This is a genomic window from Falsihalocynthiibacter sp. BN13B15, assembly GCF_041205415.1.
Taxonomy (GTDB): Bacteria; Pseudomonadota; Alphaproteobacteria; order Rhodobacterales; family Rhodobacteraceae; genus Falsihalocynthiibacter; species Falsihalocynthiibacter arcticus.
Window position 1 is genome coordinate 1 of the sequence record NZ_JBGFCE010000008.1, and the last position, 113,620, is coordinate 113,620.

Sequence of the window (113,620 nt, forward strand, 5' to 3'; positions counted from 1 at the left end):
TTGGTGCCACCTCCGTCACACGACGGGCGCCAACCACCGACACCCGAACGGGCGCTTGGGTTCGATCGCTCCTGGAGCGCAAGCCGACTCGGGTCGTCACCGTGGCTATCGCCAACAAGACAGCCCGAACAGCGTGGGCGCTGCTCGTGAAGGGAGAAAACTACAAGGCCAAACCGGCCATTTGAACGAAGGAGGTACAAGCGGCGCCTGGCATCGCCGTGAACGAACGCAAGGGCAGAAGTGAGTGATGATGATTGGAAAGGGCCGCAGTTGGGACACCCCGAGGTAGTGTCTGGGCTTCAAAGCTCGTTCGTCTGATTGGGACTCGGTACGCGGACTTCATCCGTTGTCTGGCAGGCGATGCTGGCATAGCTGAGAGGAAAGGCCAGCGGTCACATGCACCGCGTCAACAGGCCGGACACATGACCGCAACCTGCAACGATCAAAATCAGCTCAAATAAATCCTTGCAAAACAGGGGCCGTCAACACATGACACCACCAATATAACTAAGACAAAACAATCTGGTAGTGAGCGTGCATTGGAACGCTTTATGCAAACGATTGAAAAAGAACAAAAGAAGGCTGCGGAGACGGGAAGCAGGCCAATCTATGGTCACTTTGTTTAAACGTGTTCTCTAAACGGGCACCTATTAGTTCTGACTAAAAGAGGACGCTTTTGGCGGCTAGGATGCGGTGGTTACCGTACCAAATACATCTATTTACCAAATGGCGCTATCTAGACCTAATTGCGCCGACGTCGGACGACAATTTTATCCGACACACTGCTCACCCTACCAGCTGGCCGAAATATATTGTGTTTCCATAAATTCTAGCATGCCTTCATGGCCCCCTTCGCGGCCTAAGCCTGACTGTTTGGCTCCCCCAAAGGGCGCTGCGGGATCGGAGACCAAACCACGGTTTAAGCCAACCATACCGTATTCCAGCCGCTCGCAGACCTGCAAAGCACGCTTCATATTTTCGGAAAAGACGTAAGCCACGAGGCCATATTCCGTGTCGTTGGCGCGTCGGATGACGTCTTCTTGGTCGGTGAAGGTTTGCAGCGCGGCAACGGGGCCGAAAATCTCGTCGTGCACGCAATCAGAGGTCTCTGCGACGTTGGACAAAACGGTTGGCGGGTAAAAGAACCCCTTGCCACTTGGCGCGGTGCCGCCCAGTTCAATTTTGGCCCCCTTGGCAACGGCATCTGCAACAAATGCGGCAACCTTATCGCGCGTATCGGCATTCACCAGTGGCCCAACGTCCACGCTTGGGTCGGTCCCGTCGCCCATCGTTAAGGCCGCCATTGCTGCGGTGAATTTCGTGGTAAAGGCTTCGGCCACATCGGCATGCACATAGAGGCGGTTGGCGGCGGTGCAGGCCTCGCCCAAATTGCGCATTTTTGCCAACATTGCCCCCTCGACGGCGACGTCAAGATCGGCGTCTTCAAAGACGATCAGCGGTGCGTTGCCCCCCAGTTCCATTGCTGGCTTCAACACTTGGTCGGCTGCGGAATGGAGCAGCTTCCGACCCACGCCCGTCGAGCCGGTAAAGCTGACAACTCGTACGCGAGGGTCATGCAGCATGTGATCCACCAATGCGCCGGATTTGCGCGAAGGGAGGACATTGACCAAGCCTTTGGGCACGCCAGCTTCCTCCAAAAGCGGCATCAGCGCCAGCATGGTCAGCGGCGTTTCGGAGGCTGGTTTAATGATCACGGCACAGCCTGCCGCCAAAGCGGGAGCGATCTTGCGGGTGCCCATTGCGGCGGGGTAATTCCACGGGGTGACAAGCACCGCGATGCCCGCAGGTTTGTGTTGCACGATGATCCGCGCGCCAGAGGCTGGGGCATGCGTTATCATCCCGTCGGCACGCACGGCTTCCTCGGAGAACCAGCGGAAAAACTCGGCGGCATAGGTTGCCTCGCCCATCGCATCGGCGCGAGCTTTACCGTTTTCCAACGTAATCAGGTGGGCGAATTCGGGTAAACGGGCCGTCATCAGATCCCATGCTTTGCGCAAGATTTCGGAGCGGTGGCGTGGGGTTTGGGCCGCCCAAAGCGCCATCGCGGCCTCGGCGGCATCAAGGGCGGCATCGGCGTCGGCGATTTCCGCAGAGGCCACAGAAGCAAGCACCTCTTCGGTTGCGGGGTTCATCACGTCAAAACGGGTGCCGGATGCACCAGTACGCCATTGGCCGTCAATGTAGAGGTCAGTATGTTTCATTAGGGACTCCAGAATATCAAAGTAAGTGGCGCAAAGGGTCGGTCAGGCGATCAGCGAATTCAGAAATAAGCTGGATGGCCTGCGCGTCGGAGAGCTGATAGGGCGTGAAATCAAGGCAGATCAGATAGGTATCTCCCTCGGTGGCGATGCTGAGGGAAGGCGCGCCCCAACCCGCGAGGCGCAGACTGGAAATCGGGCTGGCGCTTAAATCCCGCAGGATCAAATTGGCGGCAGCATCAGGATCACTCTCGGACAAAAATGACAAACGCGCCCGATCGGGGTTTGTCAGGCAACGCCCTTCTGCTTGGAGGTCCAATAGCGAAATGACCAGTTCATCATCGCCCGCTTGAAGTGCCGTTCGCAGCGCGGCGGCGGCAAAGGCGGCCCAGATGGCTGATGGCGCGAGCGTAACATTGCCCTCGGCCAGCATCCATTGGAGAAAGTCCTGCGTGCCTTTAGTGGCGACCCGCGCGGTGATTTGATTTGGCATCGCCGCGGCTTGCTGTGCTGTGGGCGCGCGGGTTACGGGTAAACTGCGCAGAGTTTCCAGATCCGCTGCGTGATAGGGTTGCGGGTGTCCAAGAGCGACCAAGCGCTCCAGATCCAAGCCTTGTTCCTTGGCCAAACGGCGGGCTTTAGGCGAGGCAAAAATCTTCGCGTCCGTACCATTTATTGGCAGGGGGGCAGGCGCAGGAGGGGGCGCTGTTTTAGCAAGTGAAGGCGCCGTCGGTTGCGATTCTACGGGCCCGGTAGTCTGCGGTATGGCGGGTGATGCAACGGGCAGCACATCGGATGTTGCGTCTGCGCTGTCTGAAATCAATGCGATGACCTGTCCGACGGGCACGTCGTCGCCCTCCGCGGCACTGACGGAGCCTAAATAGCCATCCGCGAGCGCTTCGACATCCATCACCGCTTTGTCGGTCTCGACCTCCATCAACACGTCGCCGATCTTGACGGAATCGCCCGCTTGCTTCTGCCAGCGTACGATTTTACCTGTTTCCTGCGCCATCCCTAGGGCGGGCATGATGACATCATGCGCCATGGAACATCTCCCCACGCATGAGTTTTCGGGCGGTTTCGGCGACCGTTTCGGCGGTTGGAACCGTGATGTCTTCCAAGGCTGGCGAAAACGGCACAGGCACATCCATCGCCCCCATGCGGATCACCGGACCGTCTAGATGATAGAAGGCTTTTTCCATGATCCGCGATGCGATTTCACCCGTGATGCCATAGCTTTGGTGTCCTTCGTCGATCACAATAGCGCGGCTGGTTTTGCGGACAGATTTTAGAATGGTGTCTTCATCGAGGGGGACAATCGTGCGCGGGTCAATGACTTCGGCACTGATCCCTTCAGCGGCCAAAATCTCGGCGGCGGCTTCGGCAATCTGGACCATCGATGAGGTGCCAATCAGCGTGATATCCGTGCCTTCACGTTTGATGTTAGCAACACCGAAAGGGATCAGATATTCTTTCTCGGGGACGGGGGCCTTGTCGTTATACATCAGCTTGTCTTCGAAGATGACGACAGGATTGTTGTCCCGAATGGCCGTTTTCATCAAACCCTTTGCCTCATAGGCGGACGAAGGCATCGCAACTTTGAGGCCCGGTATATGGGCGACGAGGGCATGGAGCGACTGGCTGTGTTGGGCTGCCGAGCGGCGTGTGGCCCCGAGATTTGTCCGCAAAACAAGCGGCGCACTCAAATTGCCCCCAGACATATAATGCGTCTTGGCCGCCTGATTGCACAACTGGTCCATGACCAGAAACAGGAAATCGCCAAACATCAGATCGACGATAGGACGACTGCCCGTCATGGCGGCGCCAACGGCGATGCCCATGAAACCGGGTTCCGCGATTGGCGTGTCGATGATCCGCTCGGGACCAAACTCCTCAACCAAACCCGACAGGACTTTGAACGGGGTTCCGGCCTCGGCCACATCTTCGCCCAGCAGGAAAACGGTATCGTCGCGCCGCATTTCTTCGGCGATGGCCTCGTTTACGGCCTTGGAAAGTGTAATTTCGCGCATGGTTTTTCCTTAGGCGTTGGCGGCGAAGACGTGCATGTCGACTTCAGCCTCGTCAGGGTATTTGGCGGAAAGGGCGTATTCCACGGCGGCTTGGGCATCGGTTTTTACGTCGGCCTTGATGGCTTCCAATTCCGCCTCCGTTGTGATGCCCTCAGCGGTGAGCCATTTTCCAAAATTGATGATGGGGTCGCGTTCCGTTTTCCAATGGGCTTCTTCTTCCTTGGAGCGGTAATAGGTGCGGTTAATGTCGCCGACATGGTGGCCGTGGTATCGGTAGGTTTCCAACTCAATAAAGAACGGCCCTTCGCCCTTGCGACAGCGCGCCACCAGCTTTTGCGCCAAATCATTGACGGCCAAAACGTCCTGACCATCGACTTTGAACGCTTCAATACCAAAGGCTTCTGCGCGGGCAGTGATCGATCCGGCCATTGTTTCTTCAACTCTGGTATATTCGCCGTAAAGGTTGTTTTCGCAGGCATAAATCACCGGCAAGTTCCAAAGCGCGGCCATGTTCATGACCTCATACATCAAGCCCTGTGCGGTGGCGCCATCGCCAAAGAAACAGACCGTTACATCCTCTGTTCCCAGACGTTTGGCGCTGAGAGCGGACCCTGTGGCAATGCCCATGGAACCGCCAACAATGGCATTTGCGCCCAAGTTTCCGTTGGACTGATCCGCGATATGCATCGAGCCACCTTTGCCCCTGCAGTAGCCCTCTTCTTTGCCCAAAAGCTCGCAAAACATCCGTTTGAAGTCGGCGCCTTTGGCGACGCAATGGCCGTGGCCGCGATGGGTCGAGGTGATTTTATCCGTTTTGGTCAAAGCTTCGCAGATGCCAACGGCAACGGCCTCTTGACCGGAATACATATGGGTCAGACCGGGCATTTTGGCGCTGAGATACAGCTGGTTTGCGTTGTCCTCAAACGCGCGAATGCGCGCCATTTGGGTGTACATGCGCAGATAGTCTTCGGTGTTTGTTTTCGCGGTACTCATGTCTGGCCTTTCGCTAAAAAGTCCCCGCCCGAGCAAGAAGGCGCAAGCGGGGACGTTCAGGGAGGTTAGTATCGGTTGGCGATCGGGAGGTTTTGCGCGGGGAAGAGCGAAATCACCTTACAACCCGTGTCTGTCACCACGACTTCTTCCTCGATCCGTGCCGCAGAATACCCGTCGGTTGCGGGGCAATAGGTTTCCAACGCAAAGACCATGCCCGTTTGGATTTCCATTGGGTTATCCAAGGATACGGCGCGGCTGATGATAGGGCGTTCGTGCAGCGCGAGGCCGAGACCGTGGCCAAACTGAAGGCCAAACGCGGACAACTCGTCTGGGAAGCCAAATTCTTCGGCTTTGGGCCAGAGTTTGGCGACCTCGTCGGTGGTCACACCGGGTTTGATCGCTTCTATTGAGGCGTCAATCCACTCGCGGGCTTTGACATAGGCGTCGTCCTGACTTGGGGTCGAGAATCCGACGTTGAAAGTGCGGTAATAACACGTTCTATAGCCTTGATAAGATTGTAAAATATCAAAGAACGCTTGATCTCCGGGGCGGATAAGCCGGTCGGTGAAATTGTGTGGATGTGGGTTACAGCGCTCGCCGGAAATCGCATTGATCGCCTCGACATCGTCCGAGCCCATTTCGTAGAGCATTTTGTTGGACATCGCGACGATATCGTTTTCCCGCACACCCGGTTTGAGCTCCTCATAGATCATATGGTAAACACCATCGACCATGGCGGCGGCTTGGTTTAGCAGTTGGATTTCGTCAATATTCTTGATTTCACGCGCGCTGAGCATCACTTGCTGGCCGTCAACAACGTTCAAACCTGCCTCTTGCAGCGCAAAGAACATGGCGGTTTCGGCATAGTCGACACCCACAGGCATTCCGGCCATGCCAGCCTTTTTGATCAGGCCCGCGATCTCTTCGGCATAGCGTTTCATAAGTCCGAAGGAAGGCGGAATGGTGCCGCGCATGCCGACAACACCCGCAAGCATCCGCTCTGGATCAAGCCAATCGCAATAGTCGCGGTGGTGGACCGCGGCGGATCCAAAATCCCAAACATAGGGTTCTTCGTCGCCCGCCAACAAACAGAAACGACACATTTTATCGCGTTCCCATTCGCCGATTTTGGTGCCGGACACATAGCGAATATTGTTGGTGTCAAACATCAGCATCGAGCCAAGGTCGGACTTTTTCAACGCGTCCTTGGCACGGGAAAGACGGTAGCGGCGCAAGCGGTCGTGATTGACGCGGTTCTCGAAATCGACGGACATATGGCCCGATGACGGGATGTGCTTGTCCCAGCGCCAGTTAGGGTCGATATCGCCCGGTTGCAGGATGCGCGGGTTGAGGGCGGATATATTTGGTTGAGCCATGATAGCCTCCTTGGCACGCCAATGGGCGCGCTAAAAAATTGAATGTTGTATCGTGGGTGGGCTTAGCGCCCGAAGGTTACTGGATGCACCAGCCGCCATCGATGTGGATCATTTGACCCGTCATGTAGTCGCTGTCGTCGCTGACAAGGAAAGAAGCCGTGCCAACAATATCTTTGGGGTAGGACACCCGTTTGATCACCAATTCGTTCTCGGCGATGTCTTCATAGGCCTGTCCGGCGCGCTCCTTAAAGCCAATCTCGACCAAATCTTTGTCGAGCTGTTCCCAAAGCGGGGTCACCACGACACCAGGGGCGTAGCCGTTGACGGTAATATTGTGCTCGCCCAAGGAAACCGCGCCACAATGGGTTAGAGCAAGGCAGCCGTATTTTGAGGTGCAATAGACCGTCACATCGACCAAAGGTTTGCGTGATGCAATTGAGCCAACGTTGATCAACTTATAGGGATGATCAGCCATCGGACCTTGTTCGATCATTTGGCGGGCGGTTTCCTGCATACCAAGCCACATTGCCTTAGTGTTTACATTCATGATCGTGTCCCAGTTTTCCTCATCAATATCCATGAAGAAACGGGGTTTGTTGAGGCCGGCATTGAAAACGCCAACATTGATGGAGCCAAAAGCGGCGACCGTGGCCGCAACCGCCGAAGCGTTGTCTTCGCGTATTGTCACATCCATTCGGACCGCGATTGCTTTGCCGTTGCCTTGGGCGTTGATACCGTCCGCGACCTTTTGCGCTTCGTCCAGATCCAGATCACCGACGCAAATGTTTGCCCCCTGAGCCGCAAAGTTTTCGGCATTTGCTGCCCCCATGCCACGGGCGGCACCGGTGATGAGAATATTCTTACCTGATAGGCGTTTAGGGTCCATGGTGTCCTCGCTATGTTATTGTCTTAGGGCGATTTCTGCCCTCGATTGAGAGTTTTTCAGGGCGTCGCGCGGGCTAATAATTCCGCGCAACATGTCGTGCATTTCCTCGCCGCAAATGCGTGTGATTTCAGCAATTTGCGGAATCGGAGGGCGGGGCCAAAATTGCAACTCATCGCGCCAAGACATTGCATCCACAGCTTCGAAAATACTGGAGAGGCGGCGGACTTCGGGATCAGCGCCCACGGAATACCGTGGGGCGGTGCGGCTGCCATTTTGGACATAGAGTTTTTGTGCCGCAGGAGACGTGAAGGCGATCAGCGCTTCGGCGGCTGGGCCGCGTCGTTCTTCGGCGATATTGGACGGAATGCCCAAGACATAGCCGCCCACGGGGGCAACGGGATGCCCCGACGGTCCCGCAGGGTGCGGTAGATATCCGGTCTCGCCAAAGGCAGGAGACGAGGGGTCGGACTCAAAATATGGCGCGAGCAACGTATAGCCATAGGCCATCGCAATTTTGCCCGCCGCATAGGGGCGCATCCGCTCATACCAAGACATGGAGAGGATGTCGGGGGGCGAAAAATCGAGTAGGTTTTTGAGGTATTCGGCCGCTTGCAACCCAAGCGGTGTGTCAATCGTCGGCTCCAAATCGGCCCTATTTGCAACGTCCGCGCTGTAGCCCCCCGCGATCGGATGAAGGTTCAAGATCGGTTGGCCGAAGTCGGCACAGGCCATCATGAATTGGTGCCCAAGCGCGGTGCCGCGCGCGGCATTCCACGCAATGCCATATCGTCCCCGAGATGGGTTATGGAGGGTGCGGGCAGCATTTAACACTTGATCGGTCGTTGAAGGCGGTTCAAGTCCCGCTTGGGCGAACCAGTCTTTGCGGTAAAACAACAACTCAGGCGTCGTTTGGCTGGGAACGCCAAAGGGGCGGCCGCCCCAATGTGCCCCTTGCCAACCTGCAGTGTGAAAATCACTCGGATCAAGGCGCTCGACATCCAGTAGATTGTCGAGGGGGAGCAGAACGCCCTTGTCCGCAAACTCACCGATCCATGGCAAATCAACCGCGATAATATCGTAGCGGCTTACCTTGCGATCAAAATTGCGCAGGGTTTCTTCGTGTAAGCGGTCGATGGAAAAGGCGCGCTGGTTGATCTTGGCACCGATCATTTGTTCAAATTGACGCTTGAGATTATCCATCACCATGAAGGTAGGATCGCCATGCACCAAGATACGAAGGCCACCCGCAAGGGCGAGCGGTTCGGGCAAGACTTGCGGGGCCGGAATGGTCTTGCCATCCATATAGGAACCGCCGAAATAATAGTGCTTCTCGGCGGCTTCTTTGTCGCTGGTGCCAAGGCTTTGTGCGGCCAACCGCAGAACACGCCCCGTCAGTTGATCCCATTTGGACATGAGGTCGACGCTTGGATGAAGCGAGAATGTTTTGCCAGTTTTTGTACGGGGGCGCTGTTCAATAAGGCCTGAGGTTAGCATCTCGTCGAGCTTGCGTCGGCCCGTCGCATATGGGGTGCCGGAGGCCGCGACAAGCGCCGAGGCGGTTATTGCCTTGCCTTCAACGTGGTTGCGGATCAGTGTGAGCGCCATATTCAAATACGGATTGGGAGCCGTGATTTCCAACGCGGTATCAACTTCGCTTGTGAATGCCTCAAGAAATCCAATGACACGCAACACTTCTACGCCACCCTTGGTGGGAGCCGCCCCAGAGTGGACCCCCGGGGTGTTCAGATTGTCTTTAAGGATGTCTTGCATTTTCAAAGGAGCCAGTCCGTCTTTGCGAGAAGTGTTCATTTAATACCTATGGGGAATGCCCCACCTCCGTAGAATGTTCAGAATGAGTGTCTGGGAAGTATGGGGAAAATATCCATTATGGATACTAAAATATTCAAAATGGATATATTTGAAGGCAGGTGCGCTCTGCATTTCGCGAAGATTGACGAACGAGGTTGCTTTAAGGATTCGTTCCTAGTCCGGGAGGGGCTGCAACCTGAGGGAAAATGGATAAATGGGAGGAACTTAAATGAACACGTCATTAAAATCACTGATTGTGGGGACAACGGCAATCGCAGGATTAGTTATTGCTGGTGCCGCAGCTGCCGACACATATAAAATCGGAATTACGCAAAACAACGTTGGTGTCGATAGCTATCAAACGACCTATGAAAAGGCCTTTATCGCAGCGGCCGAAGCGAATGCAGATGTAGAGGCAGTGGTTTTGGATGCTGGCGGTGACGTCGCGCGCCAAATTGCTCAAATGCAGGATCTCATTCAACAGGAAGTTGATGCGATCATCATTTGGCCAACGAATGGCGAAGCGGTTATCCCCGCCGTGCGCGAAGCGTTCAAAGCAGGCATTCCGGTTATTGTCACCAACTCGAATATCGCCGAAGCGGGGCACGAGTTTGTTAAATCCTTCTCGGGGCCGGACAACATCACACAAGGATCTCGGTCTGCGGAATTGATGTGTGAAGCATTGGGTGGCAAAGGCCGCGTCCTGCAAATTTCGGGCCAACCTGGCTACACAACGGCGATCGAGCGCGCCAAAGGGTTCGAAGATCGTCTTCCCGAAGTGTGCCCAGACGTTGAGTTGGTCGAAACGCAACCTGGTGACTGGAACCGTGAGAAATCGCAAACGGTCATGGAAGCATTCCTTGTAAAATATGATGACATCGACGGTGTTTACGCTGGGGATGACAACATGGGTGTTGGCGCGATGAACGCTGCCGTTGCGGCGGGTCGCGTTGGCGAAATCGCTTTCGTCGGTGCTACAAACTTTGCAGTTGGCTATGAAGCGATGGCGCGCGGCGAGTATTATGGCTCGATCTACCAGTCTCCGGTCGATGACGCCGAAGCAGCGCTCAAGACCGCCTTGGATGTTCTGAATGGCAAAGAAGTTCCGTTTTTGAACTACTTCGATACGCCCAAAATCACCAAAGCGAATATGGATGAGTTCACGAAGCCTGTCTTCTAGGAACGCTCCCGAGGGCGGATGGATTATACACGATCCATCCGCCCTTTTTCCAAATATTTTGAAACACTGAGGGGGTGCCATGGGACGAGTCACTGGGCGATCTTGTATTGTCACGGGAGCGGCGCAGGGAATTGGGCGCGCCATTGGTGAGGCATTGTTGGACGAGGGCGCGGACGTTTGTTTCGCGGACATCAATGGCGATAAGGTTGCGAAGGTCGCGTCAGAGAACGAGACGCGCGCCAAGAAACATGGCGGGAAGGTTTTGTCCTGTATGGTCGATGTCACCCAGCGTGAACAGGTCGTCGCGATGATTTCCCAGACCGTGGATGCCTTTGGTAAGTTGGACGTGAAATTCAATAATGCTGGTGTTAACAAACCGATGAATTTCTTGGATGTTACGGAACAAAACTGGAAGTTCATAATGGACATCAATGCGCTTGGTGTGATGATCGGGATGCAGGAAGCCGCCAAGCAAATGATTGCGCAAGGAACCGGTGGAAAAATCATCAACACCGCGTCAATTGCGAGCCGACAGGGGTTTGATAACGTGGCCCCATATTGTGCCTCAAAATTCGCCGTCGTCGCCCTAACGCAAGCGGGCGCGCGTGATTTTGCGAAGCATGATATTACTGTCACAGGCTTTGCGCCGGGCGTGGTTGCCACGGAGATGTGGGAAGATGTGGACCGAAGCCTGATGGAAATGGGCGCCTCAAGCCGACCAGGTGAAGCGATGGAAGAATTCGCGACGGGAATTTTAAAAGGACGCGTGGCGCAACCTGCTGATATTACGGGTACAACAACGTTTCTGGCTTCGAGTGATAGCGACTATATGACCGGACAGATCGTGATGATCGACGGGGGAATGACGCTGGTCTGAAGGACCGCGTGGGGAGGACATAATGGCAGATGATAAAATGAAGGCTATTGGCAATGTTTTGGCGCGCCAAGGGATTTTGATTGCTTTTGCAATATTCATGGTCGGATTTGCATTGGCGAACGATCGGTTTCTTGGCCTAGATAATATTCTGGGCGTTGTGCGCTCGTCGGCCATTCTTGGGGTGATGGCGCTTGGTGTCACATTCGTGGTTATTAGCGGCAATCTTGATCTCTCTGTTGGCTCGATGATGTCCTTTTCGACCATTGTCGTTCTCGATCTGCATGACAAAATCGGCCCCGAACTCGCCATTCCTGTCATGTTTGCAATGACAATGGCCTTGGGGGCTTTGGTTGGATTTCTTGTTGGATATTTAAAACTGAATTCGCTGATTGTGACGTTGGGAATGTTGTCGGCCATCCACGGCCTGACGCTCACGTATTCCGGCGGGAAAAATATGGATATCGCCGACAAACAAGGCACATGGTTCGGGTTCTTCGGTCGAGAAGAAGTTTTGGGCGTGCCTGTTCCGGTTCTTATTTTCGGGCTGTTGGCCGTTGTTCTGAGCCTGTTGTTGGCCAAGACGCCGTTTGGGCGAAAAACCTATGCGGTGGGGGGCAATGGGATTGCGGCAACGTTTTCTGGTGTGCCACGCGCACGGGTGATCTTTATGTGTTACCTGATTTCTTCCTTCTGTGTTGCCACGGCAGGTTTGCTTCAGGCCAGTCGGTCGTTGGGTAGCCAAAACACCGTGGGGCAGGGGCTGGAACTCGACGTTCTTGCGGCTGTTATCCTTGGGGGCGCGTCGTTGATGGGCGGCTCTGGCACGGTGTTCAAAACGGTCATTGGAGTGTTGATCCTTGGCTTTATCCAGAACGGCCTGTTGCTGGTTGGATTGCAATTCTACGTTCAATACGTCGTCACTTGGGCCATCATTATTCTAGCTGTTTGGCTGGATATCGCGGCAAAACGTGGCCGCCTTTTGTCACCAATAGCTTGAGGGAACGGACATGAAAAATTCAAAAAAACTAACGTTTCTGAAAGACAACGCGATCTGGGCCTTCATCGTTCTTGAGTTGATCTTTTTCTCGGTCGCAGGGGAGTACCTATCTCTTTCTGATAAGGCGTTTATGGACGGCGAAAATATGTTATTGTTGTTTAAGCAATCGGCCCCCATCGGCATTATCGCGCTTGGTATGACGATTGTGATGATCAACGGCAATATCGACCTCTCGGTCGGTGCAACCTACGCACTTTGTGCCGTTGTTATGCTCGATAGTATGACTTGGCCAATCTTCGCGAGTCTTGGGGATTGGGTCATACCTATTTCGATTTTCCTTTCTTTGATCACCGGTATGGTTTTAGGCCTCATAAACGGCATGATCGTGTGGAAAACGGGTGTGGATGCCTTCATCGTCACCCTTGGATCGATGCTCGGTTTTCGCGGCTTGGTCTTTATGTACAATGGCGAGAATCCCACCTCTAATCTGAACTGGACGCTGGTCGATTTTGCTGAATCCGACGTTTTCGGGATTGAAACTCCGACGATCATTTTTGTTGCTGCGACCGTTATTATCTGGCTGATCATGACGCGCACAATTCATGGGCGCAACGCCTATGCGGTTGGGGACAACCGGAGTGCTGCGGTCAATGCGGGGATCAAAGTCGGCCCGCATATGGTGTGGAACTTTGTGTTAATCGGCTTTCTCGCGGCCCTCAGTGCCGTGGTTTTTTATGCCGCCAGCGGTTCGGTGAATCCCAATGATGGCACCCTTTACGAGCTTTGGGTCATCACAGCTGTTGTTCTTGGGGGCACCAAATTGACGGGGGGGAGCGGGTCGATCATTTCCACTTTTGGGGGGGTGATTGCGATCCAACTACTGCGCAAAGGCCTTGGTCACATCGGGGCGGATACGGCGATGGTCAACCTTGTAATCGGTTTGATTTTGATTGCCGTCCTGCTTTTTGACCAGCAATTGAACCGCAAGGGCAAAGAGGAGTTGAAAGCATGACGGACCAAATCCCAGCACTGCGGTTGGAAAATATCGTAAAAACCTTCCCAGGGGTGCGCGCCCTTGATGGCGTTTCGTTTCAGGTTATGCCCGGAGAGGTGCATGCACTTCTCGGGGAAAACGGCGCTGGCAAGTCCACGTTGATGAAGGTCCTTGGCGGTATCCACCAACCCGACGAGGGGCGTATTTTCATTGAAGAAGTGTCCGCCATCATGGCCTCGCCTTTAGATGCGAAATCCAAGGGGGTTGTGTTCATCCACCAAGAGTTGAGCCTCGCTGATGAGTTGAGCGTTGCCGAAAATATCTACTTGGGAGAGCTGCCGCGAAAAAGCTTCGGACGCGTAGATTTTGAAAAACTCTATGCGGATTCTGGTGCGATATTGGAGCGTCTGAAGTGTGGGTTCACACCGCAAACTATCGTTGGCGACCTTTCGATTGCCAACAAACAAATGGTCGAAATCGCCCGCGCCCTCACGGTGGACGCCAAGGCGGTGATCTTTGATGAACCCACCGCATCCTTGACTGACGCGGAAAAAGTTGTGCTGTTCGACATCATTAATGATTTGCGCAGCCAAGGGGTGGGCATCGTTTATATCTCCCACCGCATGGACGAGATTTTCACAATTTCCGACAAGGTCAGTGTGTTACGCGACGGAGAATATCGCGGGTCGCTTATCACTGCGGACACCAATGAAGACGAGGTGACGCAGTTGATGATCGGGCGCAGCCTCGATCTTACGGCGGCGATCGAGCACGCCCCCCTTGGGAAGGTTGCGCTTGAAGTGCGAGATCTTTCCTGTGGTGCGCTGTTCCATGGCGTAAATTTCAAGGTACACGCAGGCGAAGTCGTCGGGTTTTATGGCCTCGTAGGCGCAGGGCGGACCGAAATTGCCGAGACCTTATTCGGGCTTCGTAGCCCTTCAGCAGGGAAAATTCTGTTGGACGGGCAAGAGGTTAACATTAGCTCTCCCATTGATGCGATCCGGTATGGAATTTCACTGGTGCCCGAGGACCGCAAAGAGCAAGGGTTGGTGTTGGGCATGAACTGTCGCGATAACATGACGTTGCCGCAGGTCGGCGATCTTACGGCGGGGCCCTTCGTTTCTGACGGCGCTGAAATTGCGATCTTTGATCTGTATCGCGACAAACTGGCGATAAAAACACCGAGTTGGCGACAACAAGTAGGCAATTTGTCGGGTGGCAATCAACAAAAAATTGTCATCGGCAAGTGGCTTTCTATGGCGCCTCGGGTGCTCATTGTGGACGAGCCAACGCGCGGCATTGATGTGGGGTCCAAGTCGGAAATCCACAATTTGATCCGTGATTTGGCAAAACAAGGGTACGCAGTCATCGTGATTAGCTCGGAAATGCCTGAAGTGTTGCGCGTCTCGGATCGGGTCATTGCGATGTTCCACGGCGAAATCATTCGCGAGTTTAGTTCCGAAGAAGTGAACGAGGATAATCTGGTTCAGGCGATTTCTGGAATCAAGTCAGACAAAGTCGCCTGATACGGGTCGGATTTGTCGGACTGGGTCGTCTGGGGTGCCATATGGCCAGAAATTTGGCGGTGGCAGGGCATCAGATTCTCCTTTGGAACCGTTCACCCGAGAAGGCGGAAAGGCTCGCACAGGCAATCGGATACAAGGTCGCCTCAACCCCCCAACGTTGGCAGGTTGTTCGGGTGTGTTTCGGATTATGAGCGCGCAGCATCAACTGCGGCTCTTGTTAGAAAATAATCGTTTATCTAACGAGGGGACTCGGAATGGGAACGGCTTACACCCATTTAAGTATCACAGAGCGGCGCAGAATTCCTTCTCATTGCTTGCATAGCAAACAACTGCAAGGCCGTGGAATGCTGGAAGCACGCTAGGGTTCCTGTTGATGTGATGGCTCATAGGCCCCCTTCGGCCACTGGGGGCAAATTTAAAACTGTTATAGCCAACGCTTGGGCAAACTAACGTAATCTCGCTGGTTGAACGTGTGAGCCGGATTACTCTCATTCTGATAATCCCAAGCAAGCGCGCCAAACCAGTCATGGGCGAAATTATGAAGGCGATCAAAGATCAGCCCTATGTCGCCTGCAAATCGATTACTTTTGATCGCGGTACGGAGATTGTTAGCTGGCCACATCTTTAAGCTTAGATCGCGACACAGACTTGGTTCTATGACCCTTCTTCACCGTGGCAAAAAGGCACGGTCGAAAACACCAATCGAAAGGCTAGACGCTGGCTGCCGCGCAATTGCCTCGGCTGGAAGACGCCCGCCGAAGCCTTCCGCAAACAGATAATGGAGAAAATGCGAACACGCCCCTACCCTGAGCCTAACAAGAGAGGCGGTTCAGGTATCGCTCACCCTTTACGGTTTCTGTTTTTCTTGGGCCAATGACGAAGGCCTGTGAAAATTGTTAGGTATTCGGAATTGGTGAAACGGTCTCTGCCCTCGCTTTCTTGCCCTTATTCAAAAGTGTTGACCGTAACGCTTTTACGATTCACCCGTGAAGTTCCGCCTCGTCCAAAACTCGATTTAAAGCTGAGTTGTGATTGTTTAATCCGCTTGGTGAAAAGGCGACATGTTCATTGTTGTTGGTGTGCCACGTATCAGAAGCAGTAAGGTCTGCTAAGTCAATTTTGGCAATATCCCCGTTGCCAAAGTAAGGGGTTAGCCACCGATTGAGAGCGGCTATGTAGTCATTGTGACCTGAGCCCCTAAAGCTCCTCCCGTTTTGTGAAGAGTCCGCCCAACAAAAGGACGGACAAATGAAGGTACGATTTGCGGGCAAACAGATCATAGCGATGATTTAGGAACAGGAAGCTGAAGAAACCACCCGCGGAACAAATGTTGGAATGTGACTTTGTCCGCCATTGGTCTGAGGACAATGGTCGTGCGCCATGTTGCGGGACATCAATTCAAAAAAGTGGTGACGCCCGTGGCAAAGCGGAATGCTGTGGCCGACTTGAGCGAGACCCACAGGGTGAGCCAGCGACGGGCGTGCGATGTTTTACAGGTTGATCGGTCGTTGATGCGGTATTTGTCGCGTCGCGGCGATGATGCTGATCTGCGCAATGCAATCAAGCGCGTTTCCCGAGAACGCCGCAGGTTTGGGTATCCATTGCCCGGTAGTCGCTGCTTGCAGCGATGAGAGGGGGCGTATCCAAGTGATGGTTGCGCGTGAGGGCTTCGAGGTAAACCACAAGAAGCTGAGGTGTGAGAAGCTTTAGATGCGCCACAGAGGCGGTAGAAAACGTGCGTTGAGCACGCGAAAGCCGATGGTGTTACCATGTGGCCCCAACCGGCGGTGGTCACTGGATTTTGTGTCTGACGCGCGAACCGGAGGCCGGCGTTTCCGCATTCTTGCGGTTGTAGATGACTACAGTCCAGAGAACTTGGTCCTGATAGCGGATACATCACTGCCAGGACAGCGCGTTGCCAGAGAACTAGATAGGGTGATTGCTGAACGTGGTATTCCGAAGCCGATGGTCTCAGACAACGGAACCGAGTTTCCCAGTTTGGCAAACCTGACCCCGATGGAATTATTGCAGAGAAAGACGATGGACAGGATGGCCGCGTCAGGTCAAAGATTTAACGCCAAGGACGCCGCGCAAGCTGGAGGGAACTTGGGGCGCAGGTCAATTGTAAGGTATTTTCCCGCCACTTTGGTTTAGGACGTTATTCATTCGCTTTATTACGAAGTCAGCAACGGGTTTGAATTTGCGGGTTTGCGCTGGGAGCTGGTTTTCGATGCGAGCATGGGTTTCGTAATTCAGCTTGATCGCAAACTCTTTCGCGTCTTCGAAATCGTCAGTCTTGGTCCATTTAGTCACGCGTTTGCCGTTATCTAGAGTCATTCGCGCATGTCAGTATGAGCTGATATTGAAGTATGTGGATTTAACAGAAAGAACTGTTCACGGGCTCAGTACAGAACGAAATGTACAGCATCTAAGGCTATTTTCTATTCCATAGCAAAAGGTTGTGGTTTTTGGGAGGCGAGTAGGAGAAACGAACTCCTGTACACGGATATTAAATCCGCGCTTATCTTTGATTTTATTGATATATTGTAAAATTTCGGCGGTTTGATGTCAGTTGAAACAATGGTTTAGCGGAAGTTTTTAAACTGCTTTTGAGAGTGGCAAGACAACTGGATTTTTCCAACGATCGTGGTCTGTGTGCCGCCCCATTTCGGGGCGACACACATTCGCCATTTTAGTGCGACGTTCCACGCTTGGCGTTGATCACCGTCTGTTCGAGTGGGTTATACCCCTCTGGAACAGGAACAAGATTTACGCGCTCGGAATATTCTGCGTAGAAAGTTTTCATTTCCTCCACGAGGTCCGGCATTTCACCAGCAAGATCGTGCAGCTCCGACGGATCTGTCTCAATGTCATACAGTTCCCAATCCCCTGAACCTTTGGGCTCGAGGTTTTGCATCAGTTTATAGCTGCCTTGAAACACGGCACTTGATCCCGCAAGTTCATAACCAACAGGATTGTCATCGCCACGAACGGATTCAACCTCACTTCTCAGGACAGGCAACATGCTTATACCGTCGGGCACATTGATTTCACGGCCGTCGTAAACTGGACCAGGCATGTCAACACCAGCTATTTCAAGCAATGTTGGCATAATATCTCGCACGTAGGAAAAGCTGTTGATCCGGCTGCCAGCGTCAACAACACCGGGGAAACGCACAATCAACGGCACGCGCAACCCGCCTTCAGTTGAGAAAGTTTTGAAATAACTACCCGGCACAGCAGAAGCCGCAGCCCAACCTGGGCCGTAATCGGCGTAGACGCCTTTTTGTCCCATGCTTGAGTAATCGCCGTTGAAATCTTCCATATAAACCTTGTCGTAGTTGGCTTTATACCACTCGCGATAGGCATCAGTTAGCGGAAGCTGGTTGGGATCGGGACCGTTATCGGACATGAAGACAACGATCGTGTTATCGGCAATGCCCCGTTCTTCGAGATGAGCAAGCAGCTTGGCGATATTGACATCCATATTGTCGAGCATACCAGCATAAGTTTGCATCTGCCGCGCACGAAAGGATTGTTCTTCGTCAGAAAGTGCTTCCCAGTCGGGCATCTGCCAAGGCTCATAGGAGGTCTTGAGCATCTCAAGATCCAGTTCGACATCAGCCGAGATCAAGCCCAGTTCTTTTTGTTTTGCGAGACGCGAAGCACGCAGTGCTTCGAAACCTTCGTCATAAACGCCATCATATTTGTCGATGAAATTTTTCGGCGCTTGATGTGGATAATGCATGGCCTGATACCCGATCCAAGCAAGGAACGGTTTATCATCATCAAGGTTGCTGTCGATATATTCAATCAATCGATCCGTATAGAAATTCGATGAAAAGTAGTCCTCTTTGGGGAGGCTCGCCAGTTCACCGTCCTCAAAATAGTGCACGCGGTCATAGAAAGGCGCATAGGGCTGTTCGACCCAATTGTCGGCGCCGCTTTAGGCAAGCATAAATGATTTCTCGAAGCCGCGGTCATGGGGAATTGAACCCGGCTTGCTGCCAAGGTGCCATTTGCCCGTCATGTAAGTATGATAGCCAGCGTCCTTCAAGAGACGCGGCATCGTAACGACTGTGTCGTTCAAATGGCCCTCATAGCCTGGCTTTCCAAACTGATTGTCAGCTTGAATTTCCGCCATATTCCCAAGCCCCGCGAGGTGGTTGTCAACGCCGCTAATGAGCATTGTGCGGGTGGGTGAACAGGATGCGCCAACGTGGAAATTGGTGAACAACATGCCATCGGCGGCAAGTTGGTCAATGGCAGGAGTCTCCACTTCGCTGCCAAAGGCCCCGACATCGGAAAAACCCGTATCATCAGCGATAATAATGAGGATATTGGGTCGCGCGTTCTCGGCGTGGGCGCTGGCTCCTATAATAGAAAGCGCAAATGCGCTTAATGTCGATTGAAGTATTCTTTGTTGAATCATCAGAAAGTCCTTGATTTATTGAATTTTTTCGGGGGACTGTGTGCTAAAATCTGTGCCAAAGGTTTTGCACGTTTTATTCTTTCAAGCGATGGACTTTGTCGTTAAATTCAAAACTTGGTAGCTACATTTCAATTTTTGAAACGCACAGGAGCCCCCGTGATCGACACCAAATGCATTGGAGCAGTGCAAGCACTCGCCCGTTACGAAAGTTTTAAGGAAGCGGCGCAAGTGATCGGGACATCGCCTGCAAGCTTTTCGCGCTACATCACCCAAGCAGAAGAATACGCAGGGAATTCGTTGTTCGAGCGCCGCAGGAATGGTGCACAATTAACGCCCGCAGGGCAGCAATTCCTGACTCTCCTTAATGATTTGGATGAGGCGAGCGGTATTTTCGAACAACGCGTTGAGCACTTAAGGTCCACGGGGGCGCCGACGCTTAATATTGGGTGCGGACCGCTAACCACACGCACTTTAATTACTCCTCTGATTGAGAAACTCATTCTGGAGATGCCCGAATTGCGCGTGCGTGTCATGGTAAGCGCAGGTAAGGAGCCGCTCGATGCTCTACGGCGTGGGACGCTTGATGTTGCGATCTGTGATCTGACCCACACGCCTGATCTGAGTGATCTCGACATTCAAGTCATAGCGAAAAAGGCCGTTTCATTTTGGGCGCGCCCGCAACATCCAATACATTCGGTCGCGCCGGTCAGCTTGGCAGAGGTTTTCCGCCATCCCTTCATTTCGGCCAAAATCCACAAGCATTGGAAGGCCGCGATCGCCGGAATCCTTGGCGGAGATCGCGCGGCTTGGCAGGCGGTGGAGCAAATCCCTAAAATCGAATGTGACGATTACGGACTTCTGGTCGATTTGGCCTGCAAGAGTGATCTGATCTGTGGAGGAATGGGCGATGCAGTTGAGCAACATGCGGCGCTTGGTCTGTTGAAGGAAATCCAGACCACTCAAGGACTTACTTGGAACATCTGTGCCGCACGACGGAAAAAAGTCACTTTTCCCGCGTTGGACGCCCTCTGGGAGGAACTAATTCGGCTATTTGCAATAGAATAATGGGTCCCAGCACTTTGTGTGGAAAAACCCCTTAACTGTACGCCATGCACTACCTGTAAACTCAGAGATCGGATGCAGCGGACTTGTAAGAAGCGGCTAAATTATTGAAATTAAGGCCATATATTGGAGAAAATTGCTATACCCGTCGCTTCGCTTTGCGGAGCGAATGAAATCCAGTATATCACAAGCTGTTAAAAAGAATGGTGAAAATGGAGGCGAGTAGGAGAATCGAACTCCTGTACACGGATTTGCAATCCGCTGCGTAACCACTCCGCCAACTCGCCGCCGTGGTGGTCTTGGACGCTATTTAGGGGGGATTGTGGTGCGTATCAAGTGCTCTTTTGCGCGCCCTTCGCAATATCGCCCCGTGAAACGCGGCTCTGTCGAAAATAAGAGACATTCCGCATCATTGTGTGGAGAGGGTGTCTTGCCCAGCGTGGCGATCTGTGGCAAGACTGTTTAAACGAAACTAGACGAACGAGTTTAGTCCATGACTAATTTTATGACCCGCCGCACAATGATGGTTGATACGCAAGTTCGCCCGTCTGATGTAACGAAATTCCCAATTATTGCAGCTATGCTGGATGTCGAACGCGAGAAATACGTGCCAGAGGGGTTGCGCCAAGCAGCTTATCTGGACGGAAATCTGTCGCTTGGCGTGGGACGTGTCGTGTTTGAACCACGTACCATGGGGAAATTGTTGGACGCCCTGGATGTGCGCAAGGATGACCTCATTCTCGATATCGGCTGTGGCCTTGGATACTCGGCAGCGTTGCTGGCGCGCCTCGGCGATACCGTGGTTGCAGTTGAAAGCGATGAAACACAAGCCGAGGAGGCGCAGCGCGCGTTGTCGGAAAACGGTGTTGATAACGCGGCTGTCGTGGCTGGCGCGCTTGAACTGGGCGACGCAAAGCACGGTCCTTATGATGTGATCGTTATCGAAGGTGGCGTTGAGATTATTCCCGAAGCTTTGACGGCGCAACTCAAAGACGGTGGCCGTATTGCCGCGCTCTTTATGGAGGGCGCATTGGGCGAGGTTCGTATCGGCGTACGTCACGGCGCAAACATCAACTGGCGTCGGGCGTTCAATGCTTCCGCTCCGGTTTTGGCGGGCTTCCAGCACAAGCAAGAGTTTGTTTTGTAGGCTCCTTTTGGCGGCTAACAAGAAAAATACAACCAAAGGGCAGCAAGCCCAGCACAATTTTGGAGCGTGGTATGAGTGGGCAGAAAATGAAAAAGGTGATCGGGTTCACGGTCGCGATTCTCATGTCTTCTACAATCGCCAGTCGTGCCGAGACATTGGCCGACGCCCTTGTTTCCGCCTATAATAATAGTGGATTGCTAGAACAAAACCGGGCGCTTTTGCGGGCTGCGGATGAGGATGTCGCGCAATCGGTTGCGGCATTGCGTCCGACCTTGTCTTATATTGCGTCTCTTGATTACTCGTACTCTGACCTCGAGCGCCCAAATCTTGGCGGATACTCTGATGGTCTTGGGACAGGGCTAAACCTTGTCGCGGAAATGACCCTCTATGATTTCGGGCGCAATCAACTAGCTGTTAAAGCCTCAAAAGAATCGGTGCTCGCGGCGCGCGAAAACTTGATCGGTATCGAGCAACAAGTGCTCTTTAACGCGATTAACGCATTTTTGTCCCTTTCAGAAGATCTTGAATTTGTCGATCTTCGCCAGAATAACCTTCGGGTTATTGGGCAAGAACTTAAGGCTGCTCAGGATCGCTTTGAAGTGGGCGAAGTGACGCGCACGGATGTTTCGAACGCCGAAGCCCGCTTAGCGGCGGCGCAGGCAGGTTTGGCGGAGGCCAAGGGCGAAGTTGCCGTATCGCGAGAAGTTTATAATTCTGCGATTGGCCACTATCCATCGACTTTGGCCAGCCCTCCGCGTGCCCCCAAAGTTGCGACTTCTCTTGACGCAGCGCGGGACGTGGCGCTTAGAAATCATCCGGATTTGAAAGCCGTTCAGCGAACAATTAAAGTTGCCGAATTGAATGAAGAACGGGCAGAACGGTTGAAATACCCGACGTTAAATGGCGCGGCGCGGGCGGGTTTGAATGGCGTTTGGAATGAATACGACAGTTCAAGTGCTGTTGTATCCCTCGAACTTTCGGGCCCGATTTATCAAGGTGGCCGTCTTCCTTCGCTCGCGCGGCAAGCGCTTGCTGCGGTCCAAGCTGAACGTGCCCAACTTCATTTGGTAAGCCTTGCGGTGCAACAAAACGTTGGGACCGCATGGGCGCGGTTGTTGGTTTCAGAAGCAAGTCTGTCATCACGGCAAGCGCAGGTCGTCGCGGCGCAATCTGCCTTTGATGGCACACGCGAAGAGGCCGCCTTGGGCGCGCGCACCACATTGGATGTTTTGAACGCCGAGCAAGAAGTCTTGGATGCAAAAGCGGATGTGATCGTGGCGAATACAATTCGCTATCTTGCCGACTATGCTTTGCTGGCTCAAATGGGGTTGCTAACCGCCGAGCACTTGAAGCTTAAGGTCCAAATCTATGACCCTTCGGTCTATTACAACGCTGTCGAAAATGCGCCCTCTGGGTATAGTAAGCAGGGGAAGGCGCTGGACCGTGTCCTCAAAGGCTTGGGAAAAGAGTAGAATTGGCGCTATCTGTTGTGAAAATTTGCGAAAACGGGTAAACTCATTCATGAGGCGATAGCAGGTAATTCATGTCCGACCCAGTTGCAAATATTGAAATTGAGGACGTTTTGTCGTCCATCAGACGCTTGTTCAAAGAGGACAGTCGGCACGAAAATGTTGCCGAGGAAAACCCCGAGAAACAAGGCGTTTCAACGGCCCTACCACAAGAAGACAGTGATGATCGCCTTGTGTTGATACCCGCTTTTCGGGTTGATCCAAATCGCGAGAAGTGGGCTGCAGAAGCCTTTGATCCTGAACTCGAATCGTTGATTGACGCGCCTGTCAGCGGCGCTGATTCTGTGGATAAGCCGCCAAAAGCTTCTGTGACGCGTTTGCATCTCCTCCCCGATGAGGCTCCCAAGGAAAACCTTGAGGTTTTGGTTCTTGGGGCATGGCAAAAAACCTTAGACGAGACCCCTCAAGAAAATACGCCAAACGTGGCAGTCGAAAGCCTCGTTCAGCAGTCGCTTAAAACCCACGTTGAAGTTGAATCTGAAATGGCGGCGCAAGCTGACGCTATTTCAGCTTCCCTGATCCGCCAGTCCTCGCTCAAAGCGACCATCGCTGAGCTAGAGGCCGCAATTTCCAAGCAGGGAAGCGTGTTTGAGCCTGATGGAAGCGAGGAAGTCGGGTCTATTCCGGAAAATGAACCGCTTCAGTGGCAAGATGCGGATGGGCGCACCAAGCTTGAAGCGCTGGTTGCCGAGCCTGAAGTCATCGAGCTTGATGCGGGGCCACAAGAGGTCGATCCTGACTTTGTGCGGCGTCACGCGGCACCCGTGGGCGTAGATGATTTTGAAGAAGACGAGGATCCTGCACCAAGTTTCGCTCATTCCGAACCTGACGATCTCCAAGAAGCGTTGGATCGCGATTTCGGGGTCAATGATCTGCCTATCGACGAAGATGCGCTCAGGGATTTGGTGTCGGAGATTGTCCGCCAAGAGTTGCAAGGGGCTTTGGGCGAGCGCATTACCCGCAATGTGCGCAAATTGGTCCGCCGTGAAATTCATCGGATTATCTCAAGCCAAGAGTTCGAATGAGCTAAACCTCGTCCGCGAGGTCCAGAATTTTCGCCAGATCCATGTGCATTTCTAAATGCGCAGCAAGCGCGTCGAGCGTTTTTTCCACATCTGCAGTGTGATCGCGCATCTCAACTGGTGCGCCAAGGTGCCTCAAATAGGCCGCTCGAAACGCGTTTGAAGCGAAAATGCCATGCAGATAGCATCCCTGAACCCGCCCCCGCGCGGCCCCTTCGGCCCGTCCGTCAATTTCTAGCCACGCAAACGCGCAATCTGGCCCGTTGGTTTCCCCGATATGAATTTCATACCCCTCAACCGCGCAGCCGCTTGCGATGTGGGTCGCTTTGGTTAATGCCACGCGTTTTTCAGGCTTCATATGGGTGGTGATGTCGAGGTGGCCGAGACCTTTAACGCGAGAGGGCGCGCCTTCGATACCGTCCTCGTCGACAATCTCTTTTCCCAACATTTGATAGCCGCCGCAAATACCCAGAACCGCCCCCGAGCGCCGGATATGTGCGGCCAAATCAATATCCCATCCTTGGGCGCGAAAAAACGCGAGATCGGCAATGGTGGATTTCGTGCCGGGTATCAAAATAAGGTCAGCATCGGCGGGCAGGGGGCGTCCCGCCTCAATTATCTCAACCGTAACCGACGGTTCCGCAACCAAAGGGTCAAGATCGTCGAAATTCGCAATGCGGGATAGGCGCGGCACGGCGATTTTGAACGCGCCGCCCTTACGGGTCGCAATGTCCATCACATCCTCGGCGGGCAGACGCCACGCGCCCTCAAACCACGGCACAACCCCCAGAGAGGGCCAACCGGTGCGGGCCTCAATCTCGGTCACACCCGCGTCAAACAGGCTAGGATCGCCGCGAAATTTATTCACAGCAAACCCTTTGATCCGCGCCGAATCTGCAGTCGATAGAACAACCTTCGTCCCGACGATCTGCGCAATTACCCCACCGCGGTCGATGTCGCCGATCAAAATAACCGGAACCGAAGCCGCTTCGGCGAATCCCATGTTGGCAATGTCGCCGTCGCGCAGATTGATTTCCGCAGGGCTACCCGCCCCCTCAATCAGAACCAAATCACAGGACGCGGCAAGGCGATGAAAACTTTCAAGCACCGCAGGCAGAAGTTGGGCCTTGGCGCGCCCATAATCGCGGGCCTTCATAGTGGCAAATCTCTTGCCCTGAACGATGACTTGCGCGCCGGTATCGGACTCGGGCTTGAGCAAGACGGGGTTCATATCAACAATGGGGGGCGTGTTGCATGCCATAGCCTGAAGCGCTTGGGCGCGGCCAATTTCGCCACCATCCACCGTTACGGCGGCATTGTTGGACATATTCTGCGGCTTAAACGGGCGCACGATCAATCTGCGTCGCGTGAAGGCACGGGCAAGCCCCGCGACAAGCATCGACTTGCCGACGTTAGAGCCAGCCCCTTGAATCATGATTGCTTTGGCCAAATTTGCCCCCAAAAATGCATTGTCTTAGAAACACCAAATCAGGCAGCACATGCAACGTTTTTAACCTAAAAACGCAAAACGCGCCCTTAAGGGCGCGCTCAGCAAAAATGGTGGTCAAAGCCTTAAGCGGCTTCAGCCTGTTGATTACGACGGTCGCTTTCCTCACGAGAAAGAGCAACAGACGTGCGAACACCGTTGGAAACAAAGCTCATCAAGCCTGTGACAACGCGTTCGTTTGGATCGATACCCGCGCAGGACAAAACCTCGCGGCCATCACGTGAACGTGCCCAGCGAGCAATTTGCTCAGGACCATTCCCGTATTTCTTATCGTCTGCAATCGCATCATCCAACGCAGCCAAAACAACAGCCGCGAAAAGCTTTCGCGAGCGGTTCCCTTGTTCGTGGTTGAAAGCGGTGCCATCAACGAAATCAGCCATTTTGGCATCCCCTTTTAATAATTGCACTTGTACTTTTGAGCGTTCGGCGAATATGACGGTTTTTTGACGATTCGGTATTTCTCATTTGGAATACCAGATATGCGCTCCACGCATAGCTTTATTTCAATAAACATCGATATAGTCGCCTTGTCAGCCAACCTTGGCCAATATATAGGTGCACCATTGTTTACATCAACCCTCCGAGACGAGAATTACCATGCCAAAAATAAACGGAAACGAAATTCGCCCCGGAAATGTGCTTGATCACAACGCAGGTTTGTGGGTTGCCGTAAAGGTAGATCACGTAAAGCCAGGAAAAGGCGGAGCTTTCGCGCAAGTGGAACTCAAGAACCTGCGTAACGGTTCCAAGCTGAACGAGCGTTTCCGCAGCGCCGATAAGGTCGAACGTGTTCGTCTTGAGCAAAAAGATCAGCAGTTTCTCTATGAAAACGACGGAATGTTGGTGTTCATGGACGTTGAAACCTTCGATCAAATCGAATTGCCCTCGGATCTTCTCGGCGAGCGTCGCCCGTTTTTGCAAGACGGCATGACGGTTGTCATCGAATTTTATGACGAAGAAGCCTTGAACGCCCGCGTGCCGCAAAAAGTGATTTGCGAAATCGTCGAGACCGAGCCTGTTGTCAAAGGCCAGACCGCCGCGAATTCCTTTAAACCTGCGATCTTGGACAACGGTATCAAAATCATGGTACCGCCGTTTGTGGGACAGGGCGAAAACGTTGTCGTCGACACCGTTGCCATGGAATATTCCGAACGCGCGTCCTAACGCTTGTTCCAATCGCGCCCCTGCGAGGGGGCGCGTTACCCTATGATGTCGCGTTATAGGTCAGGGTCGCCGTACCCGCCTGCATTTCACCAATCGCCCGATCAAACCGCAGATAGGCAATGGCGCGTCCATCGGCTTGAGAATACAGTGTTCCGACCGTCTTGCCCTCGCGGGTGATCTCTGTGCCAATGGGGGCCGCGCCGTCAATCGAAACCGTTGCCAAGCCTTTGCGCAGCTCGGTTTTATGCTTCATCCGCGCTGTGACCTCTTGGCCGACATAACAGCCCTTTTTGAAATCCACACCGTTGAAGCGTTCGAATCCGGCTTCAAGGATATACGTGTCAGGGGTCAACTCAATGCTCGTCTCAGGGATGCAATGAGCCACACGCTGCGCCGTGAGGTTCGCCGCAACCTGCACCCCCGTCCCGTAGGACCGCCAGCCAAGATCCACATGGCGCGGGTCGGCAACCGCTCCCTCTGGTGCCGCGCCAAACCCGTTGGAAACCTTGAGGTCACTAGGTGAAATCTGCACGTCAGCGCGCAATTTATACATGCTCAAGCGTTGCACCACCGCATCTGCGATTTGCGCATTTACGTCCAGCAAAATATCATCCACCCGCACCATCAAAAAGAAATCCGCGAGGTATTTGCCCTGTGGCGTCAGCAGCGCCGTATAAATCAGCCCGCCCCGCGCCACATCGTTGGTCACCAGCCCCTGCAGAAACTCCACACGGTCGGCTCCCGAAATTGTAAAAATCTTGCGATCAGCTTGCGACATATTCCGCTCCTCATTCTAGACCTTATTCAATATAGGTGATTGGGCGCAGGGAACAGCGCCAAATTTAGTGAAAAGGTCCAAGATGCGCGCCCCTCTCTCCATTGTGATCCCGACATTGAACGCAGGCTCAGAATTGGCTCCGACCCTTGCCTGTTTGATGGAGGGGTTGAATGCAGGTTTGATCCGCGAACTGATGATTTCCGACGCAAGCTCATCTGATGATACCGTTGAAATCGCACAACTTTCGGGGGCCGAGGTCGTTTCTGGCGCGGTGGGGCGGGGGGCGCAACTCTCCCTTGGGGCGGCGGCCTGTTCGGGCGAATGGCTGCTCTTCCTCCATGCCGATTCCCATCTCTCGGAGGGGTGGAGCGCGCATGTCTCAAGGTTTATCGCGCAGGAAACGGATGCTGGATACGGCGATCTGGTTTTACGCGATGACGCCATGATGGCGCGGATGACGGCCCGTGGCGCCAACTTGCGGTCCCGCCTTTTTGGGCTGCCCTATGGCGATCAAACCCTACTGATTTCGCGGGCTTTATACGACGAGGTCGGCGGCTATCCTGACATTCCGCTCATGGAAGATGTCGCCCTCGCCAAAGCCCTCAAAGGGCGGCTCAAACGCGGCGGTTTTCAGTCTCAAACCAGCGCCGCACGTTACCGCGAACAAGGCTATGCCAAACGTTCCCTGCGAAATCTAACGACACTTCTGCGCTATAAATTGGGCGCTGACCCAAAGAAATTAGCGCAGTCCTACGCTAAGAAGTAACGTCTTCCTCGGTTTTGAATTGCATGGCATAGAGCGCCGCATAGGTCCCCGATCGGGCTAAAAGTTCATCGTGCGTGCCTTCTTCAACCACGCGCCCCTGATCCATAACGACAATTTTATGCGCATTTCGTACCGTCGAGAGGCGATGCGCAATCACAATCGCCGTGTGCCCCTTTGAAAGCTCCTCCAGTGCCGACTGCACAAAGACCTCGGATTTGGCATCCAGCGCGGATGTTGCCTCATCCAGCAGCAGTATTGGCGAGCGGCGCAACAGGGCCCGTGCAATGGCCACCCGCTGCCGCTGACCGCCAGAAAGGTTCGTACCACGGGGGCCAGCTGGGCTCGCCAGCCCATCGGGAAGCTGACCAAGGAAATCCGTCACATGCGCCGCCTCAAGCGCGCGTTCAAGGTCTACCTCTGTAATATCCGTGTGCCCCATCAAAACATTGTCGCGCAAGGTTTCGTCAAACAAAAGCGAGTCCTGTGACACCACCGAAAACGAATGCCGCAGGATAGAAAGATCAAAATCTGCAACCGGCACACCCCCAACCAAAACCGCGCCACTGGTTGGCTCAATCAGGCGCGTGAGGAGGTTGAAAACGGTACTTTTCCCCGCCCCCGACGCCCCCACGAGTGCCGTGGTTTCGCCCGCTTTCGCCACAAAACTCACATCATGTAAAACGGGCGTATCGCCGTAGGAAAACTCAACATTTCGCAGGGTCACATCACCCGAAAATGCCTCGGTTCCCTTTGAAACGGCTGGCGACAAGATGGTCGGGCGCTCGTCAAATAGTGTATACAAACGTTGCAAACTCGCCGCTGCAACCTGCCATGTGCCCGCGATGGAACCCAAACGCCGCATGGGTTGAAACGTCAGACCCATCGCCGAGAAAAAGCTCATGAACTGGCCGACGGTTTTATCCCCCGTCACAATGTCTTGGCCGCCAAAAACCAACACGCCAAGGAACCCAAAACCCGTCATGATATCAATCATCGACGGAATAAACGCCCGTCCGGCGGCTGTCTTGATTTCGGCCCGCACAATGCGGCCAATAATATAGTTGAAACGGCTCTGTTGATAGCTCTCCATGACGTTGAGTTTGATCGGGTTGATCCCGTGAAAAATCTCGTCGAGTTGGGTCGAGCGCAAACTGGCCTCAACCCGTAACGCATTGGTTTTGCGACGAATATATTTCTGCAATACCACCATCGGCAGAAGAAGCAGAGGGATGCCTGCAATGGAAATCAGGGTCCAAATCAAGTCCACTTGGATCGCCACATACATAAGCGCAAGCAACGAGATGAAATCGCGCCCGACCCCCGAAATAATCACGCTCCAAACGCCTTGAACCGCCAGCGTATCGCCTTGAACACGCTCCATCAGCGCCCCGGGAGAGTTCTTTTGAAAGAACTGGCTATCAAGCGTCATCAGATGCCCCACAAGCTCTTTTTGCATGGTCGTGGACGTGCGCTGCGCAACCGTCGTTAGCAGCGTTTTTTGCACAAGATTACTAATCGCGCGCGCAAAAAACAGGGCCACGATAAGCCCCCCAACCCGCCAAATAGCCGCAGAATCCCCCGCGATGAAAATCTGGTCAAACATTGGTTGCAGCAAGTAGGACAACACCCCAAGCGAGCCGCCCTCAATAACCATGAAAAAGAACGCAACCAGCATGAGACCCGAATATCGGCGCAAATAATCATGCCATAAACGGCGGAACAATTCGCGCGATGTATAGCCCGAAAGCGTGGGAGCGTGGGGGGGATTCCGAGGAGCAGAATGGGGCAAAAGTGTCTCTCAATCGCGGCTAGACTAGACAATTGTTTAACCCTGATACGTGGTCAACGCAAGACAGGCGCGGCGGCGATTGACGGGTCGGAATTTCCCGAGTAAGCGGGTTCCATAGCCAATTGACGGAGACCAGAATGAGCCTTGCTAACGGACGCCACTACCTCGCCATTCCAGGCCCATCGGTCATGCCAGACCGCGTTTTGCAAGCCATGCACCAACCCGCGCCCAATATCTATACAGGCGCATTGGTCGAGATGGTCGCCACCTTGATCCCCGATCTAAAAGCTATCGCCGGAACACGTCACCGCGCTGCGATTTATATCGCGAACGGCCACGGCATCTGGGAAGCGGCCATCGCCAACACCCTAAAACGCGGGGATAAAGCGCTGGTGTTGGCAACGGGTCGCTTTGGCATTGGCTGGGGCGAAATGGCCACGGCTATGGGAATTGAAACCCAAGTGCTGGATTTCGGGCTGCATTCCACATTAGATTTGACGCAAGTTGCAGCCGCTCTTCGGGCGGATACAGCCCATGAAATCAAAGCGGTAACCACCGTTCATGTGGATACATCCACATCCTTCCGCAACGACATTAAGGCATTACGCGAGACAATTGACGCCGTCGGTCACCCGGCACTCCTGATGGTGGATTGCATCGCCAGCCTTGGCTGCGAAGAGTTCCAAATGGACGCATGGGGCGTCGACGTCATGATTGCCGCCAGCCAAAAAGGCCTGATGACTCCCCCCGGAATTGGCTTTGTGTTTTATAATGACAAGGCCGAAAAAACCCGTGCAGCCTTAGGTCAAATCTCCAAATATTGGGATTGGACGGTGCGTGGTAACCCGCAAGAATTCTATGAATATTTCTGCGGAACCGCGCCCACGCACCATCTTTTTGCCCTGCGCGAAGCCCTCAATATGTTGGTCCACGAAGAGGGTTTAGACTCCGCATATCGCCGCCATGAAATCCTCGCCAACGCGGTTTGGGCGGCACTCGATGCATGGGGGCAGGAGGGCTCTATCCGGATGAATGTCACGGATCCAGCCCTGCGAAGCCATGCGGTTACCTCGGTAAAAATAGACGCCCCCCTCGGTACGGCCTTGCGCGACTACCTCACCAAAAACCTCGGCGTGACACTTGGAATTGGCCTCGGTATGGCGCCCGGCGGCTCCCCCGAATGGCACGGGTATTTCCGCATCGGACACATGGGCCACGTGAATGCGCATATGGTTTTGGGCACGCTCGCTTGCATCGACGCAGGCCTCAAAGCGTTGAAAATCCCCCATGGAAACGGCGCTTTAGAGGCCGCAACGCGGGTGATCTCAGAGGCTTAACGGCTGGCCGCTTGCAACGCTTCGGGCAAGGCCCGCGCAAACAGCGCGAGGTCTGTCTCGGTGGCGGCTGAAACGCGAATGCACCGATCCTGTGGGGCAACAAACGGCATGCGAACAAAGATATCGCGCGCCAAAAGTTCCGCCAAAACCCGCTTGGCAAATGCGCCATCTCGCCCGCAATCCATCGTGACGAAATTCGTAGCCGAGGGCAGGGCGGTTAGGCCATTTTCCTGCGCAATCTGATAGAGGTGCTCGCGGGCATGGGCGACTTTTTCCAAGGTCTCCGCAAGGTAGGTCGTGTCTGCAAATGCCTCAAGCGCACCCGCCTGCGAGATGCGCGACATGCCGAAATGGTTGCGGATTTTGTTGAAGGCTTGGATGTTCTCTGCGTGGCCAATCGCATAACCAACCCGCGCGCCCGCCATGCCATAAGCTTTTGAAAATGTGCGCATTCTGAGGACTTGCGGGTTCGTCACATCCAAGTCGGGCGCAGTGTGTTGCGGCGCAAATTCGATATAGGCCTCATCTAAGATCAGCAGGCAGCCCTTGGGCAAGGCGGCGATCATGTCGTCAATCATCGGGCCGTAATGCCACGTTCCCATCGGGTTGTCAGGATTGGCCAAATAGACGATTTTCGCCCCCACTTCATGGGCTTTCGCAACAAGGGCTTTGGGGTCTTCGTGGTCGCCGGTAAACGGCACGGTGACGATATTTCCGCCAAACCCCGCGACGTGATAATTGAGGGTCGGATAGGCCCCCGCCGAGGTCACCACCGTTTCACCCGGCTCCATAAATAGGCGCACCGTATAGCCCAAAATCCCGTCGATACCTTCGCCGACAAGAATATTTTCCGGCGCGACACCGTGCTTTTTCGCCAGCGCGTGGGTTAAATCATAGCTTTCAGGGTCGCCATACATCCAGACGTCTTTGGCCGCTTTTTGCATCGCCGCAATGGCGCGGGGTGAGGGGCCAAAAACGCTCTCATTCGCGCCAAGCCGCGCTGCAAAAACCTTGCCGCGTTTGCGTTCTTGGGTTTCAGGCCCAACGAAGGGCACCGAGGCCGGAAGCGTTTGAGCAAGGCGCGTTTGTCGTGGTGTTTTCATTGGCGAAAATCCCATAAAATGCAGCGTTGGGCCGAATTTACACGGCCCAACCAGAGTTAAACAAGATCGGCAAGTCTTTGCAATGCGGCGGCGAGTTTTTCGGCTTCTGCCTCAAGTTCCGCCATCCGCACACGACTTTCCGCAACCACTTCTTCAGGGGCCGAGGCCACGAATTTCGGGTTGCTCAACCGCCCTTTTAAACCGCCATATTCCTTCTTCTGCTTCTCTGCCGCTTTCTCAAGACGCGATTTTTCTGCATCCAAATCAATGATATCGGCGATCGGAAGCGCGAAGGTACCGCCTGTCACGGCGATCGTCACACAGCCTTTGGGCAGTTCGGAAACCGGCGTGATGCTCTCGATACGGGCCAATTTGCACACAATCGCTTCGTTGCGTGCAAGGGCGTCTTGCTGTTTTGTGTCGAGTTGCATTTGCAACATGGGCAATTTCGCCCCCGCAGGCACTCGCATTTCGGCGCGAATAGAGCGGATCGCTTCGATCAATCCGATGACCCAATTCATCTCGCCATCCGCGTCCTTGTCCATGATGTCTTCGCCATACGTCGGCCAATCCGTGTGGATCAACATCTTGGGACGTGCCGCAATCGAGGACCAAAGCTCTTCAGTTATGAAGGGCATGATCGGATGCAAAAGGATGAGGCATTGATCAATAACCCACGCCATTGTCGCGCGTGTTTCTGCAATGATTTTATCGTCTTCGGAATAGAATAGCGGCTTGGCAAACTCAACGTACCAATCGCAAACCTTGCCCCAGACAAACGCATATAGCGTGTTGGCCGCGTCGTTGAAACGATAGGCCTCAAGCGCTGCGTCCACGTCAATTCGTGCTTTTGCCGCTTCGCCGATGATCCACTTATTCGCCGTCTGCTTAACGCTGCTTGTGTCGAAATCTGGCGAGGGAACGCATTCGTTCATCTCGGCAAAGCGCGCCGCATTCCACAGCTTGGTGCCAAAGTTGCGATAGCCTTTAATCCGGTCCTCAGACAGCTTCAAAACCCCGCCCATCGCCGCCATTTGCGCCATGGTAAACCGCAACGCGTCCGCGCCGTAAACGTCCACAATTTCCAGCGGATCAATCACATTGCCGCGGGTTTTCGACATCTTCTCGCCCTTCTCGTCACGCACGAGTTGGTGGAGGTATACCGTATGGAAGGGGTCTTTCTTTTCAACGGCTTGCGACATCATCATCATCCGCGCGACCCAGAAAAACAGGATATCCTGCCCCGTGATCAACACATCCGACGGGTAATATTTCGCCAATTCCGGCGTCTGCTCAGGCCAACCAAGCGTCCCCATGGGCCAAAGGCCAGACGAGAACCATGTGTCCAAAACGTCGGGGTCACGGGTCAGAACCTTGTCGCCTGCCTGTGCTTGGGCTTCCGCTTCGGTCGGCGCACAGAAAAACGCCCCGTCCTCATCGTACCAAACAGGCACCTGATGGCCCCACCAAAGTTGGCGTGAAATACACCAAGGCTCGATGTTTTCCAGCCAGTGATAGAATACTTTCTCGCCAGACTCGGGCATGATATTCACACGACCTTCGCGTACAGCTTCCAGCGCAGGGCCAACGATTTTCGCCGTATCCACAAACCACTGATCCGTCAGCATTGGCTCAATAACCACTTTGGAGCGGTCCCCAAACGGCTGCATGATCTTTTTGCTTTCGACGTAGGGCACGAAAACCGTGAACTCCTCGCCCTCGTCGTCCTTGCGCACCTCGGTCGTCATCACAGCCAAACCCTCGGCCGTAATATCTGCAATCACCGCTTTGCGCGCCTCAAAACGATCCAATCCGCGATAGGCTTCGGGCACCAAATTCATCGCGGCGATCATCGCCTCGTCGAATTCCAAGTCCCCGTTTGCAATGGCTTGTGCGGTGGCGGCTTCCTCAACATAGGGGCGCCCATCCGCGCGCATGGCGGCCTTTGTATCCATCAGGTTATACATCGGAATGCCGCCACGCTTGGCAACCTGATAGTCGTTAAAGTCGTGGGCTCCGGTGATTTTTACCGCGCCCGAGCCGAAATCCATCTCGGGATATTCATCGGTAATGATCGGGATTAAACGGCGGCTCTCTTTGGGGCCAACGGGAATTTCACAGAGCATGCCAACGATTGGCGCATAGCGCGCGTCGTCCGGATGCACTGCAACCGCACCATCGCCCAGCATGGTTTCAGGGCGGGTTGTCGCAATCGCGATATAGTCGCGGGTCTCGCGCAATGTCTCAACGCCGTCTTCGTCTTTTTCAACGTATTCATATGTTTGCCCCCCCGCGAGCGGGTATTTGAAGTGCCACATATGGCCGTCAACTTCGATATTCTCCACCTCAAGATCCGAAATCGCGGTCTCAAAATGGGGGTCCCAATTCACAAGGCGCTTGCCACGATAAATCAGATCATCGTTGTACATTTTCACGAAGGTCTTGATCACGGCATCGTGGAAGTTTGGGTCCATCGTAAAGGCTTCACGCGACCAATCACAGGTTGATCCAAGGCGCTTAAGCTGGTTCTTGATGTTGCCACCGGACTCCTCTTTCCACTCCCAAACCTTCTCCAAAAAGGCTTCGCGCCCCATCTCGGCGCGGGTCGGAAGGCTCTCAGCGGCCAGCTTGCGCTCCACAATCATCTGTGTCGCAATGCCCGCGTGGTCGGTGCCTGGCTGCCACAAAGTGTCATACCCCTGCATGCGTTTTTGCCGCGTGAGGATATCCTGAAGCGTGTTGTTAAAGGCGTGACCCACGTGCAAATTGCCCGTGACATTCGGTGGTGGGATCATGATCGCAAAGGTTTCTTCGCGGCTGGCATTTGCCCCCGCTTTGAACGCGCCTTCGTCTTCCCATTTCGCGTAAATACGTGCTTCGGCTTCACGCGCGTCGAATGTTTTTTCCATCGCCATTTTTGGCCCTCAATCTTGCTAAGTCCATTGGTTTGCCACGGTGTCCGCGCAAAAAATCTGTCCCGAATGCCTTATAGAATGCACAGCCCAAGGGGAAGGGCGCGCTTTACAAATTATGTCGTGCGGTCAAGTTTTGTGGCCAAGTGGATCAAACTCTCACTCCTTTGCACACCGCTGATTTCGCCGATTTGGTCGAGGACATCGTTGAGGGCGGGCGGTGTGGAACAGACAACTTGCAGCAAAAGGTCGAACCGCCCGCTTGTGGTCGAGACACGCTCCACCTCCGGAATGGTGCGCAAACCCGCCAACACGATCAGGTGCGCATTTGGCTCAACCGTCAGTAAAACCGTCGTATGAATCCGCGATTCTTGTGTTAAGGCCCCGATCCGCAACGTATATCCCGCGATGATGTTTTGCTTTTCAAGCCGCGCAATTCGCGCCTGAATGGTCGAGCGCGCCACCCCAAGATTGCGTGCCAATACCGCCACAGACAGGCGCGCATCGCTGGATAATTGTGCCAAAATGTTGCGATCAAGAGGGTCCATAGCGCCTGTCCTATATGTCGTTTGTTCTACCGATTGTTACGATATGTATCGCATGATCTGTCAAGGATGAACGCCAATTATTGTGCAATATCCGCGTTTTCCCGCGCAGGGTGCCACTTTATCCATGGATTTAGGCCATCGCTCTGGACACTTGGAACATGGGCGCTAAAGATACCCAAAACGCGTGGAGGCACTATGGAAAAGTTTGGAAAAAGTCAGTCTGTGTTACGAACCGAAGATGTTCGGTTTCTAACGGGGCAGGGACGCTATGTGGACGATATCGTTCCGGCGAATGCTCTTTACGGATATGTGTTCCGCTCGTCGGTGGCCCACGCGGACATCGTGAATTTGGATGTGAGTGAGGCCTTGGAGGCGGAGGGCGTTCACGCGGTTTTAACTGCCGCCGATCTAGATGCAATGGGCATGAATATAGGCATGAAGGGCGCGACCGTGAAAAATCGCGACGGCTCCAAAGGGGCCGCGCCCCTGCGGCCGATTTTGGCTAAGGGTCGTGTGCGGTTTGTCGGCGAGGCCATCGCCTTCATCGTCGCCGATACGCTGGCCTTGGCCCGCGACGCCGCTGAACTGATCGAATTTGACTATACCGATCTTCCCGTCTCCGCAGACCCCATCCCAAGTGACGCGCTCATCCACCCCGAAGCTCCTGATAACATTGCCTTTGATTGGTCGATGGGCGATGAGGCCGCCACCCAAGCCGCGTTTGACGCCGCCGCGCATCACATCACAGCCAAGGTGGTCGATAACCGCATTATCGTCAATTCAATGGAGCCGCGCGGCGCGTATGCCGAGTGGGACGGCACCCGTTTGCACGTCGCCATCAATGCACAGGGCGTCTGGGAGCACAAAGATCAAATCGCGCACGCCTTCAAGATGGACCCCGAAGATATCCGCATCACCAACCCCGACGTCGGCGGTGGTTTTGGCATGAAAGCCATGGCCTATCCGGAAAACTTTCTGGTCGCCGCCGCTGCCAAATCCTTGGGCCGTGTCGTGCGCTGGATGGGCGACCGTTCCGAAAGCATGTTGTCGGATAACGCTGGCCGCGACCTGATTTCGACCTGCGAATTGGCCTTCGACGAAAACCACAAAATCCAAGCCTACCGCGTCACCACCGTCAACAACCTCGGTGCCTATAATTCGCAATTCGGACAGCCCATTCAAACCGAGCTTTTTTCCAAGGTTTTGATGGGAACATACGATTGCACCACCACATTCCACGCCGTGAAGGGCATCTATACCAACACCACCCAAACCGACGCCTATCGCGGCGCGGGCCGCCCCGAAGCCATCTTCGCGCTAGAACGTACAATGGACCAAGCCGCCCGCGAATTGGGCGTCGATCCATGGGAATTGCGCCGCAAAAACTTCATCCCCAAAGACGCCTTCCCCTACACGAGCGCCACGGGTGAACTCTATGACGTTGGCGATTTTGACCGCGTCCTCACGCGGGTTGAATCCGAATGTGACGTGGCAGGTTTCGCAGATCGCCGTGCCAAAAGCGAAGCTAGCGGCAAGTTGCGCGGCCTTGGCCTGTGTTTCTACATCGAAAGCATCCTTGGCGACCCTTCGGAGGCGGTAAAAGTTGAGTTCGTTGAGGACGGCACCGCCAAAATCTACGTCGGCACCCAAAGCAACGGCCAAGGGCACGAAACCGTCTACGCCACCTTCCTGTCGGATCAATCGGGTATCCCGATGGAGCTTATCGAAGTGGTTCAAGGCGACAGCGACCGCATAGCCAAGGGCGGCGGCACGGGCGGTTCGCGCTCGGTCACAGTACAAACCCACGTGACCCTCGCGGCCGTGGCCAAAATCGTGGCGCAATTCACCCCCTATTTGGCCGAGAAAATGGGCGTCGACGCTGCGCAAATCTCCTTTGACGATAACCAGTTCCGCGCCGACGCCTCCAACCTTGCCCCGACCATGCTTGAGGTGGCCGAGATGGCGCGGGTCGACGGTCGCACTGATTTACTGACGTTCGAAGCCCGCGCCGAAATACCGGGGCGCTCGTATCCAAACGGCGCCCATGTCGCCGAGGTCGAGATCGATCCTGAAACCGGCAAAACAAGCGTGGTGCGTTATACGGTGACCGATGATTTCGGCAATCTCATCAGCCCGATGTTGGTCGCAGGCCAAGTTCACGGCGGCGTGGCCCAAGGGCTGGGTCAAGTGATCTCGGAACATGTCGTTTACGACGCCGAAGGCCAACTCCTGAGTGCGAGTTTCATGGATTACGGCATGCCCCGCGCCGATGATATGCCCTTCGTGGACTTCACCACCGAGCCAACCCCCTCCACGGCCAACCCGATGGGTATGAAGGGCTGCGGCGAGGCGGGCACCGTCGGAAGCATGGCTGCCGTCGCCAATGCGGTGCAGGACGCACTGCATGCACGTGGTGTAAAACAGGCCGATATGCCCTTCACTCCGTCGCGCGTTTGGGCCCTCCTGCAGGAGGCTCATGACAAGGCTGCGTGATCACTTACTGCGTTGGCTTCGCCTCAAAAAGGAGGTCGAGCAACCGCCGTTAACGCCGCATCGCGGTGCTCAAAATCATGTGATTATCCTTGATGGAACGCTCTCAAGCCTCGACGACGGGCTGCGCTCCAACGCCGGTCTGCTCTATAAACTTCTGTGCAGCCTTCCTGCCCGAGATCGCCCAAACCTGCGGTATGAATCCGGTATCCAATGGCCCGATTGGCGCAGCACACGGGACGTCATCGAAGGGCGCGGCATTAATCGCCAAATCCGCCGCACTTATGGTTTTCTGGCCAGCCGCTATCACACCGAGGATCGCATCTACCTGTTTGGATATTCACGCGGCGCGTTTACCGTGCGCTCCTTGGCGGGGATGATAGAACAAGTCGGCTTGCTCAAACCGCACCACGCCACCGAACGCAACATTCGCCAAGCCTATCGCCTGTATCAAGGCCCCGCCGACACTGACTCAATCCACGCCTTTCGCGCAGCATTTTGCCACCCGCGTATCGAGATTGAAATGGTCGGCGTTTGGGAAACGGTCAAAGCGCTCGGCCTGCCAATACCCTTCCTCTGGCGCCTCACCGATCACCGTCACGCCTTTCACAGCCCCCACCTTGGAACCTCCGTGCGCAATGGGTTTCAGGCTTTGGCGCTTGACGAAACGCGCCAGACCTTTGCGCCCGTCATGTGGGAAAGTTCGCCCTCGTGGACAGGTCATGTGGAGCAAATGTGGTTTCGCGGACACCATGCCGATATCGGTGGGCAATTGGGCGGGTTTGAGGCTGCCCGACCGCTCTCCAACATTCCCCTCGTCTGGATGTTAGAGCAAGCCGAGGCGCTCGGCCTGACGCTCCCAAACGGATGGCGCGCGCAATACCCCTGCGATGTAACCGCGCCTTCGGTCACAACGCAGTACCGCTGGGGGCCGATGTTTGTGTCCCGTTGGAAACGCAAAGTCGGACGTGACCCCTCCGAGAGCATTCATCCGTCGGTGCCCCGCGATCACCCGCAAAAATCTTCGCTCGAGCGGCTACAAAGTGAACCCGCCAGCTAAAGTTATGCGACGTTTTGCAAGACTTTCGACGGTGTAATTCCCAGCGCATGACACACATCACGCGTGCGTTCTGGACGGTTGAGCGTATAGAAATGCAAGTCCTCAACACCGCCGTCAAGCAGGTCCGAACATAGCTCTGTACACAGGCTCGTCGCCAAAAGTTCGCTCCGATCATCGCGCTCCGCCTTCTCAAACGCTTCCGCAACCCAAGTCGGAACCGAGGTGCCACAACGTGCCGCAAAGCGTTGTGCGCCTTTCCAGCTTTGGATCGGCAAAATGCCCGGAATAATCGGCGCATCAATACCCGCTTTTACACAGGCATCGCGGAAGCGAAAAAACGTATCCGCTTCAAAAAAGAACTGGGTGATCGCCGAATGCGCCCCTGCATCAATCTTGCGTTTTAGCCAATCAACATCGGCCTGCGATGAGGGCGAATCGGGGTGCGGTTCAGGATAGGCGCCAACACGCAGCTTGAATTTCCCCGTATCCGCGAGGGCTTCGATCAACTCACATGCATCCGAAAATCCGTCTGGATGCGCCGTAAACGACTCCGCTCCCTTGGGCGCATCACCGCGCAGCGCCACAATTTCCGTCACGCCAGCATCGGAATAGGATTGCGCAATCTGCATGGTTTCTTCGCGGGTTGCGTCCACACAGGTAAGGTGCGCCGCAACATTCAGGCCGTAATTTTTGTGGATCGTGGCGACCGCTTCATGGGTCAAGTCACGTGTCGTGCCCCCTGCGCCATAGGTCACCGATGAAAAGCTAGGCTCAAGAGGGGCCAAGGCGCGCACCGTATCCCAAAGCCGAAAAGAGGCCTCCAAGGATTGCGGTGGGAAAAACTCGAAAGAAATGCGCGGCGTCTGTGTCGTTGTCATTTTGTATCCGTCCTTTTGGCTTGAACCCTTGTCTCACATCTCGCAATGTGAGACAAATTCATAATTCTCAAGATTAATATGAGGCTCATGCATAATGCACCTGGAATTCCGGCACCTGCGAACGATCAAAGCCATTCACGAGGCTGGCGGTTTGGCCCGCGCGGCTGATCTCCTCAATACCACACAATCGGCGCTTTCGCACCAAGTAAAGGGGCTTGAGGATCAGGCGGGGGTGGAGCTTTTCATTCGTCGCACCAAACCGATGAAACTCTCCCCCGCTGGGATGAAACTTCTACGGTTGGCCGAGAAGGTCCTCCCCGAAGTCGCCGCCCTTGAGGCCGAATTCGCAGGGCTGATCTCTGGCAAGTCTGGCCGCTTGCATATCGCAATTGAATGCCACGCCTGTTTTGAGTGGCTCTTTCCCGTGCTCGAAGAGTTTCGCAAGGCTTGGCCCGATGTCGATGTCGATATCCGCCCCGGCTTGGCCTTTGATGCTCTGCCTGCCTTGCAAAAAGAGGGCGTTGATCTGGTCGTCTCCTCAGACCCCGAAACGCTGGAAGGCATTCAATTCTCACCGCTTTTTGACTATGAGCCTGTCTTTGTCGCGGCCGCAAGTCATCCGCTGGCCAAAAAAGAATTCATCGAACCCGAGGATTTGCGCGGCGAGACCCTCATAACCTATCCCGTCGATCGTACCCGTCTGGATGTGTTCACCGAGTTCCTCACACCCGCCAAAATCGAACCCGCCGCCATTCGTCAGGTCGAACTGACGGCCGTCATCCTTTTGCTCGTCGCCTCTAATCGCGGGGTAGCCGTGTTGCCCGATTGGGTCGTGCGCGAAGTGCGCTACAACTCCGATTATGTCACGCGCCCGTTAGGCAAAAAGGGGGCCACAAAACGCCTCTATGCCGCCGTGCGCACCGACGACATCCAAAAACCTTTTATGGCGCATTTTATTCGTTTGGCGCGCACCGAACCCGTGAAGCTCCAACGCTTAAGGGCGACTGTTTAATCTAATAGCGCCTTTTGGCTTGGCAAATCGGCTGTCGCCGCGTATATGCGCGATCTTATCAATGGAGTACCCTCATGATCGGCAGTGCGAATCTTAATATCATGGTGAAAGCCGCCCGTCGGGCTGGTCGCAGCCTGGCAAAAGACTTCCGCGAAGTAGAAAACCTTCAGGTTTCGGTAAAGGGTGCGGGCGACTTCGTCTCCAAAGCCGATATTACCGCCGAAGAAATTCTCAAAGAAGACTTGATGGAAGCGCGCCCGACCTACGGTTGGTTGGCCGAAGAGAGTGCAGAAATCCCCGGAACAGACCCCACACGCCGTTGGATTGTCGATCCGCTTGATGGCACCACAAACTTCCTCCACGGCTTGCCGCATTGGGCCGTTTCGGTTGCTTTGGAGCACAAAGGCGAAATCGTTGCGGGCGTGGTTTTTGACCCCTGCAAGGACGAAACCTTCTTTGCCGAAAAAGGCCAAGGCGCTTGGATGAACGAAGGTCGCATTCGCGCCTCTGGTCGCACACATATGATCGAAACGATTTACGCAACGGGTCTACCTTTTGCTGGTCGCGGCGATTTGCCAGACACGCTTCAAGATCTTGCGCGCATCCTTCCGGCCTGTGCTGGTGTACGTCGCTGGGGCGCGGCTTCCCTCGATCTCGCTTATGTGGCTGCTGGTCGCTATGATGGCTTCTGGGAGCGTCGCCTCAAGCCGTGGGACATGGCCGCTGGCCTCGTGCTCGCGCGCGAAGCGGGTGCCCTCGTGGAACCTCTCGCCAAGGGCGACAACATTATTGAAAGCGGCTCGGTCATCTGTGCCAACGAGCCGATGTTCGAACGCTTTGCCAAGGTCATTCGCGGCTAAAACGGGCTTCAAAAAGGTTTAAAAACTTTAAAAAAGTCCCTCTGCGGTGTTTAAAAATTTTAAAAAAGGGGGCCTTTCGGTTCCCTTTTTATTTGCGCCGTCGCACGCTTGGAATCGAACTCCGCGACACAGGGTATTTCGCTTCGGGATTGGGGGCGTGACCATGGGTGCGTCTCCAAAATCCGGTGCCGCCTTGGCTGAGCCAAAACGGGATCATCATAAGCGCCCCCGCAACGAACCCGCCAGAATGCGCCCAATAGGCAACGCCACTGCTATCAGCGGTCATAATCGCGCTGTTAACGGCCTGAATGCCAAACCAAACCCCCAAAACAATCCACGCGGGCAGCGCGAAAATTCTGAAAAACACAAGGAAAAAGAAGAATACATCCACTTTGGCGCGCGGGAATAACAGTAAATACCCGCCCATCACTGCGGCAATCGCCCCCGAAGCGCCGATCATCGGAGTGAGGGAATTCGGGTCCGAAATCGCATGCCCAAATCCGGCGGCGACCCCGCCAATAAAGTAAAAGACAAGGAACCCAATATGTCCAAGCTGATCTTCGAGATTGTCGCCAAAAATGTATAAAAACAACATGTTACCTGCAAGGTGCATAATGCCGCCATGCAGGAACATTGCTGTCAAAGGCGTATAAAGCCCTTCACCATTCATAACCCACTGTGGCACCAACGCCCAGTGGGCGAGGAACGGATTTATCTCGGATGGGACGCCCAATTTCATGTAGTAGCTGACGAAAATTGCGACATTCAGAAAAATGAGCGCATGGGTCACATACGGTTTGCGGGTCGATGGGTTGTGGTCGCGAATAGGAAGCATTTGGGTAGCTTGCCTATTCGCGAGTTTTGGTCAAGCGCTAGAGGCCTCCCTCTGCCAAAAGGGCCGCATTTCCGCCCGCCGCTGTGGTGTCAACGCACAGATGACGTTCATGCAAAGCATGCGCGATGTCAGGATGCGAGGTGATGAACGGCAGGATCGGCCCTTCACGCTCCGAAAGCGCTTGTACATAAGCACGCGCTTCTGGATCGCTGTGATCTCCCCAATAGATTGCGCCAGAAATCCCTTCTAAATCAGTGAGTTGCTGAGGCGCGAGACGTCCAACAATCGCCGCACCCCCAAGCGCCTGAACGGCGGCTGCTTGGGCATTTTGCGCCGCGACGCTTGGTCCAAGGCACAAAAGGGGCGCTCTGGGAGAGGTCCAAAGGGTGTTTGCTTCGCCCGTTGGTCCCGGAAGAAGACGTTCCGGCAGCGGGAAGATTTCGCCTGTGCCATAGGGGGTCGGCTCGTCGACATAGGGCTCTCTGGGCTCTTGGTCGTCGGGTGCATTTGGCCGCGTAAATCGCGCAAGATAATAGGGCCCGCCCGCCTTGGGGCCTGTGCCGGATAATCCCTCCCCGCCAAAGGGTTGGCTTCCAACGATAGCCCCAATCTGGTTGCGATTCACATAGAGGTTGCCGACGTTGAGCGTGGCTTTGACGACTTCAACGCGGGCATCGATCCGGCTGTGGAGACCGAAGGTAAGCCCGTATCCACTGGCGTTCACATCGGCCAAAACGCGTTCAAAATCTTCGCTGTTGAACGTGGTGTAATGCAAGACGGGGCCAAAAACTTCGCGCGGCATGTCCTTCAAGCCACCAGGCGTTTTAAGCAGAGTTGGCCCGACGAAATGACCGTTTTCAGGGCGTGCAAGTTCCTTCATAACACGCCCATTTGTACGGGCTTCGTCGATGTAGTCCTGAATGCTCTTGCGCGCTACCTCACTGATAACAGGGCCAATATCGGTTGAAATATCAGCAGGGTCGCCGATATTCAACAATTCCATTGCCCCCGCGATCATGGTTTCAAATTCATGTGCAACGTCTGACTGCACATAGACGCAGCGCAGCGCAGAACAGCGTTGGCCCGCGGATTGAAACGCGCTCGCGATCACATCCGAAACGGCCTGTTCCATAAGGGCCGTGCTGTCGACGATCATCGCGTTTATGCCGCCCGTCTCGGCAACCAAGGGAGCGCCGGTCGAGAGATTGTTGGCAATATTCTTGCGGATTCTGTGGGCCGTTCCCGTTGACCCCGTAAAGCAAACGCCATCGACGCGCGGATCGGAAGTTAGGGCTTGGCCAACGGTCGCGCCAGTGCCGGGTAGGAGTTGTAGCGCTGTCTTTGGTACGCCTGCTTTGTGAAACAGCGAGACCGCCAAAGCCGCAATCAGTGGTGTGCTTTCGGCAGGTTTGGCCAGCACGGCATTCCCCGTCGAGAGCGCTGCCACGATTTGGCCCGTAAAGATCGCCAGCGGGAAATTCCAAGGGGAAACACAGGCGAAAATCCCAACAGCCGGTTGCGGGCTGGCTTGGGCTTGAACTGCATAGTACCGAATGAAATCAACGGCTTCACGCAGTTCAGCAAGGCAGTCGGGGAGCGTTTTGCCGGCCTCGCGTGCGAGGATCGCAAAGACCTGTCCGACTTCTTCCTCAAAGAGATCCGCTGCACGATTGAGCACAAGAATGCGCTCGGGGTGCAATGCCTCCCAAGGTTTTGCTTGCGCGAATGCATCCTCAATTTGTTCAGGGGAGGCGTGGTGTACCGTTCCGACGATGTCCGAAAAATCGTTGGGATTCTGCACGTCCTCGCCAGTGGTGAGATCGGTGGCATTTGTGGGGGCGGCGGTGAAGCTTGACTTCATAAAGGGCGCGCGTGCCGCGAGGGTTTTTGCAAGATCGGGTGGATAGTCGAAATCAATACCCGCAGAGTTGCGTCTTTCGGGCTGAAAGAGCGCGTCGCCTGTTGGGAGGGTGCTGGTGGTTTCGAGGGAAAACGGGTCTGCTGCGACTTCGCTTGCAGGCACAGAACTGTCAACGATTTGGTTGACGAAGGAACTGTTTGCACCGTTCTCAAGAAGACGACGCACCAGATAGGCCAGCAGGTCTTTGTGGGTGCCGACGGGGGCGTAAATCCGACAGGCATCGCCATAGGTTTCGCGGACTCTTTCGTGGACGGATTCACCCATGCCATGCAGACGCTGAAACTCGTACCGCGCGCCTTTGGGGGCGATGGTGCGAATGGCGACAATCGTATGTGCGTTGTGGGTTGCGAATTGTGGAAAGATCGTGTCGCCCGCTGCGAAAAGGCGGCGCGCACAAGCAATGTAGGAGATATCGGTCGCGGGTTTTGTTGTGAAAACGGCATAGCCTGTGAGGCCAAGCTCTTGAGCGTGTTTGATCTCGGTGTCCCAATAGGCACCTTTGACGAGGCGGACCATGATCGGGCGGTTATGGGCATTCGAGAGGGCTGCGAGCCAATCGATGACATAGCTTGCCCGCTGCCCATAGGCTTGAACGACAAAGCCAAAACCCGTCCAATCGCCGAGGTCGGGATCGGAGATCAGGGCCTCAGTGATATCGAGCAGAATGTCGAGGCGCGCGGCTTCTTCGGCGTCGATATTAAAGCCCATGTTGCGCTCTTTTGCCATGAGCACCAGCTCTTTGACGCGGGGCAGGAGAATTTCCATAACCTTGGCTTTTTGCGCGGGTTCATAGCGCGCATAGAGGGCCGAAAGTTTGACCGATATGCCAGCCCCAGCTTGTGGGGATTCCTGGTGTCCGATGGTGCGAATGGCGGTAGCGTAGTCGTCGAAATGCTTAAGGGCGTCGTCCTCAGTAAGGGCCGCCTCGCCGAGCATGTCGAAAGAATAGCTGTAGCCTTTGGCCATCATGCCAGAGCCACGCTTGAGGGCGCCTTCGATGGTTTCCCCCAGTACGAATTGCCGCGCCATTTCCTGGACTGCGCGTTTAACTGCGGAACGGATCACGGGTTCGCCCAGACGCTTAACTGCGCTGCGCAACACACCGCCGATGCCGGGAGTGTTGGTTTCAAGAACGCGCCCTGTGAAAAGCAGTGCCCATGTCGAGGCGTTCACGAGGGACGACGCCGCTTGGCCAAGGTGTTTGCCCCAATCGGACGGCGCGATTTTGTCTTCAATCAGCGCGTCCATGGTTGGCGCGTCAGGGACACGTAGCAGGGCTTCAGCGAGGCACATCAGCGCCACACCTTCTTCGGTGGAAAGACCATATTCCGAAAGGAAGTTCTCGATAATGCTCGGCTTGGAGCCTTCGCGGATGGCCACAACGAGGGCTGCGGCTTCTTCACTGATTTGCGCGCGCACCGATGCGTCAAGGTCGGCGATGTCCCGAAGACGGGAAATGGCTTGTTCTTGATCCATATAAGTGGCTTGAGTGATTCGTGAGCGAAGGTCTGAGATTGTTTCCATATAGAAGCCTTTCTTCTAGACTTGAGGTGACTGACAATTTCCTTGGTGTAGCTGAGAAAATAAGGTACTTTTTCCTGTAATTCGAGATTTAATAGGCTAGGAGACTTATTTTGGCGGTAATTTTAGGCGATCTGGATAGTTTTGACTCGTTGATCCTTCGGCTCTTGTCGCGCAACGGTCGCTTGAGCGTGACAGACTTGGCGCGAGAGATCGGTTTATCCAAGACCCCGACGCAGGTGCGTCTTAAACGCCTTGAGGTCGAGGGCTATATTACGGGCTATCAGGCGATCATTGATCCTATTCGACTTGGGCGCGATCACGTGGCGTTTGTCGAGGTGCGCCTGACGGATACGCGTGAATCTGCGCTGAAGATGTTCAACTTGGCTGCCCAGAAAGTGTCTGAAATTGAAGAATGCCACATGCTTGCGAGTCAGTTCGACTATCTCTTGAAGGTACGAACCCAAAACATGCAGGACTTTCGAAAAGTTTTGGGCGAGGATATTTCGGCACTCCCTTTTGTTGCCCACACCAGCACCCATGTTGCCATGGAAACGGTGAAAGAGGGCGGGCAATGGAGCAGCGAAATTAACGCGGTTTTTTGATCCCGATTTTTTGCCGAATTTCGTCTGTGTGGCCTTTACCTTTTTCCCCCAATCGCTATGGTCTCCACACCTTGGCCTGCGTGGTGGAATGGTAGACACAAGAGACTTAAAATCTCTGGGCCGAAAGGCCGTGCCGGTTCGAGCCCGGCCGCGGGTACCAAGGTGATTTTCTCCTTACTTAACGGCCTTGGCTTGGGCGCGCTGCTCTGGGTTTTGTGTGGAGTCCGCTTTGAGAAGAGCAGGGGTAAGGTGAAAACGCTCCTGATCTGGGGTGATGTGCCACGCTTTTGGCGCGAGGGAGCGGGAGCGGCGCCGTTCTAGGTGCCATGCGGGGGCGTCGGCCTTGTAATCCTGCGCCATATGCCAGCGCGTTTCGCATCCCTGCGCCCCGCCATCTGCTGGCGTTAGCAAAAGGGCAATCGGCCTCTCGCGGCCTTCCCGCGTACCGGTTTCCGCCGCAAGATGCAGGCGACGCACCGAGGTAAGGCTGGGAAATCCCGGAATATCGGCGACCACAAGCGGCACGATCCCCGCCCGCAGAACCTCTTCGACGCTCCAAAGCAAATCCTCGGCCCGATTTGGCGTCACGAAAATCAGGCGCGACGGATCAATGATCCGACAGACGCCATCGGGATTGAGCTGGTCGGGGATCCAGCCGGGATGAATCCAGAAAATAGGCCCCTGTGTTTCTTGAGCGACCATCAAGGCAAGGCTGTGACGGGCGTTTCCACAGAACTCATGGGCGCGGGAGGGGGCCAGAGTGAGTTCCTTTAGAAAAGTGATGTCGCGACTCGGACTCGGCCGCGCGCGGGTGATAAGGGGGCTGGACATGGTCCAAAAGTAACACGTTCCCATTTTGTTCTCAATCTATTTTCCCCTTGCCATAGGCGCGTCTACCCCTAAGTTGGCGGCACTATAAAAAGGATCGGGTTATGAAAAAAATCAAATTGGGCCGCAGCTCTCTCGAAGTCACACAACTTTGTTTGGGAACAATGACTTGGGGAAGCCGAAACACCGAAGCCGAGGGGCATGCTCAGATTGATTTCGCTGCCGAACGCGGCATCAACTTCATGGACACCGCCGAAATGTATCCGGTGACGCCAGTTGCGAAAGAGACCGTCGGCAACACAGAGACTATCGTTGGAAACTGGATTGCCAAGAACCAAGCGCGCCGCGCCGATTGGGTGATCGCGACGAAAGTCAGCGGGTTTAACGAACGGTTTGTGCGCGAAGGGCAGCCCCTTACGGGCGAAACAATGCGCGCCGCGCTCGAAGGCTCTCTTGCGCGCCTCAAAACCGATTACGTCGACCTTTATCAAATCCATTGGCCCAATCGCGGGTCCTATCACTTCCGCCAGTATTGGGAATTTGACCCGTCTTCTCAGGATCGCGCGAAAACCATGGATCACATGGCCGACATCCTCCAGACGTTGGCCGCCCTTCAGAAAGAAGGCAAAATCCGCGAGTTTGGGCTTTCAAACGAAAGCGCATGGGGCACGTCCCAGTGGTTGCGCCTTGCCGACGAACTTGGCGCGCCACGCGTCCAAACAGTGCAGAACGAATACTCCTTGCTGTGCCGTGTGTTTGATACCGATTTTTCAGAGCTTTCCTGCAACGAGGATGTCACCCTTCTAGCTTACTCCCCGTTGGCTGCGAGCCTTTTGACCGGTAAATATGAAGGTGGAACTGTATTCCCTGAGCGGTCGCGCCGCACGCTTGAGGAGACACTTGGCGGACGCGTGACCCCGCGCGTATGGCCCGCCATTGATGCGTATCATGCGATTGCAAAAAAGCATGGGATCGACCCTGTACAAATGGCGATTGCATGGACAATGACACGCCCCTTCCTGACGTCGCCAATCTTCGGCGCAACCTCGGTTGAACAATTGGAAAACTCGCTTAAAGCGGATTCACTTACCTTAAGCGCAGAGGTATTGGCCGACATCAATCAGGCTTACCGCAGCCATCCGATGCCGTATTAGATGAGTGGCGACGAGGAAAAAACCGTAGCCATAATTGGCTGCGGGACCGTGGGGCGGAATTGGGCGTTGCTCTTTCTGCGGGCGGGATGGCGCGTTCGGGTTTTTGATCCTGACCCGCTGGCGGAAGAGAAAATGCGCCGTCTTTTTCAGCAGGCCCAAACGGAGATTTCGGCGTTTGAGAAGGTTCAAGATACAGCGCTAAGCTTCCACAAGGGCCTCTCTGAAGTCGTACAAGGGGCTGTCTGGATTCAAGAATCTGCACCTGACAGATTAGACTTAAAACGCCAGATATATCACATCGTTCAGGCGCATTCGCAGCCCAGTGCCTTGATTGCGTCGTCCTCCGAGACGCTGACTTCGGCCGATATTCAAGCCAGTGCAACCCGCGCAAAATACATGCTGGTTATTCGTCCTTTGAGCGCGGGATTTACGACCGAGAAAGTGGGTGTTCTGGAAGGCCCATTAAGTCCGCTAGAGCTACTTGCTCAACTCTCTGAGTTTTTAAAAACGCTTGGCTTGGACCCTCGAATCATTCTCGCTTAAAGCGCCAATTATTCCTAAAGGAATTGCCCGTGGAACTTTGGATTCCCATCACGATTGCTGCTGCATTTGCACAGAACTTGCGGTTCATGCTGCAAAAGCACCTCAAGTCGACCCAGCTTTCTACCGGAGGCGCAACCTTCGCGCGGTTCCTTTATTCCGCGCCATTGGTGGCGCTTTTGCTTGCGGCCTACCTGCATTTCAGTGGGACACCCATTCCGCAAGTGAATGCGCGATTTTGGGTCATGGCTCTGTCTGGTGGACTCGCGCAAATCTTGGCAACAATGTGTGTGGTCGCATTGTTTTCCCACCGTAGTTTTGCCGTCGGCATTACCTTCAAGAAAACCGAAGTTCTGCAAACGGCACTGTTGAGTTTTGTCGTCCTTGGAGAAAAAATTTCGGCGTGGGGTTTGGGAGCAATTTTAGTTGGCTTTGTGGGGATCGTACTCCTTGCCGACAATCGGGGAATGGGCGCAACTGGCTGGAAAGCAAGACTTTTCAATCGGGCAGCGGGGCTTGGATTGTTGTCGGGCGTCCTCTTTGCAATCTCCGCTACGGGGTATCGGGGCGCGTCATTGTCGCTTGGGCTAGACGTGCCATTTTTTGCGCGGGCGTGCTTTACTTTGGCGATTGTGACGGCCAGTCAAACGGTTGCGATGGGGATTTGGCTTTTGATGCGGGAACGTGGAGAAATGACACGTGTGGTTGCCAGCTGGCGGGTTGCAGGCCTTGTTGGCATCACATCCATGATCGGATCGCTGGGGTGGTTCACAGCTTTTACGCTGCAAAACGCGGCCTATGTGAAGGCTTTGGGGCAGGTCGAATTGCTGTTTAGCTTCCTTGCAAGCACGTTGTTTTTTCACGAAAAGACGACCGCGCGGGAACGTATTGCGATGCTCTTCCTGACAGGATCTATCTTGCTTCTTGTGGTTCTCGCCTAGGAGTTGAGCCGCAGGAACAGGTTTTCTTCGTCGTTATTCTTGAAAAAGGGCACTGATTTTGGCGGTAATCCGTCGCGTAGAACTTGGGAAACTTCGGCGAGGACAACTTCGGTAATAAAGGGAAGGTCCAGCTCCTTGGCGTTGGAAATTGCAATCCAATGCAGATGGGAAAGCTCGTCCGAAGCTGCCGAAAAATCGCTTGGATCGCCATGAACATGATGTGCGTCGACGAGGAAAAACCGTGCGTCAAATCTGCGGGGGCGTCCGGGGGGCGTAATGGCGCGGAAAACAAAGGACAGACCTTCCGCGGAGGGGATAAATCCGCGCGCAGCAAAATCTGCCCAATCAGGAGGGATATCGCCAGCCCATTGGCCTTCGCGACCAAGGATCAGTCCAGTTTCTTCCCAAAGTTCCCGAATTCCAGCGACCAAAAGAGCGTGGGATAGGTTGCGAGGACTGCCTTCTTGCAAGCGCTCCAAGCATTTCCCACCAACCGTGGCGCACAACGGAATGTCGTGATCGCCTTGGTCAACCGCGCCCCCGGGGAACACGTATTTATTGGGCATGAATGCCGCATTTTCGCCGCGCTGCCCCATAAGAACATGCGGAACGCCGTCGATGTCGCGGTGCAAAATCGTTGTTGCCGCGTTGCGAAGGGCTGATTTATCCAAATTACCTCCTAGGAGGCGGACTTACGCACCGGAGGGGCTATTCCAAATCCGTGCATCCGCTTTGCCCATTGTAGCGCCACAAATGCGCCCTTGAATCTAGGCAGAAGATAGAGCGAAAGCCCGACACAGCCAACCGTAAAAGCCGTCGCTAAGAGAAGGGGATCGGGCTGATAGCGGACAAAAACCATCAAGAGTGTTGGGGCCATAAGGTGCCCGACCACGAGGATCGTGAGATAGGCTGGGCCGTCGTCTGCGCGTTGATGATGCAATTCCTCACTGCAAACCGAACAATGTGGGCGCACTTTAAGATAGCTCACAAGCATAGGGCCGGACCCGCAGTTAGGGCAGCGGCGGCGCCATCCACGTTTTAAGGCTTGTTTAAGGGGGCGTTCAATTTGGGTTTGGGGCATGCTCATCACTTGATCCTATTCGTCGCGTAAACTTAGGTAACGGCGAAAGCCCTTTTTTCACAGGGGTAAATTGGAATTGCGTCGGGATGTCGCAAATTTTTCGTCTAATTGCGACGGAAAGCTTTGGGTGGCGCGTTTATTACTCAGAACATAGGCAGAAAGCACTGCTTGTGAGGTTTGAACTACAAAGGATAAATAAAGATGAAACGCACTACATTGATCGCAGGTTTGACAGCAGTTTCCATCGGCGCAGCCGCGTTGAGCACGGGGGCCTTCGCGGATGAAAAAGGCGGCAAGGGACGCCATAATGGCCCGCGCTTTAACTTCGAAGAAGTTGATTTGAACTCCGATGGTAAAATCACAGCCGAAGAAATGCAGGCCCATCAAGCAGCACGTTTCGCCGCTGTGGACACAAATGGTGACGGTAAACTTTCCGTAGAAGAGCTCAGCAGTCATTCTGAAGAAGGCCGGATGGAACGTGCTGAAAAGCGTCTCGAGAAGATGATGGAAAGAATGGATACGGATGCTGATGGCGCATTGAGTGCGATCGAAATGGCGCCAAAAGATGCGGATAAAATGTTTGAACGTCTCGACACGGACGGCGATGGTGCCGTGAGCAAAGAAGAGATGGATACCCGCAAAGGCGGCCATGGCAAAAAAGGTGGCCATGGTAAAAAAGACAAAAGCTCAAATTAGGGCGCGTTAAGACTGTCCGAAGGGTTACGGTCCTTCGGACGACCAATCAGTTGCCAGATGATTTGAAACGAGTTACGCCCTGAGAATGTCCATGCCGCTAGATGCTCTTTCAGATGTTGCCGATGACGCCCTTTTGGTGCTGTTCGCCAACGGTGATCGGGGGGCGGCGCAGGCTTTGACGTTGCGATTGACGCCCCGTGCGTTGGGATTTGCCGCACGTATGCTTGGGGATCGGGCGGAAGCCGAAGATGTTACACAAGAAGCCATGCTGCGCCTGTGGAAAATTGCTCCAGATTGGCGGCAGGGCGAGGCGCAAGTCTCAACTTGGCTGTATCGCGTGGTTCGAAATTTATGCACGGACCGATTGCGTAAAAAACGCGGTGTGGGGCTAGATGAAATCGCAGAACCATTTGACGACTCTCCATCTGCGGTTGAGGTTATGCTAAATGAGGGTCGGGCCGCCGCGTTGAGACAAGCGCTTGGTGCCCTGCCTGAGCGGCAACGTGAAGCCGTTATTTTACGGCACATTGATGGGCTTTCAAACCCAGAGATTGCGGAAATACTTGAAATTACCACCGAGGCCGTCGAAAGCTTGACGGCACGGGGCAAACGTTCGCTTACGACCATGTTGGCGGGAAAACGCAACGAGTTGGGATATACAGATGAGTGATCATAGAACCGATCCGTTCGACCTTGATAGCTTTTTTGAGGCCGAGAAAAAGGATACGTCAGAGCCGTCCGCAGAATTTTTGGCGAACGTTTTGGCGGATGCGACTCTTGTGCAAAATCAGCTTGGTTCAGCAAACAAGGCACCAAAGACATCTGTTGGTTTTTGGCGAACACTCAATGCGGTTCTTGGCGGTTGGCCAACGTTTGCAGGACTGGCAACGGCGACCATCGCGGGTGTTTGGATCGGGGTTAGCCCTCCGCAAGGCCTTGATACTTTGACCGATTCAGTCTTGGGCAACAGTTTTGATTATTCGGACTACCTCCCTAGCTTTGACAGCGTTTTGACGGAAGGATAGATCATGATCAAAAACCCGCCCCCCTCCCAAACCTCCCGCTTGGCGCGTGGAGTTCTTATCGGCTCACTGGCGCTTAATTTTCTAATTATTGGTGGCGCAATTGGGTTTATTCTCACGGCAGACAAGCATCGCCAGCCTTTGCCCTCCTCCTTTTCGATTGGGCCGTTTACGCAAGCATTAGAGGACGTTCAACGCCAAAGAATCAGGGAAAACCTCAAAGAAAACATGGAGGTGCGGCGTAAAAATGACTGGCGGGAAAGCCGGAGGGCGTTTGCCGCATTTTTAGCGTCTTTGCAGCAGGAACCGTTCGAGCGCGCAAAGGTTGTAGATGCTTTGAATGCGATGGAAATGCAGAGCAAAACGCGGCGCATGGAGGGTACAAATGCGTACTTAGATGCCCTTGAAACGATGACCCCGCAAGAACGTTCTACCTATGTCGAAAGGTTGGAACGGGAAGTAAAGAAACATCGCTCCAGACCTAAAAAAACCTCCCCCGAGCAGAAGTAATCAAGCTGCGCTTAAATTAACCGTCACCTGATTGCGCCCGTCGGACTTTGCCGTAAACAAGGCACGATCAGCTCGGGCAAGGAGTTCAGTCAAGTTGTGACTTTTTCCATCCCCCATTGCGACGCCAATGCTTAAAGTTACGCTCAATGATTTTGGGACGGCCCCGATTGTGATTTCAGTCTGTTCCACGGCATGTCGCAAGCGTTCGGCGGCAATCCGCGCCACACTTAAGGACGTGTCGGGCATTGCGATCAGGAACTCCTCGCCTCCAATACGAGCCAAAAGATCAACACCTCGTAAATTTTCACGTATGCGTTTTGCAACTTCGATGAGGACCTCGTCGCCCGCGGCATGGCCAAAGCTATCGTTTACGCTTTTAAAGCGGTCCAAATCTAGGATCATGACTGCGAAGCTTCGTTTCGTTTGGTAGGCGCGCTCAACGATATGTCCCAAATGGGGCAGGGCATAACGGCGGTTATAAAGGCCCGTAAGGGGATCGATCACCGCCATCCGCAAGCCATCCTGAACTGTTTCGCGCAGGCGGTCCGACTGTCGTTTGCGTTTGATTTGGGTTTTGACTCGAAGAGCGAGCTCCTCAGGGTCGAAATCGTCACTGATCAGGTCGCTCGCGCCCAGATCAAGCGCGACAACCGCTTGCGAGTGAGACGGTTGTTTTAACACCATTAAAACAGGGGTATAGCGCGTTTCCGTTCGACTCTTGAGTTCGGACAAAAGTCGCAGTCCTTCGTCAGGATGATCAAGGTCGCCTGCGATGATAAACATGTCCGGCATTGGACCATTATAGAGCGACTGTAAAGCTTCGTTCCGCGAGAGAATAGTGATCCGGTCACTGACTTTGGACTCAAGCAGGGAGCGCCATCGAAGGGCGGTTTCTTTGTGCGCCGCAATTAAAGCGACGTTTCCGGGCATTTCGAAACTCGCCTGCGCTTCTGCAAAACCCAACTCCCTGCAAGTTGACGCACGCAATCGCAATTCATCCGCTGTGCCACAAGCACGGAGTAAACTGCGGACGCGTGCCAAAAGAGTGAGTTCGTCGAGAGGCTTAAAGAGGATATCGTCTGCCCCTGCTTTGAGGGCGCGTAATTTGGAGGTCGTATCAGACGATGAGGTGATCATAATAACGGGTATATGTTCGGTAATCGGGTCCGCGCGCAGCGCTTCACATACTGAGATTCCGTCCATTTCGGGCATTTGCGCGTCGAGGATGATCAGGTCCGGATGCTCAGATCGCGCCGCTTCAAGTGCTTGTTGGCCGCTGGCCGCTTGGATCACGTCATAAAATGCCGAAGATAGTTTTACCTTCAGGACAATTCTATTTGTCGCAACGTTGTCCGCTATAAGGATCCGTCCGGCCATGTTTCCTCACAGATTTAACTCAAATTACTGTTGAATGTCCTATTCTTTGTTTAGATTGGTTAAAAATTCCTTTCCGAAAGAGATAAAAGATGGACGAGAAATCAGCGCACACAGTTGCAATCCAAACACTTGGCTGGCTCGCGAGTGAAGATGACCTTTGGGATGTGTTTCTTGGGTCCTCTGGGGCGAACATTGAAAGCATCAAAACAAGCGCCCAAGATCCCATATTTTTGGGCTCGGTTTTAGACTTTCTCATGATGGATGATGCATGGGTCATGCGCGCCTGCGGGGCGCTTTCCATGCCAAATGAAACCCTGATGCAAGCGCGCCAAGCGCTCCCCGGTGGTCGGGATAGGAGTTGGACTTAATCTTTTGTTTCTATGCGGATAGGAAGTGATTTCCTATCCGTTTCTAGGCAGGGCATGGATCAAAGATCAATTTCGATAACGCCGTTTTCGATTGCGGCTCGAGATTGGCAAAGGATGATACTGCTCGATTTCTCGGCCTTTGAGAGCACAAAGTCTCTGTGCTCGACTTCGCCCGAAATGACGCCGCATTTACACACGCCACAGAGGCCGTCGGAGCATTTGATGTCCACGTGAATGCCCGCAGCGAGCAAAATATCCGATGCGCTGCTTTCCGCCGATACAGGGAGTTCACGACCGTCTTTGAGCCGAAGTGTGAAGGGAGTGTTAACGTAATCGGGCGTTTCAGGGACGGCAAAATACTCAAGATGGCGCGTGTCTTCGGGGAATCCGTTAACTTCTGCCGCGTCTATAACGCTGCTCATATAGTTCTCGGGGCCGCATGTGTAGACATGGGCCCCCTCCATGAATGCCAGAACCTTGCTCAAATCCGCACGGGTTCCTTCGTCGGAAAAGTGAAAATGGACGTTTTTTGTCCAAGGATAGCCCGCGAGGTCTGCAATAAAGCCCGCGTTGGTGCGCGATGAGCAGCTGTAATGAAACGCGAATTTTTGACCAATCGCGTGTAGGCGGTGGGCCATGGCGATCATCGGAGTGACCCCAATTCCGCCGCCCATAAGATAGCTCATTGGAGCGTCTTCGGTCAGGGGAAAATGGTTGATGGGTTTGGAAACAAAGACACGGCGTCCTTGCGTGAAAATGCGGTGCATCAGTTTTGAGCCACCGCGCCCATTGTCCTCACGCAGCACTGCGATTTGATATTGTGACCGGTCTGCGGGATCGCCTGAAAGGGAATATTGCCGAAAGAACTCCGGCGCGACAACAACATCGATATGCCCACCAGCCGTGGCTGCAGGGAGGGGATGTCCATCGGGATCTGAGAACTCGTATTTGGTGACCAGATCACCCATTTTCTCGACTTTGGAGACCACCAATTGCATAACCGGCGTGTCACCGTGATCGGCGCTGTAAATATGTTCTGTTGGCAGGCCCGCCGCGCGGCGTTTTTTATGCTCCTCAGCGGAAATCATGTTTTCATAGGCCGAGATGCCCGCTTCGCGATCCATTGGGAACGGCCAAGCATAGGGCGGCGGCGCCAGAGGAGCCGGATAAACGGCCAAGGTTTGGTCCGCGAATTTTAGAGCAAGGTTCTTTTGTAACGGGCGGATACTCACGGGGTTCAGTGGAGCGCGATAGGCCGCATCGTCGCGCATCTCAAGGTCCCACCACCATTTCTTGCCCGCGACGACTTCGCCGTTTCCAACCAAATCATCCAGCTTTGCGAGGGCTTTTGCGGTTGCCGGGAAATTCATCGCTGCCCAGCGAAACGGAGCCTCGGCGAAGAGGCCTTCGAGGTTCCAAGGGCAGGTTTTCATACAGCGCCCGCACATCGCGCCCTTCTCGTTGGTAACACGATATGTCGTGCATTTTTGGCTGTCGCTTTTCCATATTTCATAGCCGTTGAACATGGCCTTCGGGCCCGCCGTGATGGCGCCAGACGGACATTCGCGGGCGCATTTATTGCAGGCCTCACAGAATTTTTGTAGCCCGAAATCGATGGGTTTGTCATGGGTCATGGGCATATCCGTCGTGACGATGCCGGATTTCAGGCGCGGGCCGAGGAACGGATTAAGGATGACTTCGCCGATACGCGACACCTCTCCCAAGCCGGACAAAAGAAGGAGAGGGGGATGCAGGACCTCGTCGTCCATGACGGAATGCACGCGCGCGGTATAGCCGAGCCGCCGCAAATGCCCCGCCAACACGCCGCCAAGCAATGAAAACCGTAGGTAAGCCCGCATGCTTTGGGCGCAGGCGATCCAGTCATCGCCCGTCGCGCCCTCCATAGTCTCGTGGCCCTGATCGACGATCATAGAGATCGCGTTTTTATGGTAAGGCGTGATCGGCGTACCCGTCACATCATGGCTGTAATAGGCAAAGTCAGGGCAGGCGGAAAGGCCCACAGCGTCGACGCCAAGGAAGTACAGCGCGGCCTTGATATTGGCGGCGTTTTGGGCGGGATCAAGGGTTGAGGGATCGCGTTCCGGCGCTGCTTCGCCATCTTGAAGCAGCAAAAACGCGCCAAGGGACGGGCGAAACGCAAAGGCGGAGGCAGACTTTCGCACGTAATTGCCGTTTTTCGCGGCCTCTTGGACCTTTTTCCCCATGTCGCCAAATAGGGCGCGGACAAAAAGATTGGCGCGTTTTGGAACGCGGGCAACATTTGGCGTGTCGATATAGGTTGTTGGGTTATCCACCCGTTTGAGGGTTTCGAAGGGGTGCGGACCCATGGCAAAATCACGTTTTCTGTAGGGATCGCGGCGAGAGGCCGATTGGGCATGGCGACCCAATCCTGTGGTGTAACTCGCGGGGGGCTTTGCGGAGGCTGCAAGGGGCAGGTCGCCAGCCAGCTCTAAAGTTGTGGTAATAACAGCAAGCGCAAAATCTTTGCCGAGGAAGGGATTGTTGCCGTCCTTGTCGATAAGCCCCGCACAAAGCGCGAGGTGGCGCAAATGGACGTCCGTTGCGGCTTCGGTATGAGCGCGGGCGTCATGCCCCAAACTGCGAATGTAGCTCGCAAGGGTGACAGCGGTTTCCGCCGCACGTAAGCAGCTGCGTTGCGCTTCGGCGCCTTGGATCCAATCGGTGCCTTGCTCGCCTTTGTGTGGTGTGCGTGGCAGGACATAGAGGAACACAAGCGCGTGTGTGTGGTGGGTGCATTCTGCGGGAGGGACGCGCAAAGACTCACGCAGACCGGCCATGATAACATCGACACCTGCGGCCATACTCTTGGGTTGCATCGTTTCAATTTTGGCGGTCAGGCGGGCAACATCTGGATTTTTGATAGGCGTGTCTAACCAAGCGCCCTTAGGAATTGCACAGGCGGACACCATCTCTGAATCACAAAAGTATCCGAAGGATTTTAGGTGGCTGGAGCGTTCGGACGGGTCACTTGGGATTTCGGCAATCTCTTTTTTGACCATCCCTTCGCGGGTGGCGTCCAGCATCGCTTGATAGTCTTGCATCGCGGAAATGATCGAGTTTTTCGGAGCATCTATAAAAGACAACCCCGTTTGCGGCGCAAGACGGCTTGCATCGATTGGCCGCGCGTCTCGTGCCAGTTTTTCCATGGGGAAGCCGCCAAGATGGAACGGGCGGTTGGCATAAGAAAAAGGTTTGCTCATTGGGAAGGCCTATAGATTCGGGAGGGGGGAGCCCTCGCCAGACTGAAGTTTAAGTAACAGACTGCGCAGAGCTTCCTGCTCCATCCCAGACAGTTTAGCTTCAAAATGCGCGGCGTTTTTGCGCGCAGATTGTGTTGCCTTTTCTAAGCGTATACGTCCAAGTTTGGTGGCCTGAACCGAGGCACGGCGACCATCTGACTGCTCTTCATGTCGCTCAACAAGACCATCGCGCGCCATTTTGGTAAGGGCACGCGATGTGGCCGTACGATCAATCCCAACAAAATCGGCAATAGCCGAAGGGTTGCGCAGGGATTCGATATGGACCGCAAGGAGAATGCACCACGAAATCCGCGTCAGGCCGAGGGATTTCAACTCAGTCTCAAAGCCACGTTCCTGAAGGCGCGCTGTTTTGCTCAGCTGATACCCTATAGATGCGTGAAGAAGGTAAGGTTTTTCTGACAACATAGTTGACGATGTCAATTAAGTTAAACTGTGTCAAGCGATGGTATTTCGAAGAAATGCAATGAGGCGGTTGTCATAGGACCAGAATGCCGCGACACTACGAGGCGGTAGGTCTTAAGTTTTAGACGCTCTTTGGGAGGAGATATGGCCGACATTAAAGGTATCCTATTCGATAAGGACGGGACTCTGTTCGATTTCCATACGTCCTGGGGACGATGGACCCTCCGATTTCTGGAGGAATTGGCCGCAGGAAACGCGGCAAAGCAGCGCGTTTTGGCGGATGCTCTAGGATTTGATATCGACAAATGCCGTTTTAAGGCAGAGTCACGCGTTATTGCGGGCACGCCAGACGATATCATCAGCGACCTACTTCCGCATCTGCCAGGGGCGAGCCGAGAAGGCCTCCTCCAATCGATAAATCATTCGACGGCAACGGCTGAAATGATCGAAGCCGCGCCATTGGGCCCTTTATTGCGAGGGTTATTGGCGCGTGGGCTCGTACTCGGGGTTGCGACGAATGATGCCGAAGTACCGGCTTTGGCCCATTTGCGGGCGGCAAAAATCGAAGAGCATTTTGAGTATGTCGTTGGATTTGATAGCGGTTATGGGGCAAAACCTGCGCCGGGCATGTGCCTTGGGTTCTGTCAAAAAACAGGGTTGGACCCGTCCAGCGTGGTCATGGTTGGCGACAGTCGGCACGACTTAAGCGCGGGCCGTGCGGCCGGAATGAAGACTGCTGCGGTACTGACTGGCGTCGCTACGGAAAGGGATCTTGCGCCTTTTGCAGACGTCGTAATGCCACATATCGGGCATTTACCTGCGTGGCTTGAAGCTCAAACCAAACAGGAGGAGCGTGTGTCGATCGCGAGTTGATTTCGCGACGACAGGGGTTCTGAAATCTTCTGAAAATTTTATCGGTTAGGGATAGTCTTGGCTGTTTCTTAAGAAGCGCCCCTTACGGTTGGACAACCAATCAAGGGGGGTGGCATATGCACGGATTGATCAACCGTTCTATTCAGTGTTTTACACGCGACATTTATGGACCTCAGGTCTGGAGCAATGTCATTGTGCGAGCGGAATTTGAATCCGACAATTTTGAAACCATGCTTTCCTACACGGACGAAAGCACTTTTGTTCTACTGGATAGTTTATCAGCGGAATTGCGACGGAATCGCGAGGAAATTCTGGAAGATTTGGGAACTTATTTGGTTTCACACAAGAATGTCGAGGCGCTGAGAAGGCTATTGCGATTTGGCGGGACGACATTTCAAGAGTTTCTACACTCCCTCGATGATTTGCATGATCGCGCGCGATTGGCGGTCTCGGATTTAGAGTTACCTCATCTTGAATTAAGAGAGCATGCGCCCGGAAAATATAGTTTGAATTGCAGTTCGAACATGCAGGCATTTGGGCCGAATTTTGGCCACGTTATGGTTGGGCTTTTGCGCGCAATGGCCGATGATTACGGCTCCCTTGTCCTTTTGGAGCATCAAGGTGGCCAGCATGGTGTTGAAACCATATCGATCGATGTGCTTGAAAGCGCGTTTGCAGAAGGGCGCGCGTTCACTTTGGCAGATAGGGTTAGTTAGGTGAAAGATAGAACAATGAAACTAGATTTTGAACAATGCTCTCACCTTATGCCGATGCACGCGTTGATTTCACATACGGGGCATATATTACACGTAGGTGACACGCTCGCTAAGCTTTTTTCCGAAGAAACGCTTGAGGGGAAACGGTTTTTAGAAGTGTTTGAGTTGGCACGACCGCGCGCAATCCGGACAATGGAAAAGTTTAGATGTCTGCTTGGTCAGAAGCTTTATCTGAGGGGGCGCGGTCACCGAAAAATCCAATTGGTGGGGTTGGCAGTTCCAGTCGAAGGAAGTGAAAATCTTCTCGTCAACTTATCGTTCGGTATCTCTGTTGTGGATGCGGTTCAAGCCTTTGAATTGACCAGCGCGGATTTCGCAGCAACCGATTTGGCCGTCGAAATGCTCTATCTCGTAGAGGCGAAGGGACTCGCGATGTCCGAGATCTCTGCATTGAACGAACGTTTACAGGGGGAGAAAAATGAAGCCGAAGAATTGGCTGCTACGGATACGCTTACTGGCTTAAAGAATAGGCGCGCCATGGACCACTATCTTGCGCGGTATTTGAAAAGTGGCAAGCCGTTTACGCTGATGAACATGGATCTGGATTTTTTTAAAGCTGTAAACGACAATATGGGCCATGCTGCCGGTGACCGGGTTCTCTTGCGTGTGGCTGAGGTTTTGAACGAAGAGACACGTGATGACGATGTTGTTGCCCGGGTTGGTGGCGATGAATTTGTCATTCTGTTTAAGGGGCTCGCGAGAGAGGAACGGTTGGAAGATATTGCCAATCGCCTTATTTCTCGATTGGAGGAACCCATTCCATACAAAGACCAAATGTGCGAAATTTCATGCAGCTTGGGCTCGACGATCTCGAGCAACTACGAAATGCCTAATGCTGAAGGCATGCTTAATGATGCCGATATTGCGCTCTACGCGTCTAAAAATAGAGGACGCGCTTGCCACACATTATTCGCAAACTTGGCATCAACGCGTTGTCTTATCGAGCAAAACAGGTAGATTTGAAGAAAGTTTCAATTCGGTGCCTTGTCCACGAGACTATGCACCGCGACTCGCTCCTACGAGTATTGTAAACACTGACTGCGCGTGACTACAATGCAAGCTGGCTACATTCGGCACGTGGAAACTGAACCCTAAAGCCTTTGCTGAGCGCCTGACTTATTTATCGCCGCGCAGCAGTCGGTTGCCAAACCTGTGCTAGACGGCTTAAACTCGAGAGGCTCTGGCTAAAGCCGTAGGATTATTCAGTGGCAAGTTTATGTTCCCGTTGACACTCTGGCAGAAGATGTTGGCCGGTTTGTGTTTCCTAAACCGTCCCTTGTGATGAAAGCGGATGTTGTTCTAGAAAGCTCATTCACTTGGCTCTGCATATCTACGGTTGCAGCGGTAGTTTCTTCAAACATTGCTGCATTCTGCTGAGTCACTTGGTCAAGTTGACTAACCGCCAAGTTGATTTCAACCAGTCCGTCAGATTGGGCTTGGGCTGATGAAGCGATCGCTGAAACCTGTCCTGATATTTCTGAAACCGAAGTTACGATAGCTTCTAAAACGTTTCCGGTTTCTCCAACAAGAGAAACGCCCCGTTCAATTTGACGCGAGCTAGCGGAAATCAGTTCGTTAATTTCGCGTGCCGAAGCCGCACTGCGCTGAGCGAGATCGCGGACCTCTGTTGCAACCACCGCAAACCCCCTCCCAGCGTCGCCCGCGCGTGCCGCCTCGACTCCTGCGTTAAGGGCCAGCAAGTTCGTTTGGAAGGCAATATCGTCGATTACTTTGATCACTTTGGAAATCTGTTTTGCAGACTCTTCGATTTCGCCCATGGCTGCCACAGCGTCTTTTACGACAAATCCTCGTTGAGTAGCGTTTTCCACCGTGCTGGAAACAAGGGTATTGGCATGCTTAGCGCCTTCTGCGGCAATCCGAACAGATTGAGTTAATCCATCTAGACCTGCGGCTGTTTCTGCAAGGGTTGCGGCCTGTCGCTCAGTTCTTTGCGCAAGGTCTTCCGCGGCTCGGCCAATATCATTTGTCGAACCCTGGATTTGAGACGCGTTGGCTAAAACGTTCATCATTGCCTCGCCCAAAGTCCTGACAGCCTCATTGAAATCCTGACGTAACTGCTCGTATTCAGGCTGGAATACGATATCAATTGACGCAGTTAGATCGCCAGATGACAGGCGCTGTAGCCCGCCACGCAATGCTTCAACAACTTCGGATTGCATGCGCTCTTGTTCTAGTTGAGCCTGCCTTTGCTCAGCTTCCGTCGCACGCGTTTCTGCTTCTATCTGACGCGCCTTTTCGGATTGTTCAGCCGAATTGCGAATGGCTTCTTCCGCTTTAGCAAGGGCTTCTTGTGCCTCGGCGTGCGCTGCCTCTGCGGCCGCCGCACTTTCATTTGCATGGACAAGCGCTTGTTCTGCCTTCGCCTTTTCTGCACTGAGTTCTGTATTGCGTTCCATTGCGTCCTTGTTTTGCGCCAGACGTGTTCGGACCGCAATAATGAGGGCGAAGGTTTCGATGGCGACAACAAGGCCGTGGAAGAGAGATCGTCCAATATTTGCGACAACGTCCGTGGAGGGATAAATTAGCGTTGGCGTCAAAACACTTAGCGACAGATGGTGTACAATAATCGCAGCGGTCGCAATGAGAATGACGCGGATATCAGAAAGAGCAATGAGGGCTGCTAGGACAGCAAAAAAGACCATGTGGCTGTCAATTTGCCAAGGGTGGCCGATAAATATGCCCGTCAGGATCATCGCTTGGCCGATAAGGCCGAGCGACACGCCAATGCGTCCCAACGCAGGAGAACCGCGCAGCGAAAGCAGTGCAAGGAGCGCAAATGCAAGCGACGCACCAAGTGCGATCATCCAATTGGATCCAACAACAAAAGCTATTGCCACATTCGCCGCCGTGAAAAGGAAACCAGCGTACGCCATCCATTTTGCAGCGACGTTTTGGCTTTCAGCGAAAGAGTTCATTTCATTTGTCATTTATGCCCCGCAAAGTTGAGAAATTATTTGGCCGTCTAGGACAGCCCACGCACCAGCGTGTTTTAGGCGCGCTTCTAGGCCAGGCGTATCGCTGGCTGCGAAGGCTGCAAATGGAGCGGTTTCCGGACCAACAGAGTCGGCCTTTGCGCGTAGAATAATATCTTGTGCGTTCTGCCAAGGTGGTGCAACAACCAGCATGACTTGCCCTTCGGTCACCGGGGCAGAGAGGACAACCGCTGCAGGTGCAGCAAGTAGCCCCAATACGCACATTAGAAAAATAGCAACTCTATCCATAGAAACTCCATTCCGAGCCTATGGTTTGCCATTTAAAGACTGAAGGGCGCGTTAATTCTGGTGAGCCTCACAGAACACATTGCTTAGAATTATATCTATTCTCACGGGAGGGGTGTTTTGTACCGCAAATAGTTTATCCGCAGATTTCAATTACTTGAAATCCAAAAATAAAACCACTGATGCGATGAAATACACAAAGGTGGTAGTCCATAGGGGAGTTGAACCCCTCTTTCCAGGTTGAAAACCTAGCGTCCTAACCGATAGACGAATGGACCATACCTTGTGTGAGACGGGTTTTAGGGTTTGTGCGTGGTTGGTGCAAGGGTAAATTTGCTAAAATTGCGAAAAAAACTTCGAAACTTAAAAAAGTGAAATGAACAAGCTTTTGAGGCCTTTAAACACTAGGCTTCTGAGGCGCGGCTTGCATCTTCGAGGCGCATCTGCGGTTTCTGTCTGCCGGCCCAAGTGTTGATTTCGAGCCGTCCAGCGAGGTGAAAACGGGCCCCGCCGTGATTCTCCAAGGCAGGACCGAGATCTGAGTCGAAGGCTCCAAAACAAATGGCTTCTATTCGGGGCCCGATTCCGTCGCCGAATGTGATCTTGAGGTGACTTTCGCCGACTCGTTTTGTGAAGAAAATCTGTTGGTCTGAAAATGCGAAGCGGGGGGCGGGCGCGGAGGCGCCGAACGGGCCTGCAGTCTCAATCTGTTCAATGAGTTCAACCGTTACCGCGCCGGGCATCAGCATTCCATCCAGTCGCAAATCGGCCGGGCCTGCCTCCCCTGCACCTTGTTTGGCCAAGAGTTCGCTCAGGCGTGCCATCGCTGGTTCGAGTTTATCTTCTTCTATCGACAATCCGGCCGCCATTTTGTGGCCGCCGCCTTTAATGAGTAGGCCTTCGGATGCAAGTTTTTGAATTGCGGCTCCTAAATCGACGCCAGAAATCGATCGCCCAGATCCTTTTCCTTCACCATTATCAAGGCCGATTACGATAGCAGGGCGGTTGGTTTTTTCTTTGAGGCGGCTCGCGACAATTCCAACGACTCCGGGATGCCAGCCTTGGCCCGCGGCCCAGACCAAGGGCGCGTCCAAGCCACGGTTTTCAGCCTGTTCCATAGCGGCGGCACGCACGCCTTCTTCGATCTCGCGGCGCTCTGAGTTAAGCTGGTCCAAACGTTCCGCAAGCGCTTGGGCTTCGCTCGGGTCCGTTGTGGCGAGGAGACGCGCGCCAAGGTCGGCTTTGCCGATCCGTCCACCCGCGTTGATGCGGGGGCCGAGGAGAAATCCAAGGCTGTAACTATTGGGGGCCGTGTCCATGCGCGCGACGTCTGCGAGGGCCACAAGGCCGACGCGGGCGCGGTTGGCCATCACTTTGAGGCCTTGGCGCACCAACGCACGGTTCACCCCAATCAGCGGGGCTACATCGGCCACTGTGCCCAAGGCCACGAGGTCGAGCATCGCCATGAGGTCTGGGCCTTTTGCCTGCGCTTCACGGAGTTGTCGGTTGGCCTCTACCAACATCAGAAACACAACGGCGGCGGCGCAAAGATGCGCGAGGTCGCCGCTTTCATCTTGGCGGTTTGGATTCACAACCGCGTGGGCGTCGGGCAGGGTTTCCGCACCGAGGTGGTGGTCAAGGATGACAACTTCGGCCCCCTTAGCGGCGGCCACCGGCCCGTGGGAAACGGTGCCACAATCAACGCAAATGATGAGGTCATGCTCGGCGGCGAGTGCGGCCATGGCTTCGTCGTTTGGGCCATAGCCTTCGTCAATGCGGTCGGGAATATAGAGGGTCGCTTGGCACCCCATTTGGCGCAACCAGTCGATCAAAAGCGTCGCAGATGTGGCGCCGTCCACGTCGTAATCTGCGAAAATGGCGATGCGTTCTTTGGTGTTTACCGCTTTGAGAAAACGGGTCGCAGCCTTTTCCATGTCCAGCAAGCTGCGCGGATCAGGAAGGAGGTCTCGCAGGGCTGGAGCGAGGAAGCTATCAACGTCAGCCGCTGCGACGCCCCGTTTTGCCAGAATGCGGCACAGGGCAGGGGGGAGTTGGGTCTGTTGTTCCAATGCCAACGCCGCGCGATCTTCATCGCCTGTGGGGCCACACCAGCGGCGTCCATTTAGAGATTTGGAAACGTTGAGAAAATCTTGCATATGGCCCCCGTTTGTTTTGGGTATCTTATCAGCCATATTTACGACATGCACCCGTACAATTCAGAGCAATTAGAGCCGCACACCCTGTAAGGCGCGCGGCAATCGTCATTATTTTGTTGGGTTGCGATACAACATGCGCCGCACGGAACCGGTTTTTGAGCGCATCAAGATTGTTTCCGTTGTAAGAAAGCCAATTTCGCGTTTGATCCCCGAAACAACGGAGCCATCGGTCACGCCAGTTGCTGCAAAAATCACGTCCTGTGTCACCAGATCATCGCGGGTGTAAATGCGATCAAAATCGGTGATGCCGATCTTAGTGGCACGGCCACGCTCATCGTCATTGCGGAACATGAGGCGTCCGTAAATCTGGCCGCCCATACATTTCAGAGCCGCCGCAGCCAGAACACCTTCTGGTGCGCCGCCAGAACCCATATACATGTCGATACCCGTGATCGCGGCTTCGGCACAGTGGATCACACCAGCGACGTCGCCATCGGTGATTAAACGGATTGCCGCGCCTGTTTCGCGCAACTCCGCGATCATGGCTTCGTGGCGCGGGCGTTCCAAAACGCAAACCGTGATATCTTTGGCGTTGCACCCTTTGGCCTTTGCAAGAGCTGCAACGCGCTCTGACGGCGACATGCTGAGGGTTACTGTATCTATGGCGAATCCAGGGCCGATAGCCAATTTGTCCATGTAAACGTCTGGTGCGTGCAGCATGGAGCCGCGTGGGCCCATTGCGATCACGGTTAGCGCGTTTGGCATGTCTTTTGCTGTAAGGGTTGTTCCCTCAAGCGGATCAAGTGCAATATCGACGGCGGGGCCAGTGCCCGTGCCAACTTTTTCGCCGATATAAAGCATAGGAGCTTCGTCGCGTTCGCCTTCGCCGATCACAACCACGCCGTTGATATCTAGCATGTTCAATTGGTCGCGCATTGCGTTTACGGCGGCTTGGTCGGCGGCCTTCTCGTCTCCGCGTCCAATCAGGTTCGCGCTCGCAATCGCGGCAGCTTCGGAGACGCGGGCAAGGCCCAACGATAACATTCGGTCATTAAAATCAGTGGCATTTGCCATGGTGTTTTCCTTGCTCTCACTAAAGGGACGGTCAAAGTCAGGGGCGGGCCGGCCCAGTAACTTTAAACTGTTTCGATACGAATGGCGACCGGAGCCGAGGCCAAAACGGACGAGTTTTGAAATCCGACGAACGCGTTTTCCAACGCGTCGGGGGTCGTTTTATGGGTAACAATCAATACGGGTGCTGTTTGGGCCTTGTGCTCATACTGGCGCATCCGATTGATGGAAACGCCTGCTTCTCCCAAGGCCGAGGCAATTTTTGCCAAAGCTCCGGGTTTGTCCAGAAGCTCTAGACGGAGATAATAGGGGGCGGATGTACCCGAGACCGCGCTGCGCGCGGTTTCCAGCGCCTCGGCGGGTTTGCCGAATGTCGCAAGACGTGTCCCACGAGCGATGTCCATAATATCCGAAAGTACCGCGCTTGCGGTTGGACCTTCGCCAGCACCTGCGCCGCGTAAAACGATTTGGCCGACGTCATCGCCTTCCAAAACGACCATATTGGTACCGCCTTCAAGCTGCCCAAGCGGCGAGTCTGCGGGCACCAAACAGGGGGACATGCGCTGCTCTAGGCCGCGTCCTGTGCGCTGAGCGACACCCAAAAGTTTGATGCGATATCCCATGTCGGCGGCGTGATGAATATCTTCAATTGTGATGCGCTGGATGCCTTCAAGCTCCACGCCTGCAAAGTCGATCTTGGTGCCAAAAGCAATGGCGGACAGGATCGCAAGCTTGTGCCCTGCATCAACGCCTCCCACATCAAGGTTTGGATCGGCCTCAAGATAACCAAGTTGACTGGCTTCCTCGAAGACTTGCTCATAAGTGAGGCCGGCGCTCTGCATCCGTGTAAGGATATAGTTGCAGCTGCCGTTCATGACGCCCATCACACGGGAAATTTCGTTGCCAGCCAAGCCCTCAGTGAGGGCCTTAACGACGGGAATTCCCCCCGCAACGGCCGCTTCAAATCGAATGACGCAGTCTGCTTTTTCAGCGGCAAGTGCAAGGGCATGTCCGTGAATAGCAAGCAGGGCTTTGTTGGCGGTCACAACATCTTTGCCTGCGGCAAGTGCAGCCTCCATTGCGTCCTTTGCCGCGCCTTCACTACCGCCCATCAACTCAACGAATACGTCGACATCATCTCTTTTTGCCAAGGCTACGGGATCATCTTCCCAAGCATAATCTGACAGCACAACGCCACGATCCTTGTCGCGGGAGCGTGCGGAAACGGCGGTGATAACGATGGGGCGACCGGCGCGATCCGCCAGCAAATTCGCCTTCTGGCGTAGGATTTTGACAACGCCAACTCCTACAGTCCCCAGTCCAGCAATTCCGAGTCGAAGTGGCGTGGTCATAGGAAAGTCCTTGGTGCTAGGGGCAGGGTGTTTTCGATGTCTGAATTCTTAGGCGTCTGTTAGCGGGAATTAGCTCTGGTTGCAACGCAACTTTCCTCGTTATTCGCTTGGTTTTGCAGGTGCTTTAAACGAATTATGTCAAAGCGGGCGGTGTCTTTCTAAGGCAGCTAGGAGTTTCTGACGCGAAATCGGGTCAAGGACGGGCCCGCGCAAGGCGGCGGCGCGCGCTTTTATGGCGGCGGTTCCTACGATTTGTGTGGAGGGGGCCGGCACGGTTGGATAGGCTGCAATCAAGGAAGATAAGGGCAAAAGCGATGGAAACTTCGCCGCGCGATCAATTTCGCTGACTTGCGCGCCTATGTCGGGCGCAGAGGAGCAACTCATCAACGCGAAAAATGTTGCGAATAGGTAAGGTAAACGAAGCGACAAGGCGGACTCAAAAGCTAAGAATAATGAGCTTTGGTTATAGTCGTTGGTCGCAAAAGAACAAGAAGGCGATGCCGATGGGGGTTCTCTCTGGATCATGAACGTTTGTTCATTTAAAAGAAGATATGGCACGCAAAACTGGTTCACACTCCAATATCACAGGCCCTCGCATTCGCGAGGTGGCTCTTTCGCTGTTTGCGCAACAAGGATTCGCAGCCGTTTCTATGCGCAAAATCGCCAGTGAAGTTGGCGTGCAAGCGGGGGCGTTGTATTTGTATACGCCCGACAAACAAACGCTGCTTTTTGATCTGATGCAAAGCCACATGGACGAGTTATTGGCCGCATTTGACACCGTTGAAATCGCGGGATCCGCCCGCGCGCGGCTAGAACAATTTGCGCGGTTTCATATCGGATTTCACATGGAGCGGCCTGACGCGGTTTTTGTCGCCTATATGGAGTTGAGAAACCTAGAACCTGCGAATTTCACCAAGATTGAGGAGCTGCGGCGCCAATACGAAAGCCTGTTGGAGAATATCGTAAAGGCGGGGCAGGCCGATGGTATTTTTGATGTACCCGACAGCAAGCTTGCGACGATGGCTTTGATTGCCATGCTCACGGGGGTGAACACGTGGTATCGCGAGGGCGGGCGCATGTCGCGCGCTGAGGTCGAAGATGTTTACGCGCAGATGGCGCTGAAGGCCGTCGGCGCGTAAAGCTTTGATTTAATGCGCAGGTTTGATGAAGGTTCCGTTGCGCAAGTCTGCGAAAGCCTGTTGAAGCTCTGCCCGTGTGTTCATCACAATCGGTCCGTGCCAAGCAACGGGTTCTTGGATCGGCGCACCTGAGATGAGCAAAAACCGGATGCCTTTTTCACCCGCTTGAACGGTTACTTCATCGCCGGAGCCAAATCGAACCAAAGTCCGGTTGCCCGACATATCGCGAATATTGACCTCTTCGCCGCGCACTTCTTTCTCGAGGAGAACACCCGTCGGTTTTGAAGCATCGGCGAAACGGCCCGACCCGTCGAAAATATAGGCAAAAGCCCGACGATATGTGTCGATTTTGAAGCTCTTTTTTAGCCCTGCAGGCACGTAAATATCAAGGTATTGCGGATCGGCGGCGACGCCATCAACAGGGCCGCTTTTCCCCCAGAAATTCCCCGTGATAACTTTCACGCGTGTACCATCGTCATCAATGATTTCGGGAATATCGTTGCCTGTGACATCTTGATACCGCGGTGTGGTCATCTTGAGATCACCCGGAAGGTTGGCCCAAAGTTGGAAGCCATGCATTTGGCCGGCGGCGTTCCCGCTTGGCATCTCTTGGTGCATAATCCCAGAGCCAGCGGTCATCCACTGCACGTCGCCTGCGCCCAAAGTGCCCACATTTCCAAGGCTATCACCGTGTTCGACGGAGCCTGACAACACATAGGTTATGGTTTCGATGCCACGATGGGGATGCCACGGGAAGCCTGCGGCAAAATCCTCTGGTTTCTCGTTGCGAAAATCGTCGAACAACAGGAACGGGTCCAACACATCGGGGTTTTCAAACCCAAAGGCGCGGTGCAATTTAACGCCAGCGCCTTCAATGGTTGGCTTGGCGAGGGATGTATCCAAAATAGGGCGAATTGACATTTTCTTGTCCTTTCAAACTGTGTGATACGAAGATAGTCGCTCCAATGCCTTTGCAAAATAGCACATTCAGCACAGCGTCTGTGCATTAATGCGCGCTTCAAAACCCTACCCAGTATCCGCGCTATCATTTCGCCGACAAGCAAGGTACACCGACGCCTGCATTTAGGGAGGTCACAATGACACAAGAGACGCATGAACCAGAAGTCGTAGCGGCGGAAAACGAGCCACAGAACGCGCCCGACGTTCCTTTTGCAGAAGCAAAGCCCTCGGCGCCACGACGTTTGATGGGGCTCGCAGTTCTTTATATGTTGGGTGGGTTGCTGCTCTATATTTCATTCGTGAAGCCCCCAGCAGAGCTCCTTTGGCAGGTGTTTTTGATCCTGTTCGGTCTGCTCATTATGTATCTTGGGGAACGGATGCGCAAAGCGACGCTTCAATCGATATTCTTGACGGCCGAAGGACTGGTTACGTCGGACGGTATTAAAATCGTTGATGTGGATAATGTGAAGTCAATCGACCGTGGCGTGTTTGCTTTTAAACCGTCCAATGGCTTTACCGTTCTTATGCACAAGAAGCAGGCGCGCGCTTGGTCCCCCGGCATTTGGTGGCGTTTGGGACGGCGTGTAGGGGTTGGCGGGGTTATTCAAGCGTCGCAAACGAAAAGCATGGCCGAAATTCTCGCGATGATGGTGCATCAACGGACGCACGGCCTAGACGAGAATATAGAGCCTTAAAGGCTATTCAAGGCACGTTTCCCAGCACAGCTTTGACGCAAAGCGCGAACGTGTGACGGCAAGTTCGGACATTTCCAAGAGGGGAATGCCAACGTTAAATACGGGTTGATAATTCATAAAGGTTTCAATCATCAACACACGATCATGCACGGGCATAACGGGAACGCGGTCCCCATAAGTTGCGACATCTACATCCGTGAGGGTGTAGTTGTTTCCGGTTGCAAAGGACCAGTCCTTGACCAAAACGCGCGCGTCATTGTCACATTCTTCGGTACAAACGACAGAAGTGACGCGCATCCAAGTGTTGTCATCTGCTGAGTTGGACAGGAATTCAAACATGTCCAACAAGCCATTCACATAGGGCGCATCCACAACTTCCTTTTGTCGGCTGAGCATGTCGGCGACGGTAAAAGTCGCTTTGAGGTTTGTGCTCCGCGCTTGGAAGGCATCAAAAAACGCGAAGGTCGCCACATAGGCCCAGCACAGAAGCGGGAACATGATGATTGCCTCGACCGTCATGCTGCCTTCATTGCCCACCATGAAACGGCGCAGCAATGGAATGTGCGTTTGGCGCGTCTCTTTGGATTTGAAGATGTGTTTCATATCAATTTGGCTCGTTTACAAAGGCTGAAACGGAAATCAAAGCATATCCCCCATCTGAGTCGTGTTTTGGAAGATCTAGCGCGAATTCTGAGGATTTGAAAAACGGGTCCACAATGACACATGCACGAACCAGCATCATTTCGTTTTGAGTGCCGCCGTTAAAGGCTGTGACCGGCTTGATTTCGGAACCACGGTCGAGGCATTTGGTTGCCGTTCCTAGCGGGGCCCAAGTCTCTGTGGAAACGGGGCGCAACTCAATCAAGATCACGTCGATGCAATCTGGAATAATGCCTGCGAGTTTGCAGATTTTTTCTTTGAGTTCGTCGTGTGTTGGCGGGTTCCAAGTTCCAAGGCGCAAATCGCGGACCGAAAGATCCACCGCGCGTTCAAGCATGACGTGACGAACTTTTAGAACCCCGATCTCTACCGATCCAAGCAAAAAGCTTATGAGAAACGGGAAGAGGATCACGAACTCGATGGTCGCCGATCCCGCTTCGCTCTGCGCAAATTTACGCAAAAGCCGCTTGGGGAGGGAGAGGGGCGATATCATTGAGTGAGCCTTAGACGATTGATTTGGCTGGCGATCGCTGCGAATGCCGCAGAAATATTTGTCCCGTCCACATCAAAGAAGTGGTTCTCGGTGCTTGCACAGTCGCGCATGACATCAAGATAGGCATTTTCAACTTCGAAACCGATTGTGAATATTAGGATCTTTTTCTTTTTTGCGGCGTCGCAGGATTCAAAAAGGTTCGCGTCCTGCATTGTAGGAGTGATCCCTGTATTCAACCTTGAGGTCTGGGAGTCATACAGGGGGCTGTATTGCTTAATCCACGACTCAGTTTTCATGGCGAACAGTTCGGGCCACGTGACCTGTTTTATGGAGTTCTCGTCGTCCATGTCGACTTCGACGTATGAATAGGTGGGAACCATCACGCATCGCTGATACCACCGGCCTCTACGGTTCTGATACCAAGTGCACTCTTCCTCTTCGCCGGTGACTTCATAGGTGCCGGGGGAGCTGACCCAGTCGCCTGTGCTTAATTCCTTAAACTCGTCGCGCTCTTCGTAATAGATAAAGAGGTTGTCTTCGCCTGAAACCAATTCCTGATAAACAGGCGTGGCGCCACGACGTTTGAGTAAATTCATAAGCGGACGACCCTCGTGTTTACCATCCGTCATCAGAACGATCACTTTTGAGGAATCCCGTACGTTAATTCCATCACCAAACGGTAAGGGGCGCTCTGAGTAGACAGGATCGATATTTGGGTTGTCTTTTTCGGTTATCGCTTGAATCGCAGGTTGCGCCACAGGATCGAGAAGCCCGACACCCCATTTCATCCCTTGGTCGATGGAGGTGGACTTGTCTGCGTAAAGGCTATTGATAAACGTATCTACGTCGGAATAGTCGCTCAGCATCGGTTGAATATCTCGCCCCGATCCCGTTGTATCACAGTAAAAATAGCTCGGCGATCTGGAGGAGTTATTCCAGTAGTCAAAATGCGCAGATTGTAACAAATCACCTGACATGCTGATGCTCGTCGACTTGAAATCATCGGAGCTGAAATCAACGCAACGCGAAAACGTATGGTCCGAGAATACGCCATATTGTTCGGATAGATCGGCGCCCACGTCGACTTGTGCTGCGTAAGGAACGATCGATAGGGAAACGCGCCCGTCTTCGACGGTACATTCCTGCTCGCGGTTTGGATCGCTTGGATTGCAGAGCATTGCGTATCCGAATTCTTTGGCGGCTTTTTGAAGCTCGTAGAGTTTTGAATTGCCAGACTCTGAAGTGTACCGCATGGACCCGGACACGTCGACGACAAGCGAAATTTCAACATCGGTAATGCCTTCTTCGGCAGAACCGAAGGCAGGCGACGACAAATGATCTACACCTGCGAGGCGCATAAAGGAGGTATCAATTTCGAGGGAAGTCGATGCTTTTACCCAACGATAGTTCCTCAACCCTGCGGACTCGATGGTCTTATGTTCAATCTGAATGTCGAAACCGGTTAAACCGGATTTCTCAAAATAATCGCGGACAACGAATTCTGGATCGAGTGACTGGTCTAGGCTCGCAGCGGCGAGGATTGCGCGATCGAGGGTGTATTGCATGCGTGTACGTTGCGTCTCAAGATAGATGACATCAACGGCGATACCACCGACCATCAGCATGACGAGGAAAATGAAAAGTGAAAATACGATCAGCGACCCGTCTTCATTCCGGCCAAAGGATTTCAATCCCCGCAAGCGCGCGCCAAACGATTTCCCAAAGCGGGTTGGGGTAAACGTTGGGCTGACGTTAGCCACAGAATTTTTCCAATTTTCAAACATATCATTTGCCTTTTCCGGAGTCCAAAAACACAGACTCCCTTACACGACACGCAAAGTGCGCCAACGGGTTTTATGATTGAGACTTGTGGCGGAATTAGGGCGCAGATAGGACGGAAAGGCAATTTTTATGAGAAAATGGAGATATTTAACGAAAAATTAGCCGTTACTGTCGACGGTTCGGCGACAATCTAATGAGAGGGTTAAAATTGTTGAATTTGGGCGCGAACTGCGCGATGCCACAGTTGTGTACGGCCTTCGTCCTGTTCGGTTTAAATTTCTTTCGGTGTTACCGTTAACAGAAGTGGCATGTTTATCATTAATACCTAGTCTGGCGGTAACTATATACGCACGGTGATTCGCATTGTCGCGTTTTGGGAGGGCTATCTATGACTGAAATGCAAGAAACGAGTTTTCGGGAATCCGTTGACCTTATGTTCAACAGGGCGGTTGCTTTGATGGATTTGTCGCCGGGCTTGGAGGAAAAAATTCGCGTCTGTAACGCGACCTACACTGTGAGATTTGGCGTGCGCTTGCGGGGGCAAATTCAAACATTCACAGGCTATAGGTCGGTTCACTCGGAGCATATGGAGCCCGTTAAGGGGGGTATTCGCTACTCCATGGGCGTCTCGCAGGATGAAGTCGAAGCCCTTGCAGCCTTGATGACATATAAATGCGCGTTGGTCGAAGCGCCTTTTGGTGGCTCAAAAGGCGGTCTGTGCATTGACCCACGTGAATATGACACCCATGAACTTGAGCTTATAACACGTAGATTTGCGTACGAATTGATTAAACGCGACCTTATTCACCCAAGCCAAAACGTCCCCGCTCCGGATATGGGGACGGGCGAGCGGGAAATGGCTTGGATTGCCGACCAATATGCACGCATGAATACAACCGATATCAATGCGCGGGCTTGTGTTACGGGCAAGCCTTTGAATGCAGGTGGTATTGCGGGGCGCGTTGAGGCAACCGGTCGAGGGGTTCAATACGCTTTGAAGGAGTTTTTCCGCCACGAAGAAGATAAAGCAGCGGCGGGCTTGTCGGGTAAATTGGATGGCAAGCGCGTAATTGTGCAGGGACTTGGAAATGTTGGATACCATGCAGCCAAATTTCTTTCCGAAGAAGACGGTTCCAAAATCATTGGCATAGTCGAGCACGATGGCGCGCTATTGGATGAAGATGGCTTAGATGTTGAGGCCGTACGGCATTGGATCGTTACGCATGGGGGTGTTACTGGATATCCAGAAGCGAAGTATATTGCGCAGGGCGCAAAGCTGCTCGAGCATGACTGCGATATTCTAATTCCTGCGGCGCTTGAGGGCGTTATCAACCTTAAAAACGCCAAAAACATCAAAGCTCCACTTATTATCGAAGCGGCCAACGGGCCCGTGACTGCGGGTGCCGACAAAATTCTTCGCGAAATGGGCTGCGTAATCATTCCGGATATGTATGCCAATGCCGGCGGCGTAACGGTTTCCTATTTTGAATGGGTGAAGAACTTGAGCCATATTCGATTTGGCCGCATGCAGCGCCGTCAGGAAGAGGGGCGGCACCAATTGGTTGTGGATGAACTCGAGCGGCTTTCCGCAGACAAAGAACTCGGGTGGACTCTGTCCCCTGATTTCAAGACGAAATACCTTAAGGGCGCCGACGAATTAGAGCTTGTGAGATCGGGCCTAGACGACACAATGCGCACTGCCTATCAATCGATGCGCGAAGTCTGGCACGGTAGAGAAGACGTGACTGATCTGAGAACGGCTGCCTATTTAGTATCCATTGGAAAGGTTGCTGCAAGTTATCAGGCGAAAGGCCTTTAACCATTTCTTCCCCCCAAACCCAGAATGGTCTTGGGGGGAGATCCCCTAAAATAGGTGCGTTTTAAGCACCGAAAAACGCATCAGGCGCTAGACTCTCCCAATCAGGATAGGGATACTGGCTGCTATGAGTTTACCCACTGGATTCCTTAACGAGTTGCGCACACGCACATCGCTTTCACAAGTGGTGGGCAGAAAAGTGATGTGGGACAGTCGTAAATCCAACCAAGGCAAAGGCGACATGTGGGCACCGTGCCCCTTTCACCAAGAAAAATCAGCGTCCTTTCATGTCGATGACCGAAAAGGGTTCTATTATTGTTTCGGGTGTCAGGCCAAAGGCGACGCCATAAGTTTCATACGCGAAACCGAGAATGTTGATTTCATGGAGGCAGTGGAAATACTGGCGCGTGAAAGCGGTATGCCCATGCCCGCGCGTGACCCCAAAGCGCAGGAAAAACAGGATTATCGTGCCGAACTGATCGAAGTGATGGAACAGGCCGTTCAGTTTTTTCGCCTCCAGCTCAAAACAAACGCGGGCCAAAACGCACGGTCATACCTTGAGAAACGTGGGTTGCGTGAAGCCGCACTTGATCGGTGGGAAATTGGTTTTTCACCCGATTCACGGCAGGCTTTGTTTAGCTATCTTACCGGCAAAGGTGTCGCGCAGAACTTGATTGTCGACGCAGGGCTTTGCGCTGTTCCAGACGATGGCGGCGCGCCCTATGATCGTTTTCGTGGGCGGATTATTTTTCCAATACGGGACGCACGTGGCCGCGCAATTGCGCTGGGCGGACGGTCTCTCGATCCAAATGCGCGCGCCAAGTATCTGAATTCGCCAGAAACATTACTGTTTGATAAGGGACGCTGTCTCTTCAACCATGGCCCTGCGCGGGAAGCTGCCGGAAAAGGCAAACCATTGATCGTGGCTGAAGGGTATATGGACGTAATCGCCTTGGCTGAGGCTGATTTTGACGCCTGTGTTGCGCCACTGGGTACGGCCGTTACTGAGGACCAGTTGCGCTTGATGTGGCGAATTGCCCCCGAGCCAATTATCGCGCTGGATGGAGATAAGGCGGGGCTGAACGCAGCCATGCGTGTTATCGATTTGGCGCTCCCATTGTTGGAAGCTGGGCAAAGCCTGCGATTTGCGATTATGCCCGACGGGTTAGATCCAGATGACGTTCTGAAATCCAAAGGGAACGGAGCGATGCAAGGGCTTTTGGACGGTGCCATTCCGATGGTACAGCTCCTGTGGCGGCGCGAAACTGAGGGTAAAAAGTTTGACAGTCCCGAGCGCAAGGCAAGTTTGGATAAAAGCCTGAGGGAGGCGATCAAAAAAATCCGTGATCCCTCTGTGCGTGGCCATTATGGCGAAGATCTCAAGCGGATGCGCTGGGAGCTTTTTGGAACAACGCCGCAGGAAAATCGCGGAGGTAATTTTCAAAAACAAACGTTTGAACGCAAAAAAGGCGGCTTTGGGAAATGGAAGCCACAGGGCCCCATGTTTCAACCGGTGACCAAGACGTCGCTGCTCGCGATGGGGACAGATAGCGTTGCGGATGTTTTGCGCGAATGTGTAATTCTTGCGACCCTGATGCGTAATCCTACGTTGATTGAGCGTTTTGAAAGTCAGTTGGAGCGCTATGAGTTTGCGACCCCGGAAATGAACCTTATTCGAGATGTTTTACTACGAATTTCGCCTCAGAGCGACGCAGAGGAGGCTGTTTTTCAATCGGTGGGGCCAGAAGCACTTGAAAACCTGTTGCGTCCACGCCATGTGCAGCTTGCACCGGGTATTCGTACGCCGGAAAAAACTGACCTTGCGAGTCTCTGCGTTGCAGAGGAATTGGCCAAATTGACAGCGCGGCGCGGCGCCAAGAGGGAAGTCTCTGACGCAATGCGGGATATGGATGGCCTTGTGGATGAGGGGGTCACTTGGCGTTTAGGGCAAGCGGCAGAAAACAGAAACCGCGCTGAAAGGTGCGAGGGGGAGGATTCCGCTGAATATGATGTCGGAGAGAACGGTGCCCAAATGGTACGCAGTGAACGGTCCGCTTTAGACGATATTTTAGCCGCAACTGGGCATTTTGGTCAAAAAGACACGACCTAAAACGCGTTTGGTGAGGAACAAGTAAAGAAAACAGGTTAAACGGGTTGCGAATCAATGATTCGCGTTGTTGATTCGGGGCGAAGAACCGATTCGCTACCCGCCGATTTTGTAGGAGCTATGAATGGCCGCCAAAGATTTAGACGACCGTAAAAGAGACGATCAAGATGCAGATTCGGGCCTGGATACCAGCCAAGCTGCTGTGAAGAAGATGATCGCTGACGCGCGGGAGCGCGGCTACATTACATACGATCAACTCAATCAAGTCATGCCGCCAGATCAAGTTTCTACTGACCAAATCGAAGACGTGATGTCGATGCTCTCAGAAATGGGCATCAACATTATCGAAGACGAAGAGTCGGAAGAAGAAGAAAAAGGCGCGACGGCCGTTGTCGAGGCGACGGGCAATCGGGAAGTTACTCTTTCCACGACAACAACCGAAGTCTTGGATCGCACCGATGATCCCGTTCGGATGTACCTGCGCGAAATGGGCTCTGTTGAGCTTCTGTCCCGCGAAGGCGAGATCGCGATTGCTAAGCGTATTGAAGCGGGTCGCAACACGATGATTGCGGGGCTCTGTGAGAGTCCGTTGACCTTCCAAGCTATTACGATCTGGCGCGACGAGCTTTTGAGCGAAGACATTCTGCTGCGTGACGTCATCGACCTTGAGACGACGTTCGGCAATACGCTGGAAGAGGACGGCGGCGAAGTTGTGCCCGTTGTTCCAGGATCGGGGGCTGCGCCTGCTGCGGGACCTGAGAAAAAGGACGAGGCCGAAGAGCTGGACGCAGACGGAAACCCTATTGCTTCGGATGATGACGACGATGAGGACGAACAAGTCAACATGTCGCTTGCTGCGATGGAAGCCGCGCTTAAGCCCCGCGTTCTAGAAACACTGGACTTGATCGCGCGCGACTATGAAAAACTTTCCGCAATGCAGGATATTCGGATTTCGGCGACGTTGAATGAAGACGAGAGTTTCTCATCTAAATCTGAAGGCGCCTATCAAAAGCTACGGTCCGAAATTGTAGTGTTGGTGAACGAACTTCACCTTCATAACAACCGTATCGACGCATTGATCGATCAGCTTTATGGAATCAACCGTCGCATTATGTCGATCGACAGTTCGCTTGTTAAGCTCGCCGACCAAGCTCGCATTAACCGCCGTGAATTCGTTGACGCCTATCGTGGGCGCGAACTTGATCCATCTTGGTTGGACGAAATGGCCGAAAAAGCCGGTCGCGGTTGGCAGAGCTTTGTCGAACGCTCCAGTGATAAAGTCGCTGAACTTCGTTCCGAGATGGCACAAGTTGGCCAATATGTGGGCCTTGATATTTCCGAATTCCGCCGCATTGTTCAGCAAGTTCAAAAGGGCGAAAAAGAAGCGCGTCAGGCCAAGAAGGAAATGGTCGAGGCCAACCTTCGGCTCGTTATTTCTATCGCCAAAAAATACACTAATCGCGGCCTTCAGTTCCTTGACCTCATTCAGGAAGGCAATATCGGCCTGATGAAGGCCGTGGACAAATTTGAGTATCGTCGGGGGTATAAATTCTCGACCTATGCCACGTGGTGGATTCGTCAGGCGATCACACGCTCGATTGCCGACCAAGCCCGCACGATCCGTATCCCAGTTCACATGATTGAGACCATCAACAAGCTGGTTCGCACGGGTCGCCAGATGTTGCACGAAATTGGCCGAGAACCAACGCCTGAGGAATTGGCCGCGAAGCTTCAAATGCCGCTTGAGAAAGTGCGCAAAGTGATGAAGATCGCGAAAGAGCCGATTTCGCTGGAAACGCCCATTGGGGACGAAGAAGACAGTCAACTCGGCGATTTCATTGAGGATAAAAACGCAGTCCTTCCGTTGGATTCTGCGATCCAAGAGAACCTCAAAGAAACCACCACACGTGTTTTGGCGTCACTTACCCCGCGGGAAGAGCGCGTTTTGCGAATGCGTTTTGGCATCGGTATGAACACCGACCACACACTCGAAGAAGTCGGGCAGCAGTTCTCGGTAACACGGGAGCGCATTCGTCAAATCGAAGCGAAGGCTCTTCGCAAGCTCAAACATCCAAGCCGCAGCCGCAAATTACGCAGCTTTTTGGATCAATAAATTGGGCGCCCTTCGGGGCGCCTTTTTTCTATCATCCCTAACTACATGCCAATCACGATGAAGTTTATTTCCGTTCCAGAAAGTCAGCAGTCTCTTTCAGACCCCACTTTCCTAGATCAAATTATCTCAGCCCATAATATTAACTTCTGGATTTTGTGTTTTTTTGGTGGGCTTTGTATCCTTTCGTACCTGCAGTTCGGTTGGGATAAATACTGCGCGATCAGGCAACGATGGCGGATTTCGGAAAGCACTCTCTTGCTTACAGCCATTCTTGGGGGTGCGCTTGGCGCGAAAATCGGCCAAAAGGCCTTCCGACATAAAACAACGAAAGAGCCGTTCCGAACTTCTTTACAACGGATATTTTTCTGGAACTTCGCCTTGTATGCAATCGCGCTTAGTCCACAAGGGAAGGTGGCGGTAACTTCGATTGCTTTGGCCTTCTTCAATGGGATGCAATAAGTCGCCATGCAGACAACCTTTTCAAAAGCCACCACAGGCCAAGGTCTTTACGAGTTCACCCGCGACGTTGCGGATTGGGTGTCCGGAGATGGATTGCTCACGCTTTTTATCCAACATACGTCTTGTTCGCTCCTGATACAGGAGAACGCAGATCCCGAAGTCCAGACTGATTTCAGAACTTTTTTCACCGCCTTGTGCCGCCGACGACGGACCCAAGGATGGCCTATTTGACACATACATACGAGGGACCAGACGATATGCCAGCGCATATTAAGGCGGCAATGCTACCGGTGAACTTGTCTATTCCTGTCATGAACGGCCAATTGCGGCTTGGAACTTGGCAAGGAATTTACCTTTTCGAACATCGGACCGCTCCACAGGTACGCAACATAGTTGCGCATCTGTCGTAGGGGCGTGGGGGAAGAGTGGCTGCATTTGTATGAATGTAGAGCGCGTGTTCGACGCGTAAATGTGAAATAGAAAGTGTAGACCTTTCCGGCCGAATTATTTATTATCACTGTGATATTTCAAATCACCAGTAGTAGGATTTTGGCTCATGACCTTTTTAAAAGCCGCCACCGTTTTTTCTCTTGTTGCGCTTAGCGCCTGTAACACAAGTGTTTCCGGTAGCTCAAGTGGAGTTGGTGTGTCCGCTTCAACACCAACCCGTGCGGGCGCACATATCTTTACGGCAAGCAACAATATGGTTGTTTATGGTGACCCTGCGGTTGCTGGCCGTTTTGAAGTTCAGCAACGCGCGAGCCGCGGTGGCTCTGACTACTGGTGTGCCGCAGGCGAATATGCGGTTCAAAGTCTTGGTGTTGCGACCGGGGCACGTATTTACCTTGCCGCCCCTATCGGTGATGGGCATCTGTCTAAAAATTCGAAAACGGCCGCCTTCACAGTCTCTCCTGATGCAGAGCTTCAACAAATTGCTGCGGCGCAATCAAATGGCTTAACCATGACTGTCACGCGGGTCGGAGAAAACTGGTCTGCAGCGCATGGCCGCCTACAGTGCGCCGCCAACTTTAACCGTCGTCTCCGCTAAGGCGCCTAACTTCAAGGTTTTTAGGCGCGTTCCAGGTTTGGAGCGCGCCTTTTTTTGTGGATGCGTGAATCCAAATCGCAACAGTTTGTGTGTCTATCTTGTGTCTGAAATTCTTCTCTACCCAAGGGCTCGCGGCTGTCCTATAGTGCCTGTGTATAACTTCTCATTAAACCCAAGGGAGTGGCGATGCGCTGCCCATTTTGCGGAAACGTTGATACACAAGTCAAAGATTCTCGGCCCGCTGAGGACCACGTAGCCATTAGGCGACGTCGCTTTTGCCCTGCCTGTGGTGGTCGATTTACCACCTATGAACGGGTGCAGTTGCGCGATCTGGTTGTTATTAAGTCCAACGGTCGACGCGAGGAATTTGACCGTGACAAGCTTGAGCGCTCGGTGCGAATTTCTCTACAGAAGCGCCCGATTGAGCGTGAACGGATGGATCAAATGATCTCGGGGATCGTGCGGCGTCTTGAAAGCATGGGCGAAACGGATATTCAGTCGGGAACGATTGGCGAGATCGTTATGGAAGCCTTGGCGCGCATTGATACGGTTGCCTATGTGAGGTTTGCCAGTGTGTACAAAAACTTCCAAGCCGCTGATGATTTCGATAAGTTTGTGAGCGAGTTGCGTCCTCCAGCCCCCTCGGAAGACTGACCATGACGGCTGAGCTTAGGGGCGCCCGTGCAATCTAGGCTTCAAGACGAACGGTTTATGCGTCGCGCCCTTATTCTGGGCGCGCAGGGTTTGGGGCAGGTATGGCCAAACCCGTCTGTGGGCTGTGTTGTTGTTCATTCCGATCAAATAATTGCCGAAGGCGTTACGGCCAATGGGGGCCGTCCGCACGCCGAAGTGGTCGCTTTGGAGCAAGCGGGGGTACATGCGCGAGGTGCAACGGCTTATGTGACCTTAGAGCCCTGCACGCATACAGGAAAGTCGGGGCCATGCACACACGCTCTCATCACGGCGGGTATTGCGCGTGTGGTCTATGCGATTGAAGACGTGGATCCGCGGGTTGCGGGGCGCGCGAAGGCGCTTCTTGAGGCCGCTGGAATTTCGGTTACCACGGGTGTTTTGGAAACCCAGGCGCGCGAAACTCACTCCGGTTTTTTCAAGGCCAAGGAGCAGGGTCTGCCGTTTGTGACCCTGAAATTAGCCACAAGTATTGATGGACGCATTGCGACTCAAACGGGCGAGAGTAAGTGGATTACGGGGGCTGCTGCGCGGCACCATGTGCATGCGATGCGTGCCTGTCATGATGCGGTGCTTGTGGGGGGCGGCACGGCGCGTTCGGACGATCCCATGCTCAACGTGCGTGATTTGGGAGTCGTGCGCCAACCCATTCGAGTGGTGGCATCGGCGCTGCTCGATATTCCGCTGGGCGGGAAGCTGGCCGCGACAGCTGGAGAGATTCCGCTTTGGATTTGCCATCAATCCGGTGCGTCGAACTTCCTGAAGGACGCTTGGATCGGCATTGGTGCGAAGCTTGTTGAAGTGGAGTTGGGCGTAGATCGAAAACTCTCGGCGCGCGCGATGATGTCGACTTTGGCCAACGAAGGTTTGACACGGGTGTATTGCGAAGGCGGCGGGCATTTGGCGGCGTCAATGTTGAATGCGGGGCTCGTTGATGATCTGATGACCTATACTGCGGGTGTGGTGATCGGCGGTGACGGGCTCGCGGGGATTGCCCCGATGCAACTTAACAAGCTGTCAAAAGCTCAACGGTTTAAACTCATTGAAGCCCGCGCAATTGGCGATGATGTTCTGCATCATTGGCGCGTGCTCTAGCGACGCCACAACGGGGCGAAGCTTGCAAATATTCCTTGTACCTTTGACACAAATCTCAGGCTTGCACCTCGTCTAGAAGCAGCAGAACCCACGCTTTTGAGGCGTTGCAGGATGATTTCTGGTGGGCAGGGTAGGGCGGTGACGGGATCAAAATATCGTGGTGCGTCGATGAGGCACGCATGGGTGAGGCCTAAAAGTGTTGGGCGCGCCGAACGGCGTGAAGGGACCTCGCCCAAATCGTTTGTGAGACCCCAGCCTGCATAGAATGGGGTGCCAAGACAGGTTACAGGGACGTTGCGCAACAAGGCCTCAAAGCCAAGGAGGGACGTCATGGTCCAGACCTCTTGAATATGGGGGAAAAGCGACGTTGGGTCCGTTTTTGCGAGGATCACATCGCAAAATTCCAGCGCCTTTTCTGGCAAAAGCGCGCCCTTACGCAGCCCCGCTTCAACGTCGGGGTGGGGTTTGTAGAGAAGTACGGCCGTGGGATTTCGATCGCGGGTTTCTTTAAGCAGGTCGAGATTCGTTGCGGTGCTTTGACAGCCGAACTGAATTGAGGCGTCGTCCTCAACCTGCCCGACAACGAGAATCCGGTGCCCTTTTGGAAGGTCGGGAAGGGGCGCGCCCGAGAGGTTGTATTTGCTCAACCCCGCTTGAAGGATTCCTGTTAAAAGGTTTTGGGCCCGCTCAAGGCTTGCGCCCGAAAGGTGCGATGACGCGGTGATATACTGCTCCAATCTGGATTCAGATCGAGGATCATAGTAGACGCCCAAATCATCAAGAATAAGCGACATTGCGGGCACCAAAGCCGCGCCTAAACCGCGTGATCGAAGGAACCCGTCCTCCGCGCGGACCACGGGAACCTGTTGGGTGTTTGCAGCCGTTAAAAGTGCAGGGTTCGCGCGGGTTGCCCAAACAAGCAGGGGTGCGTTGAGGGCGGAGGCGCGTTGAATTGCCTTGGCCTCCGGGCTCACAAACTCAAGGGGTTTGCCTCTCCCAAAGGCGCGTTGAAGTGCGGGACGTTTCCAAAGGCGCATGCCTACAGCAACATATCCCGCCTTGTCCTCACGCCATGCGCAGGCCTGAATCGCAAGGGTTTCTATGACGTCTTCGAGTTGGCAGAGGCGGTCGTTATAGGGATCATACCATTTTGGGTAGAGGATCATGGCCGCCGCAAAAAGCTGTGGGCGACTTAGCTTTCGTTCGCGACGTGGCACTGGATATTCGTCGTCTGTTAGGCCCCAGCCAGCGTAAAAGGGTTGGCCAAAAACGCGTGGTTTGTGCCCTGCAAAAATGGCTTCAAACCCCATTTGAGATGAAACCGTGTAGACAGCGATGGCCCCTTCAAAGAGGGTTTGCGGTGCGATATCGTTTGTATAAAGGGACACGCGTGCGCTCTCGTCTTTGTCGGAAAAGTAGCCCAGCCGTGCCCCGCCAGTCGTTTCTGGATGGGTTTTTATCAGGACTTTTGCGGACGGGTGCTCCGTTTGTGCAAAAACCAACATTTCTTTGAAGCGAGTCCAATCGGCCCCGCTTGCGGTGACAGCGGCGTCATCGCGGGTTTGGTCAATGACCAAGACATATCCAGGAGCGGGGGGCGAGGTATCAAGCGCGAAGCCATTATATTTCGAGAGTTTCAGCGCGTTTATGCGATCAATCGCGTTGCGAGCACGGTTTAGAATGGATGTGTCGTCTAAGGGCGAATGGGCAAGGATTTTTTCCAAGTCGGACGGGGTGGAAGGATCAAAATGCACGCCGGATCGGTCGATGCAGAGGCCAAGGGGTGGATCACCTGCTAAACGTCCAGGAAGAACGGAGCGCAAAAACGCGTCTTCAACTCTTACTATTTTGGCGTCGGTGTGTGCAGAAACGATTTCGCCGCGCCCCGACGTCGGGCTTTGTCCCCAGACGCCTACGAGGTCTTCAGCTGTGGGTTTTCCGATTTTTACGTCATAGCCAGACAGCGCAAGGATGCGTCGCAATCTTGGTTGGGTAAGAAATCCGCCGTTAAAAACAAAAAGTTGCCGCGGGGGGGCCGCGGCAACTTTGCTGGTTTCTTCATCGTACATGTCGACCCTTTTTAGAACGCGCCATCAAGGACCGCGAGGTCAGCAACCGGACCGATAATGGCACCAAGTGTTTTCTGCAGGCGCACATAAGGCGCTTCGGTGACATAGACGGTATCGTTTTCGCGGATTGCGAAATCACGCGCTTGGAACATTCCGTTGGGTGCAGTCAAATCAATGACATAGATAAACCGTTGATCGCCTTGTAGATCATTCCGCCCAAGCACCACATTAGAAATTTCTTGGGGTTCGTTGCGGAATATGAAAATGCCTTTTGGATCGGCAAGGTTGGAATTGAGGCCGCCGACAAGTGCGAGGGCTTCGATTGCTGAAACCGTTTGGGATTCAAAGGTGACGCGACTTTGCGTCCCCATAGCACCAAGGGCAGTAAACGCACGATTGTCCTTTTCAACGAGGATTTTATCTCCTCCGCGTAGCGCAATATCCATTTCGGGGTTTTCATAGAGGTCTTGGAGCCAGATTCTGTCTTTCAAACCGTTTCGCGTTACTGTTATTTGGGCGATCTCTGGTTCAATCGTCACACCGGATGCGCGCGCGAGCATGGCGGAAAGTGTGCGTGTGGGGCGCTCAATGGGGTAAACCCCTTGTGCTCCAACCCCGCCAACAATCGAAACCGTAGACCCGTCGCCGGCAAGACGACGCACGGAAACTTGGGGGTCGGGAGTTTGCTGATCAAGCTTGCGCGTGATAATATTGCGCAATTGCTCGGGCGTATTGCCATCAGCTTTAATGCGTCCTGCATAAGGAACGAAAATAAATCCTTGTCCGTCAACTTGGATTTCTTCCAAAATAGTTGCGACTTGTGGCGCGCCCAAAATGGGGACATCAGTGTTCTCCCAAACTGACACGCCTAAAACGTCTCCGGAACGAATGGTATCGGACCCTAAAAGGCCAGCATTTTTAAACGCTGCCGAAAACCCGAGGGCTGGCGTAACAGATGTCGCCCGCGTCACACGATCGTTAACGGTTACAACGAATGCGTCCCCCTGTTTTAGGACTGATCCCGAATAGATTTCGTTTTTATTTGGGCCGGAACGCGGAAGCGTACAGGATGCAAGCGCTGTTACAAGCGCAAGTAGGGCGACCGAACGGACACCTTGGGAAGCCAGAATGCTCACTGCTGGAGCTCCTCGATTATTATAACTGCCTCAGTCTTTTTTAAGCCAAGTTACGGAAATCTGAGGAAAAAGCTAGACGCACTTATTTAACGAGTCGCAACTGTTGCCTTGGAGCCGCTTTCCCCGTTTTTAAGGCCTCGTAGGGATCTAGGGGGGATAACATCATGTCAACAACTTGGCGTAATAATTGGCGGCGCCCCCGCGCGGAATAGAACCCCCCAGCGACTTGTGAGGTCTCTAGGAGGAAGTGACGGTAGTCTCTGTAAGCGCCGTTGTCGGGACGTGTCGGTGCGGAGAAAAATTCTGTAAGTGGTTGAGTCGAGACAAACTCTGGTTTGTCAAAAACGGCGACACCAAAGGTTTTTAGCGGCAAGCCACGCCACAGTACTTGTTGTGCTGACGTCGAATTGACGGTCACAGCCGACCGCGCGTTGTCGAGAAGCTGGGCGAGTTTGCCGCCCCTGACATAGTGGACGCGGTTCTCGACCCCGTTCTCTTTGGCTAACGCGTGAATACTATTACGAAGAGGGAGCTGGCCGTTTTCCAGTGGGTGGGCTTTGAAAACAAGATGGTGGTGTTGGGGAGCGCCCTTGGCGAAGCCTTCGATGGCGACTTTTAGAAAATCACTCATGCTTTCGAACGGACTGTGCATTTGAAAACTGCTGTCATGTTCGAGTTGAAGAAGCGCCACATGGTAGGGGAAGCCCGACCATTTGATCCGCGTCGTCGCCAGAACCCGTTCTCCCCAGTGAAGCGGCATGAGAAGGAGGCGTTTGATGTATAGTTGAAATTCTCTTGAAACAGGTAGGGCCCGATGGGCACGAAAATTGCTGTAAGGTCCGTTTCTGAACATCACAAACCAGTGGTACAACGCGCCGTACAGCACATGTTGCCGCATATCGCCCCAATGGGCGGGCGCTTCTGGAATGTCTAAAACGGAATGGGCTAATATTTCTTGCATATCGGCCACCTCCATTTTCATCAAAGCGGAGTGCCCATTCGCACCACCGCGCTCATAGGTTACCCAGTAGGGGCGAAGGTAACCCTCCTCGAAAATATGTATTGTGATGCCATTTTTATTTGCTATTTCAATAGCCTGCGCATGTATTGGGCGTGTGTCGCCATAGAGGGCGATGTCGGTTATGCCTTTGCTGGTGAGCAGGTCTTGGAAAAAACTGGGCCACGCGGATTGGGGTTCTTGAAAAGGGATATAACTCTCGGCGTGGCGCCAAAATGCCCGATCCCCTTGGTTGAAACCCACGCGCCAGACCTCGGCCCCCGCGAGGCGCATCATTTTGCCTAAACGATGAAAAAACGGCCCGTGTGGTCCTTGCAGAAACAAAAAACGCCGCTTTTCTGGGGGGAGTTGGCTCATTGAGTTCTCTGTCTCGCTTTTGGTCTTGAGGCGGCGAAATCTCCGCTCAAAGGACGAAAAATTCCGATTTCATAGTTTTTATACCAAGTTCGTGGGGCAGGAATATGGCAAATTCAATTCCAAACCGTTAAAGTGGCGAAAATCTCCTTGAAACCATCGCAGCGTCGGTCTTGCACCGACCGGCCTGAGCGGCTACTCCAAACATAAGAATTCTTGAAGGGATGCGTGATGTTTACAGGTATAATTACGGATGTTGGCACGGTTTTGGAAGCCGAACAGCGTGGCGACCTGCGGGCCCGTATTGGAACATCTTACGATGTGTCGGGAATTGATATTGGCGCGTCGATTGCCTGCAATGGTGTTTGCTTGACGGTGATCGCCCTTGGCCAAAGCCCAGAAAATTGGTTCGATGTTGAAATCTCGGCGGAATCTATTGCCAAAACCAACATTGGTACGCAGGGGAACGATTGGCATGTTGGCCGCCGTATAAACCTTGAACGCGCCCTTAAGATTGGCGATGAACTCGGGGGGCACATTGTGTCGGGACACGTGGATAGCGTGGCTGAAATCATCACGATGAAAGACGAGGGGGACAGCACGCGGTTTACCTTCCTCGCTCCCGAAGCCTTTGCCAAGTTTATTGCCCAAAAAGGGTCGGTCACGTTGAACGGCACTTCCCTGACTGTGAATGATGTTGATGGCTGTTTTTTTGGCGTGAACATCATTCCACATACCAAGGATGTAACGACTTGGGGTGCCGCGAAAGTTGGCGATATGGTCAATCTTGAGATCGATACCATGGCCCGTTATGTGGCTAGACTTCAGGAATTTTCGACATGAACGTGTGCTGATGCGCGACCTTCCCGCCGAATTATTTTATCAGGTGCACCTCCTTAGCTGCCCAAATCACAGGACTGTAAATGACAGATTCTTCAAACCACTACTCTGAAGCCGTTTCCACGATTGAAGAGATTCTCGAAGACGCCCGTAATGGACGGATGTTTATTCTTGTGGATCATGAGGATCGCGAAAACGAAGGGGATTTGGTTGTTCCGGCCCAGATGGCGACGCCGGATGTGATTAATTTCATGGCGACCCATGGGCGCGGATTGATTTGCCTCGCATTGACAGGCGAGCGCCTTGATCAACTCGGCCTGCCGATGATGAGCAGCAGCAATTCTTCGCGCCACGAAACGGCCTTCACCACCTCAATTGAGGCGCGTGAAGGGGTGACCACGGGGATCTCGGCGCATGACCGCGCTTTGACTGTCGCTGTGGCCGTTGATTCCACCAAGGGTGCGACCGACATTGCCACACCGGGCCACGTCTTTCCTTTGCGCGCACGTAAGGGCGGCGTGTTAGTGCGTGCGGGGCATACGGAAGCCGCCGTCGATATCAGCCGCCTCGCTGGCCTCAACCCCTCTGGCGTTATCTGTGAGATTATGAACGATGACGGCACCATGTCGCGTCTTCCAGACCTCGTTTCCTTTGCGCAACGCCACGGGCTGAAAATCGGTACGATCAGCGATTTGATCGCCTATCGTCGTCGTCACGATAACCTCGTTAAAATCAATTCTCAGGGCAAGATTCAGTCCGAGTTTGGCGGCGAATGGGAGTTGCGGATTTACACGGACGAGGCACACGGGGCAGAACATATCGCACTTGTGAAGGGTGATATTTCCACCGATGAACCCGTCCTTGTACGGATGCACGCGCTTGATCCAATGCTGGATGTGATCGGCGTGGGCGGCAAGGGACGCGCCGCTGAATTTAGCGATGCGATGAATATGATTGCCGACGAAGGCCGCGGCGTTTTGGTGCTTTTGCGCGACGTTCACATGAAACTTCACGCCAGTGAAGAAGCGTCACCACAGACTTTGCGTCAATATGGAGTCGGCGCACAGATTCTCTCGTCGTTGGGCCTGTCGCGCTTGGAATTGCTTACCAACTCACCGATTCCAAAAGTTGTGGGGCTTGAGGCCTATGGGCTAGAAATTACGGGCACCCGCAAAATTTCGGAGATCGGTTAATGGCTGGGCACGAACAGCACTATATTATGCCGCGTGCGGAATTCGCGGCTCCGGTGAAACTTCTGATCGTCGTTTCGCCATACTATAAAGATATTGCCGACAATATGGTTGCGGGCGCGATCGCCGAAATCGAAGCCGCTGGCGGCACATATGAAATCGCGCAAGTCCCTGGTGCGCTTGAGATTCCGACCTGTATTGGCATCGCGGATCGTATGTCAAACTTCGACGGTTATGTGGCGCTGGGCTGTGTTATTCGAGGGGAAACCACGCACTATGATACGGTGTGTAATGACTCCAGTCGTGCGATTCAGCTCTTGGGACTGAAAGGGGTATGCATCGGTAATGCCATCCTTACTGTCGAAAATCGGCAGCAAGCTGAGGTGCGTGCAGACCCTGCCGATCAAAATAAAGGGGGCGGGGCGGCCGCTGCGGCCTTGCATCTCATCGCACTTTCGCGCAAATGGGGCGGCCAAGGTAAAGGAGCGGGCTTTAAATCCACTCCCGACAGTATTTTGATCGCCTCATCGGGCGGCAAGGAAAACGGAACGACCGCATGACAAACCCAGAGACCTCCGCGAAAGCGGCGCCAAAAATATCTAAAGGCCGCCAGAAAAAATCTGCGTCGCGGCTCTATGCGGTTCAGGCGCTGTTTCAGATGGAGAATTCTGGGCAAACCATTGAAGCTATCGTGCAGGAATTCCAAGAGTTCCGTTTCGGTGCCATTTATGAGGGTGTCGAGATGATGGAGGGCAACATGGAATTGTTCCAAGCGCTCGTCGAAAACGCAGTCGACCATCAGGCAAAGATTGACCAAATGACCGATCGCGCTTTGGTCGCAAAATGGCCCATCGCACGGATCGACCCCACCTTGCGTGCGCTCTTTCGGGCCGCGGGTGCGGAAATGGTGGCTTTGGAAACGCCGCCACGCGTAATAATCAGTGAGTTCGTCGATATTGCCCGTGCTTTTGATCCTAGTGGCAAAGAGCCACAATTTGTCAACGCAGTGCTGGATTTTATGGCGCGTGAAATCAAACCAGAAGCCTTTGCATAGAAGCTAAACGTTTTTAGGACCACATGGAGCGCCCCTTTTGGGGCGTTTTTTATTGGGAGATTGTGGCGGGCCCGCAGCGACCGTAGGGGCAGCTAATTCCTGGGGACCTGTATGTACAGGTGGGCACCAGATAATTGAACCAGGGTCCAAACAGAGCCAGCTCCCTAGGATTTGCTTAAGGCCTCTGGAATTTGTACCCACTGTTTACGAGAAGAGCAGAACCCGCCGTCCATTGACATAAGTGGGCATAGAGCATGCGGCAAGGGGCGAAGGGGCTTTAATTGGAAATCTCTTGTGTCTTGACTTTTTGTTTATGGTTTGTTCATGTTTGGCATGAACTCTTTAACTGGCGATAACTCCATAGAGACGCTCAAAGCTGGGCAATTGTTGGCGCGGGGCGTGTGCAGGCACTTATTGCAGCTTGATTTCACGGTGATCGAGGAATTTGTTCCTGAGCGCGGGTTGCGTGTGGATGTCATCGCATTAGGCCCGAAAGGCGAGTTTTGGGTGGTTGAATGCAAGTCTAATCGTGCCGATTTTCAAGCGGACAGCAAATGGCAGGGGTATCTACCTTGGTGTGATCGATATTTCTGGGCCGTTGACGGGAGTTTTCCAATAAACCTGCTTCCACTTGAAACGGGGCTTATCCTTGCCGATAGCTATGACGCCGAAATTGTTCGTATGGGGCCCGAAGTGAAAATTGCGCCCGCACGACGTAAAAAACTCACGCAAAAATTCGCGCGGGATGCCGCACGAAGATTGCAAAGCTATCGTGATCCTGGTGTGGCAGCTATTTCTTACCCGCAAGCATAAGGGCTGCAGCACGGATTTCTTCGGCGATTTCCAATGCTTCATCCGGCGTGAAATCCATTGGAATTTCAACACCATCTGCTTCGATATAGAGGCGCACGTTCCCCAAAGATGTTGGCCCAATCTGTAGATTGGCTTCGACTTCTTTTTCGGTGTTGATACCCATTTTTGCTCTCCTTGATTGCCCAAATTGACTAGACCCAACTGGCAACGGAGGCAAGAGGGCGTTTTTTAGGCGGCAATTGGCGACGTTTTGAGGTCCGACGCGGTGAAGGAGGCAAATACTTGCGAAATTCCACACTTTCATACCTCGCGGCCCTTGCATTCACCGCACGTGGGCGCTAAATCAGCCAAAGTGTGCCGCCATAGTTCAGTTGGTTAGAACGCTTGTTTGTGGAACAAGAGGTCCCCCGTTCAAGTCGGGGTGGCGGTACCATTTTCTAAATACAGTAACTTTTAGGGCCTTTGTTAAACCCGTTGTCGGGCGTATCGCATGGCTTTCTCTAACGTTTTGCTAATCAAAACCCATTCCCACCATTTTTAAGCTGTTGCCCGCCTTTTGACCCTTCGTTTAAAATGTCGGATTAAAAATCTTGCTCTATTCAGGTCACAGCGTATATTTTAACAAAAAATGTTATATTTATTGCTAGTAACAAGTACCTAGCTATAGTGGATTTGTGCAAGTGTGAGTGGTTTTTAATGGTAAAAAGTGATGTGGCAGCGGCGGTATTGATCGAAAAAATCGTTCGCGCGACCTATCCAAGCAGAGAACCGGGGGCCATACAGCCGCTCCAATGGTCGATTCTGAGGTTTCTTGCAAGGGTTCCATCAGAGCAACGCACAGCACATATGGTTGCTAAATTCTTGGGGATCACAGCCGCGCCAACAAGTCGCGCAGTGCAAACATTGGTAAAACGTGGGTTTATAGAACAGGTGAAAAGCGAACACGATGCGCGCAGTTTCTTATTGGTGTTACAGCCTGCTGCCTTGCAAGCGCTAAAGGACGATCCATTGATGCGCCTCGCTGAATGCGTGTCGAAACTACCTGAAGATGAAAAGGGTGTGTTCAAAAAATCTTTAGAGTGTATTGTCGTGAATGTAGGGTAAAATTGGCTGGGGCAATTAATGTCAAAAGTATTGGTCGTTGATGATGATCCACAATTAAGAGAATTGATGGAAAGATTTTTGTCGAGAGCTGGATTTGAGGTCGTTCTTTGCGAGGGGCCAGAACCGGCTCTTGTTGTCATTTCTGAAACCGATGATTTTGATGTTGCGGTGCTGGACGTATGGCTAGGACTGGATAGTGGTTTAGATCTCTACGACAGTATTCTCCAGAAACTGCCAGATTTACCCGTGGTTTTCGTATCGGGGGGCGGCGGTCTTATTCCCTTGGAAACGACGACGGCTCTCGCGGATATCAAAGGCGCAAAAACCTTTCTGTACAAGCCATTTAAAGGCGACGATTTAGTCGCCGCTGTCACTTCGGCGCTCCTTTAATCCACAAGTAATCCTAGGTATGACCGCAATCGTGTTCTAACCGTACTGAAATTTATCTTATTGCTACTAGCATCTTTACATATGTGCAGGGTTCCTTTAGATAAAGTTGCTATAAGCAATTGTCTGTGGACGGTGTGTGATTGATTCTTTTGCAATAGAACGACGACCCGCGGCCTTGATTCTTGGCGAGCATTCGCTCGCTGGACAAGCTGTCCTGAATAGGTTGGGTTCCGAGAATTGGTTGTCAGTCGTAACAGATTTTGAACGAGCTTTGGATCAAATGTCCCTTCGGGTATTCGATGTTGTGGTTATAGTTTCGAGGCAATCTGAACTTCAGGTGTTGCAGTTTGCGCGGCACATTCGCTCTCAGTCTACGCGAACACGTGTTGCTACGGTTTTGGTCATTTCTGATGAGGTATCGCCTGAAGATGCAAAACTTGCGGGAATTGATCGGGTCGTAGGATTCGAGTCTGGGGTTAAGGATGTTGTTCTCCATATTGCGCAAGCGGCGACGCAGCGTGTGGAGAAAAGCAGATTGAGACGAAAAGAGAATTTTGTTTTGTAACTATTAGGGTTGGTACGGGATTTACTATGGATGAGAGCGAAAAAAACAAAATCGTTAGCGCGTATTTTGCTGCAGCTGAAGCGATGGTCGCTCTTGGGGGATTGGCCTCTGGTAAATCCGGCATCAATGTTGTGCCCTTTGCCCCAGTGAAAAACCAACGACGCGGAGCAAATGTTTCTGCCGATGACGCTTCTTTGCAAAAGTCCGAAGTAATTGGCGGGAAAGGCGATGTATTGTCTGAAGTTTCCAATCACATCCGGTCGACCAAAACGGGCACGCATGCCTTTGCCGATACTATTGTTTCAATCCAACCGGGATATTTGAAAATAGGGGCGCGGGGGCAAAGCGCGGATCAAGCAAGCGCATTGGTGTTTTGGGAAGATCTGGAAAAACATCAATGGATGCTTGATGTGCTCGCGGAACTAGAAGCATTCGCGTCTGCAAATTCACTCGCGCAAACGGCAGAGGCACTTGTTGCCGCACGGTGCGAGATCATTTCTCGTGCCGCGCGCGCAAAGTAAACGCGCCTACAGCCATCGTATTCGTGGGCCATTATTGCTTCTTGAGAGCGAAATTCATGCATTTGTTACTTTTTAAGGGGTAAATGCGATTTTTGGCTCTTCTTTGATTGCTTTATCGCCTACTTCTGAATATGCCCGCCCTTTCCGTCGGCCAATGGGTCGATATGATTTTTTCGAAAGATATCGCCGTGACGCAATTCGAAGGCATTCTGCCGCCCCTTTCCGACGCCCTTGTAAAAAAGGGTTACACCGAGCTGACCCCCGTTCAGCTAGACGTCTCCGATCCTGCATTAGCTGAATCCGATCTCTTGGTGTCCGCGCAAACTGGGTCGGGTAAGACGGTTGCTTTTGGTCTAGCGATTGCGCCGACGATTCTTGGCGATGCTCTCCGATTTGAGCGGGCCGATGCGCCCCTTACATTGATTGTGGCACCGACGCGCGAATTGGCGTTGCAAGTGCGCCGCGAGTTTGAATGGCTTTACGCTGAAACGGGTGCGCGCATCGCGTCCTGTGTTGGCGGCATGGACATGCGGACCGAACGCCGCGAATTGGACCAAGGCGCACACATTGTTGTGGGCACACCTGGCCGTCTTCGCGACCATATCGCGCGCAAATCTTTGCGTATGGACCAAATGCGGGCAATCGTTTTGGACGAAGCCGACGAGATGCTCGATCTTGGCTTTCGCGATGACCTCGAGTTTATTCTTGGCGAAGCCCCAGAAGAGCGTCGCACTTTGATGTTCTCGGCGACGGTTCCACGTCAAATCGCCGACCTTGCACGCAACTTCCAAAAAGACGCCAAGCGGGTTGCAACCGCTTCCGAAGCCAAGCAACACGTTGATATCGACTATCAAGCTTTGGTCTGTGCCGCGCCTGACCGCGAAAACGCTATTATCAATTTGCTACGCTTTCACGAGCCCGAAACGGCGATTGTTTTCTGTGGCACACGTGTGACCGTAAACCATTTGACGGCGCGTTTTACCAACCGTGGTTTCCGCGTTGTGGCGCTTTCCGGCGAGCTTTCCCAAGCAGAACGTAGCCACGCTCTTCAAGCGATGCGCGATGGCCGCGCCCAAGTTTGTGTGGCGACTGACGTTGCGGCGCGCGGGATCGACCTTCCGGGTCTAAATCTTGTTGTGCACGCTGATTTACCACAAAACCAAGAAGCTCTTCTGCACCGCTCTGGCCGTACAGGTCGCGCGGGCCAAAAAGGCATTTCGGCGTTGATCGTTCCAAAAAATCAACGTGGCAAGGCTGAACGTTTGCTGAAATGGGCGAAAGTTACCGCGAATTGGGGCACTCCTCCAAGTGCGTCTGACGTGCGCGCCAAAGACGATGAGCGTTTGATCGCCAGCTTCAAAACAGAAGAAGTTGTCGGCGAAGAAGCCGTTGTTGCGGCGCTCCTCGAAGGGAACACTCCCGAGCAAATCGCTTCTGCGTATATCGCGCAGTATCGCTCCTTGCGCACCTCTCCGGAAGAGTTGCGTGAAGTCGGCGGTGTAGACGCGCCCACAGAGAATCGTGGATTTGCGAGTTCTGTTTGGCTGTCCCTCAATGTTGGCCGCGAGCAACGGGCCGAGCCACGCTGGCTCATTCCGCTGCTTTGCAAGGCTGGTGGCATTACCAAACGCGAAATCGGCGCGATCAAGATGGTTCCCAATGAAACATATGTTGAGTTGGACGCCACCATTGCAGATCGTTTCTTTGCGGCATTGGGCAAAGACAACATCCTAGAAGAAGACGTAAAAGCGACCAAGCTCGACAAGGTTCCAGACGTTGCGCGCAGTGGTCATTCAGGTGCTCGTCCGAGCTTTGGTGACAAACCGCGCGGTGGACCGCGCCCCGATCGTGGCCCTCGCGAAGAACGTGCCCCACGTTCGGATTCGCACCGCAAGCCGCATGATGGCGCCAACGGGTACAAGGGCAACAAGCCTGAAGGCAAATACGAAGGCAAGCCAGCCGGTAAGTACGAAGGCAAAAAGCCTGAGGGCAAGTACGAAGGCAAACCCGCAGGTAAATACGAAGGCAAAAAGCCTGAAGGCAAATACGAAGGCAAACCTGCCGGTAAGTATGAAGGCAAACCCGCTGGTAAATATGCAGGTAAGCCAGCCGGGAAATACGCCGGAAACACGGATAACAAACCCCGCAAACCTCGTGCAGAAGGGGCTTCTGGCGCGGACTTCAAACCGAAATTCGGTGGATCTGCAGATTCTGGACCCAAACGCGGTGGACCGGCTGGAAAACCTGCGGGTGGCCCGAAAAAATCGGGACCACCAGCCGGATTTGACCCCAAAGATACGTCGCAAAAGCTGCGCCACAAGGCCACGGGCAAGGGCAAGTTCGCCAAGCCAAGAAAACCAGTCAAATAGAGTAAATAGCCCAGTTCATCGCTGGGCTATCCGCTTTGGGTCAGTCGTTTTGCAATGTGATTGTTTGGCGTAAGGTTTGTTTGTCACGGTCATAGATTAGGATTTGGTCTTGATCCGTGACAATGGCATACCAGTCATTTCCCTGCGTAAAGGCGCGAGCAGCGACTCCCTCGGGCAAAGTAATTTCGCTGGGTAGAATGCTTGATTTCGTACCTGAAAGTGTTTCCTTGTCAGGGAAACGGGTGACAAGCAGAACAATCACCACTACAAGCCCTGCAATCATCGTTGCCGTCAGTATTGTAACTAAGACGCGCAGAAATTTTAGGTTGGCCGGAAGTTCGATTTCCGTTTCAGGAGCCTCATTCATGTCCGCACTCTCCGTTGTATCTGTGGTGATCGCTGCTGATCCCCCTAAACGCCTTGATAAAGCGCTTTCGCGTGACGTACCAGTAGAAGCCTCTTTGAGCCGGTCGCGTATGGCGAAATTGCTCGAAGAAGGTGCGATCAAACAAAACGGCGTGGTTCAAACCGACCCTCGGGCGAAGGTAAGCGAAGGGGATGTCTTTGAAATCACCATTCCTTTTGCTGCCGAAAGCCACATCCTTCCCGAAGATATCCCGCTTGAGGTGGTTTTTGAGGACGACGATCTCATTGTTGTAAATAAGCCCGTCGGCATGGTGGTGCATCCCGCACCCGGATCGCCGAATGGCACGCTTGTGAACGCGCTGATGTTTCACTGTGGCGATACGCTTTCGGGTGTTGGTGGCCAGAAGCGGCCTGGTATTGTGCACCGGATCGACAAAGAAACCAGCGGCCTTTTGGTGGCAGCAAAATCGGATGTGGCGCACCACAGTCTCGCAAAACAGTTCGCGGCACACACTGTTGTGCGCCACTATCACGCGGTTGTTTACGGCATGCCCGATGCGAATGATCCGCGCGTGCGGGGCGTCAAAGGCGTCAATTTTGAATCCGGAAATATTATGAAGATCACCACGCATTTGGCGCGTCATAAAAATGATCGCCAACGTCAGGCGGTTTTATTTCACGGCGGGCGACACGCTGTGACCCGCAGCCGGATTGTGATGCCTTTGGGCACCCCCGCGGTGGCGTCACTGATTGAATGTTGGCTTGAAACGGGCCGCACCCACCAAATTCGCGTTCACATGGCGCATGCGGGTCACAGTCTTATTGGCGATCCGACTTATGGTGGTAGACGCAAATTGTCGGAGAAAGTTGTGGGCGTCGGTGGTGTCGAGGCCGTTCGTGCCTTCCCGCGTCAGGCGCTTCATGCGGCAACTCTTGGCTTCGTGCATCCTGTAACCAAGGAAGCGATGCAGTTCAAAGCGCCGATGCCTGCGGATATGGTTGGCCTGATTCAAGCCCTTGGCGGGGATATTGACGCACTCCCATAGGAATGTTTCAGACTCGCACTTAGCTGTGAATTCCTTACATTTCACTGGATATCAGGACGTGTGGCGCTCATATTTGCTTAAGACAGCTGCGTTATGGGGTCTTCCATGTGCCTTTGCCACTTGAACTTACTACGAACGTAATTATCTGAATGTTAACTGTCTAAACATAACAAACAGGGGGCAGAAGAATGAGCAATTTTAAAAACCTACCGGCCGCAACACCGGAACAAGGTCTGAGTCATTACCTTCGGGACATCCGCAAGTTTCCAATGCTGGAACCCGAGGAAGAATATATGCTGGCCAAACGCTGGGTCGAGGACCAAGACAGCGAAGCCGCGCATAAGATGGTCACAAGCCACCTGCGTCTCGCGGCGAAAATCGCCATGGGGTATCGAGGCTATGGCTTGCCACAAGCCGAGGTCGTCTCTGAGGCGAATGTCGGCTTGATGCAGGCTGTGAAGCGTTTTGATCCCGAGAAGGGATTCCGTCTGGCGACCTATGCCATGTGGTGGATTCGCGCGAGCATCCAAGAATATGTGCTGCGCAGTTGGTCCCTCGTTAAATTGGGTACAACTAGCGCGCAAAAGAAGCTGTTCTTTAATCTGCGCAAGGCGAAAGCCCGTATTGGTGCCCTTGAAGACGGCGATTTACGCCCCGAGCATGTGGCGCGTATCGCCCATGATCTGAGTGTGACCGAGGCTGAAGTTGTCTCGATGAACCGCCGGCTTTCCGGTGGGGATGCGTCGCTCAATGCCGTGATCGGCAGCGACGGGGACACCACAACACAATGGCAGGATTGGCTCCAAGATGACGATGCCGACCAAGCGGGCGACTATGAAGCGAATGACGAATTGACGATTCGTCGCGAGCTTTTGACCGAAGCTATGGACGTTTTGAATGACCGCGAAAAAGATATCCTTATACAGCGCCGCTTGACAGACAAAGCGGTGACGTTGGAAGAGCTGTCGGGCCAATATAATGTGAGCCGCGAGCGGGTACGCCAAATTGAGGTGCGTGCGTTCGAGAAGCTTCAAGAGCGGATGCGCGAGACCGCCAAAGACAAAGGTCTACTGGTTCCTTCCTAGGGCTTTAAATCGAAATTTTTAAAAAGGGCTCCGTTGATCGGGGCCCTTTTTCTGTGTCACTGACGCGTATTGCGCAACGTGGACAACATGGTAACTTAGCAAAAATTTATAGGGAGCACTTCATATGAGCAACATTTTACGTTGGGGAATTCTGGGCGCGTCAAATTTCGCAGAAAGATTCATGGCACCCGCTATTCACGCAGCCATAGGAAACGAACTTGTAGCCTTGGCAACGTCAAATGCAGCCAAGGCCGCGCCATTTCAGGCATTCTGCCCGTCGCTTGAGGTCTTTGGCGATTACGATGCTTTGTTGGCCTCGCCAAATATCGATGCCGTTTACATTCCGTTGCCCAATCATCTCCATGTGGCATGGACAAAAAAAGCTCTTCAGGCGGGGAAGCACGTGTTGTGCGAAAAGCCAGTTGCGCTTGAAGCGAATGAGATCGACGACCTTATAGCCCTGCGCGATCAAACGGGCCTTGTCGCCGCCGAAGCCTTTATGATTGCACATCACCCGCAGTGGATTGAGGTCAGGGACCGGATCGCTGCAGGAGATATTGGTACCCTACGTCATGTGAGTGGTCAGTTTTGTTACAACAACGAGTCCGCGACCGACAATATCCGCAATCTTGCGGAATTTGGCGGCGGCGCGGCGCGTGATATTGGCGTATACATCTATGCCAGTACCCTTTTCGCGACGGGCGCAAACCTGCCCGAAATTACGGCCGTTTCAATGCGTGAGGAGGGGGGCGTGGATGTGTTTACCGATGTTCAGGCGCAGTTCGAAGGATTTACCTATTCGGGCATGGTTTCGATGCGCCTCGCGCCACATCAAGAAATGCTATTCCTTGGAGACAAAGGGAAAATCCGCGTGACGACACCTTTCAATGCCAATGTCGCCGGAGAGGCGCAAGTTTGGCTGTCTAATGAAGCGGGCGAAACTGTGTCGCGTTATCCGGGGCTGAACCAATATGTGCTTCAAGTCGAAAACTTTGCTCAATCCGTTGGCACCGGTTCCGCCTATCCATACACGCTGGAAGATAGCAAAAAGGCCCAATCCATGATGGATCAGATCTTTGCAAAAGCGAAAAAGTAGCCTAGGGGGCGAGGCGGGCGCGCAACACGCGCACCATGTTCTCGCCCATAACTTTGCGGATATCGGTTTCAGAAATCTCTAAGTCGAGGAGCGCTTGCGTCAGCGCGGCCAATTCGGATGTATCAAAGGCGGTGCCCACGGCACCGTCAAAATCCGAACCAAGAGACACATAATCTGCACCTACGAGGTCAATCGCCGCCTTGATGGTTTTTGCGACGCCCGTTGGAGTGTCGTCGCAAGTGACGTCTTTCCAATAGCCAATCGCAATCGTGCCGCCCTTTGCAGCAACGGCTTGGATGAGGTCGTCGGGGATATTGCGCTTGATCTGGCAGTTGCTGAAGATACCTGTATGGCTCACAACGATGGGCATTTCAGTAATTTCGAGCACATCGCGAATGACTTGTTGGCTTGAATGGGACACGTCCAAAACCATGTTGCGGGCTTGGACTTGGGCGACAACTTCGCGGCCAAAATCGGTCAGCCCTGCGTCTGCTGTGCCATGGAGCGAGCCCCCAGCGGCGTTATCAAAGAAATGCTGTAACGAGATCATTCGAAACCCTGCGGCTTCGAGGGCGGCGATGTTTTGGATTTTACCCTCTAAAGGATGCGCCCCTTCGGTGCCGAGCAATGCGCCCACGGTTTTTGCCCCTGCGGCACGCTTTTCCAACAGGCTGTCGAGTTCGCTACGCGTGGTGATAATCGTTAAGTCATCGGGAGCTTTGTCTGCGTATTTATGCAAACGACTTGCCTGATACAGCGCCCGTTCAAGCAGGCTGTCCCATGCGGCGCGTGGCCATAACTGCGCATAAGCCAAGAGGGTGATATTGTCGCGCGCAGAGGTGGAATTCTCTTCGTAGTTTAACCCTGCGGGGCTTTTGGTGACCGTGGTAAAAACCTGAAGGGCGACGTTGCCTTCCTGCAGGCGCGGGACATCCACATGGCCACGGTCGCCACGTTCAAGCAAGCTGCGGTTCCAAAGCAACGTATCGGCGTGCCAATCACCGATCACGAGGCTGTCGTGTAACGCTTGGGCATCAGGCGTGACGGGGTAGGGCGCGTGAGCCTCGACCGTATTCAAATTGCTTTCCAAATAGCCCGGTCCAAAAGTGAGCAAAGCCCCAAGGCCAACAACAAGGATGGCGAGAACAATTTTCAGGAGTCGTTTAATACCGCGCATAGGAACCCTCGTTGTTTTCGGAAAAGTCTATTTCATATGAGCGAATAAACAATGAGAATTGCTAAACACGTGATGTGAAAAGTATTTTAAAACAAACTACAGGAAGAAATATTGCCGTCGGTATCTTGGAGTACAACCATAACTTCGCTCGAATCTATAATTTGCGACGTGGTTGCCCCCTCCGCCAACATGGCATTTTCAAATTCTGTTTCGGTGGGCGTATCCATGTAGCTTTGGCCGTTGATCAAGAGGTCTTGGACATCAACCGACGTCATTGTTTCGACAAGGAGCGATTTTTCCTGTTTCCAATCCGCGCGATAAGTCCCGATCAATTCGACAGTTGCGTCGCTTCCGACAATTGTGGCGTCAAAGCTGCCTTTGCTCGTGCCATTATTGTAATAGGCGACGGTTCCCATGATTTGGTTGGTCTCGGAGTAGTTTTCACAACTCCATTGACCGACCATAGATGGTTCCGCAAAGGCACCGAAGGGCGCCAATGCGAGGAGGGTGAAAGCGGGGAGGGTGACGCGCATTTAGTCCTCCATCGCTTCAAGTTCGTCGATCATGCCGGAAATCATCGACAGACCTTTGTCCCAGAATTTGGGGTCGGAGGCGTCAAGTCCGAAGGGAGCGAGCAGTTCTGAGTGGTGCTTGGAGCCGCCCGCCTTCAACATATCAAAATATTTCTCTTGGAAGTCTTCGCCGCCCTCGGCGTAGACGGCGTAAAGCGCGTTCACGAGGCCATCGCCAAAGGCATAGGCATAGACATAGAACGGCGAGTGCACGAAGTGCGGGACATAGGCCCAGAACGTGGCATAACCCGGTGTGAATTCAAAGATAGGTCCGAGGCTCTCGGCCTGTACTGACATCCAAAGCGCGTTGATGTCTTCAGGGGTGAGTTCACCTTCGGCGCGGGCCGCGTGGAGTTTGCATTCAAAGTCGTAAAACGCGATTTGGCGCACGACCGTGTTGATCATATCCTCAACTTTACCCGCAAGCAGGACTTTGCGCTCTTCTTTGGTGGTGGCCTTAGCGAGCATCGCTTGGAAGGTCAGCATCTCGCCAAAAACACTGGCGGTTTCGGCCAATGTGAGGGGGGTGGAGGACAGAAGCTCGCCCTGTTCCGCAGCCAAAACTTGGTGCACGCCGTGGCCAAGTTCATGCGCTAGCGTCATCACGTCGCGCGGCTTCCCAAGGTAGTTGAGCATGACATAGGGATGCACATTTGTGACCGTTGGATGCGCGAAGGCCCCGGGCGCTTTGCCCGGTTTGACCGCTGCATCAATCCAACCTTCGGAGAAAAACGGCGCGGCGATCTTGGCCATTCTAGGGTCAAAACCCTCGTAGGCTTCCATCACAGTGTCTTTGGCTTCTTGCCAATCGACGGTTTTCTCGTCTTTTTTGGGGAGAGGCGCGTTGCGGTCCCAAGTTTGCATTGTCTCAAGGCCAAGCCATTTTGCCTTGAGGGCATAATAGCGATGCGAGAGTTTTGGATAGGCGGCCACAACCGCATTGCGCAGGGCCTCGACAACTTCTGGTTCTACATGGTTCGACAAATGCCGCGCCGTCTGGGGCGAGGGCATTTTGCGCCAGCGATCATCAATTTCTTTTTCTTTGGCCAATGTATTGTGAACGCGAGCGAATATTTTGATGTTCTCTTCAAAAACACGGGCCAATTCAAAGTTCGCCACTTCGCGTTTTGCACGGTCTTGGTCGGTCAGAAGGTTGAGAACGGCTTCGAGGTTCATGTCTTCGCCGTCAATAGTGAATTGTAAGCCGGCGATTGTTTCGTCGAACAAACGGTTCCACGCTGCGGCACCAACGGTTGATTGATCGTGCAGGAATTTTTCCAACTCGTCGGACAATTGGTGCGGCTTCATTGCGCGTTGACGATCAAAAATCGGCTTGTAGCGTTTCAAACCGGCATTTTCGGCAAACATGTTTGCCAGCGCGTCGTCTTCAAGGCGGTTCAACTCAAGGCTATAGAAAACCAGCGGAGTCGTGAAAACGGTCACTTTTTCTTGGGTGTCGGACATGAATTTCGCGCGATCACTATCGGTTGTGATCTGATAATACCGCAAGCCCGCAAATGACATGATGCGGCCTGCGATCAGGTCAATTGCCTCATAGGCGTGAACGCAAGCAAGCATTCCGGCGGCATCCAGATCGGCGAGTTTACCTTCGTAGGCCGCGGCGAAATCGGCGCAGGCCGTCTCAAGCCAAGCCATATCACGGGTCAATTCGGGCGCGTCTTCACTGGTGTAAAGATCGTCGAGGTTCCATTCTGGCAGATCGCCGAAATCGGCGGCCTCCCCAGTGGAGGGGGTCGCATCGAAGACGGGCATAGGACGGGAAAAACGCATGAAAAACCTCAATAATTGCCCTCTAGACATAGGCCTTAGGAGGGGGGCGGTTCAAGGGGTATGGGGGCGCGCAAAGGTAAAAACACCCCAAGCCACAGGAAAATCGCGCGGGATTTTATTTGGAAAGGGCGCGGGCTAAGTATTCTCACCAAAAAATTCACACATGATGTCGGTTACACGATCTAATGTTTCGGGATTTTCAAAGAGGATTTCGTGCTCGGCTTTCGCGACCATTTCTAAACGTCCGTTCGGCCAATGCGCCATGCGTTTTCCAATGGTACCTGCGCGAACAACGCGCTCATTTGTTCCGAGAAACGTCAGGCAAGGAACATTGGGCGAGGGCAGTTTTGCGAGATCGCGACACTCTCGCAACCCTTCGATGAGCCAGCCAAGCGACGGTCCGCCGAGAGCCAATTCAGGATGCGCAACGACTTGGGATTTAAGCCATTCGTAGGTTGGCCGATCACTTGTCAGCATATTGTCCGCATAGGGTTCCGTAAGGACATAGGTCTGAATATTTGTCCCCGGACTTAGGGTTTTCCCCTTGCCGACCTGATGCGCAACCGCACCCAAAACCCACGCGGGAAGGCGCATCCTTGGCGGGACATTGATCCCCCACATTGGCCCCGTTAAACATACTGCTTTGACATCAAGACCATTTGAAAGCGCGCGCAGAGCGATACATCCGCCCATCGAATGCCCCAGTAGATAATACGGCTCGGGAAGGGACATTTCTTTGGCTGCGGCCACCATGGTCGCGACATCGAGTTGATAGTCCTGAAAATCTTCAACATGACCAAGTAGGCGATCAGGTGCATCCCGATCTGCGAGGCCTTGTCCCCGCCAATCAACGACCAAAGCCGCATAGCCGCGCGTGCCCAAAACCGTGGCCGTTGGCGCGTATTTTTCGATGTATTCCGTGCGCCCAGGGAAGATCAGGACCGTTCCCATGGGCGCATCTTGGTTCCAAACGCCCAATCGAATCCGCACACCATCAGAAGTCGTCCACCATGTGGCGTCTCCGGGGTCTGCGGCGCCGACTATATCCTCATAAAAGGGGGCAGTTTTCATGGCTTAGGACAATTCTGCACCGAGTTTGATGGCGGTTGCCATGTCACCGTCCATAGAAAGTTTGCCCGTCATAAAGGCCGTTGTGGGGTTCAAGCTGCCGTCGAGAATGGCCTGAAACGTTTCGACATCCGCCGACAAAGTAACATCCGTGTCGTCGTCGCCCGCACGCACGCCGTCCGCGTCGATGACAATGCCGCCTTCGCCTTCGACCATGAACTTTGCAGTCCCATCGAAGGTTTTGATTTTCTCAGACAAAACGCCGACGGCAGCAGTGATTATTTCGCTCATTTAGATTCTCCTAAAAACGTGAAGGTTTGGGGGTCGCTTTTCCCAACCTTTCGGCTACAGTTGCATTTGTTATGAGCGCTTTAAACCCCTTTCTCAATCGTATCGTTACGGCATTTCTTCTTGCGACAGTCATTTTGTGGGCTGGCGGGCAAGCGGTTCAGGCGCAGGATGTCGATTTGGATGTGCTTTTCGCAGATCTCGCAGACCCGCAAAACGAAAACTGGGAAAAGACCGAAGATCAAATCCGCGCTCTTTTCAGGGAGTCCGGCTCGGAGTCGATGAATTTCTTGCTAGAACGCGGTTATGCGGCTCTTTCACAAGGGGATTTGGAAGTGGCCGTGGAACATTTTACGGCGCTCACCGACCACGCACCCGATTTTGCCGAAGGATATAATGGGCGGGCGACGACGTATTTTAATCTAGGTATGTATGGGCCGTCGGTTTCGGACATCGCAACGGTCTTATCGTTAGAGCCACGCCACTTTGGCGCGATTATTGGACTGGCGCGAATCTTGGAGGATTCGGGTAAACCCAAACAAGCGCTTGAGGTCTATCAGCAGGTTGCCTTAATACACCCCAACCAACCGCAGGTCGCAAAAGCCATTGCGCGCTTGAGTGCATCGGTCGGCGGGACCAACCTTTAAGGGCTGAAGAACATGGCGAACGCGCCGCGGATCAAAGCGATCCTAGGCCCGACCAATACGGGCAAAACTCACTACGCAATCGAACGTATGTTGGCACATCGAACTGGTGTGATTGGCCTGCCGTTGCGCCTTTTGGCGCGCGAAGTTTATGACAAGATTGTCGCTCTGCGCGGGCCATCCGTCGTGGCATTGGTGACGGGCGAGGAGCGTATTGTGCCGCCGCGCGCGCAATATTGGGTCTGTACGGTTGAAGCGATGCCCGAGGGAATGGGCTGTGATTTCCTTGCGGTTGATGAAATTCAGCTTTGCGCCGATCCCGAGCGGGGCCATCTTTTTACCGACCGATTGCTGCGCGCCCGTGGCTTGCACGAAACCTTGTTTATGGGGTCGGACACGATGCGCAGCGCAATTGCCGATCTCTTGGGGGATGTCGATTTTATTCGTCGCGAACGGCTTTCGGAGCTGACTTACGCGGGCAGTAAAAAGATCGCACGAATGCCGGGGCGCTCGGCGATCGTTGGGTTCTCGGTGGAAAATCTCTATGCGATAGCCGAACTTCTGCGTCGGCAAAAAGGTGGAGCGGCCGTTGTGACGGGGGGGCTTAGTCCGCGCACCCGCAATGCCCAAGTCGAGATGTATCAAAACGGCGAGGTGGATTATCTGGTGGCGACGGATGCCATTGGGATGGGGCTCAACCTTGATATCAACCATGTCGCGTTTTCGGCCACGGATAAGTTTGACGGGCGGCGTATGCGACCCTTGATGCCCAATGAGTTGGCCCAGATTGCAGGGCGGGCAGGGCGGCACATGAGCCACGGCAGTTTTGGCGTGACGGGGGACGCTGCTCCGCTTGAGGATGGTTTGGCCGATGCCATAATGAACCACCGTTTCGCCCCCATTAAAAAGCTGAATTGGCGCAATTCACGGCTGGAATTTGGCACTAGCGATGCGTTGATTCGAAGTCTTGAAGTCGCGCCAAATGACGAACGTTTGGTAAAAGCGCGCGAAGCGGACGATCTGCGCACCCTCAAAACACTGACGGCGATGCCGATTGTGAGCGATAAAATTGTTTCTGCTGGCGATGTTAAACGGCTTTGGGATGTTTGCCGTGTTCCCGATTTTCGGGGAATCAGCCACGGCGAACATGCGGGACTTTTGGAGCAATTGTTTCGATTCTTGCAGGAATTTGACCGTGTGCCGGACGATTGGTTCGCCAGACAGGTCAAACGGATCGATAAAACGGACGGTGATATCGATGTTTTATCTAAAAGATTGGCGTTTATCCGCACATGGACTTATGTTTCTCAGCGTAGCGGGTGGCTTGACGACGAAACCCATTGGCGAGAAGCGACGCGCGCTGTAGAAGACCGATTATCAGACGCGCTCCATGGAGCGCTCACACAACGATTTGTTGACCGGCGGACAAGTGTTTTGTTGCGGCGGTTGAAGCAGAAGGAGGGCCTAGTGGCCGACGTAAACGATAAAGGTGAAGTTCTAGTTGAGGGCGAATTCGTCGGTAAGCTAGAGGGATTTCAGTTCAGCCAAGATAAGAGCGCTAGCTCTGAAGAGGCCAAAACACTGCGGGCAGCAAGCCTGCAAGCTCTGGCCCCAGAGTTCCATTTGCGTGCAGATCGTTTTTATAACGCGCCTGATACCGAGATCGATTTCACCGAGCAAGGGGGCCTCATGTGGGGCGAACTTGCGCTGGGAAAATTGGTATTCGGATCGGACCCGCTCAAGCCTTTGGTCGTTGCATTTGTCGACGAGGAAGCCGGCCCCGATGTGATCCAAAAGGTCACACGTCGCCTGCAACATTTCATTGATCGCAAAGTCGCGACCTTGTTTGAACCCCTATTGGCGATGAGTCGCGATGAGGCTCTCACAGGGATGGCCCGTGGTTTCGCCTTCCGGATGGTCGAAGATTTCGGCATTATTTCGCGCGATCAAGTGGCCACCGAAGTGAAAGACCTCGATCAGGACGCCCGTGGCGCGCTGCGCAAGCACGGCATTCGTTTTGGTCAGTTTACGATCTTTATGCCGCTCTTGCTTAAGCCTGCCGCGACACGTTTGCGTCTGGTTCTTTGGTCGTTGGCCAAAGATTTGGCAGAATTTCCCGAAAGCCCCCCTCCGGGTCTTGTGACAATTCCGACCGACACTTCAGCTCCATTGGGCGCTGATATGATGGCGGGATATCGGAACGCGGGCGACCGAGCCATTCGTATTGATATGTTGGAACGCTTGGCAGACCTACTGCGTACACAAAACAGTCGTTCCGGTTTTGAAGCCAATCCTGACATGTTGTCGATTACGGGCATGACTTTGGAGCAATTCTCCAAGCTGATGGTCGGCCTTGGCTATAAAGCCGAAAAGGGCGAGCGCAGCAAAATTAAAGCGGTCCCCGTTGTGGCCGCGGTTGAACCAGAAGCGACAGAAGTGGTTGCGACCGAAGATGCAACAACTGCAGTTCCAGAGGGTACGGCCCCGTTAGAGGCCGTTCCTGCGGAAGAAAACGCAGAAGAGGCGAAAGCTCCAGATGCAGGCGTCGAAGCTCCTGAAATGGAGGCTTTCTATACGTTTACATGGGCACCGAAGCCTCGGCCAAACAATCGTCGTCCACAAAAGGATGCGGCTGAAGGTACTCGCGGCAAGCCACAAGGACGTAAACCTGACGCAAAACGCGGTGGGCCAAAAGGTGGAAAGCCAGCCCCTCAAGGCGGCAAAAACTTCCAAGCACGACCTCCTAAAAAAGAGAAGCCGATTGATCCCGACAATCCCTTCGCAATGGCCCTCATGGGGTTGAAAGATAAAAAATAATCTATGAGTGAACTCCCGCCCAAACTTCGGGTTGATAAATGGCTCTGGCACGCGCGATTCTTTAAAACGCGCGGGCTAGCGAGCAAACTCGTGACCGGCGGGCATTTGCGGGTGAATGGAGCGAAAATAACTAAGTCGAGCTACGTTGTCGCCCTCGGGGATACGCTAACCTTTCCGCAAGGAGACCGCGTTCGGATCGTGCGCGTGATGCAAATGTCGGTTCGACGCGGGCCAGCACCCGAAGCGCAAGGACTCTATGAGGATCATTCGCCACCGCCCGATCCCAAAGCGCCCTACGAGCAGAAAACTGTTCCAGCTAAACCGAAATACGAGGGAAAAGCGCGGCCTACCAAAAAGGAACGGCGCAAAAGCATTCTTTCCCGACGTCAAATGCTTGAAAGATCACGCGAGCTAGAATAGCTAGGGCGTCGAAACAAACAAACGAGTTCCCGCATGACCTATATCGTCAACGACGCCTGTATCGCTTGCAAATATACCGACTGTGTCGAGGTTTGCCCCGTAGATTGCTTCTACGAAGGGGAAAATATGCTGGTGATTCATCCAGACGAATGCATCGATTGCGGCGTTTGCGAGCCTGAGTGCCCAGCGGATGCGATCCGTCCCGATACCGAGCCAGATACAGAAAAATGGGTTGAGTTTAACCGCAAGTATTCGGAACTTTGGCCTGTGATCATCGCCAAGAAAGACCAGCTCCCCGATGCGGAAGAGCGCGATGGAGAAGACGGAAAACTTGAGAAGTACTTCTCAGAGAAGCCCGGCGAAGGCAGCTAAGAGTGATTCGTTTTTTGGCCTATTTTGGGCTCAGAAAACGGCCCTAAATGTGAGAGTTTTTGTGAAATCCCCCATGATTTTAGGGGGTTGTGCAAACCTATGCTGACGTAACTTTCCTATAGGTTGATTTTCTGATATAGTAGGCGAGTAGATACAGACAGTGTCCCGAAGCTGCCCGCTTAGCACAGACCGTGCGCGGGCCTTTTTCTTCTGAGAGGTGCAGACCGAACGTGGCTTTGTCCAAGTCCGCGGATGCATCCCTTGCGCTGTCTCAAAACAAGGAAGAGTGCTGAATGAGCAAATCTAAAAAACTAGACTTTCGCCCCAACGAATTCGTTGTTTATCCTGCGCATGGTGTTGGCCAGATTGTGAATGTTGAAGAGCAAGAAATCGCAGGCATCGTGCTTGAGCTTTTCGTGATTTCCTTTGCCAAAGATAAAATGACACTGCGGGTGCCGACCCATAAGGCGATCGAAGTCGGTATGCGTTCGCTTGCGTCTGCGGATACCGTTGCCCATTGCATGCGTATCCTAAAGGGCAAAGCCAAGGTGAAACGCGCGATGTGGTCGCGCCGTGCACAAGAGTACGAACAGAAAATCAATTCCGGCGACTTGTTGGCCATTGCTGAAGTTGTGCGCGACCTTCACCGCACAGATGATCAACGCGAGCAAAGCTATTCCGAGCGTCAACTTTATGAGGCGGCGCTAGAGCGTTTGACCCGTGAAGTTGCGGCTGTTTCTGGTGAGGGCGAAGACCTCGCACAGCAACAGATCAACGACGTTTTGGATTCGCGCGCACCTGCCGCAGCCTAAGCTTCAAATACGATTTTAGAGAACGCGCTCAATGAAAGTTGGGCGCGTTTTTCTATGCGGGGAGGGCCGAGACGACGGCTGCGAGAAACGCAATTTCCGTCAGTTGCTGCGAAGTGCCCAAAATGTCGCCCGTTTGACCGCCAATCTTTTTCTCAGCGATCCACGCCAAAGCGCCAACTGCGATTGCCGCGAGCAATACGCCATGTAAAATTGTGCCGCCTAAGAAGAGAAAGCCGATCAAAAGCGCGATCAAAACGGCAAGTAAAGCGGTTTCTAGGCGTGGACGCCCAACACTGTGGGAAAGGCCGGTAGTCCGCGCAGCGACCATTTTGGTCATCAGCAAGGCCATGGGCGCACGGCTCACGGCACTGATCGCGATCAGTGCCCACAGGTGACCAGATATTATCAAGGATAAAATCAACCCGAACCGAACCAAACCAGACACGGCAAGCGCCAAAACACCATATGCACCAACGTGGCTATCCTTCATGATTTCGAGGCGTCGTTCGCGTGTATGCCCTCCCCAAAGCCCGTCAAATGTATCCGCAAGCCCGTCTTCGTGCATTGCGCCTGTCACCATAATGAGTGTCGCCAAAACCACCCCAGCGACCGCCACATTCGGCAGACCAAATGCCATTGCCGCCCATCCAGCGAGAACCGCAGCAAAACCAATCGCCGCGCCTGCAATTGGATAGGCCCATGCCGCCGAGGCCGCTCGTTTCTGCGCGGCTTCTTGGCTTACTTCGACGGGGAAGCGGCTTAATATGCCAAGGGCAATTGGAATATCTGTGACTTGCATGAGGGGCGTGTCGTTTTGAGGCATCTTCATGCCCTTTCTGTCGCTATACAATCTCAAAGCTAGGGTACTCACTGCTGGCACGTACCGCAATAAAGGATCACAATATGAGCGCACCATTTTCCACTTTGGCCGAGTTTGAAAAGGTGTTTGCCGACGCCAAATCTGCAGATCCTGAAGTCGTTTTAGCCGCGCGGGCGCGTAATGCCCAACTCACCAAACCCCCGCAAGCGTTAGGGCGCCTCGAAGACCTTGCCATTTGGTACGCTGGCTGGCGTGGAACAGACCGCCCTTCGATTCATGCGCCACAGGTGGTGATTTTTGCGGGAAACCATGGTGTTGCCGCCCAAGGCGTGTCAGCTTTTCCGCCCGAAGTTACGGCGCAAATGGTGATAAATTTTGAGCACGGCGGCGCGGCGATCAATCAGCTTTCCAAAGCGTTTGGCGCGAAGATGACTGTGCATGCACTTTCGTTGGATACACCAACAGCAGATTTCACGACGGCTCCGGCGATGAGCGAAGCAGAGGTCGTTGAGGCCTTGACGGTTGGCTGGAACGCGGTCGATCCTGCCACGGACCTTCTGGTGACAGGTGAAATGGGCATTGGCAATACAACCTCTGCCAGCGCAATTCTGGCGGCGATCTTTGGTGGACAAGGTGAGGACTGGACCGGGCGCGGAACCGGTGTGGATGACAAGGCCTTAGCCGCGAAAATTTCCGTAGTCAACGCGGGGCTTGCCCTACATTCCAGCGCTCTTGGTGCTCCCCTTGAGGTGCTGCGTTGCCTTGGGGGGCGTGAAATCGCCGCAATGGCAGGCGCCATAGCACGAGCGCGGATCGAAGGAATTCCAGTCATTTTGGATGGGTTTATCTGCTGCTCTGCGGCGGCAGTTTTGCACGCGTTGAATGCAAATGTACTTGACCATGCTGTTGCGGGACACGTCTCAGCCGAAGGCGCGCACGGGGCTGTCTTGAAAAAACTTGGCAAAGAACCGTTGCTTGATCTTGGGCTTCGTCTTGGAGAAGGGTCGGGCGCGGCCTTGGCTATTGGGGTTTTGATTGGTGCCGTGGCCTGTCACTCGGGCATGTCCACCTTCGCAGAGGCGGGGGTTTCTAACGACTAATTTTCAGAGGATTTCCGGATTGCCAAAAGGGCAGCTTCGAGGTCTTTGGCGAATTCCTTGGAGCGCTCGATATATGCGGGATTCTCGCCAAACGGGACCCGTGGATCATAAAGAGCCGCAAGTTCGCGGACGGCAATACGGTCGTGCGTTTTGAATGTCTGTTCGGCTTCTGCGGCTTCGTATTTGGAGAGGCCAACGTTCTCTAAAACATAGCGACCCGCGCGAAGAGAACTGTCAAAAAGTTCGCGCACGATATCGTTCGCACCCGCGGCATAAAGGCGATATACGTCTCCGCGATCGCGCGCGCGCGCAATGATATGGATGTCGGGGCGTTTGCTGCGTGCGTAGGTTACAAGGCGCAGGGCGGCTTCGGGGTCATCGAGGGCCACCACCAAAACGCGTGCCTTTGCGAAGCCTGCAGCATTGAGGACTTCGGGGCGTGTCGGATCGCCAAAGAACCCTTTAAACCCGAATTTTCGCATCACCTCAACAGTGGCAAGATCGTGGTCCAGAACCGTTGTTTTGAAGCCCGCAGATTGAACCAGCCGTGTTACGACCTGCCCAAACCGTCCGATTCCCGCAATAATAATGGGGTTCTGCTCGTCTATTTCATCTTCCTTCTGGTGCGCCTTGGTTTCTTTTTTTGAACGCTGTGCCAGAAACTCATACAGGAGAAACAGGAGAGGCGAGAGAAGCATCGAAAGCGCGATAATCAGGAGGATCTTCTCGCTTAAGTCGCGCGGAATGATGTTTTGGGTGAGCGAAAAGGACGCCAGTACAAAACCGAATTCACCCGCTTGAGCGAGGCCCAGT

The 113,620-nt window shown here is 53.6% G+C and carries 103 protein-coding genes, 4 tRNA genes and 4 pseudogenes (1 of these 111 cut by a window edge); 62 read left to right on the plus strand and 49 right to left on the minus strand.

The features are described 5' to 3' along the window. A pseudogene (locus AB9F26_RS13745) lies at positions 1 to 185 on the plus strand (IS110 family transposase); the annotation flags it as partial. A gap of 606 nt (positions 186 to 791) precedes the next feature. On the opposite strand, the gene AB9F26_RS13750 reads toward AB9F26_RS13745, so the two are convergent. The 7 genes from AB9F26_RS13750 to AB9F26_RS13780 form a co-directional block, all read right to left on the minus strand. After that, on the minus strand, positions 792 to 2,222 hold the full coding sequence (locus AB9F26_RS13750) for an NAD-dependent succinate-semialdehyde dehydrogenase (protein WP_369768286.1): 1,431 nt from the start codon (positions 2,220 to 2,222) through the stop codon (positions 792 to 794). A 16-nt stretch (positions 2,223 to 2,238) separates the two neighbouring features. Next, positions 2,239 to 3,264 carry a biotin/lipoyl-containing protein gene (locus AB9F26_RS13755; RefSeq protein ID WP_369768287.1) on the minus strand — a complete coding sequence of 342 codons (1,026 nt, stop codon included), beginning with the start codon at positions 3,262 to 3,264 and terminating at the stop codon, positions 2,239 to 2,241. Then, complete coding sequence (locus tag AB9F26_RS13760; protein WP_369768288.1) at positions 3,254 to 4,249, minus strand: alpha-ketoacid dehydrogenase subunit beta; 996 nt, start codon at positions 4,247 to 4,249, stop codon at positions 3,254 to 3,256. Before AB9F26_RS13760 ends, AB9F26_RS13755 begins: the two co-directional genes overlap by 11 nt. Before the next feature lie 9 nt (positions 4,250 to 4,258). After that, complete coding sequence (locus AB9F26_RS13765; RefSeq protein WP_369768289.1) at positions 4,259 to 5,242, minus strand: thiamine pyrophosphate-dependent dehydrogenase E1 component subunit alpha; 984 nt, start codon at positions 5,240 to 5,242, stop codon at positions 4,259 to 4,261. Between the two features lie 65 nt (positions 5,243 to 5,307). After that, entirely contained in the window at positions 5,308 to 6,618 is a 1,311-nt protein-coding gene (locus AB9F26_RS13770) for a Xaa-Pro peptidase family protein (protein WP_335584652.1), read from the minus strand. 76 nt (positions 6,619 to 6,694) lie between these two features. Further along, positions 6,695 to 7,504 (minus strand): SDR family oxidoreductase, encoded by an 810-nt coding sequence (locus tag AB9F26_RS13775; RefSeq protein ID WP_335584653.1) that lies wholly within the window; start codon positions 7,502 to 7,504, stop codon positions 6,695 to 6,697. Between the two features lie 15 nt (positions 7,505 to 7,519). Then, positions 7,520 to 9,313, minus strand: coding sequence for an ABC transporter substrate-binding protein (locus AB9F26_RS13780; protein ID WP_369768290.1), 1,794 nt, complete (start codon positions 9,311 to 9,313; stop codon positions 7,520 to 7,522). Positions 9,314 to 9,542: 229 nt separating this feature from the next. Here AB9F26_RS13780 and AB9F26_RS13785 point away from each other — a divergent pair, with 229 nt between their 5' ends. The 8 genes and pseudogenes from AB9F26_RS13785 to AB9F26_RS13820 form a co-directional block, all read left to right on the plus strand. Further along, complete coding sequence (locus AB9F26_RS13785; protein ID WP_335584655.1) at positions 9,543 to 10,493, plus strand: sugar ABC transporter substrate-binding protein; 951 nt, start codon at positions 9,543 to 9,545, stop codon at positions 10,491 to 10,493. 79 nt (positions 10,494 to 10,572) lie between these two features. Continuing rightward, on the plus strand, positions 10,573 to 11,370 hold the full coding sequence (locus AB9F26_RS13790) for an SDR family oxidoreductase (RefSeq protein WP_369768291.1): 798 nt from the start codon (positions 10,573 to 10,575) through the stop codon (positions 11,368 to 11,370). Between the two features lie 22 nt (positions 11,371 to 11,392). Next, entirely contained in the window at positions 11,393 to 12,367 is a 975-nt protein-coding gene (locus tag AB9F26_RS13795; protein WP_335584657.1) for an ABC transporter permease, read from the plus strand. A 10-nt stretch (positions 12,368 to 12,377) separates the two neighbouring features. Next, the gene (locus tag AB9F26_RS13800) at positions 12,378 to 13,379 is read left to right on the plus strand and encodes an ABC transporter permease (RefSeq protein ID WP_335584658.1); all 1,002 of its coding nucleotides are present in this window, start codon (positions 12,378 to 12,380) and stop codon (positions 13,377 to 13,379) included. Further along, positions 13,376 to 14,887 carry a sugar ABC transporter ATP-binding protein gene (locus AB9F26_RS13805; RefSeq protein WP_369768292.1) on the plus strand — a complete coding sequence of 504 codons (1,512 nt, stop codon included), beginning with the start codon at positions 13,376 to 13,378 and terminating at the stop codon, positions 14,885 to 14,887. The genes AB9F26_RS13800 and AB9F26_RS13805 overlap by 4 nt, the downstream gene beginning before the upstream one ends. Beyond that, positions 14,887 to 15,078, plus strand: coding sequence for an NAD(P)-binding domain-containing protein (locus tag AB9F26_RS13810; RefSeq protein ID WP_335584736.1), 192 nt, complete (start codon positions 14,887 to 14,889; stop codon positions 15,076 to 15,078). Before AB9F26_RS13805 ends, AB9F26_RS13810 begins: the two co-directional genes overlap by 1 nt. A 281-nt stretch (positions 15,079 to 15,359) precedes the next feature. Further along, positions 15,360 to 15,515 (plus strand): hypothetical protein, encoded by a 156-nt coding sequence (locus AB9F26_RS13815; RefSeq protein ID WP_369768293.1) that lies wholly within the window; start codon positions 15,360 to 15,362, stop codon positions 15,513 to 15,515. Between the two features lie 772 nt (positions 15,516 to 16,287). After that, positions 16,288 to 16,897: pseudogene (locus AB9F26_RS13820) on the plus strand (DDE-type integrase/transposase/recombinase); the annotation flags it as partial. Between the two features lie 108 nt (positions 16,898 to 17,005). On the opposite strand, the gene AB9F26_RS13825 reads toward AB9F26_RS13820, so the two are convergent. Together AB9F26_RS13825 and AB9F26_RS13830 are read right to left on the minus strand one after the other, a co-directional pair. Continuing rightward, positions 17,006 to 17,224 carry a hypothetical protein gene (locus AB9F26_RS13825; protein ID WP_335584738.1) on the minus strand — a complete coding sequence of 73 codons (219 nt, stop codon included), beginning with the start codon at positions 17,222 to 17,224 and terminating at the stop codon, positions 17,006 to 17,008. 355 nt (positions 17,225 to 17,579) lie between these two features. Then, a pseudogene (locus AB9F26_RS13830) lies at positions 17,580 to 19,319 on the minus strand (arylsulfatase). 156 nt (positions 19,320 to 19,475) lie between these two features. Here AB9F26_RS13830 and AB9F26_RS13835 point away from each other — a divergent pair. After that, entirely contained in the window at positions 19,476 to 20,384 is a 909-nt protein-coding gene (locus AB9F26_RS13835; RefSeq protein ID WP_369755980.1) for a LysR family transcriptional regulator, read from the plus strand. A 210-nt stretch (positions 20,385 to 20,594) separates the two neighbouring features. Here the strand turns inward: AB9F26_RS13835 and AB9F26_RS13840 are convergent. After that, positions 20,595 to 20,668: transfer RNA gene (locus AB9F26_RS13840), tRNA-Cys, on the minus strand. 206 nt (positions 20,669 to 20,874) lie between these two features. Between AB9F26_RS13840 and AB9F26_RS13845 the strand changes: the two genes are divergently transcribed. The 3 genes from AB9F26_RS13845 (at position 20,875) to AB9F26_RS13855 (ending at position 24,082) form a co-directional block, all read left to right on the plus strand. Further along, the gene (locus AB9F26_RS13845; protein ID WP_039004617.1) at positions 20,875 to 21,528 is read left to right on the plus strand and encodes a protein-L-isoaspartate O-methyltransferase; all 654 of its coding nucleotides are present in this window, start codon (positions 20,875 to 20,877) and stop codon (positions 21,526 to 21,528) included. Positions 21,529 to 21,599: 71 nt separating this feature from the next. After that, a complete protein-coding gene (locus tag AB9F26_RS13850; protein WP_335584689.1) occupies positions 21,600 to 23,000 on the plus strand; it encodes a TolC family outer membrane protein in 1,401 nt (466 codons plus the stop codon). Positions 23,001 to 23,071: 71 nt separating this feature from the next. Then, positions 23,072 to 24,082 carry a hypothetical protein gene (locus AB9F26_RS13855; RefSeq protein ID WP_369768294.1) on the plus strand — a complete coding sequence of 337 codons (1,011 nt, stop codon included), beginning with the start codon at positions 23,072 to 23,074 and terminating at the stop codon, positions 24,080 to 24,082. A 1-nt stretch (position 24,083) separates the two neighbouring features. On the opposite strand, the gene AB9F26_RS13860 is transcribed toward AB9F26_RS13855, so the two are convergent. Both AB9F26_RS13860 and AB9F26_RS13865 read right to left on the minus strand, forming a co-directional pair. Then, a complete protein-coding gene (locus AB9F26_RS13860; RefSeq protein ID WP_369768295.1) occupies positions 24,084 to 25,529 on the minus strand; it encodes a cobyric acid synthase in 1,446 nt (481 codons plus the stop codon). Positions 25,530 to 25,651: 122 nt separating this feature from the next. Next, positions 25,652 to 25,966: a DUF6280 family protein gene (locus AB9F26_RS13865; protein ID WP_039004620.1), complete on the minus strand. Its 315-nt coding sequence runs from the start codon at positions 25,964 to 25,966 to the stop codon at positions 25,652 to 25,654. Positions 25,967 to 26,183: 217 nt separating this feature from the next. Between AB9F26_RS13865 and efp the strand changes: the two genes are divergently transcribed. Then, positions 26,184 to 26,750, plus strand: coding sequence for an elongation factor P (gene efp, locus AB9F26_RS13870; protein WP_369768296.1), 567 nt, complete (start codon positions 26,184 to 26,186; stop codon positions 26,748 to 26,750). A gap of 40 nt (positions 26,751 to 26,790) precedes the next feature. Here efp and AB9F26_RS13875 read toward each other — a convergent pair whose 3' ends face one another. Beyond that, positions 26,791 to 27,528 (minus strand): folate-binding protein, encoded by a 738-nt coding sequence (locus AB9F26_RS13875; protein WP_335584692.1) that lies wholly within the window; start codon positions 27,526 to 27,528, stop codon positions 26,791 to 26,793. 82 nt (positions 27,529 to 27,610) lie between these two features. Here AB9F26_RS13875 and AB9F26_RS13880 point away from each other — a divergent pair, with 82 nt between their 5' ends. After that, entirely contained in the window at positions 27,611 to 28,294 is a 684-nt protein-coding gene (locus tag AB9F26_RS13880; RefSeq protein ID WP_335584693.1) for a TIGR04283 family arsenosugar biosynthesis glycosyltransferase, read from the plus strand. Here AB9F26_RS13880 and AB9F26_RS13885 read toward each other — a convergent pair. After that, positions 28,284 to 29,969 carry an ABC transporter ATP-binding protein gene (locus tag AB9F26_RS13885; protein WP_335584737.1) on the minus strand — a complete coding sequence of 562 codons (1,686 nt, stop codon included), beginning with the start codon at positions 29,967 to 29,969 and terminating at the stop codon, positions 28,284 to 28,286. The genes AB9F26_RS13880 and AB9F26_RS13885 overlap by 11 nt on opposite strands. 251 nt (positions 29,970 to 30,220) lie before the next feature. Here AB9F26_RS13885 and AB9F26_RS13890 point away from each other — a divergent pair, with 251 nt between their 5' ends. Continuing rightward, positions 30,221 to 31,420: an alanine--glyoxylate aminotransferase family protein gene (locus AB9F26_RS13890; protein ID WP_369768297.1), complete on the plus strand. Its 1,200-nt coding sequence runs from the start codon at positions 30,221 to 30,223 to the stop codon at positions 31,418 to 31,420. Here AB9F26_RS13890 and AB9F26_RS13895 read toward each other — a convergent pair. The 3 genes from AB9F26_RS13895 to AB9F26_RS13905 form a co-directional block, all read right to left on the minus strand. After that, positions 31,417 to 32,523, minus strand: coding sequence for a pyridoxal phosphate-dependent aminotransferase (locus AB9F26_RS13895; RefSeq protein ID WP_369768298.1), 1,107 nt, complete (start codon positions 32,521 to 32,523; stop codon positions 31,417 to 31,419). The two genes, AB9F26_RS13890 and AB9F26_RS13895, sit on opposite strands and share 4 nt — an antisense overlap. Positions 32,524 to 32,579: 56 nt before the next feature. Beyond that, positions 32,580 to 35,438: a valine--tRNA ligase gene (locus tag AB9F26_RS13900; protein WP_369768299.1), complete on the minus strand. Its 2,859-nt coding sequence runs from the start codon at positions 35,436 to 35,438 to the stop codon at positions 32,580 to 32,582. A gap of 113 nt (positions 35,439 to 35,551) precedes the next feature. Next, positions 35,552 to 35,983 (minus strand): Lrp/AsnC family transcriptional regulator, encoded by a 432-nt coding sequence (locus tag AB9F26_RS13905; protein ID WP_335584697.1) that lies wholly within the window; start codon positions 35,981 to 35,983, stop codon positions 35,552 to 35,554. A gap of 195 nt (positions 35,984 to 36,178) precedes the next feature. On the opposite strand from AB9F26_RS13905, the gene AB9F26_RS13910 reads away from it, so the two are divergent. Together AB9F26_RS13910 and AB9F26_RS13915 are read left to right on the plus strand one after the other, a co-directional pair. Continuing rightward, entirely contained in the window at positions 36,179 to 38,476 is a 2,298-nt protein-coding gene (locus tag AB9F26_RS13910; RefSeq protein WP_369768300.1) for a xanthine dehydrogenase family protein molybdopterin-binding subunit, read from the plus strand. Next, positions 38,460 to 39,533 carry a DUF2235 domain-containing protein gene (locus tag AB9F26_RS13915; protein WP_335584699.1) on the plus strand — a complete coding sequence of 358 codons (1,074 nt, stop codon included), beginning with the start codon at positions 38,460 to 38,462 and terminating at the stop codon, positions 39,531 to 39,533. Before AB9F26_RS13910 ends, AB9F26_RS13915 begins: the two co-directional genes overlap by 17 nt. A gap of 2 nt (positions 39,534 to 39,535) precedes the next feature. Here the strand turns inward: AB9F26_RS13915 and metF are convergent, their stop codons facing one another. Continuing rightward, positions 39,536 to 40,411, minus strand: coding sequence for a methylenetetrahydrofolate reductase [NAD(P)H] (gene metF, locus AB9F26_RS13920; RefSeq protein ID WP_369768301.1), 876 nt, complete (start codon positions 40,409 to 40,411; stop codon positions 39,536 to 39,538). Positions 40,412 to 40,505: 94 nt separating this feature from the next. Between metF and AB9F26_RS13925 the strand changes: the two genes are divergently transcribed. Continuing rightward, entirely contained in the window at positions 40,506 to 41,423 is a 918-nt protein-coding gene (locus tag AB9F26_RS13925) for a LysR family transcriptional regulator (protein ID WP_039004631.1), read from the plus strand. Positions 41,424 to 41,497: 74 nt separating this feature from the next. After that, positions 41,498 to 42,283, plus strand: a complete 786-nt coding sequence (locus AB9F26_RS13930) for an inositol monophosphatase family protein (protein WP_039004632.1) — start codon at positions 41,498 to 41,500, stop codon at positions 42,281 to 42,283. A gap of 88 nt (positions 42,284 to 42,371) precedes the next feature. On the opposite strand, the gene AB9F26_RS13935 is transcribed toward AB9F26_RS13930, so the two are convergent. Together AB9F26_RS13935 and putA are read right to left on the minus strand one after the other, a co-directional pair. Continuing rightward, a complete protein-coding gene (locus AB9F26_RS13935) occupies positions 42,372 to 43,118 on the minus strand; it encodes a rhomboid family intramembrane serine protease (RefSeq protein WP_335584701.1) in 747 nt (248 codons plus the stop codon). A 37-nt stretch (positions 43,119 to 43,155) separates the two neighbouring features. Then, positions 43,156 to 46,563 carry a bifunctional proline dehydrogenase/L-glutamate gamma-semialdehyde dehydrogenase PutA gene (putA, locus tag AB9F26_RS13940; RefSeq protein ID WP_369768302.1) on the minus strand — a complete coding sequence of 1,136 codons (3,408 nt, stop codon included), beginning with the start codon at positions 46,561 to 46,563 and terminating at the stop codon, positions 43,156 to 43,158. Positions 46,564 to 46,673: 110 nt separating this feature from the next. Here putA and AB9F26_RS13945 point away from each other — a divergent pair, with 110 nt between their 5' ends. Together AB9F26_RS13945 and AB9F26_RS13950 are read left to right on the plus strand one after the other, a co-directional pair. Then, positions 46,674 to 47,165 carry an Lrp/AsnC ligand binding domain-containing protein gene (locus tag AB9F26_RS13945; protein ID WP_082802245.1) on the plus strand — a complete coding sequence of 164 codons (492 nt, stop codon included), beginning with the start codon at positions 46,674 to 46,676 and terminating at the stop codon, positions 47,163 to 47,165. A 74-nt stretch (positions 47,166 to 47,239) separates the two neighbouring features. Continuing rightward, positions 47,240 to 47,325 (plus strand) — tRNA-Leu (locus tag AB9F26_RS13950). A gap of 14 nt (positions 47,326 to 47,339) precedes the next feature. Here AB9F26_RS13950 and AB9F26_RS13955 read toward each other — a convergent pair. Continuing rightward, complete coding sequence (locus tag AB9F26_RS13955) at positions 47,340 to 47,996, minus strand: ImuA family protein (RefSeq protein WP_369768303.1); 657 nt, start codon at positions 47,994 to 47,996, stop codon at positions 47,340 to 47,342. A 101-nt stretch (positions 47,997 to 48,097) separates the two neighbouring features. Between AB9F26_RS13955 and AB9F26_RS13960 the strand changes: the two genes are divergently transcribed. The 3 genes from AB9F26_RS13960 to AB9F26_RS13970 are packed head-to-tail and all read left to right on the plus strand — an operon-like array spanning position 48,098 to position 50,628. Then, positions 48,098 to 49,147, plus strand: coding sequence for an aldo/keto reductase (locus tag AB9F26_RS13960; protein ID WP_335584704.1), 1,050 nt, complete (start codon positions 48,098 to 48,100; stop codon positions 49,145 to 49,147). Further along, positions 49,148 to 49,690, plus strand: a complete 543-nt coding sequence (locus AB9F26_RS13965; RefSeq protein ID WP_369768304.1) for a 3-hydroxyacyl-CoA dehydrogenase NAD-binding domain-containing protein — start codon at positions 49,148 to 49,150, stop codon at positions 49,688 to 49,690. A gap of 29 nt (positions 49,691 to 49,719) precedes the next feature. Continuing rightward, the gene (locus tag AB9F26_RS13970) at positions 49,720 to 50,628 is read left to right on the plus strand and encodes an EamA/RhaT family transporter (RefSeq protein WP_369768305.1); all 909 of its coding nucleotides are present in this window, start codon (positions 49,720 to 49,722) and stop codon (positions 50,626 to 50,628) included. Here AB9F26_RS13970 and AB9F26_RS13975 read toward each other — a convergent pair. After that, positions 50,625 to 51,299: a DNA mismatch repair protein MutT gene (locus tag AB9F26_RS13975; protein WP_369768306.1), complete on the minus strand. Its 675-nt coding sequence runs from the start codon at positions 51,297 to 51,299 to the stop codon at positions 50,625 to 50,627. The genes AB9F26_RS13970 and AB9F26_RS13975 overlap by 4 nt on opposite strands. An 8-nt stretch (positions 51,300 to 51,307) precedes the next feature. Then, positions 51,308 to 51,715, minus strand: a complete 408-nt coding sequence (locus AB9F26_RS13980) for a DUF983 domain-containing protein (protein WP_369768307.1) — start codon at positions 51,713 to 51,715, stop codon at positions 51,308 to 51,310. A gap of 195 nt (positions 51,716 to 51,910) precedes the next feature. Here AB9F26_RS13980 and AB9F26_RS13985 point away from each other — a divergent pair, with 195 nt between their 5' ends. The 4 genes from AB9F26_RS13985 (at position 51,911) to AB9F26_RS14000 (ending at position 53,937) form a co-directional block, all read left to right on the plus strand. Further along, positions 51,911 to 52,405 carry an EF-hand domain-containing protein gene (locus tag AB9F26_RS13985; protein ID WP_369768308.1) on the plus strand — a complete coding sequence of 165 codons (495 nt, stop codon included), beginning with the start codon at positions 51,911 to 51,913 and terminating at the stop codon, positions 52,403 to 52,405. Positions 52,406 to 52,490: 85 nt separating this feature from the next. Continuing rightward, positions 52,491 to 53,075 (plus strand): RNA polymerase sigma factor, encoded by a 585-nt coding sequence (locus AB9F26_RS13990; protein ID WP_369768309.1) that lies wholly within the window; start codon positions 52,491 to 52,493, stop codon positions 53,073 to 53,075. After that, the gene (locus AB9F26_RS13995) at positions 53,068 to 53,430 is read left to right on the plus strand and encodes a hypothetical protein (protein WP_335584711.1); all 363 of its coding nucleotides are present in this window, start codon (positions 53,068 to 53,070) and stop codon (positions 53,428 to 53,430) included. The genes AB9F26_RS13990 and AB9F26_RS13995 overlap by 8 nt, the downstream gene beginning before the upstream one ends. A 39-nt stretch (positions 53,431 to 53,469) precedes the next feature. Beyond that, the gene (locus AB9F26_RS14000; RefSeq protein ID WP_369768310.1) at positions 53,470 to 53,937 is read left to right on the plus strand and encodes a periplasmic heavy metal sensor; all 468 of its coding nucleotides are present in this window, start codon (positions 53,470 to 53,472) and stop codon (positions 53,935 to 53,937) included. Here the strand turns inward: AB9F26_RS14000 and AB9F26_RS14005 are convergent, their stop codons facing one another. After that, the gene (locus AB9F26_RS14005; RefSeq protein WP_335584713.1) at positions 53,938 to 55,314 is read right to left on the minus strand and encodes a diguanylate cyclase; all 1,377 of its coding nucleotides are present in this window, start codon (positions 55,312 to 55,314) and stop codon (positions 53,938 to 53,940) included. Between the two features lie 89 nt (positions 55,315 to 55,403). Here AB9F26_RS14005 and AB9F26_RS14010 point away from each other — a divergent pair, with 89 nt between their 5' ends. Beyond that, entirely contained in the window at positions 55,404 to 55,682 is a 279-nt protein-coding gene (locus AB9F26_RS14010; protein ID WP_082802246.1) for a DUF3572 domain-containing protein, read from the plus strand. 59 nt (positions 55,683 to 55,741) lie between these two features. Here AB9F26_RS14010 and AB9F26_RS14015 read toward each other — a convergent pair whose 3' ends face one another. Both AB9F26_RS14015 and AB9F26_RS14020 read right to left on the minus strand, forming a co-directional pair. Then, positions 55,742 to 58,924 (minus strand): reductive dehalogenase, encoded by a 3,183-nt coding sequence (locus AB9F26_RS14015; RefSeq protein ID WP_369768311.1) that lies wholly within the window; start codon positions 58,922 to 58,924, stop codon positions 55,742 to 55,744. A gap of 9 nt (positions 58,925 to 58,933) precedes the next feature. Then, positions 58,934 to 59,389: a MarR family winged helix-turn-helix transcriptional regulator gene (locus AB9F26_RS14020; protein WP_369768312.1), complete on the minus strand. Its 456-nt coding sequence runs from the start codon at positions 59,387 to 59,389 to the stop codon at positions 58,934 to 58,936. A gap of 141 nt (positions 59,390 to 59,530) precedes the next feature. Here AB9F26_RS14020 and AB9F26_RS14025 point away from each other — a divergent pair, with 141 nt between their 5' ends. The 3 genes from AB9F26_RS14025 (at position 59,531) to AB9F26_RS14035 (ending at position 61,992) form a co-directional block, all read left to right on the plus strand. Continuing rightward, complete coding sequence (locus tag AB9F26_RS14025; protein ID WP_369755925.1) at positions 59,531 to 60,259, plus strand: HAD family hydrolase; 729 nt, start codon at positions 59,531 to 59,533, stop codon at positions 60,257 to 60,259. Between the two features lie 116 nt (positions 60,260 to 60,375). Next, positions 60,376 to 60,975, plus strand: a complete 600-nt coding sequence (locus AB9F26_RS14030) for a heme NO-binding domain-containing protein (RefSeq protein WP_039004653.1) — start codon at positions 60,376 to 60,378, stop codon at positions 60,973 to 60,975. Between the two features lie 15 nt (positions 60,976 to 60,990). Continuing rightward, complete coding sequence (locus AB9F26_RS14035) at positions 60,991 to 61,992, plus strand: diguanylate cyclase domain-containing protein (protein ID WP_335584717.1); 1,002 nt, start codon at positions 60,991 to 60,993, stop codon at positions 61,990 to 61,992. 257 nt (positions 61,993 to 62,249) lie between these two features. On the opposite strand, the gene AB9F26_RS14040 is transcribed toward AB9F26_RS14035, so the two are convergent. The 7 genes from AB9F26_RS14040 to AB9F26_RS14070 all read right to left on the minus strand — a co-directional run bounded on the left by AB9F26_RS14040 (position 62,250) and on the right by AB9F26_RS14070 (position 69,282). Next, entirely contained in the window at positions 62,250 to 63,971 is a 1,722-nt protein-coding gene (locus tag AB9F26_RS14040) for a methyl-accepting chemotaxis protein (protein WP_236940059.1), read from the minus strand. Positions 63,972 to 63,983: 12 nt separating this feature from the next. Next, positions 63,984 to 64,277 (minus strand): hypothetical protein, encoded by a 294-nt coding sequence (locus AB9F26_RS14045; protein ID WP_335584718.1) that lies wholly within the window; start codon positions 64,275 to 64,277, stop codon positions 63,984 to 63,986. 200 nt (positions 64,278 to 64,477) lie between these two features. After that, positions 64,478 to 64,552 (minus strand) — tRNA-Glu (locus AB9F26_RS14050). A gap of 126 nt (positions 64,553 to 64,678) precedes the next feature. Further along, on the minus strand, positions 64,679 to 66,430 hold the full coding sequence (gene recJ, locus AB9F26_RS14055) for a single-stranded-DNA-specific exonuclease RecJ (RefSeq protein WP_369768313.1): 1,752 nt from the start codon (positions 66,428 to 66,430) through the stop codon (positions 64,679 to 64,681). 108 nt (positions 66,431 to 66,538) lie between these two features. Continuing rightward, positions 66,539 to 67,504 (minus strand): class II fructose-bisphosphatase, encoded by a 966-nt coding sequence (gene glpX, locus AB9F26_RS14060; protein WP_335584720.1) that lies wholly within the window; start codon positions 67,502 to 67,504, stop codon positions 66,539 to 66,541. 62 nt (positions 67,505 to 67,566) lie between these two features. Next, entirely contained in the window at positions 67,567 to 68,853 is a 1,287-nt protein-coding gene (locus AB9F26_RS14065) for a homoserine dehydrogenase (protein ID WP_335584721.1), read from the minus strand. A gap of 138 nt (positions 68,854 to 68,991) precedes the next feature. Further along, positions 68,992 to 69,282 carry a hypothetical protein gene (locus AB9F26_RS14070; protein ID WP_369768314.1) on the minus strand — a complete coding sequence of 97 codons (291 nt, stop codon included), beginning with the start codon at positions 69,280 to 69,282 and terminating at the stop codon, positions 68,992 to 68,994. Positions 69,283 to 69,404: 122 nt separating this feature from the next. On the opposite strand from AB9F26_RS14070, the gene AB9F26_RS14075 reads away from it, so the two are divergent. After that, positions 69,405 to 69,992 carry a TetR/AcrR family transcriptional regulator gene (locus AB9F26_RS14075; RefSeq protein WP_369768315.1) on the plus strand — a complete coding sequence of 196 codons (588 nt, stop codon included), beginning with the start codon at positions 69,405 to 69,407 and terminating at the stop codon, positions 69,990 to 69,992. A gap of 9 nt (positions 69,993 to 70,001) precedes the next feature. Here the strand turns inward: AB9F26_RS14075 and AB9F26_RS14080 are convergent, their stop codons facing one another. Continuing rightward, positions 70,002 to 70,913: a pirin family protein gene (locus tag AB9F26_RS14080; RefSeq protein WP_369768316.1), complete on the minus strand. Its 912-nt coding sequence runs from the start codon at positions 70,911 to 70,913 to the stop codon at positions 70,002 to 70,004. Positions 70,914 to 71,089: 176 nt separating this feature from the next. Here AB9F26_RS14080 and AB9F26_RS14085 point away from each other — a divergent pair, with 176 nt between their 5' ends. Further along, positions 71,090 to 71,647: a hypothetical protein gene (locus AB9F26_RS14085; protein ID WP_335584724.1), complete on the plus strand. Its 558-nt coding sequence runs from the start codon at positions 71,090 to 71,092 to the stop codon at positions 71,645 to 71,647. 3 nt (positions 71,648 to 71,650) lie between these two features. Here AB9F26_RS14085 and AB9F26_RS14090 read toward each other — a convergent pair whose 3' ends face one another. The 3 genes from AB9F26_RS14090 to AB9F26_RS14100 are packed head-to-tail and all read right to left on the minus strand — an operon-like array spanning position 71,651 to position 74,560. Next, positions 71,651 to 72,250 carry a hypothetical protein gene (locus AB9F26_RS14090; RefSeq protein WP_335584725.1) on the minus strand — a complete coding sequence of 200 codons (600 nt, stop codon included), beginning with the start codon at positions 72,248 to 72,250 and terminating at the stop codon, positions 71,651 to 71,653. 1 nt (position 72,251) lies between these two features. Further along, positions 72,252 to 72,800: a TadE/TadG family type IV pilus assembly protein gene (locus AB9F26_RS14095; RefSeq protein ID WP_039001079.1), complete on the minus strand. Its 549-nt coding sequence runs from the start codon at positions 72,798 to 72,800 to the stop codon at positions 72,252 to 72,254. After that, positions 72,797 to 74,560: a Tad domain-containing protein gene (locus tag AB9F26_RS14100; protein WP_335584726.1), complete on the minus strand. Its 1,764-nt coding sequence runs from the start codon at positions 74,558 to 74,560 to the stop codon at positions 72,797 to 72,799. The genes AB9F26_RS14095 and AB9F26_RS14100 overlap by 4 nt, the downstream gene beginning before the upstream one ends. Positions 74,561 to 74,970: 410 nt before the next feature. Between AB9F26_RS14100 and AB9F26_RS14105 the strand changes: the two genes are divergently transcribed. From AB9F26_RS14105 to ribD, 8 genes and pseudogenes are all read left to right on the plus strand, one after another. Further along, positions 74,971 to 76,401: a Glu/Leu/Phe/Val dehydrogenase gene (locus tag AB9F26_RS14105; protein ID WP_335584727.1), complete on the plus strand. Its 1,431-nt coding sequence runs from the start codon at positions 74,971 to 74,973 to the stop codon at positions 76,399 to 76,401. Between the two features lie 124 nt (positions 76,402 to 76,525). Next, on the plus strand, positions 76,526 to 78,508 hold the full coding sequence (gene dnaG, locus AB9F26_RS14110; RefSeq protein ID WP_369768317.1) for a DNA primase: 1,983 nt from the start codon (positions 76,526 to 76,528) through the stop codon (positions 78,506 to 78,508). Positions 78,509 to 78,629: 121 nt separating this feature from the next. Then, positions 78,630 to 80,618, plus strand: a complete 1,989-nt coding sequence (gene rpoD, locus AB9F26_RS14115; RefSeq protein ID WP_335584729.1) for an RNA polymerase sigma factor RpoD — start codon at positions 78,630 to 78,632, stop codon at positions 80,616 to 80,618. A gap of 57 nt (positions 80,619 to 80,675) precedes the next feature. After that, entirely contained in the window at positions 80,676 to 81,077 is a 402-nt protein-coding gene (locus tag AB9F26_RS14120; RefSeq protein WP_335584730.1) for a DUF1294 domain-containing protein, read from the plus strand. Positions 81,078 to 81,083: 6 nt separating this feature from the next. Continuing rightward, positions 81,084 to 81,487 (plus strand): annotated as a pseudogene (locus AB9F26_RS14125) (secondary thiamine-phosphate synthase enzyme YjbQ). Between the two features lie 146 nt (positions 81,488 to 81,633). Then, a complete protein-coding gene (locus AB9F26_RS14130) occupies positions 81,634 to 82,125 on the plus strand; it encodes a hypothetical protein (protein WP_335584731.1) in 492 nt (163 codons plus the stop codon). A 186-nt stretch (positions 82,126 to 82,311) separates the two neighbouring features. Further along, positions 82,312 to 82,779: a transcriptional regulator NrdR gene (gene nrdR / locus AB9F26_RS14135; RefSeq protein WP_039001072.1), complete on the plus strand. Its 468-nt coding sequence runs from the start codon at positions 82,312 to 82,314 to the stop codon at positions 82,777 to 82,779. 27 nt (positions 82,780 to 82,806) lie between these two features. Further along, the gene (ribD, locus tag AB9F26_RS14140; RefSeq protein WP_369768318.1) at positions 82,807 to 83,910 is read left to right on the plus strand and encodes a bifunctional diaminohydroxyphosphoribosylaminopyrimidine deaminase/5-amino-6-(5-phosphoribosylamino)uracil reductase RibD; all 1,104 of its coding nucleotides are present in this window, start codon (positions 82,807 to 82,809) and stop codon (positions 83,908 to 83,910) included. Here the strand turns inward: ribD and AB9F26_RS14145 are convergent. The 3 genes from AB9F26_RS14145 to AB9F26_RS14155 all read right to left on the minus strand — a co-directional run bounded on the left by AB9F26_RS14145 (position 83,907) and on the right by AB9F26_RS14155 (position 88,490). After that, on the minus strand, positions 83,907 to 85,979 hold the full coding sequence (locus AB9F26_RS14145; RefSeq protein WP_369768319.1) for a capsular polysaccharide biosynthesis protein: 2,073 nt from the start codon (positions 85,977 to 85,979) through the stop codon (positions 83,907 to 83,909). The two genes, ribD and AB9F26_RS14145, sit on opposite strands and share 4 nt — an antisense overlap. A gap of 11 nt (positions 85,980 to 85,990) precedes the next feature. Then, entirely contained in the window at positions 85,991 to 87,115 is a 1,125-nt protein-coding gene (locus AB9F26_RS14150; RefSeq protein ID WP_369768320.1) for a polysaccharide biosynthesis/export family protein, read from the minus strand. Between the two features lie 82 nt (positions 87,116 to 87,197). Then, positions 87,198 to 88,490: a capsule biosynthesis protein gene (locus tag AB9F26_RS14155; RefSeq protein WP_369768321.1), complete on the minus strand. Its 1,293-nt coding sequence runs from the start codon at positions 88,488 to 88,490 to the stop codon at positions 87,198 to 87,200. A gap of 228 nt (positions 88,491 to 88,718) precedes the next feature. On the opposite strand from AB9F26_RS14155, the gene AB9F26_RS14160 reads away from it, so the two are divergent. From AB9F26_RS14160 to AB9F26_RS14180, 5 genes are all read left to right on the plus strand, one after another. Continuing rightward, positions 88,719 to 89,330, plus strand: coding sequence for a riboflavin synthase (locus AB9F26_RS14160; protein ID WP_335585732.1), 612 nt, complete (start codon positions 88,719 to 88,721; stop codon positions 89,328 to 89,330). 80 nt (positions 89,331 to 89,410) lie between these two features. After that, positions 89,411 to 90,520 (plus strand): 3,4-dihydroxy-2-butanone-4-phosphate synthase, encoded by a 1,110-nt coding sequence (gene ribB, locus AB9F26_RS14165; RefSeq protein WP_369755907.1) that lies wholly within the window; start codon positions 89,411 to 89,413, stop codon positions 90,518 to 90,520. Further along, complete coding sequence (locus AB9F26_RS14170) at positions 90,520 to 91,077, plus strand: 6,7-dimethyl-8-ribityllumazine synthase (RefSeq protein WP_369768322.1); 558 nt, start codon at positions 90,520 to 90,522, stop codon at positions 91,075 to 91,077. Before ribB ends, AB9F26_RS14170 begins: the two co-directional genes overlap by 1 nt. Further along, on the plus strand, positions 91,074 to 91,571 hold the full coding sequence (gene nusB, locus AB9F26_RS14175; protein WP_335585729.1) for a transcription antitermination factor NusB: 498 nt from the start codon (positions 91,074 to 91,076) through the stop codon (positions 91,569 to 91,571). Before AB9F26_RS14170 ends, nusB begins: the two co-directional genes overlap by 4 nt. A gap of 333 nt (positions 91,572 to 91,904) precedes the next feature. After that, positions 91,905 to 92,384 carry an MmcB family DNA repair protein gene (locus AB9F26_RS14180; protein WP_369768323.1) on the plus strand — a complete coding sequence of 160 codons (480 nt, stop codon included), beginning with the start codon at positions 91,905 to 91,907 and terminating at the stop codon, positions 92,382 to 92,384. Here AB9F26_RS14180 and AB9F26_RS14185 read toward each other — a convergent pair. Further along, positions 92,362 to 92,547, minus strand: a complete 186-nt coding sequence (locus AB9F26_RS14185; protein ID WP_039001063.1) for a DUF6324 family protein — start codon at positions 92,545 to 92,547, stop codon at positions 92,362 to 92,364. The genes AB9F26_RS14180 and AB9F26_RS14185 overlap by 23 nt on opposite strands. 193 nt (positions 92,548 to 92,740) lie before the next feature. Between AB9F26_RS14185 and AB9F26_RS14190 the strand changes: the two genes are divergently transcribed. The 5 genes from AB9F26_RS14190 to AB9F26_RS14210 all read left to right on the plus strand — a co-directional run bounded on the left by AB9F26_RS14190 (position 92,741) and on the right by AB9F26_RS14210 (position 97,333). Next, positions 92,741 to 92,817: transfer RNA gene (locus AB9F26_RS14190), tRNA-His, on the plus strand. A gap of 293 nt (positions 92,818 to 93,110) precedes the next feature. Beyond that, positions 93,111 to 93,488, plus strand: coding sequence for a MarR family winged helix-turn-helix transcriptional regulator (locus tag AB9F26_RS14195; RefSeq protein ID WP_369768324.1), 378 nt, complete (start codon positions 93,111 to 93,113; stop codon positions 93,486 to 93,488). Positions 93,489 to 93,506: 18 nt separating this feature from the next. Beyond that, the gene (locus tag AB9F26_RS14200; protein WP_335585726.1) at positions 93,507 to 93,878 is read left to right on the plus strand and encodes a response regulator; all 372 of its coding nucleotides are present in this window, start codon (positions 93,507 to 93,509) and stop codon (positions 93,876 to 93,878) included. 591 nt (positions 93,879 to 94,469) lie between these two features. Beyond that, complete coding sequence (locus AB9F26_RS14205; RefSeq protein WP_369755904.1) at positions 94,470 to 94,964, plus strand: hypothetical protein; 495 nt, start codon at positions 94,470 to 94,472, stop codon at positions 94,962 to 94,964. 164 nt (positions 94,965 to 95,128) lie between these two features. Then, positions 95,129 to 97,333: a DEAD/DEAH box helicase gene (locus tag AB9F26_RS14210; protein ID WP_369768325.1), complete on the plus strand. Its 2,205-nt coding sequence runs from the start codon at positions 95,129 to 95,131 to the stop codon at positions 97,331 to 97,333. Between the two features lie 40 nt (positions 97,334 to 97,373). Here AB9F26_RS14210 and AB9F26_RS14215 read toward each other — a convergent pair whose 3' ends face one another. Continuing rightward, positions 97,374 to 97,700: a DUF6476 family protein gene (locus AB9F26_RS14215; protein ID WP_039001058.1), complete on the minus strand. Its 327-nt coding sequence runs from the start codon at positions 97,698 to 97,700 to the stop codon at positions 97,374 to 97,376. Between AB9F26_RS14215 and AB9F26_RS14220 the strand changes: the two genes are divergently transcribed. From AB9F26_RS14220 to AB9F26_RS14230, 3 genes are all read left to right on the plus strand, one after another. Further along, entirely contained in the window at positions 97,699 to 98,745 is a 1,047-nt protein-coding gene (locus AB9F26_RS14220; RefSeq protein WP_335585723.1) for an RluA family pseudouridine synthase, read from the plus strand. The two genes, AB9F26_RS14215 and AB9F26_RS14220, sit on opposite strands and share 2 nt — an antisense overlap. A 188-nt stretch (positions 98,746 to 98,933) precedes the next feature. Beyond that, on the plus strand, positions 98,934 to 99,830 hold the full coding sequence (gene rpoH / locus AB9F26_RS14225; protein ID WP_335585722.1) for an RNA polymerase sigma factor RpoH: 897 nt from the start codon (positions 98,934 to 98,936) through the stop codon (positions 99,828 to 99,830). Between the two features lie 124 nt (positions 99,831 to 99,954). Further along, a complete protein-coding gene (locus AB9F26_RS14230; protein ID WP_335585721.1) occupies positions 99,955 to 100,926 on the plus strand; it encodes a Gfo/Idh/MocA family oxidoreductase in 972 nt (323 codons plus the stop codon). 1 nt (position 100,927) lies between these two features. Here AB9F26_RS14230 and AB9F26_RS14235 read toward each other — a convergent pair whose 3' ends face one another. From AB9F26_RS14235 to AB9F26_RS14255, 5 genes are all read right to left on the minus strand, one after another. Next, positions 100,928 to 102,103 (minus strand): dipeptidase, encoded by a 1,176-nt coding sequence (locus AB9F26_RS14235; protein ID WP_369768326.1) that lies wholly within the window; start codon positions 102,101 to 102,103, stop codon positions 100,928 to 100,930. An 86-nt stretch (positions 102,104 to 102,189) separates the two neighbouring features. Then, positions 102,190 to 102,636: a hypothetical protein gene (locus tag AB9F26_RS14240; protein WP_369768327.1), complete on the minus strand. Its 447-nt coding sequence runs from the start codon at positions 102,634 to 102,636 to the stop codon at positions 102,190 to 102,192. Continuing rightward, positions 102,637 to 104,466 (minus strand): M3 family oligoendopeptidase, encoded by a 1,830-nt coding sequence (locus AB9F26_RS14245; protein ID WP_335585718.1) that lies wholly within the window; start codon positions 104,464 to 104,466, stop codon positions 102,637 to 102,639. A 135-nt stretch (positions 104,467 to 104,601) separates the two neighbouring features. Then, the gene (locus AB9F26_RS14250) at positions 104,602 to 105,537 is read right to left on the minus strand and encodes an alpha/beta hydrolase (protein ID WP_335585717.1); all 936 of its coding nucleotides are present in this window, start codon (positions 105,535 to 105,537) and stop codon (positions 104,602 to 104,604) included. Positions 105,538 to 105,540: 3 nt separating this feature from the next. Continuing rightward, the gene (locus tag AB9F26_RS14255) at positions 105,541 to 105,825 is read right to left on the minus strand and encodes an SCP2 sterol-binding domain-containing protein (RefSeq protein WP_335585716.1); all 285 of its coding nucleotides are present in this window, start codon (positions 105,823 to 105,825) and stop codon (positions 105,541 to 105,543) included. A 71-nt stretch (positions 105,826 to 105,896) separates the two neighbouring features. Here AB9F26_RS14255 and AB9F26_RS14260 point away from each other — a divergent pair, with 71 nt between their 5' ends. The 5 genes from AB9F26_RS14260 to AB9F26_RS14280 all read left to right on the plus strand — a co-directional run bounded on the left by AB9F26_RS14260 (position 105,897) and on the right by AB9F26_RS14280 (position 110,887). Next, positions 105,897 to 106,469, plus strand: coding sequence for a tetratricopeptide repeat protein (locus AB9F26_RS14260; RefSeq protein ID WP_335585715.1), 573 nt, complete (start codon positions 105,897 to 105,899; stop codon positions 106,467 to 106,469). A gap of 12 nt (positions 106,470 to 106,481) precedes the next feature. Beyond that, entirely contained in the window at positions 106,482 to 109,283 is a 2,802-nt protein-coding gene (locus AB9F26_RS14265) for a helicase-related protein (protein ID WP_369768328.1), read from the plus strand. A 3-nt stretch (positions 109,284 to 109,286) separates the two neighbouring features. Continuing rightward, positions 109,287 to 109,703: an RNA-binding S4 domain-containing protein gene (locus AB9F26_RS14270; RefSeq protein ID WP_335585713.1), complete on the plus strand. Its 417-nt coding sequence runs from the start codon at positions 109,287 to 109,289 to the stop codon at positions 109,701 to 109,703. Positions 109,704 to 109,736: 33 nt separating this feature from the next. Next, positions 109,737 to 110,075, plus strand: coding sequence for a ferredoxin FdxA (gene fdxA, locus AB9F26_RS14275; RefSeq protein ID WP_039001047.1), 339 nt, complete (start codon positions 109,737 to 109,739; stop codon positions 110,073 to 110,075). Between the two features lie 293 nt (positions 110,076 to 110,368). Next, on the plus strand, positions 110,369 to 110,887 hold the full coding sequence (locus AB9F26_RS14280; protein WP_039001046.1) for a CarD family transcriptional regulator: 519 nt from the start codon (positions 110,369 to 110,371) through the stop codon (positions 110,885 to 110,887). Between the two features lie 52 nt (positions 110,888 to 110,939). On the opposite strand, the gene AB9F26_RS14285 is transcribed toward AB9F26_RS14280, so the two are convergent. Then, positions 110,940 to 111,716, minus strand: a complete 777-nt coding sequence (locus tag AB9F26_RS14285; protein WP_369768329.1) for an adenosylcobinamide-GDP ribazoletransferase — start codon at positions 111,714 to 111,716, stop codon at positions 110,940 to 110,942. Positions 111,717 to 111,790: 74 nt separating this feature from the next. Here AB9F26_RS14285 and cobT point away from each other — a divergent pair, with 74 nt between their 5' ends. Continuing rightward, on the plus strand, positions 111,791 to 112,807 hold the full coding sequence (cobT, locus tag AB9F26_RS14290; RefSeq protein WP_335585711.1) for a nicotinate-nucleotide--dimethylbenzimidazole phosphoribosyltransferase: 1,017 nt from the start codon (positions 111,791 to 111,793) through the stop codon (positions 112,805 to 112,807). Here the strand turns inward: cobT and AB9F26_RS14295 are convergent. After that, positions 112,804 to 113,620, minus strand: the final stretch of a protein-coding gene (locus AB9F26_RS14295; RefSeq protein ID WP_335585710.1) for a cation:proton antiporter. 1,058 nt of this gene lie beyond the right edge of the window; only the last 817 of its 1,875 coding nucleotides appear in the window; its start codon lies off the right edge, out of view; its stop codon occupies positions 112,804 to 112,806. The two genes, cobT and AB9F26_RS14295, sit on opposite strands and share 4 nt — an antisense overlap.

Excerpts from the sequence above, each read along its gene's own strand:
- AB9F26_RS13750 (WP_369768286.1), bottom strand. The coding sequence starts at position 2,222 with ATGAAACATACTGACCTCTACATTGACGGCCAATGGCGTACTGGTGCA.
- AB9F26_RS13755 (WP_369768287.1), bottom strand. The coding sequence starts at position 3,264 with ATGGCGCATGATGTCATCATGCCCGCCCTAGGGATGGCGCAGGAAACA.
- AB9F26_RS13760 (WP_369768288.1), bottom strand. The coding sequence starts at position 4,249 with ATGCGCGAAATTACACTTTCCAAGGCCGTAAACGAGGCCATCGCCGAA.
- AB9F26_RS13765 (WP_369768289.1), bottom strand. The coding sequence starts at position 5,242 with ATGAGTACCGCGAAAACAAACACCGAAGACTATCTGCGCATGTACACC.
- AB9F26_RS13770 (WP_335584652.1), bottom strand. The coding sequence starts at position 6,618 with ATGGCTCAACCAAATATATCCGCCCTCAACCCGCGCATCCTGCAACCG.
- AB9F26_RS13775 (WP_335584653.1), bottom strand. The coding sequence starts at position 7,504 with ATGGACCCTAAACGCCTATCAGGTAAGAATATTCTCATCACCGGTGCC.
- AB9F26_RS13780 (WP_369768290.1), bottom strand. The coding sequence starts at position 9,313 with ATGAACACTTCTCGCAAAGACGGACTGGCTCCTTTGAAAATGCAAGAC.
- AB9F26_RS13785 (WP_335584655.1), top strand. The coding sequence starts at position 9,543 with ATGAACACGTCATTAAAATCACTGATTGTGGGGACAACGGCAATCGCA.
- AB9F26_RS13790 (WP_369768291.1), top strand. The coding sequence starts at position 10,573 with ATGGGACGAGTCACTGGGCGATCTTGTATTGTCACGGGAGCGGCGCAG.
- AB9F26_RS13795 (WP_335584657.1), top strand. The coding sequence starts at position 11,393 with ATGGCAGATGATAAAATGAAGGCTATTGGCAATGTTTTGGCGCGCCAA.
- AB9F26_RS13800 (WP_335584658.1), top strand. The coding sequence starts at position 12,378 with ATGAAAAATTCAAAAAAACTAACGTTTCTGAAAGACAACGCGATCTGG.
- AB9F26_RS13805 (WP_369768292.1), top strand. The coding sequence starts at position 13,376 with ATGACGGACCAAATCCCAGCACTGCGGTTGGAAAATATCGTAAAAACC.
- AB9F26_RS13825 (WP_335584738.1), bottom strand. The coding sequence starts at position 17,224 with ATGACTCTAGATAACGGCAAACGCGTGACTAAATGGACCAAGACTGAC.
- AB9F26_RS13845 (WP_039004617.1), top strand. The coding sequence starts at position 20,875 with ATGACTAATTTTATGACCCGCCGCACAATGATGGTTGATACGCAAGTT.
- AB9F26_RS13850 (WP_335584689.1), top strand. The coding sequence starts at position 21,600 with ATGAGTGGGCAGAAAATGAAAAAGGTGATCGGGTTCACGGTCGCGATT.
- AB9F26_RS13855 (WP_369768294.1), top strand. The coding sequence starts at position 23,072 with ATGTCCGACCCAGTTGCAAATATTGAAATTGAGGACGTTTTGTCGTCC.
- AB9F26_RS13865 (WP_039004620.1), bottom strand. The coding sequence starts at position 25,966 with ATGGCTGATTTCGTTGATGGCACCGCTTTCAACCACGAACAAGGGAAC.
- efp (WP_369768296.1), top strand. The coding sequence starts at position 26,184 with ATGCCAAAAATAAACGGAAACGAAATTCGCCCCGGAAATGTGCTTGAT.
- AB9F26_RS13875 (WP_335584692.1), bottom strand. The coding sequence starts at position 27,528 with ATGTCGCAAGCTGATCGCAAGATTTTTACAATTTCGGGAGCCGACCGT.
- AB9F26_RS13880 (WP_335584693.1), top strand. The coding sequence starts at position 27,611 with ATGCGCGCCCCTCTCTCCATTGTGATCCCGACATTGAACGCAGGCTCA.
- AB9F26_RS13885 (WP_335584737.1), bottom strand. The coding sequence starts at position 29,969 with ATGCTGGTTGCGTTCTTTTTCATGGTTATTGAGGGCGGCTCGCTTGGG.
- AB9F26_RS13890 (WP_369768297.1), top strand. The coding sequence starts at position 30,221 with ATGAGCCTTGCTAACGGACGCCACTACCTCGCCATTCCAGGCCCATCG.
- AB9F26_RS13895 (WP_369768298.1), bottom strand. The coding sequence starts at position 32,523 with ATGAAAACACCACGACAAACGCGCCTTGCTCAAACGCTTCCGGCCTCG.
- AB9F26_RS13900 (WP_369768299.1), bottom strand. The coding sequence starts at position 35,438 with ATGGCGATGGAAAAAACATTCGACGCGCGTGAAGCCGAAGCACGTATT.
- AB9F26_RS13905 (WP_335584697.1), bottom strand. The coding sequence starts at position 35,983 with ATGGACCCTCTTGATCGCAACATTTTGGCACAATTATCCAGCGATGCG.
- AB9F26_RS13910 (WP_369768300.1), top strand. The coding sequence starts at position 36,179 with ATGGAAAAGTTTGGAAAAAGTCAGTCTGTGTTACGAACCGAAGATGTT.
- AB9F26_RS13915 (WP_335584699.1), top strand. The coding sequence starts at position 38,460 with ATGACAAGGCTGCGTGATCACTTACTGCGTTGGCTTCGCCTCAAAAAG.
- metF (WP_369768301.1), bottom strand. The coding sequence starts at position 40,411 with ATGACAACGACACAGACGCCGCGCATTTCTTTCGAGTTTTTCCCACCG.
- AB9F26_RS13925 (WP_039004631.1), top strand. The coding sequence starts at position 40,506 with ATGCACCTGGAATTCCGGCACCTGCGAACGATCAAAGCCATTCACGAG.
- AB9F26_RS13930 (WP_039004632.1), top strand. The coding sequence starts at position 41,498 with ATGATCGGCAGTGCGAATCTTAATATCATGGTGAAAGCCGCCCGTCGG.
- AB9F26_RS13935 (WP_335584701.1), bottom strand. The coding sequence starts at position 43,118 with ATGCTTCCTATTCGCGACCACAACCCATCGACCCGCAAACCGTATGTG.
- putA (WP_369768302.1), bottom strand. The coding sequence starts at position 46,563 with ATGGAAACAATCTCAGACCTTCGCTCACGAATCACTCAAGCCACTTAT.
- AB9F26_RS13955 (WP_369768303.1), bottom strand. The coding sequence starts at position 47,996 with ATGTCCAGCCCCCTTATCACCCGCGCGCGGCCGAGTCCGAGTCGCGAC.
- AB9F26_RS13960 (WP_335584704.1), top strand. The coding sequence starts at position 48,098 with ATGAAAAAAATCAAATTGGGCCGCAGCTCTCTCGAAGTCACACAACTT.
- AB9F26_RS13965 (WP_369768304.1), top strand. The coding sequence starts at position 49,148 with ATGAGTGGCGACGAGGAAAAAACCGTAGCCATAATTGGCTGCGGGACC.
- AB9F26_RS13980 (WP_369768307.1), bottom strand. The coding sequence starts at position 51,715 with ATGAGCATGCCCCAAACCCAAATTGAACGCCCCCTTAAACAAGCCTTA.
- AB9F26_RS13985 (WP_369768308.1), top strand. The coding sequence starts at position 51,911 with ATGAAACGCACTACATTGATCGCAGGTTTGACAGCAGTTTCCATCGGC.
- AB9F26_RS13990 (WP_369768309.1), top strand. The coding sequence starts at position 52,491 with ATGTCCATGCCGCTAGATGCTCTTTCAGATGTTGCCGATGACGCCCTT.
- AB9F26_RS13995 (WP_335584711.1), top strand. The coding sequence starts at position 53,068 with ATGAGTGATCATAGAACCGATCCGTTCGACCTTGATAGCTTTTTTGAG.
- AB9F26_RS14005 (WP_335584713.1), bottom strand. The coding sequence starts at position 55,314 with ATGGCCGGACGGATCCTTATAGCGGACAACGTTGCGACAAATAGAATT.
- AB9F26_RS14010 (WP_082802246.1), top strand. The coding sequence starts at position 55,404 with ATGGACGAGAAATCAGCGCACACAGTTGCAATCCAAACACTTGGCTGG.
- AB9F26_RS14015 (WP_369768311.1), bottom strand. The coding sequence starts at position 58,924 with ATGAGCAAACCTTTTTCTTATGCCAACCGCCCGTTCCATCTTGGCGGC.
- AB9F26_RS14020 (WP_369768312.1), bottom strand. The coding sequence starts at position 59,389 with ATGTTGTCAGAAAAACCTTACCTTCTTCACGCATCTATAGGGTATCAG.
- AB9F26_RS14025 (WP_369755925.1), top strand. The coding sequence starts at position 59,531 with ATGGCCGACATTAAAGGTATCCTATTCGATAAGGACGGGACTCTGTTC.
- AB9F26_RS14030 (WP_039004653.1), top strand. The coding sequence starts at position 60,376 with ATGCACGGATTGATCAACCGTTCTATTCAGTGTTTTACACGCGACATT.
- AB9F26_RS14035 (WP_335584717.1), top strand. The coding sequence starts at position 60,991 with ATGAAACTAGATTTTGAACAATGCTCTCACCTTATGCCGATGCACGCG.
- AB9F26_RS14040 (WP_236940059.1), bottom strand. The coding sequence starts at position 63,971 with ATGAACTCTTTCGCTGAAAGCCAAAACGTCGCTGCAAAATGGATGGCG.
- AB9F26_RS14045 (WP_335584718.1), bottom strand. The coding sequence starts at position 64,277 with ATGGATAGAGTTGCTATTTTTCTAATGTGCGTATTGGGGCTACTTGCT.
- recJ (WP_369768313.1), bottom strand. The coding sequence starts at position 66,430 with ATGCAAGATTTTCTCAACGTTTCCAAATCTCTAAATGGACGCCGCTGG.
- glpX (WP_335584720.1), bottom strand. The coding sequence starts at position 67,504 with ATGGCAAATGCCACTGATTTTAATGACCGAATGTTATCGTTGGGCCTT.
- AB9F26_RS14065 (WP_335584721.1), bottom strand. The coding sequence starts at position 68,853 with ATGACCACGCCACTTCGACTCGGAATTGCTGGACTGGGGACTGTAGGA.
- AB9F26_RS14075 (WP_369768315.1), top strand. The coding sequence starts at position 69,405 with ATGGCACGCAAAACTGGTTCACACTCCAATATCACAGGCCCTCGCATT.
- AB9F26_RS14080 (WP_369768316.1), bottom strand. The coding sequence starts at position 70,913 with ATGTCAATTCGCCCTATTTTGGATACATCCCTCGCCAAGCCAACCATT.
- AB9F26_RS14085 (WP_335584724.1), top strand. The coding sequence starts at position 71,090 with ATGACACAAGAGACGCATGAACCAGAAGTCGTAGCGGCGGAAAACGAG.
- AB9F26_RS14090 (WP_335584725.1), bottom strand. The coding sequence starts at position 72,250 with ATGAAACACATCTTCAAATCCAAAGAGACGCGCCAAACGCACATTCCA.
- AB9F26_RS14095 (WP_039001079.1), bottom strand. The coding sequence starts at position 72,800 with ATGATATCGCCCCTCTCCCTCCCCAAGCGGCTTTTGCGTAAATTTGCG.
- AB9F26_RS14105 (WP_335584727.1), top strand. The coding sequence starts at position 74,971 with ATGACTGAAATGCAAGAAACGAGTTTTCGGGAATCCGTTGACCTTATG.
- dnaG (WP_369768317.1), top strand. The coding sequence starts at position 76,526 with ATGAGTTTACCCACTGGATTCCTTAACGAGTTGCGCACACGCACATCG.
- rpoD (WP_335584729.1), top strand. The coding sequence starts at position 78,630 with ATGGCCGCCAAAGATTTAGACGACCGTAAAAGAGACGATCAAGATGCA.
- AB9F26_RS14120 (WP_335584730.1), top strand. The coding sequence starts at position 80,676 with ATGAAGTTTATTTCCGTTCCAGAAAGTCAGCAGTCTCTTTCAGACCCC.
- AB9F26_RS14130 (WP_335584731.1), top strand. The coding sequence starts at position 81,634 with ATGACCTTTTTAAAAGCCGCCACCGTTTTTTCTCTTGTTGCGCTTAGC.
- nrdR (WP_039001072.1), top strand. The coding sequence starts at position 82,312 with ATGCGCTGCCCATTTTGCGGAAACGTTGATACACAAGTCAAAGATTCT.
- AB9F26_RS14145 (WP_369768319.1), bottom strand. The coding sequence starts at position 85,979 with ATGTACGATGAAGAAACCAGCAAAGTTGCCGCGGCCCCCCCGCGGCAA.
- AB9F26_RS14155 (WP_369768321.1), bottom strand. The coding sequence starts at position 88,490 with ATGAGCCAACTCCCCCCAGAAAAGCGGCGTTTTTTGTTTCTGCAAGGA.
- AB9F26_RS14160 (WP_335585732.1), top strand. The coding sequence starts at position 88,719 with ATGTTTACAGGTATAATTACGGATGTTGGCACGGTTTTGGAAGCCGAA.
- ribB (WP_369755907.1), top strand. The coding sequence starts at position 89,411 with ATGACAGATTCTTCAAACCACTACTCTGAAGCCGTTTCCACGATTGAA.
- AB9F26_RS14170 (WP_369768322.1), top strand. The coding sequence starts at position 90,520 with ATGGCTGGGCACGAACAGCACTATATTATGCCGCGTGCGGAATTCGCG.
- nusB (WP_335585729.1), top strand. The coding sequence starts at position 91,074 with ATGACAAACCCAGAGACCTCCGCGAAAGCGGCGCCAAAAATATCTAAA.
- AB9F26_RS14180 (WP_369768323.1), top strand. The coding sequence starts at position 91,905 with ATGAACTCTTTAACTGGCGATAACTCCATAGAGACGCTCAAAGCTGGG.
- AB9F26_RS14185 (WP_039001063.1), bottom strand. The coding sequence starts at position 92,547 with ATGGGTATCAACACCGAAAAAGAAGTCGAAGCCAATCTACAGATTGGG.
- AB9F26_RS14200 (WP_335585726.1), top strand. The coding sequence starts at position 93,507 with ATGTCAAAAGTATTGGTCGTTGATGATGATCCACAATTAAGAGAATTG.
- AB9F26_RS14205 (WP_369755904.1), top strand. The coding sequence starts at position 94,470 with ATGGATGAGAGCGAAAAAAACAAAATCGTTAGCGCGTATTTTGCTGCA.
- AB9F26_RS14210 (WP_369768325.1), top strand. The coding sequence starts at position 95,129 with ATGATTTTTTCGAAAGATATCGCCGTGACGCAATTCGAAGGCATTCTG.
- AB9F26_RS14220 (WP_335585723.1), top strand. The coding sequence starts at position 97,699 with ATGTCCGCACTCTCCGTTGTATCTGTGGTGATCGCTGCTGATCCCCCT.
- AB9F26_RS14215 (WP_039001058.1), bottom strand. The coding sequence starts at position 97,700 with ATGAATGAGGCTCCTGAAACGGAAATCGAACTTCCGGCCAACCTAAAA.
- rpoH (WP_335585722.1), top strand. The coding sequence starts at position 98,934 with ATGAGCAATTTTAAAAACCTACCGGCCGCAACACCGGAACAAGGTCTG.
- AB9F26_RS14230 (WP_335585721.1), top strand. The coding sequence starts at position 99,955 with ATGAGCAACATTTTACGTTGGGGAATTCTGGGCGCGTCAAATTTCGCA.
- AB9F26_RS14235 (WP_369768326.1), bottom strand. The coding sequence starts at position 102,103 with ATGCGCGGTATTAAACGACTCCTGAAAATTGTTCTCGCCATCCTTGTT.
- AB9F26_RS14240 (WP_369768327.1), bottom strand. The coding sequence starts at position 102,636 with ATGCGCGTCACCCTCCCCGCTTTCACCCTCCTCGCATTGGCGCCCTTC.
- AB9F26_RS14245 (WP_335585718.1), bottom strand. The coding sequence starts at position 104,466 with ATGCGTTTTTCCCGTCCTATGCCCGTCTTCGATGCGACCCCCTCCACT.
- AB9F26_RS14250 (WP_335585717.1), bottom strand. The coding sequence starts at position 105,537 with ATGAAAACTGCCCCCTTTTATGAGGATATAGTCGGCGCCGCAGACCCC.
- AB9F26_RS14255 (WP_335585716.1), bottom strand. The coding sequence starts at position 105,825 with ATGAGCGAAATAATCACTGCTGCCGTCGGCGTTTTGTCTGAGAAAATC.
- AB9F26_RS14260 (WP_335585715.1), top strand. The coding sequence starts at position 105,897 with ATGAGCGCTTTAAACCCCTTTCTCAATCGTATCGTTACGGCATTTCTT.
- AB9F26_RS14265 (WP_369768328.1), top strand. The coding sequence starts at position 106,482 with ATGGCGAACGCGCCGCGGATCAAAGCGATCCTAGGCCCGACCAATACG.
- AB9F26_RS14270 (WP_335585713.1), top strand. The coding sequence starts at position 109,287 with ATGAGTGAACTCCCGCCCAAACTTCGGGTTGATAAATGGCTCTGGCAC.
- fdxA (WP_039001047.1), top strand. The coding sequence starts at position 109,737 with ATGACCTATATCGTCAACGACGCCTGTATCGCTTGCAAATATACCGAC.
- AB9F26_RS14280 (WP_039001046.1), top strand. The coding sequence starts at position 110,369 with ATGAGCAAATCTAAAAAACTAGACTTTCGCCCCAACGAATTCGTTGTT.
- AB9F26_RS14285 (WP_369768329.1), bottom strand. The coding sequence starts at position 111,716 with ATGAAGATGCCTCAAAACGACACGCCCCTCATGCAAGTCACAGATATT.
- cobT (WP_335585711.1), top strand. The coding sequence starts at position 111,791 with ATGAGCGCACCATTTTCCACTTTGGCCGAGTTTGAAAAGGTGTTTGCC.